Genomic DNA, 115,343 nt, shown 5'->3' on the forward strand with positions numbered 1-115,343 from the left:
GCTTTGAACCGAATGTGCAGGTCAAGGTGGAGGATGAGCGAATTACCGAAGAGGATTCACCAATTGTAAGATTGGTAAATCAACTATTGCAAAACGCTGTCCAACAGCGGGCAAGTGATATCCATATCGATCCACAAGAAACAAAAGTGGTCGTTAGATATCGTATTGACGGGGTCCTTCGGACAGAAAGAGTCCTGCCGAAGCATACCCAAAATGTCCTTATTGCACGCATCAAGATTCTAGGAAAGATGGATATCACCGAGCACCGTGTTCCACAGGATGGAAGAATCAAGACGAACGTGGACTTTCATCCAGTGGATGTCCGTGTTTCCTCGCTTCCTACCGTTTTTGGCGAAAAAATCGTGATGCGGATATTGGATATGAGCAGTGCGTTAAATGATATCACTCAGCTTGGATTTAATGAAAAGAACTACGAACGCTTTACAGACCTCATCCATAAACCGACGGGGATCATCCTCATTACCGGTCCTACAGGGTCAGGAAAATCGTCCACTTTGTATGCGGCGCTGAACCATCTCAACAGTGAAGAAGTAAACATTATTACTGTCGAGGATCCTGTGGAATATCAATTGGAAGGCATCAATCAGATCCAGGTTAATACGAATGTTGGAATGACTTTTGCAAAAGGGCTTCGTGCCATTCTTCGTCAGGATCCGAATGTCATCATGGTCGGGGAGATACGTGACCGGGAAACCGCTGAGATTGCCATTCGTGCTTCCTTGACGGGTCATCTTGTTCTGAGTACCCTCCATACCAATGACGCAATCAGTACCATTACAAGACTGGTAGATATGAAGGTGGAGCCGTTCCTTGTAGGGTCCTCCATTAATGGTGTGCTTGCACAGCGTCTTGTAAGAAAAGTATGCCGTGACTGTGCCAAACCGGAGGATCCGACTGTAAGAGAGAAAGAGATATTTGCAAAGCGCGGCCTGGAGATTGAAAAGGTGATGCGAGGAAAAGGCTGTGGCACGTGCAATATGACAGGCTATAAAGGTCGTATCGCCATCCATGAACTGCTTGTCATCAACGATCAGATGAAAAAGATGATCATGAACAACGAACCAATCTCGCGATTAAGGGAGTACGCATATGAACAGGATACCGTCTTTTTGATTGATGACGGTTTGATAAAAGTAAAGAAGGGGCTTACCACGACCGAAGAGATTCTACGTGTCGCCCTCCAAGAGTAGGTGTTGATAAGCATGCTGGATAAAATGAACGACTGGCTCCATGCAGCCTATGAATATAAAGCTTCGGATATCCATCTGTCCGTTGGTGTACCACCGGTTTTTCGCATAAACGGGGAGCTCAAAAGCTATGGAAAAGATATTCTCACCCCGGAGGATACACATACGATTGCCAAACAGATGATACCTGAATTTATGTGGCAGACATTTGATGAAAAAGGGGAACTTGACTTTTCATACAGTGTCCCCGGGATATCAAGGTTCCGTGTGAACGCCTATCGCCAAAGAACATCCGTTGCAATTGCCATACGTATCATCCCTAGCCGGGTACCATCTCTTGAAGAGCTTTCCTTGCCGCCTATTTTGAATAGTCTTGTAGATAAGCCACAGGGACTGATTCTGGTTACCGGGCCTACCGGAAGCGGAAAGTCGACAACACTTGCTTCCATGATTGATTACATGAACCGCACAATGAAGAAGCACATCATTACCTTGGAAGATCCAATCGAGTACTTACATCGCCATAATCAGTGCATGATCGATCAACGTGAGGTCGGATTTGATACAAAGAGCTTTGCAACAGGCCTGAGAGCATCTCTAAGACAGGATCCGGATGTTATTCTTGTAGGGGAACTTCGTGACCTGGAGACCATCCAGACTGCTATCACTGCAGCAGAAACCGGACATCTTGTATTGGGAACACTGCATACTACCAGCGCCCCATCCACCATTGACCGGATCATTGACGTATTTCCTGGACCACAGCAGGCGCAAATTCGTATACAGCTTGCTTCGGTGCTCGTATCCATCATCTCCCAAAGGCTTTTCCAGTCATTGGACAGACAAGGCAGGAAAGTGGCGACGGAAATCCTGGTCAACACACCGGCAGTTGCCAACCTGATTCGGAACGAGAAAATACATCAGATTCAAAACGTGATGCAAACTAGCAGAGCCCTCGGGATGCACACCTTGGAAATGAGCATCAGGCAGCTGATTCAAAATAGTGAAATCAGCAGAGTATCAGCAGAAAGCTTTCTGCAGGAGACGGTGAATTAGATGCCCAGGTTTACCTATACAGGACGGGATACAGCTGGGAAGAAGGACGGCTCCATTACCAGCGCATCCCGTCGAGAAGCTATTGTACAATTAAAAGAAAAGGGAATACGCGTAGTCAGGATTGAGGAGATACCGGAGTCGATTTTCACGAAGGATATCGCAATAGGTAATCCGGTTAAGCTTAGAGACTTCGTTATTTTCCTACGCCAATTCTCTACACTTATCCGGGCAGGCATTTCTGTTGTGGAAGCGACGAATGTTCTGGCGCATCAGACATCAAGCAAGGCGCTGAAAAGGGTGCTTTTTGATGTCGAAGAGGAACTGAAACAGGGTAATGCCCTCTCTGCCGCTGCCGCTAAGCATCCAAAGGTGTTCTCCACCATGTTCATCAATATGATCAAGGCTGGAGAAGCGAGCGGTGCCTTAGATGACACGCTTGACAGGCTTGGCACGCAATTTGAGAAACAGAGTGAGACAAGATCCAAAATCGTTTCGGCATTGACCTATCCGATGGTGCTTGGTGTGATTGCCATTGGGGTGGTCATCTTCCTACTGGTTGGGGTGGTTCCTACCTTTGTCGCCATGTTCAGCGACTTTGGCGCACAACTTCCTCTAATCACCCGGTTTGTACTTGGAGCGAGTGAGTGGATGCAGTCTTTCTGGTGGCTGTTCCTGTTGATGATACTAGCATTGGTTGTAGGGATTATGGCTTTAAAATCAAAGAAGGAAACCAAGTACTATTTGGATTACTTTGTGCTAAGGTTGCCTATTTTTGGACCATTGCTTCAAAAAGCAGTCATTGCAAGGTTTACCAGAACCCTTAGCTCATTGTTTACAAGTTCAGTCCCTATTTTACAGGCGGTTAGCATCGTGGAGAAGATTGTGGAAAATGAGGTTATTGCGAAAGTATTGGCAGACAGTAAGCTATCCTTGGAAAAAGGGGAAAGTATGACTGGTCCAATGAAAGAGCACTGGGCTTTTCCACCACTTGTGACACAGATGATCTCCATCGGGGAAAGCACCGGGTCACTGGATACGATGCTGGATAAAATAGCAGAGTTCTATGAAAAAGAAGTAGACCACGCAACCGACAGATTAAAGAGTCTGATAGAGCCATTGATGATTGTCGTGCTTGCAGTCATAGTCGGGACTATAGTCACATCCATCCTGGTTCCAATGTTCGATATTTTTAACCACATTCAGTCATAGAATGCTGTAAAATCTTATTGAATTTAGTAAGATAGTATAATAGAATTAGAGTGTAAAAAAATGTTACATATTTCCAAAATGGGAGGAATATTAAAGATGTTACAAAAATTCAGAAGTTTGTTAAAAAATGAAAAAGGTTTGACGCTGATCGAGCTTTTAGCGGTAGTTGTTATTTTGGGGATTATTGCTGCGATTGCGGTGCCTAGTATTGGGAAAATAATTGAAAATGCCAGAGAAGATGCAATTATAGCTGACGGACAACAATTAATGGGTGCAGCTAGACTAGCTTTATTGGACGATATTCAACCAACAACTGCAGGAGAACTTTCTTATAGTGAACTTAACAATTATCTAGATAAATTCGACGACTCTAAATATTCTTCTGCTATAGTAACTATTAACGGAGATAGCGTTACGGGTGCAGTATTAACACCAAAAAATGGCGAAACAATAAATCTTGATAAGGACGGAAAAGAAACAACTTCTACTGAAGATGATGATACTGAAGGATAAAAAATGATTCCATTTTTCTTATTTCTTTACGCCCTCCTCCTAGGCTCCTTCTATAACGTAGTCGGCCTTCGAATTCCAAAGGGCATGTCAATCGTGACACCGAGGTCACATTGTACAAGCTGTAAACAGACATTGACGGGGATTGATTTGATTCCCGTCCTTTCATATGTATTTTCCAAGGGGAGATGTCGGTACTGTAAAGAGGCCGTGTCTCCTATTTATCCATTATTCGAGCTTTTGACAGCTGTGCTGTTTGTCCTATCACCACTTTTGATGGGCTGGACTTACGAGCTGGTGATTGCTTGGACCCTAATTTCGATGCTGATTATCATCGTCATTACTGATATTCACTATATGCTCATTCCAAATAAGATACTGTTATTCTTCTTCCTTTTATTCATGTTTGAAAGAATTTTCATTCCTTATCAGACCCTTCCAAATCATCTGATCGGTCTGCTGGTAGGTTTTGCGATCCCGGCACTCGTTGCCATGCTTTCCAAGGGTGGCATGGGTGGTGGGGATATCAAGTTGTTTGCGGTCCTCGGGTTTGTTTTGGGGTGGAAGATGGTTATTCTTGCGTTCTTTCTCTCCTCATTGATTGGAATGATTGCAGCCCTTATTGGAATGCTTTTCGGCAAAGTGAAAAAGGGTGTACCGTTTCCGTTTGGACCATCGATTGCAGTGGCGGCGCTCATCAGTTATTTTGTAGGTGAGAAAATCTTGAACTGGTACTTTTCTCTACTCTTCTAGTAAATCAAAAAGGAGTTCTACTGAATGGAATTTTCGTTTTTACAGCCAAAACATAATAATTTTATAAATATTACGTTTCGTGATCATGTTATTAGAATGGTAGAGTTGAAGAGTTTGAATCCTTTGACTGTCAAGCGGACAAAGGAGCGATTTTTGCCGCCGAACATCGTGCGTGATGGGAAAATTGTCGATGAAAATATCTTTCGTCTCATTTTCGAGGAATGTGTGGAAGAATGGGGATTGAAGCGGAAGCATGTCAGATTTGTCGTTCCCGATCAATTTGTAGTGACAAGAAAGCTTAGCATCCCTTCGAATGTGATGGATGACGAGATTATCGGACACCTGTATTTGGAGCTCGGGTCAACCATTCACCTACCATTTGAAGATCCAGTGTTTGATGTGCATGTTCTTCAGCGTTCCGAGAAAACGGACCTGGTTCTTTTCGCTTCGCCGGAAGAAATGGTCACACAGGTGTCTTCCATTTTTGAAGAAAACAAAATGAAGCCTACTGTGGCGGATGTATCTTCTCTTTGCCTATACCGACTCTATTATGAGTTTGGACAGCGGAATGAGCATGACCATCTATTAATCATTCATTTTGATATCAGCTGTATCACGCTTAGTATTTTTATGAAGCATGTCCCTGTATTCGTCAGGACCATCGCCATCCCAGCCGACATTAAGATATGGGAAGTGTCCGAGACGAATACGAGAATGGAGTGGGCCGGTGATATTATTCAGTTTAACGTATTTTTGGAGGACTTCATCAAAGAAGTGGAACGGATCATGAACTTCTTCCGTTATTCCTTGAACCAAGGGACCGATGAAGTGAAGAGAGTTCTCCTGTACGGGGACCATCCCAACTTCCCATTGGTATTGGCAAAGCTGAGAGAACGGATTACAGTGCCGGTTGATACATATGAGCAGGATGTCTATACACAAGATCAAGAGGTTGTTGACCCGAAATTCTATTTCCCACTCGGGTTAGCGTTAAAAGAGGTGTAGTAATGAAAACGTTAGTAGATATAAACCTATTGCCAAGAAAACAGGCGCGTAACATTACGACTCCTCTTGTATATGGAATTTGCGGATTCTTTGTTCTTTTTGTTGTCGTTCTTCTAGTAATCTTTCAGCATCTTGTCAGTCAGGAAGTCGCAAGGGCTGAAAGAGGCCTTGAAAATGTCCAGGCTTTGCGTGAGGCTAAAGAAGAATCCATACGGACGCCTCAGAACTCCTCTTCAGCACAGCGCTTGGAGAATACGGTTCAATGGGCAGAGGAATATCCGGTGGAAATGGTTCCTGTCATGCAGGAGCTTGTAAGGATGCTTCCAAGCCGTGGGTTTGTTCAGAGCTTCTCCTATGCTGAGAGCGGAGCATTGAATGTAACGGTGCAGTTCGATCAATCCAAAGACGCAGCCTATTATCTATATCATCTGAACGGAAACAGCTATTTCCAGAATGTCAATCTATCAAGTGTTTCCACCACCACTGTCGGTGAGGAAGAGGATGCTGATGTTTTGCCTCGTTATATCGCGCAGTATAGCCTCGAATTTGACAAGGCTGCTATAAAGGCAGGAGAAGAGGAAACTCCGGAAACTGTGGGGGGAGAAACCGAATCGGATGAAGAGGATACAGAAACCGAGACGGATACGGAATCAGAGGATGGAGGCGAGGACCTATGATCATTGAACTTCAGAGAAAGCACTACATCATCTTTGCATCTGTTGTAGCATTGCTCGTAATGGGAATCATCCTTTTCTACTATTTAAGCTACTCGCCTAAACAGACCATGGTGGAGCAGAAAAAGCAAGAGATTGAAATTGAGGAGCAATTGATACAAGTTCTGGACCAGCAGCAGGAATCAGCTGGAGCAGGGTTGGGAAATACAATGGAACTTCAGCGGAAGATTCCTGTTACCTCCTATGTGGAACAGCTGATTCTCGAACTTGAGAAAGCGGAAGTGGTCTCCAATTCTAGAATCATGAATATGACTTTTGGGAATGCGGACTTTTCAGCGTCCACTACGACTCTTGATGAGTATGTGGAAACAAACAGTTCTCCTAGCACAGAGGGCACAACAGACCAGCAGACCGAACAAGCCTACTTGCCTGAAGGGTTAAAGAAGGTAACCGTTAATTTATCCATCGAGTCTGAGAATTATGAAGATCTCACAACTTTCCTTGAGGAATTGGAAGGATTGACCCGAATCACGCAAATCGAATCGGTTGCTTTCACCGGACTTCCTGAGTTGACTTCCATTGCACAGGAATTGACGTCACTCACATATTCAGTTCAGTTATCAGCGTTTTACCATCCGGAGCTAGCGGACTTGATTGAGGATCTGCCTCCGATCTCTGCACCGGAACCGAGCAATAAGACCAATCCATTTCTCGACAATGAGTAAATTATTTCCGAGGAAACAGTCGAAAGCCCTAGAGTTTAGGGGTTTGTGTCGGAAAAGAATTAGGACAAGACGACAAAAGTCTTGTTCTTTTTTTTATGCTCTATGATAGGATGAAACAAATCAATTGGAGACATATTTTGTCAAGGTAAATGGAGGTGGAAATATTGGACAAGAATCATACACATGAAGTGAAAATACGAATTAACGGAAAGGAAAAATCATTTCATCCTCATTCAAAAAGAAAGAAAGGGAAAAAGCAACCGGACACACCTGTGGCAAGCTACGAAGATCAAGTACAAGAAGGTCCGCACATGGAAGAGGAAGATCTGCCCCTGATCATCGTGGATGAAACGGCTGCAGCAGCAGAAAAGAAAGAGGAAGAAGATTTCGAATGGGTCCTTCCGAAAGAGCCGGTTAAGCAGGAGAAGAAGGAGACAACATCAGAGAAAACTACTTATATAGAAGATTTGCGCCAAGTCAATAAAGCAAATGGAAAGAAATCGCGTCCCCAATCCTTTGGCAAAAAGAAGCTGGCCCCTCCGTCCTTTTCAAAACAACTTATTGTATCCATCTTAATGGCTGTCGGTATTGGAACTTGTTTAGGCTTTCTTATTCTCGCAATCATGAATATCTCTTCTGATAATCCATTAAATCCCAACCAGCCTGTTGCGGGCTCTGTGTCAGACCAGGCGGAGAATGATAATCCTGAAACAACGGGAAATAGCGGCGAGCAAAGTGTAACCATACCTGCGCAAGGTGTAGCTGTCCTGCAGGGGGGAGCTTTATCCAATATGGAGTCTGCAAATGCGACGATTGATACCTTCAAAAGTCAGGGATTTTCAGCAGTTGCTGTTGGCACTGATACCATTTATGTATTGGTGGGTATTGGGCAAACGGTCGAAGGAATGAAGAGTCTTGGTGCGATGGCAACCGACAAAGGACTGGAAACCTATGCGAAGGAGTTTGCCATCCCGGAAAAAACCTTCAACTCCCTAACCGCTCAGGATGCGACAGTCCTTCAGGAAGGACAAGGGCTGTATAAGGAATTGGCTGCAGCGTCCTCCTTATTAATACAAGGAGGTTCACTTGATAGCGCCGCAGTGGAAAAAATGAACGGACACTTTGAAAAAATCTCGGCAGTCAAAGCAGAAGAAATGACAGATGGGCCAAAGCAGTGGAAAGACTTGCTTGTTGGTGCGTATCAGCACATTCAGCAATACCAAACCTCAAAAGATACCTCGGATTTGTGGGATGCACAGCAGAAATTATTGGAAGCAACCGCTTTTCTGTACCAGTAAAATATTCTTTTAAAGAACGGGTTCTCAAAATAATATTTTGGGGCCTGTTTTTATGTGGAAATGCATGTTTCGATTTAGGATGGTATTTGTTTGTTTTACGGCAGTTTTTTGTGATACGATGGGTCTGTATCTCTCTTGTTTGAAAAATTTCAGGAAAAGGTGATAATGCATGAAGCCTCTAATTTTAGCCTCAGGATCCCCCAGAAGAAAGGAGCTCCTCCAACAAGTAAAACTCTCCTTTGAAGTGAAGGTCAGTTCGATTGAAGAGACCTTTGACCCCATGTTAAATCCAGAAGAAATTGCAATGAACCTGGCTCTACAAAAGGCCGAAGATGTTGCCAGGGAAAACAGGGAGTCTGTCATTATCGGCGCAGATACCATAGTGGTCCATGACGGTTTGGTTCTTGGAAAACCCAAAGATGTAGACGAAGCAAGATACATGTTAAAGATGCTGAGTGGCAATACTCATTATGTAATCAGTGGGGTTGCGATTGTCAGTGGAAATAGGCATGTGTCATTTTACGAAAAGACAGCGGTTACGTTTTGGGAGCTTACAGATGAAGAGATTGAATACTATATCAGGTCAGGAGAGCCGATGGATAAGGCCGGTAGCTATGGGATTCAGGAAGTGGGAGCCTTGTTTGTGAAAGAGATCCATGGTGATTATTTTTCTGTGGTTGGACTGCCTTTGTCTAGAACGGTTCGTGAACTGAAGAGCTTCTTTTAGTGCGGTAGGTTGCCCTTATGCTTTTAGTATCAATAAAGCAAAGGGGGTATAAAGAATGACAGCACCAACTACATCATTAATGATAAGAGACTTCCCGGAAGACGAGCGCCCGCGGGAAAGGCTGATGCAGGATGGGCCGCAAAGCCTTTCCAATCATGAGCTTTTGGCAATTATGCTCCGGACAGGTTCCAAGGATGAATCCGTCCTGCAGCTGGCGAATCGCCTTTTGACCACTTTTGAGGGATTGAGGCTGCTGAAGGATGCTTCCGTTGATGAAATGATGAGCATCAAGGGGATCGGCAGTGCCAAGGCAGTACAGATTATGGCTGCAGTGGAGCTCGGTCGGCGCATTCATCGGCTCCAGTATGAAGACCGCTATGTGATCCGATCGCCGGAGGACGCTGCTAATTATGTAATGGAAGATATGCGGTTTTTAACACAGGAGCATTTTGTCTGCTTATACCTCAACACCAAGAATCAGGTGCTCCATCAGCAGACCATTTTCATCGGCAGTCTGAATGCCAGCATCGTGCATCCCCGTGAAGTGTTCAAAGAAGCTTTTCGTCGTTCAGCTGCTTCCTTTATTTGCCTTCATAACCATCCTTCAGGAGATCCTTCGCCAAGTCGGGAGGATATAGATGTGACAAAAAGGCTCAACGAATGCGGGAAACTTATCGGAATAGAGCTTTTGGACCATTTAATCATCGGCGACCAGAAATTCATCAGTTTAAAAGAAAAAGGCTATGTGTAAGTACTATGCTTTTTTCGTATCCTACGCTATAATATTACTCATGAGTTTGGAAGGGACTTTTCTTTCCAAGCTTTGTCTTCTTAAAACTACATTATCCACATGTTAATGAAATAAATGAGGGCAATTCTGTCCGCTTTTATCACTTTTAACCACACCTAAAAGCATTTAGTTTCAGAAAGGGAGATACACATTTATGTTTGGAACGAGAGATCTTGGTATTGACTTGGGAACAGCCAATACACTAGTTTTTATTAAAGGAAAAGGGATTGTTGTGCGTGAGCCGTCGGTTGTGGCACTTCAAACCGATACGAAGCAGATTGTTGCTGTCGGGAACGATGCGAAAAATATGATCGGCCGTACACCAGGTAATGTGGTGGCGCTTCGTCCGATGAAGGATGGAGTAATCGCTGATTATGAAACAACAGCGATCATGATGAAATATTATATTAAGCAGGCGTTGCGCAATAAGAGCGCTTTTTCACGTAAACCGTATGTGATGGTATGTGTTCCATCCGGAATCACGGCTGTTGAAGAGAGAGCGGTAATTGATGCGACTCGTCAAGCTGGTGCACGCGATGCATATCCGATTGAAGAGCCATTTGCAGCTGCAATCGGTGCCAATCTTCCTGTATGGGAGCCTACTGGTTCCATGGTCGTGGATATCGGGGGCGGAACAACAGAAGTTGCCATCATCTCATTGGGCGGAATTGTAACAAGCCAGTCCATCCGAGTTGCAGGTGATGAAATGGACGATGCCATCATTGCTTATATCCGTAAAAACTACAACCTCATGATTGGGGAAAGAACGGCTGAAGCGCTGAAGCTTGAAGTGGGATCTGCCGGTGATTCAGAAACAATCGAACCGATGGATATCCGCGGCCGTGACTTGTTGACTGGACTTCCGAAAACAGTCGAAATTTCTGCCAAAGAAGTGGAAGAAGCATTGAAAGATACAGTTACCGCAATTGTTGATTCTGTTAAAGCGACTTTGGAGCGTACGCCACCTGAGCTTGCTGCAGATATCATGGACCGCGGAATTGTTTTGACAGGTGGAGGGGCGTTGCTTCGTAACCTGGATAAAGTAATCAGTGATGAAACGAAAATGCCGGTTATCATTGCGGAAAATCCATTGGATTGTGTGGCAATCGGAACAGGTAAAGCTTTGGATTATATTGACGAATTTAAGAAGAGATCAAGAGATTATCGCTAAAAAGAAGGTGTTAAGTCATGCCGCAATTTTTCCTCAATAAGAGGTTGATCATTTTGTTGGTGAGCTTAATTATTCTAGTGGCATTGATTGGTTTCTCCTTGAAAGAACGGGACCAATTGACTTGGCCTGAACAGTTTGTTAAAGACTCGACAGGCTTTGTGCAATCCATCTTCTATCGGCCCGCACATTATGTTGCGGGTTTCTTTGAGAACGTAGGCTACTTGAAGAATACGTATGAGGAAAATAAACTTTTGCGTGCTAGACTAGAAGAATACGCAATGCTCGAAACAAAAGCGCACAAGCTTGAACAGGAAAACGCAGAAATAAGAGAAGTAATCGGTGAACTCGACTCGCTCAGGGATTACGATCCGCTACCTGCAACGGTTATCGGACGAAATCCGGATCAGTGGCGCGAGCAGATCATCTTGAATAAAGGGAAACAGGACGGTGTGGAAAAGGACATGGCTGTTATTACATCTGGCGGCTTGATCGGTAAGGTAAAGCATGCGAATCCTTTTACTTCTTCCGTACAACTGTTAAGCTCCCTTGACCCGAAAAACCGCATATCCGCCTATATCCAGGGAGATGAAAGCATCTTTGGATTGATTGAAGGATATGATGATGAAAAGGGTGCACTTTTGCTGAAAAGGATCCCTCATCAGGCAGAAGTGAAAGAAGGACAGACTGTATTGTCCTCTGGACTTGGTGGAATCTTCCCGGAAGGCCTGATTATCGGGGAAGTGACGGAGGTCGTTCCGGATGAATATGGGCTAACACAGATGGCCTACATAAAGCCGGCAGCAAATTTCTATGATATCAGTCAAGTGATGATCGTGAAACGTACGTTAATTTCCGGAGATCAAGAACCGGTGGAAGAGTCTGTTGAAGAAGAAGCAACAGAAGAGGGGGATTCTGAGTGAGGAAGTATGTCTTACCAGCCCTTATTCTTTGCTTGTTTGTTTTGGAAAGCATGACGGTTGACATGTTTTTTCTAGGGAATATCAGTGAGGATTGGGTCATCGTACCCAGATATGTACTGATCACCCTGATTCTTTGCACGATCTATACAGGTTCCTATATCGGGATTATTTTCGGGATGGTATTTGGACTTCTTTATGATATTGTTTATACGGAAGTATTGGGGATATATTTATTTGCTTATCCTGTTGCCTCCTATTTTGTATCGAAGCTGATGAAGGCGTTGCAGGCTAATATTTTCATTGCTTTTTTTATGATTATATTAGCTGTTGCGGGAGTGGAATATCTGGTGTACAGCATTCATACTCTAATCGGGACTACTGATATTCTTCATCAGAGTTTCCTTGCAGGCCGACTGGTTCCGACATTGATATTTAATGCCATTTTTACGCTGCTCTTCATCTTTCCATTGAAATTGTTCATGGAAAAGCTGGCATATGAACAAAAGGATGAACTTTAAGAAAGCTGTCTATTTTAGTCAGCTTTTCTTCTACATACTGATTCTAGTAATCTTTTTTTATTTTTTATGCGCATGGGAAAAAGGAAATAGAAGGACTATGTCGAATTATATACTTGTTGAGGTGAACGTCGTGAATAGACAAAAACAACAGTATGTAACCATTAAGGGCACGAAAGAGGGCCTAACTCTGCATCTCGATGATACATGCTCGTTTCCAGAGCTTTTAGCTGAAATAGAAGCAAAATTGGCATCGAATAGCAATCCGGATGATTCGCCTTTACTTGGTGTAAGACTAAAGGTCGGGAACCGTTTTTTAACCAATAAGCAACAAGAGAAATTACGCAATGTCATTCGCAGTAAAAAGAATTTTATTGTCGAAGAGATTGAAAGTAATGTCATTACAAAAGAACAGGCCATACAGTGGAAAGAAGAAAATGAAATTGTCCCAGTAGCAAGAATGATTCGCTCAGGACAAGTCCTGGAAGTTAAAGGAGATCTTCTCTTGATTGGTGATGTGAACCCGGGCGGAACGGTGAAAGCGGGCGGCAATATCTTTATATTGGGAGCCCTGCGTGGAAATGCATATGCAGGTTTATTGGGAAATAATGAGGCTGTCATCGCTGCAAGTCTCATGAGACCGTCGCTGCTATCCATTTTTGAAACGATAAACCGTGCCCCGGACTTAAGCGAACAGCTTGAGGGAAGCAATGAAATGGAATGCGCCTATATAGATAAGAATGAACAAATTATTATAGATCGCTTACAGTTGCTTTCACATCTAAGACCAATGTTAACAAGGCTTGAAAGGAGAATGTAATAAGTGGGAGAGGCTATCGTAATTACGTCTGGTAAAGGTGGAGTCGGCAAAACGACAACTTCTGCAAATATAGGAACCGCTCTTGCCTTAGCAGGAAAACGTGTATGTTTAGTAGATACAGATATTGGACTCAGAAATCTGGATGTCGTAATGGGACTTGAAAACCGTATCATTTATGATTTAGTTGACGTTATTGAAGGACGTTGCAAAACACATCAAGCCTTAATCAATGATAAACGCTTTGAATGCCTGAAGCTCCTTCCAGCTGCACAAACAAGTGATAAAACAGCTGTAAAGCCGGAACAAATGAAAAAGCTTATAAACGAACTGAAGCAAGACTACGATTACATTATCATCGACTGCCCGGCAGGAATCGAGCAAGGCTTCCAGAATGCGATCGCTGGTGCAGATCGGGCAATCGTTGTCACTACACCGGAAATTTCTTCGGTGCGTGATGCAGACCGCATCATCGGCCTTTTGGAAAAAGAAGATATCGAGCCACCTAGATTAGTAGTCAACCGTATTCGTAACCATATGGTGAAAAACGGGGAAATGCTGGATGTGGATGAGATCGTATCCATACTTGCCATTGATATTATCGGAATTGTTGCAGATGACGACAGTGTTATTCGTGCCTCCAATAGTGGAGAGCCGATTGTCATGGATCCTACAAGCAAAGCATCCATCGCTTATCGTAACATCGCCCGTCGAATTCTTGGTGAGTCTGTTCCTTTGCAATCCTTGGAAGAGGAAAATAAAGGTGTCATGTTTAAAATCAAGAAATTCTTTGGTGTTCGTTAAACCAGGTGAGAAGCCGCCCCTAAACGGAAAGGGACGGTTTCTTTTGTTTTCCGGAAGTTTTTGCTAAGATTGGTGCAAAATATATACATATCTTAAAACGAGCGCTTGGAAGGAGCAGTACTACTACATGAAAGCAAGAAAAAAGGTATTTAGGAATATATTGCTGGCACTTTTCCTATTAGGCATCCTGTTTTTTATCACGAATACCTCGATTTTCTCCGGACCTGTGGAAGAGGAGCCATTGCTATTGGCGCATCGCGGTGTCCATCAGACGTTCAGTATGGAAGGAATCGAGAATGATACATGTACTGCTGAGCGGATATTTGAACCGGAGCATGAGTATTTGGAGAATACCATTCCATCGATGAGAGCTGCCTTTGAAGCAGGAGCGGATATTGTGGAGCTTGATGTGCAGCCAACAACCGATGGTGAGTTTGCCGTTTTTCATGATTGGACCTTGGAGTGCCGAACTGATGGGACAGGCGTGACAAGAGAGCATACGATGGCAGAACTCCGGGCACTGGATATCGGATACGGCTATACTGCCGACAATGGCAAAACCTATCCGTTCCGGGGAAAAGGTGTAGGCCTCATGCCGACGCTTGGAGAAGTACTTCAGGCATTCCCGAGCAAAGAACTGCTGATTCATATTAAGAGTGACGATCCTGAAGAGGGCAGGCTCCTTGCAAAGTATCTGAAGGATTATGATTTTGTTGGAAATAGCTCGAATATCAGTGTTTACGGTGGGGATAAACCGATCGCTGCATTGAAGGAAGAAATGCCTGTGATCCGGGTCATGTCAATGGCAACTATGAAAAGCTGTATGTACCCTTACATCGCAATCGGCTGGACAGGCTATGTTCCTGAATCCTGTGAAAACGGTCAGCTTCATATTCCGGAAAAAATCGGACCGTGGCTTTGGGGTTGGACAGGAAAGTTCTATGATCGGATGGATGAAGTGGACACAAGGGTCATCCTCGTTGCAGGCGATGGCGGCTTCTCTGAAGGCTTTGACAAAGTCGAAGACCTCAAGCGCATACCGGAGCGTTTTACCGGCTATATCTGGACCAACAGGATCGACCTGCTTGGTCCGGCGATGAAGGACGGGGAATAAACTAGAAGCAGGCGGGGATATGTTCCCGCCTGTTTTTTTATTGGGTTTCTGGAGCGGAATCGTCATAACCCCAAAGGACAAGTCATAAAATGGTACAAACATAATAGGGGGAAGGGTGTTTGTATGAATGATCGGTTGGATGAGATAAGAAGAAGAGCCGCGAAGAGAAAAAGGGAACGACAAACGCAGCACACCAAGCGTAAGCAAGTGTCCTCGTATGTGATGCGGGATGAAGAAAAGTACGGAAATGCAAGTTATACCTCCTATGAGAGTGGCCCTGATGGAAACAAGGAGCATCCGCTTTTCAATAAAGAGCTTTTTCTATTTAAGATTTTAGCCTCTGCCATACTTGTGCTAGTGGTGGGGATCATGTTCCAGAATCAGTCAGCGGCCCTTGAGAAGCCTCGAGAGTTCGTGACAAGCACCATGAAGCAGAGCTTTCAGTTTACGGCCTTCTCTTCTTGGTATGAAGAGCAGTTCGGCAAGTCATTGGCGCTGCTTCCTTTGCCGCAGGATACGGAAAAGATTCAGGGCAGTGAGGATTATGTGATGCCGGCCTCGGGAAAAGTGTATGAAAGCTTTGAGACTAATGGTCAAGGAGTCATGGTCGAGACGATGGCACATTCCGAAGTGGAAGCAATGGATGGAGGGCATGTAACTTTTGTCGGAAAAAAGAGTGACACAGGAAAAACTGTTATCATTCAGCACGAAGATGAAACGTACACATGGTATGGGCAGCTTGGGGAAGTGGAAGTGAAGTTGTTCGATTTTGTAAAAACCGGACAGGTGATTGGCAGAACGACAACACTAGAGGATGGCTCGAAGGGGATGTTCTATTTTGCGATTCAAAAAGGCAATGATTTTATCGATCCCATGCAGGTGATATCATTTGAATAATAAATGGCTCAGGCTATTTCAAAAAATCCATATACACCCGATTTTCTGGCTGATGATCGGCCTTGCCATCCTGACGGCGAATTTTTGGGAGCTGCTCATCCTCTTCATCATTGTATTGGTGCACGAATTGGGTCATAGTCTGGCTGCCACCTACTTTTCATGGCGAATCAAGCAGGTGTTGATTCTTCCTTTTGGCGGGGTGGCTGAAATGGAGGAGCATGGCAACCGTCCTTTGAAGGAAGAGCTGATTGTTACACTTGCAGGGCCGTTTCAGCATATTTGGCTCGCGGCCGCAGGATATTTTCTTTTTTCAATGGATGTTCTTTCACCAGAAATGTGGGAGCTGTTTTTTTCGTTCAACCTGATGATTTTCCTGGTTAACCTTCTCCCAATCTGGCCGCTTGACGGCGGAAAGCTGATGAGCATCTTTTTAAGTAAATTTTCCTCCTTTGCGAAATCCCATGAGCGGACCCTGCAATATTCATTTGTCTTTTTGTGTATTTTCTTCCTTATTTACCTGATGATTGACCCACTTCATCTGAATATGTGGATCATCTCTTTATTTCTTTTTTACTGCCTGTTCTCGGAATGGAAGCAGCGTCATTTTGTATTCATCCGCTTTTTATTGGAGAGGTATTATGGAAAGACGAATTCCGTTTCGAAAATTACACCGATTGTCGTGGATGAAACGGAAAAGATCCATCAGGTCCTGCAAAGGTTCAAGCGGGACTGCAAGCATAATATCATCGTGATGAAAGGCAATAAAAAACAGACGCCGCTGGATGAAAACGAGCTTTTGCATGCTTATTTCAAGGAGAAGTTGACGACAATCGATATTGGAGATATCCTTTATTCATACTAAATATTGAAAGTCGAGGCTATTCCATTGACTGAGCTTATTATGAATCTTCGTGCAACGGAAAAGCGGGTTGCCGTGAAAGAGCAGGATAAAATAGTAGAGCTTCTTATTGAAAGGCCTACTACTGAACATATAGAAGGAAATATATATAAGGGTCGTGTTGTGAATGTTTTGCCCGGGATGCAGGCAGCCTTTGTCGATATTGGACAAAAGCAGCCCGGGTATCTTCACCGCGACCATTTGTGTTCCTATCAGTTATCGCCGCTTTCCAAGCAGGAAAAGGAAAAGCGTGGCATCTCCCATTTTGTCCATCAGGGAGAATCGGTCCTGGTGCAGGTGGCAAAAGAAGGCGAAGGGACAAAAGGACCGAAACTGACAGGGCTTATTGAATTTCCAGGAATACATATTGTGTATCAGCCTTATGGAAAATTTAAGGCGATTTCAAAGAAGATGAAAGAGGACAGCCGTAAGCAGTGGAGGGAGCATCTTTACAGTTGGTGTACAGAGGAAGAGGGTGTGATACTCCGTTCTGCCAGTGAACATGCCCCTGTGGAAGTGGTGGAGGATGAATTGGCAGCGCTGCAGCAGCAATACTTGGATGTGCAGGCAAAAATGTCCTCCTACCAAGTTCCCGGGCTCTTGCACAAAGAGGATCATTTTCTTGCAAAATTGCTCAGGGAAATCCCGAAAAGTGAAATCAAGCTTATGGAAGTGGACGATGCTCCAACCTTTCAGCTTTTGAAAAAACAGGGCTATCCGGTGCGCTTTTACGATGGAAAAGAAGATATTTTTGCACGAAGAGGAATCGATCAGGAGCTTGAAAAGGCGTTAAAGCGAATCGTCTGGCTCCCGGGTGGCGGCTACATCATTATCGAGCATACGGAAGCAATGACGGTAGTAGACGTCAATACTGGGAAATATGTCGGGAAGGCCGGATTGGAGCAGACGGTACTGAAGACCAATCTAGAAGCGGCAAAGGAAGTGGCGAGGCAGCTTCGCTTAAGGGAGATCGGCGGTATTGTCATTGTCGATTTCATTGATATGGCGAGTGTGGAAGAGCAGGAGCAGGTGCTTAAGATAGTCCGCGGGGAAGTGAAAAAGGACCGATCCGTAGTGAGGATCATCGGATTTACCGAGCTGCATCTTCTGCAGCTGACACGGAAAAAAATCAGGGAACCCTTGACTGGGATGCTTCTGCAAAAGTGTGATCCTTGTGTTGGAAAAGGAACGGTTTATTCATCCGAGACCATCGCTTTTCAACTGGAAAGGAAGCTGCTTGAGTACTATCGCTCGGATGTGGAGGCAATTATTGTGCAGCTCACAGAGGATGTTAAAAGTGTCTTGGATAAAATGCCTGATCTGGTAGAGCGTACAGGCATCGAAATTCACTATGTAAAGTTTGTGGGCAAGCCTGATTATGAGATTGTTTTTACAGGTTCCATACCCGATGCAAAAGATCGTCTAAAATCGCTGGAACCTTATTGACATTAGGCTTTTAAGTGTGCTAAGATGTTCTTTGTTAGTTTGTAGCACCCGTGCTACAACCGCACAGTCCAGGTTCCTGATAAATATGGGCGTATTCGTTACATATACCTGACACTGGCGAGTCTGAGTCTATTGAGGAGGTGCAAGAGAATGTACGCAATTATTGAAACAGGTGGTAAGCAAATCAAGGTTGAAGCAGGTCAAGCGATCTACATCGAAAAACTTGGTGCAGCTGAAGGCGATACTGTAACTTTCGACAAAGTTCTTTTCGTTGGTGGCGACAATGTTAAAGTTGGTAGCCCACTAGTAGCAGGAGCAACTGTTACGGCTAAAGTTGAAAAGCAAGGCCGTGCGAAGAAGATTACTGTATTCAAATACAAAGCTAAGAAAAACTACCGTAAAAAACAAGGTCATCGTCAACCTTACACTAAAGTTGTTGTTGATGCTATCAACCTATAATTTTAAGGTGATTGGATGATTAAAGTTACAATTAAACGAAACGATCAACAAGCTATCGATTCGTTTACCATAACTGGACATGCCAACTTTGCCAAAAAAGGGTCGGATATCGTGTGTGCGGGGGTTTCCGCTGTATCGTTCGGTGCAGTAAACTCCATTATATCACTTTTGTCTGTTACCCCACAAATTGAGCAAGGGGCAGATGGATTTCTTCGTTGTACGGTTCCCCGGGATCTGGAAGAATCGACAAAAGAAAAAGTACAGCTGCTGCTGGAAAGTATGGTCGTATCTTTAGAGACGATTGAACGTGATTATGGAAATTATATAACCATTTCTAAATAGGAGGTGGAATACATGTTAAGATTAGATCTTCAGTTCTTTGCTTCCAAAAAGGGAGTAGGTTCTACTAAAAACGGTCGTGACTCTCAATCAAAACGTCTTGGCGCTAAGCGTGCAGACGGTCAACAAGTTTCTGGTGGTTCTATTTTATACCGTCAACGCGGTACTAAAATTTACCCTGGACTAAACGTTGGACGTGGTGGAGACGATACGTTATTCGCGAAGGTTGACGGAATCGTTCGTTTCGAGCGTTTAGGCCGTGACCGCAAACAAGTTAGCGTATATCCTGTTGCTCAAGAAGCATAATCCTCAGAAAAAACTCTAGCCTGACATTAGGTTAGAGTTTTTTTATTACAAACTAGGTTCATCAAAACTAAACAGCAGCTTCATCATGGACCAACAAACTATAATGAATTCTACACCTTTTGTCGAATTCCTGCCGGGGTCTGGCCCCTCAAGTGCCCCTCAAGGAAGTTTATATGCTATAATCTTATACATATAAGAAAGTTTTGGAATTTTTGCTGGGAGTATGAAAAATGATGAAAAAACGAGACACGTTGGAGGTTCTGCGCCATTCCCGGCATGATTGGCTGAATCGGCTGCAGCTGATTAAGGCGAATATGTCGCTTGAGCGTTGGGACCGGGTTAACAATCTAATAGATGAAATTGTCCTGGAGTCCAATCATGAGTCCGGTTTAACCAACCTGCATGCGTCTATGTTTGCAGAATTTCTTATCACTTTTCATTGGGAGCCACGCCTGTTTTCCATGGAATATGAAGTGATAGGGGATGGTGCGTTAAATTTATCCGATTATGATGAATCCCTGTACAAATGGATTACGTCCTTATTCTCCCTTATAGAGACGGTTGTGAATAAAAAGGCGGAAAACCATTTGTTCTTAAGCATGCATATAGAGGAAAAGGAAATTCGTTTCTTTTTCGAATTAAGTGGAATAATAGAAAGCACAGACAAGTTATCCACCTGGATAGAAAATCAGCCAATCAGCTTTTTGGTTGAAGAAAGCCACGTCTCATCACAGGGATGCGAGATGCAGATCTGCTTTACCTGTGAATAAAGCTATAAAAATGATAACAACGAAAACATCCTCACATGGGGCAGTTTTCTTTTATAATGATTACGTTTTATGATGATTATGTATCGCAGGCCGAAAGATGGCTTTGCATTTTTAGATCGGAGTGAGAATCAATGTTTGTCGATCAGGTCAAGATTTATGTAAAAGGTGGAGACGGCGGGAACGGAATGGTTGCGTTCCGTCGTGAGAAATACGTACCGGATGGTGGACCAGCCGGAGGAGATGGCGGAAAAGGTGCAGACGTCATTCTTCAAGTGGAAGAAGGACTGCGCACACTGATGGATTTCCGTTATAAGCGTCACTTTAAAGCAAACCGTGGAGAGCACGGAATGTCCAAAAACCAGCACGGAAGAAACTCGGAAAGCATGATTGTCAAGGTTCCGCCTGGAACAGTGGTCATGGATGATGATACAAAAGAAACGTTGGCGGATTTAACTGAGCATGGCCAGCAATATGTCGTGGCAAAAGGCGGCCGTGGAGGTCGTGGAAACACGCGCTTTGCAACACCGAGAAATCCTGCTCCGGAAGTTGCAGAAAACGGTGAACCAGGTCAGGAGCGCTACGTTGTTCTTGAACTGAAGGTGCTTGCTGATGTAGGTCTTGTTGGATTCCCAAGTGTAGGGAAATCTACACTACTATCTGTGGTATCAGCAGCAAAACCGAAAATTGCCGAATATCATTTTACTACGATCGTTCCGAACCTCGGAGTGGTGGAAACGGAAGATGGCCGAAGCTTTGTCATGGCCGATCTACCTGGACTGATTGAAGGTGCTCACCAGGGTGTTGGACTTGGACATCAGTTCCTTCGTCATATTGAACGTACAAGGGTCATCATCCATGTAGTCGACATGGGCGGTCTTGAAGGTCGTGATCCGTATGAGGATTATGTAACGATCAACGAGGAATTGAAGGAATACAACATGCGCTTGACTGAACGTGCTCAGATTGTTGTTGCAAATAAAATGGATATGCCGGATGCAGAAGAGAATCTTGCTACCTTTAAAGAGAAGCTTGACGATGATGTAAAGGTATTCCCGATCTCGGCTCTTACCCGCAGCGGTTTACGCGATCTTTTATATGCAGTGGCAGATGAGCTGGAGCATGCGCCGGAATACCCTCTATATGAGGAAGAGGCAATTGAACAGCGCGTAGTGTACAAGCATGAGAAAGAAGAAAAGGGCTTCCGTATTACAAGAGATCCGGATGGTGCCTATGTTCTTTCTGGTGCAGAAATTGAAAAGCTGTTTGTGATGACAAACTTCAATCATGAAGAGTCGATCAAACGTTTTGCCCGTCAGCTTCGTGGAATGGGCGTAGATGAGGCACTAAGAGAACGTGGTGCCGAGGATGGCGACTTGGTACGCCTTCTTGAATACGAATTCGAGTTTGTAGAATAGAATGACTTTTTAGAGGGGGAGAAAGCACCCCCTCTTTCTTTACATAGGAAAATCCATATGGAACAAGGAGAGATGGTAGATGCTCGAGGAGAAGTTTTATTTAGTGAGGGAGGATGTACTGCCTGAAGCGATGAAAAAGGCCCTTGATGTAAAAGAAATGCTTGCAAGGGGTAAGGCTGATTCCATTGCGGAGGCGGTACAGCGTGTAGATCTCAGTCGCAGTGCCTTTTATAAGTATCGCGATACCGTCTTTCCCTTTCATACGATGGTAAAAGAAAAGATCATGACCTTGTTTTTTCACTTAGAAGACCAGACAGGGGCCCTATCAGAGCTTCTGGCAACCGTTGCTTCCGTGGGATGCAATGTCCTGACCATACACCAGACCATCCCGCTTCAAGGAAAAGCCAATGTCACATTATCCCTCGACATGTCAGGCCTAAAAGGGGATATACATGCTTTACTTTCCATGCTGAAGCGATTAGAATTTGTAGATAAAGTAGAGATACTGGGAACCGGAGCATAGTCAAACTGGTAATAAAAAAGAGACTAGACTAGCAGAGGAGAGGCGCAATAATGAAGGATAAAATCGGATATTTAGGACCTAAGGCAACTTTTACTGACATGGCAGTGACCAGTTTTTTTCCGAAGGGTGAGAAAAAGGCTTATGCCACGATACCTGCTTGTATGGATGCCGTATTGAATGGGGAAGTGGATTACGCAGTTGTACCATTGGAAAACGCAATAGAAGGCTCTGTTAACGTAACACTAGATTACTTGATTCATGATTGCCCTCTGCCTATAGTGGCGGAATTGATTGTCCCGATCAGTCAGCATCTGTTGGTGCACCCGGATCATGTGAAAAACGACGATCCGATTGAAGTGATCTATTCGCACTCCCATGCGATTGCGCAGTGCCATAAATTTTTACATAAGAAATACCCGAATGCCGTATATGAAACGACGTCTTCCACAGCTTCCGCGGCAAAGCTGATCTCGGAGCATCGACTATCCAAACGCTCAGCTTGCATTGCCAATAGCTTGGCGGCAAAAGAGTATAAGCTGTCCTTGCTAGCGGAAAACATCCATGATTATGAAAATAACCATACCAAATTTATTGTCCTGCATAGGGATGAAGCCATGATTACCGACAATCATTCTTCACATCATATCGAGAGTGAGAAAACGTCACTCATGGTGACATTGCCAAGCGATCAATCTGGTGCTCTGCATCAGGTGCTGTCCGCTTTCGCCTGGAGAAAGTTGAATCTTTCGAAAATCGAATCGCGTCCCATGAAAACGGGATTAGGCAACTACTTCTTCATCATTGATATCAATCAGCGCATGGACGAGGTACTCCTTCCAGGAGCTATTGGGGAGCTGGAGGCATTAGGTTGTTCGGTAAAAATCTTGGGAAGCTATACCAGTTATTTGTTGAAATAATAAAGGAGCAGATTCCTGTCGAATACAGGAACCTGCTCCTTTTTTGTTGTTTACTCGATCAGCATTCCGGCGTCCTTCAGCGCTCTGCAGGCAGCATCCAGTTTATCCTCCGATTCCGCTTCAAGAGTATGTAGGTGCGTTCCATCTGTCAGTTGAGATAGATACGCAGCTTTCGTTTCATGGATTTTTTTTATGAAATCATCCACTTCCGAGCGGGTGCTTACCATCACGGAAGCGGTAAGGTCCCCATAGACGGGATGCTCAATTTTCACATCCTTGATTGTGACACCGTGATCTACTATGATATAAAGCTCTTCCTCGGTTTTTTCGGGCGGATGGAAAGAGACGATGATGCGTTCTTTTTTCCTTTGATCCCCCGGTGGCTTCAAGTAGACATAGCCTTGACTCGTTGCAAGAATAGGCTCATTTTTGGCCTTCAACAGGGAGATATCCTGGACAATCACCTGACGGCTCACATTCGTCCGGTTGGCAAGTTCTCCGCCTGTCAAAGGTTTATCTTCCGTCTGCAGCCAGTGTAAGAGGAGTTCTCTTCGTTCTGCCCGAGTACTTTTTTCTCTTGATTCATTTGTTTTCGCTCCTTCTTACCCATTGGTTTCCTCCACAATTTCCTTTAAAGCCATAACCGCTCTTTCCACTTCGTAAAGCGAAGTATCCTTACCAAAAGAGAGTCGAATGAACTCTCGTGCTTCTTCGGCGGATTTTCCAGTAGCAAGCATGGTACGTGATGGGTTCTGTGAGCCCATCTGGCAAGCACTTCCGGTGGAAATCGCAATCTGTCTGCGATTGCACTCGAGCATCACATGCTGTCCCTCCAAGCCCTCTAGGCGAAGTCCGATGATATGTGGCAGGCAATTGGCTTGTTCCGCTTCCACGTGAACAGGCAGCCAGTGCTGTTTGAGTTTTTTCATAAAAGCATCACGCAGCTTCTCATGTTTTACCATGATGGTTTTCATGTTTGCGTGCATAGATTGTGCTGCAGCTGTAAAGGCCGCGATACCAGGTACGTTCACTGTTCCTGGCCGCATTCCACGTTCATGGCTCGCTCCCGCATATTGGGACTGCCAGGAAACGGACGGGTTGATATACAGTGCGCCTACGCCCTTTGGTCCATATATTTTATGTGAAGCGATGGACAGGCTGGAGAGACGCAACTTTTCTACATCTATAGGTATTTTACCAAAAGTTTGTACCGTATCACTATGAAAGAGGATTTTTCTCTCCTGAAGAATTTTTCCGACAGCCTCCAATGGCTGTATGATTCCTGTCTCTGAGTTGGCATGCTGGATCGAGACAAGGCAGGTTTCCTCTCTGATCTCTTTCTTCAATTGCTGTAGTGATATTAATCCATTATGGTCCACATCCAGGAATGTTACCTGATAGCCATCCTTCTCGAGCTGCCCGATAAGGTGGTAGATAGACGAGTGCTCCGTTGGTGTGGTAATGATATGGTTCCCTTTTTCCTTGTTTCCTTTTAAAAGGGTCCGTATGGCGAGATAATTGGACTCGCTGCCACCGCTTGTAAAATAAATCCCTTCTTTTTTTCCGTTGATCATTGCAGCGATTTCAGATCTGCACGTTTCCAGGAGCTGCTGGCTTGAGGTGCCGATATCATGTAAGCTGCTGCTATTGCCAAAGTAGGCTTGAGATACGTGTTGGAATACTTCCAGCGATTCAGCGCTCATTGGTGTAGTCGCAGCATAGTCTAAATAAATCATAGATAAACTCCCTTCAGAATAGGAGATATATAACTGCAAAAAAGCTGGTAAATCTTGCAGTCTAGTTCTCTCATAAAAATATTTCTTGTCATTAGTTTAAATTTATGTAAATATAGGTGTCAAGACACTTATGTATACAGGGGGTTTTTTTGTGTCTCCAAACTATGGTGATGTTATTGTTGTCGGGAGCGGATTGTCTGCTTTATTGACTGCAAAGTACTTAAGTAAGCATATGAATGTGATGGTTTTCACAAAGTCTAATAAATATGAAAATAATTCTTTTCTGGCACAAGGTGGAGTTGCCAGTGCGATAGCTGATACGGATACATGGCAGGAGCATTTTCACGATACGGTTCTTGCCGGCTGCAATCATAATGAACTGAATTCAGTGGAATTGTTAACGAAGCTTGGTCCCGGCATGCTTCAGGAGTTGATGGAAGCAGGAATGGATTTTGATAAAGATGAGCAGGGCATCCTTTCGCTAGGTATGGAGGGGGCGCATTCACAGAGGAGAATTTTACATGCTGGCGGAGATCAGACGGGGAAAAGGATGATGCAATGGCTTCATTCCCAAATCTCCCACTGTGTTCAGGTCGTGGAGCAGGAAACCGTCATTAAAGTTCTGACGGAAGATGATCGCTGTTGTGGCATAAAAACGGTCAACCGTTTAGGAGAACGAAAATCCTATTACGCTTCCCATATTGTTTTTGCCACAGGTGGTGCTGGCGCACTTTATTCCTACACGTCCAATGATCCAAGTGTGAACGGCATGGCGCTGGCGCTTGCCTACCAAGCGGGTGCCATACTTACAGATCTGGAGTTTATGCAGTTTCACCCCACCATGCTGCATGTGAATAACAAGGTAGTCGGCTTGGTGTCCGAAGCGGTTCGTGGGGAAGGGGCATATCTTGTCAACGATCATGGGAAAAGGATCATGCAGGGCATCCATCCACTAGAGGATCTAGCACCGCGGGACATTGTCTCCAGGGCAATTTTTCAGGAACTGGACCGGGGCGGCAAGGTCTATCTGAATATAGAGAACGTAATAAATTTTGAAGAGCGTTTTCCTACCATTTCGTATATGTGCACAAACCAAGGAATTCCTATGAAAAATAACCTTCTGCCTGTTGTACCTGGCGCTCATTTTTTCATGGGGGGAATCAAAACAGATCTGAATGGCGAAACGTCACTTAAAGGATTGTATGCAGTGGGTGAAGCGGCATGCAACGGTGTACACGGGGCAAATAGACTTGCTAGCAACTCACTGTTGGAGGCCATTGTTTTTTCAAAGAAACTGGCAGAACACCTGTTAAATAAACCGATGGGAAACTGTCGTGAGAAATTGAATGATCCTTTAACTAAAGCCAAATCCGACAAGCCATTCTTACCGCTCCCTGCTAAAAGCGAGCTCCAAGCAATGATGATGAAGCATGCGGGAATAGTACGGCATGCAGAAGGGCTGCAGAAGTTGAAGGGATGGCTTGAAGCGTATCAGCCATATTGGCAGGAGATTGATCGGTTGGAAGTGGATCTGTCCCTGGAAGAAACGGAACTAATTTTTATGCTGCAGATCAGTCATCTGATTGCATCCGCGGCTCTGGAAAGGGAGGAGAGCAGAGGGGCTCATTGCCGCTCTGATTTCCCTCAGGCTAGCGAGGCTTGGCTTCAAAAAAGGATTGTCCATCAGGAAAAAATAAAGCTGCTTGTGTAAAGGAGAGGAAAGAATTGAATCAGTTCAAACTGCAGGATATGTTGCGTGATTTCTTTAAAGAAGATATTGGGGACAGGGATCTGACCTCAGAAGCTCTATTCGGCGAGGATGCTACGGGTGCCGGTAATTTTATCGCAAAGGAAAACGGAATCTTTGTGGGGGAGTCCATTTTAATAGAAGCGTTTAAGCTTCTGGATCCTGAGACCTCCATCACCTTGAATAAGAAAGATGGAGAGCGAGTCGAAAAGGGAGAAACAATTGCAACACTCCATGGCAAAATGCGGGTTCTTTTAAGCGGAGAGCGCGTCGTGCTGAATCTCTTGCAACGGCTAAGTGGAATCGCCACGTTGACCAGAACGGCAGTGGATATGCTTGACAGTGAAACGACTAAGATCTGTGATACAAGAAAAACGACGCCAGGACTGAGAATGCTGGAAAAGTATGCAGTTGTTTGTGGAGGCGGCTCCAATCACCGATTTGGCCTCTATGATGGTGTCATGATCAAGGATAATCATATTGAATTCGCTGGCTCCATTACAGAGGCGGTGCATCGGGCACGTCAAAGAATAGGGCATATGGTGAAGGTGGAAGTGGAGACGGAAACAAAGGAGCAAGTCATGGAGGCGGTTAGTGCAGGAGCGGATATCATCATGTTTGATAACCGGACACCACAAGAGATACAGGAATTCATTCCATGCGTCCCTGACGGTATCGTTACAGAAGCCTCCGGAGGTATCACCCTTGAGAACCTGGCAGGCTATCGGAACACAGGCGTTCATTATATATCTTTGGGGTTTATCACCCATTCCGCACGCTCGTTGGATATAAGCTTTAACGTAGGATTGAAAAAATAAAGCTCTTTTCGGACCAAAAAAACAAACATATTAACAAAAACAGCTGAAAACAGAAGGGGAAGATTAACATGAATATCATGGACTTGATGAAAAAAGACAATAAGATGCTTCCCTCTCGCTACCTGGAGATGTCGAGAGAGGAAATGAGAGAACGGGTACTTGAAATTAAACGGAAGCTTGGCGCAGACTTGTTCATCCCGGGTCATCACTATCAGAAGGATGAAGTGATCGAATTTGCGGATGCTACCGGAGATTCGTTGCAGTTGGCCCAGGCTGCAGCCAATACGACCGCATCCTACATTGTGTTCTGCGGTGTTCATTTTATGGCAGAAACGGCTGATATCCTCACAAAAGAAAATCAGGTGGTCGTTCTGCCGGATATGCGGGCAGGCTGTTCGATGGCGGACATGGCAGATATTCATCAGACAGAGAGAGCCTGGGAAAAGCTTCAGCAGATTTTTGGGGATACAATGCTTCCCCTGACTTACGTCAATTCCACGGCAGCAATTAAAGCGTTCTGTGGAGAAAGGGGCGGAGCTACTGTAACCTCCTCGAATGCACATAAGATGGTGAGCTGGGCATTCACTAAAAAGGAGCGGATCCTCTTTTTGCCGGATCAGCATCTTGGAAGGAATACAGCTTTTGATCTGGGAGTCCCGCTTGAAGAAATGGCGGTGTGGAATCCGATTACCGATGAACTGGAATTTACCGGGGATCCGTCCACTGTAAAAGTGATTCTTTGGAAAGGGCATTGCTCCGTCCATGAAAAGTTTACGGTGGAAAATATCAGGAGTCTAAGAGAGGAAAAGCCTGATATGACCATTATCGTCCATCCGGAATGCACAAGGGAAGTGGTGGAGCTTAGCGACATGGCTGGCAGTACAAAGTATATCATCGATACGATCAATCAAGCGCCATCCGGAAGCAAATGGGCCATAGGAACCGAAATGAACCTTGTAAACAGGATCATCCAGGAACATCAGGACAAGGAGATAATATCCCTTAACCCTAATATGTGCCCATGTCTGACAATGAACAGAATCGACCTGCCTCACCTTTTATGGGCGCTCGAATCCATTGAAGACGGAGATGTTATAAATAGAATATCTGTAGAAGAAACTGTGGCAGAGAACGCTATCTTTGCTTTGGAAAAAATGCTGGAGAATGCTTAATATCATGAGGGGTATCCAAACTATTTAGTTGGATGTCCCTCTTTTTAATCATATATTTTCCTTTTGTCGCATAAGTTGAGGTGAAGAATAGTGGCAAAATGCCCACTCGACACATAGACTGTAAAGACTTTGCTAAGGAGGGAAAACCCTTGAAAATCCATATCGTACAAAAAGGAGATACATTGTGGAAGATTGCCCAGAAATATAATGTGAATTTCGACCAGCTGAAACAAGCGAATTCACAGTTAAGCAATCCTGACATGATTATGCCCGGAATGAAAATAAAAGTGCCAATGGCAGGAGTAGCCGTAAAAAAAGAAAATCAAGTAATGGGAGTGACAAAAGAAGCGCCTAAAACAATGGGTGTAAAAGAAGCCCCAAAAACGATGGGTGTAAAAGAAGTACCGAAGGCACAGCATCCTTACAAGGAAATGCCGAAAAAGCCGGCAGTAAAGGAAGAACAGATCAAAGAGGCGCCAAAAACACCTTATGTTCCTAAAATGCCGCAATTGAAACCTTATTTTCCGGAAATTGATGTGAATAATTACAATATCAATGTTCCGATCAATCAAATGCCAAAAATGCCAAAAATGCCAGAGATGCCAAAGATGCCAAAGATGCCGAAAATGCCACAGATGCCTGTCGCGCCAAAGGAAGAAAGCCCGGAAAGCCCTGAGCCGCAAGTGATGGGTGTCGAATCACCGCCGCCAGCTCCACAAATGCAGCCTGAGTTCTGTTATCCTGTATCACCAATAATGCCCAGTTCAGGTTTGTGTCCACCTTACCCACCGTATCATCATGGACATCACGGAGGATATGGGATGATGCCTGGAATGGGTATGCCGATGGGGCAAGGAATGATGCCTGGAATGGGTATGCCGATGGGCCAAGGCATGATGCCAGAAATGCAAGGTATGCCGATGTCTCAAGGAATGATGGAGGAGTCACCGGATTGGGATATGGGTCAAATGCAACAACTTCAACAGATGGGACAAATGCCTCAAATGGGGCAGCAGCAGATGGATCCTTCCCAGGTTGCTGGAGTTCAAGATCAGATGGGCGGACAAATGCCAGAAATGCAGGGTATGCCAGGAATGATGCCAATGCAGGGAATGCCGATGGGGCAAGGGATGATGCCAGGAATGATGCCAGGAATGATGCCACCAGGAATGCCGATGGGACCTTGGGGTGGAGGACCTTGGGGCGGAGGATATCCGTGTTATCCTGTATCTCCGATAGCACCTGGTTCCGGTTTTGGTCCAATGGGAGGCTTTCCGCAAGGCGGAGGGCAAGGCCAACAAGTAGCAGGTGTCTCTGATGATGGCGACTGCGGTTGTGGGCCATCACCTCAAGCAATGGGATACAGATCACAGGTTCCTTATGGATATCCGCAAGCACCTTTCGGAATGCAGTATCCTGGATATGGTGTACCACAAGCAGGCTATCCGATGGCAATGCCTGGATACTACGGCCCACAGGGTTATGGCTATGGACCTTCCAATGATGAGGATTTCCGCAATACTGAATCCGACTTTGATGGTCCGGAATCAGATGATGAGGCTTGAAGAAAAATTTTTTAAAGACGATTTCACTCGAAATCGTCTTTTCTTCCGTCTTTTTCAGGATAAAGGAATACAATCCTGTACGCAAATCAAGGAAAATCTATATAAAGTACAAACAGACACTGGTACGTTCATCTTAAAGGGGATAGCTGATTTTCAGAGTGTCCAATCCAGCATTGTTTTGAATCAACTCCTTATAGAGAATGGATTTCTTATGGGTTTGGAGTATATGGAGCTGTCAAACGGACTTTATTATATGTTTGAAGGACAGCTAGTATGGACGATGACGAGATATATTCCACCGAAACGGCCATTTTCATATTTGAAGGCAGAGGACCGATTGGATGGAATGAAAGTACTGAAGTCTTTTCATCTCCAGTCGGCTAAGCTTATCCCGATTCTAAGCTCGTTTCTAAAAAGGGAGAATCTGCTGATGAAATGGGAGGCGCGCCTGGATAAATTCGAGAAAAATCTTCCAATATTAACTCAATGGTTTAATTCCCCTGCAATTAGTGAAATTGTATACTATAGCAAGGCTTCGCTGGAGCAATTAAATAAAGTTGATATTGCTTGGACGAAATCGGATGAAGTGGTCCTGCACGGCGATGTTGCAAGTCATAATTTCGTGAAAAGTACGGATAATAAGACGTATTTAATTGATTACGACCTGATTTCAATCGGCAAAGCGGAGTGGGATGATGTGCAATATGCAAGCAGAATACTGCCGTTTATCAAATGGGATAAGAAAAAGTTTTTCCAGATCCCCATACTTCAATATTATTTAAAGCACCCATGGTTTTGGATTGCTCTGTCCTATCCGATGGATATTCTCCGGGAGGGAAACCAGTTTTCAGTAACGGTGCAGAACCACTCCATGCCCCAAAGCTATACCAACCTTTCCTTTTTAATCAGCAGCTGGAATCTGCGCAAACAATTTTTGACGAATTTTCACAACATGATACAATAATGAATATTGTCATTTGGAGGGAAGATTACGCAATGGAAGAAAATATTTCTAAATTAGTGCAGTGGATTCAGGAAAAAGTAAAAGATGCAGGACTAAACGGTGCAATAGTAGGGGTAAGTGGAGGCATTGACTCGGCTGTTGTTGCCCATCTTATCAAAAGGGCATTTCCTGATGCGTCCCTTGGTGTCATTATGCCATGCAAAAGTGATCCTAAAGATCAGGAGTATGCGATGGAAGTAATCGAAAGCTGCGGAATCAGCCACACCACCATCGATCTGTCCCAAACGCATACCGTCCTTTTTTCCGAAATGGAAAAGCAGTTGAAGGAAAAAGGGGAATGGAAAGAGGAGACAGCAAGACTTGGTGATGCCAATACACGCGCACGCCTTAGAATGACTACCCTGTATGCGGTTGCTAACAACTATGGCTATCTGGTGGTTGGTACCGATAATGCGGCTGAATGGCATACAGGATATTTTACGAAGTATGGTGATGGTGGCGTAGATTTGGTGCCACTGGTTCATTTTACAAAAGGCGAGGTCCGTGAGATGGCAAAAGTCCTTGGTGTACCGGATTCCATCATCAATAAGCCGCCTAGCGCAGGTCTTTGGGAAGGACAAACCGATGAAAATGAAATGGGCACAACCTATAACATGATCGACAGCTATCTCAAAGGCGAACAAATCCCTGAAAAAGATAAAGCGATTATTGATTCCATGCATAAACGCACAGAACATAAACGGCAATTGGCATTCGCCCCTCCAAAATTTTAGGTGTTGGTGGGATCTGACAAAATAAAATACCCCTTAATCAGTCAAGCTAAGAGGGAGTACACTATGTACTCAACTGACTGGTTAGGGGGTTTTTACATTGAGGAAGTCTGTCTTAACGGTAACTTCAGCGGCATTTCTGCTAGGGGGACTTACAGGATGCGGCGGCGGAAACAGTGCTGCTGATAACAGGTACTATGAAGAAACAAGTCCTATGGGGTATTACACAAGTGAGCACAACCCGAATGTAAACAATGACCGTAACCGCCCTGCAACAGAAGAACAACGAGGTAATGCTCGTATCATGGACGATAACGACGGTCCACTTAACGAGATCATGGATCGCGCAGTCGTGTATGGTGAGCGTCGCAACAACGACAACAACAACAATCGTAATACAGCTTCCCCTATGACCAACAGAGGGAAGCAGTATGATCATGAGCGTCTATACAGCCGCAGCGATAAAAATTACCATGGCCAGCTTGACGGTGTCCGTAATATCGCAAATCCGTCCTATTATAACAACTATAATGGACGCCTTACGGAAAAACTTGCCGATCGTGCTTCCAAGGTGAATGGTGTAGAAAACGCACGTGCCGTTTCCTATGGGGACGACATATTAATCGCAGTTGAACCAAATAACGACGTGAACGAGCAGCAATTATCCAGAGACGTACGCCGGGCAGTCAAACCGCTAATTAATGGAAAAGACTGTCGCGTTGTAGTGGACGATGGAACATTCAACACAGTACGACAACTAGACAACGACCTGCGTGGTGGAGGACCAGTCGACGACATCAACTCCGAAATCAAAGACCTCATCAACACCATGGTCCCAACCCGCTAACCCAAGAGGCAGACACCCGTCTGCCTCATTTTACATACGAATACACCCCCACCAAACCGTAAATCCCCAAAAAACCAAATCAGCCAAAGAGCCCCCAAGGCTCTTCGCCAAAACCACGCAACATAGACCACAAAAAAAGTATGGGGTCTGACACTCCCCCCGTCCCAAAATAAAAACCACACTGAAAATACTCCCCTCGTAACCTAAACGTCAATAAACCTGCGAGGGTCAGACCCCGGTCTTGAGCATCCCTCCCCAACAAAACCTCTAAAGCCATCTCCCACAACACCACAGCGAAGGTCAGACCCCGGTCTTAAGCCTCCCTCCCCCACAAAAAATACAATCACTATATCCCACCCCCCAAAAAACATTTAACCCCAAAAGACTAAATCCCCAAAAACTGGTCAAACTAAAAAAGACAAGACTAGCTTAATAACCTACAGAACGAAATCTTATAGAATGTGAGGGGGCTATCCAAGATGAAACCCATCATTCCAAAGCACTTCTGGCTGATGATCACAGCATTTATCACAACATGTGGAGCACTCTACAGCTTTTCCACTTATCAAGGTGCCGCCGATGAAAACGAAATTGTGGAGGAAGAAGTATTAGAGGAAGTATATGAAATCAATGGACCCTTAACGCTAAAAGTTGTGCTAGAGCGCATTTATTTAGATGGAGAAGTGAGTGAAGAAACGCTACAGGAAACCGTCTGGGCGATGGAGGATTTTTGGGCGGAATACGATAATTGGCAAGTGATAGACTTAAATGAAGAACAGATCGTGTTTCAGCAATATATTGATGACATTTCCCCCCTATTAAAGACAAATGGCTATTTTGGCATATCCAACGACGGTGTTCTTACCATATATGAAGGAAAGCCGACTGAGGCATCCAAGATCATTCAGTCCTTTTTCCAGATCGATGTAGGGAAACTGGAAAGCCATCAGCATGAAAAGTTAAAAGGTGGAATCAGGGTGGTTTCCAAGGATGAATATGTACAGGTGCTAGAAACATTTAAACCATATTCCTCCCAAAAACAATAAGGCTCTTTTCGTAAAGTTTGTTGCTTTTGTCCGTGAAAAATCGGCTTTTGGATTTTTTACAGCATATATCCCTGTAAAATTTAAATGAAAATAAATCGATTACACTGGAAAAGAGCAAATAAACAGGCTGGCAATTTGCCAGTCTGTTTTTCCCGTTGATTGAAACGATAATCCGGTCTTCTCCGATAATCCAATGCTGCTTTTCCAAAACTTATGGTAAAATGGAGAGTAGATGATTTTAAAGGAGAGTTTTGTACCATTGATAGATTTCATTAGAGGCTTTGTGGAATATGTATCACCGGAATACGTGGTAGTGGAAGTAAAGGGAGTAGGCTATCAGGTTAACGCGCCAAACCCGTTCATCTATACCGTCGATCGTGATAAAGAAGTGACCATCTATACATACCAGCACGTGAGAGAGGATATCCTTGCTTTATACGGCTTCAAAACACGGGAGGACAAGAACCTGTTTATGAAGCTTTTGAATGTTACAGGGATCGGTCCAAAAGGTGCCCTTGCCATCCTTGCATCCGGACAGCCTGCACAGGTGGTCCACGCAATAGAAAACGAAGATGAGAAATTCCTGGTTAAGTTCCCTGGCGTCGGCAAAAAGACGGCGAGGCAGATTATCCTTGATCTAAAAGGAAAACTGAATGATTTGGTTCCAAGCGCATTTCCAGATCTTTTTCAACCGGGAGTAGATATGCCGGCTACTGGAAGTACAAATAATATGGCCCTTGAAGAAGCGATGGAAGCCTTGCAGGTTTTGGGATATGGTGATAGGGAAATCAAAAAGATCATGCCTGCACTTCAAAAAGAGGAACTATCTACAGATCAATATGTCAAGAGAGCGTTACAGCTACTCCTAAAGTAGAGGGGTGAATCATATATGATGGATGACCGTATGGTGTCACAAGACGCAACCATGGAGGATCAGTCGCTGGAATACAGCCTGCGTCCCCAGACATTGCAGCAGTATATTGGACAGGATAAAGTCAAAGAGAATCTGGAGGTCTTTATCCAGGCGGCGAAAATGAGACAGGAGACCTTGGATCATGTGCTTCTTTACGGACCGCCAGGCCTTGGGAAAACGACGCTTGCCGCGATCATCGCCAATGAAATGGGCGTGCAGTTGAGAACTACCTCAGGACCGGCAATCGAGCGGCCAGGGGATCTTGCAGCCATCCTTTCCTCCCTTGAGCCGGGAGACGTGTTATTCATAGATGAAATCCACCGTCTTCACCGCTCCATCGAGGAAGTTCTGTATCCTGCAATGGAGGACTATTGCCTCGATATCGTTATTGGCAAAGGCCCGAGTTCCAGGTCTGTCCGCCTGGATTTACCGCCGTTTACACTGGTAGGGGCGACGACGAGGGTTGGATTATTGACCGCTCCGCTCCGTGACCGTTTTGGTGTACTAAGCCGCTTGGAATACTATAATGAAGAGCAGCTTACTGAGATTTGTATGCGAACTGCACAGATCCTTGATATCGGCTTGGAAATCGATGCCGCAACCGAAATCAGCAGAAGAGCACGTGGAACACCACGTATCGCCAACCGCCTATTAAGGCGTGTCCGTGATTTTGCACAGGTATTGGGGAAAACGACGATAAATGCATTCTTGGCAAAAGAAGCATTGGATCGCCTGCAGGTGGACCGGCTTGGCTTGGATCATATCGACCATAAGCTGCTCATGGGGATCATTGAAAAATTCCGTGGCGGACCGGTCGGGGTCGACACAATTGCCGCAACCATAGGGGAGGAATCCCACACGATTGAAGATGTGTATGAACCCTATCTTCTTCAGATCGGTTTTCTTCAGCGGACACCGAGAGGCCGGGTGGTGACGGATCTTGTATACCGTCACTTCAATATGGAGGTGCCAAAGGAATAATGGAACTGCCAAAGATGCTGATGGTCGTCGGTGCTGTGCTGTTGCTAGTAGGATTTTTGTGGCAGGTTGTCGGAAAGATCCCAGGAGATATCGTCGTGAAAAAAGGGAACTTCACGTACTTTTTCCCGATTGTCACCTCCATAATTATCAGCATAGTGCTGAGTCTCGTCTTTTATTTTATTGGACGTTTTAGGTAAAGACTAACATTGAATTGCATAGAAAAAAGGTGAAAGTATGAAAATAGATTTATTTGATTTCCATTTGCCTGAGGAGCTTATTGCACAAACACCTCTGGAACAAAGGGAAGCATCAAGATTGATGGTATTGAACAAAGAAACCGGCGCAATCAAGCATGAAGCGTCCTTCCGCTCCATTTTGGAGTACGTAAAGACAGGGGACTGCCTCGTTTTGAATGATACAAGAGTTTTGCCTGCGAGACTTTTCGGGGTAAAAGCCGAAACGGGAGCCAAGATTGAAGTCCTCCTTTTGAAGCAAATCGAAGGCGACACATGGGAAACGCTTATCAAGCCGGCTAAAAGAGTCAAGGAGGGTACTGTCCTCTCCTTTGGTGACGGCAGATTGACCGCTGTATGTGTGAATGAAAGTGACCATGGCGGCCGTCAGTTGGAATTCCGTTATGAAGGGATTTTCTATGAAGTGCTGGACAGTCTGGGTGAAATGCCGCTGCCACCTTACATAAAGGAGCAGCTCGAAGACCGTGACCGCTATCAGACGGTTTTTGCCAGGGAAACCGGCTCAGCCGCAGCGCCGACAGCAGGCCTTCATTTTACGGAGGAATTGCTGGAGGAACTTAACAACCGTGGGGTGCATACTGCATTCATTACCTTGCATGTAGGGCTTGGGACATTCAGGCCGGTCAGTGTGGATACGGTGGAAGAGCATGATATGCATGCGGAATTTTATCAGATAACAGAAGGTACAGCACGCCTGTTGAATGAGGTCCGTGAAAAAGGCGGCAGGATCATAACCGTCGGAACGACCTCCACAAGAACATTGGAGACGATTGCACGTGACCATGGCGAATTTGTGGAAGCGAGCGGGTGGACTAACATTTTCATCTATCCAGGCTATGAATTCAGTGCGATTGATGGAATGATCACAAACTTCCATCTGCCGAAATCCACCTTGATCATGCTGGTCAGTGCGCTGGCAGGTCGAGAGCATGTGATGAAAGCCTACGAGGAAGCAGTAAATGAAAGGTATCGTTTTTTCAGTTTTGGAGATGCGATGCTGATTTTATAAAGCTCTTTTCGTAAAGTTTGTTGCTTATGTCTGTAAAAAATCGGCTTTTGGATTTTTTACTGCAGCAATAACCCTTTATAAGAGAGTACTAAGGAGAATCCAATGACAGCAATCAGATATGAACTAATCAAAACTTGTAAACAGACAGGAGCACGTCTAGGTATCGTGCACACGCCACACGGATCCTTTGAAACACCGGTCTTTATGCCGGTAGGAACCTTGGCGACAGTAAAGACGATGTCACCCGAGGATGTTAAGTCCATGGGTGTTGGCATCATCTTGAGCAATACGTATCATCTATGGCTTCGTCCCGGAAATGAGATTGTCAAGGAAGCGGGCGGTCTTCATAAATTCATGAACTGGGACCGTGCCATTTTGACAGACTCAGGCGGATTCCAGGTATTCAGTTTGAGCGATCTTCGTAAAATTGAAGAGGAAGGAGTTCACTTCCGCAATCATATGAATGGGGACAAACTTTTCCTATCTCCGGAAAAAGCGATGCAGATCCAGAACGACCTGGGATCCGACATCATGATGGCATTCGATGAGTGTCCGCCTTTCCCTGCGACACATGAGTATATGAAAAAATCAGTGGAGCGTACATCCCGGTGGGCAGAACGCTGTCTTAAAGCGCATCAGCGTCCACAGGATCAGGGATTGTTCGGGATTGTCCAAGGTGGGGAATATGAAGACTTGCGTAAGCAAAGTGCACAGGATCTTGTGTCCATGGACTTCCCTGGCTATGCAGTCGGGGGACTTTCTGTTGGAGAGCCAAAGGATGTCATGAACCGTACACTTGAATTTACCACGCCTTGGCTGCCTACTGATAAACCGCGTTACCTGATGGGGGTTGGTTCACCGGATTCCCTTATTGATGGGGCAATGCGTGGAATTGATATGTTTGACTGCGTGCTACCGACTAGAATTGCACGTAATGGGACATTAATGACAAGTGAAGGGCGTCTAGTTGTGAAGAATGCGAAGTTTGCACGTGATTTCGGTCCACTAGATCCGGAGTGTGATTGCTATACTTGCACAAATTATTCCAGAGCTTACATTCGCCACCTAATCAAATGTGACGAAACTTTGGGAATTCGCCTTACAACTTACCATAACCTATATTTTCTGGTAAAATTAATGGAGCAAGTCCGTCAAGCAATCCGAGAAGATCGCCTTGGGGACTTCAAAGAAGAGTTTTTTGAGAAATATGGATTCAATAAACCGAATGCCAAAAACTTCTAAAACTTCTTCCCAACTATTCACACAAAGAAAGGAGGACTATAAATGCAAGATATTCTTGGAGTAATTTGGCCTTTACTACTAATGTTTGCTATTTTCTACTTCCTTTTAATTCGTCCACAGCAGAAGCGTCAGAAGCAAGTGCGTGAAATGCAGACAAACCTGCAAAAGGGAGATAAAATTGTTACAATCGGTGGTTTGCACGGAATCGTGGATGCACTGGATGAGGACAAAATCGTCCTGAAAACAGGTGACGGATCTCGTCTTACATACGATCGTCAAGCGATCAGAGATGTAAACAAGGACTAATAGTAAAAAAGAGCATGCTCATTCCATCAAATGGAGTGATGCATGCTCTTTTTTTATTAAGCTTTGGAAATTTTCCCGCCGCTCAGATTCACCCCAATAATACCACCCAGCATGGCAACGGCGATAAAGCCCAGGTGGAAGAAAAGCTGATTCATTGAAAAAAGAGAATCGTTCCCCAGATACTGAAACAGGAAAATGATGAGCGAATATGCGCCACCTGTCGCACCTCCAAGCATCCAGCCCTTTTCCCTGCCCTTGCCTCCGGATACAAAGCCGCCAATAAAGAGGGTTAAAAAGGAAAGTGTCAGAATGATCCAGGCTACACTAGATTCCTGGAGGGATGTAAAACGAAGCAATAAAGAAAAAAGCAGACTTGTTGCTATAGCGAATATAAAAATTGTTATAAGGCCATACATGATGGCGAGTCCCAGTCTTTTTGATTCCATTGATCTTTCTCCTCTCTTTGTCCAACATGGTAAGTAATACAAGCATATTCACCAATAGAAAAATATAGAATACAAATATTTTCTGGGACATGCGTCATACAATGTAGAAGGGGAGAGAACGGAGAGGCTGGGAGGAAGAACAATGCTTACGATATTGACTTTGATTATCTTTATCCTGACGTATGTGGTAATCATGACAGAAAAATATGACCGGGCCCTTATAGCTTGTATCGGGGGAGTGGCCATGCTTATGGCCGGCGTTCTCACAACAGATACCGCTTTTTTGACGTATATAGATTGGAACACAATTGCACTGCTTTTCTCCATGATGGTCATCGTGACTATCACCAGTCAGACCGGAATATTTGAATACATTGCAATTGTCTTGGCAAAATCGGTCAATGGCAGGGGGATCCCGCTTTTAATAGCTGTATCCGTTCTTACAGCATTCGGTTCCGCTTTTTTGGCGAATGTAACGATTGTCCTTCTACTGGTTCCAATCATCCTGACCTTGACATCTATGCTTGGCTTGCCGGCTATACCCTATTTGGTTGCGGTGATACTTTCTGCAAATATCGGGGGAACAGCCACTTTGATTGGCGATCCACCGAACATCATGATAGGGCAGGCGGTGGAACATTTGACATTCAATGCTTTTCTGCTGCATCTTGCTCCAATTGTTTTCATCATTTTTTTAACCACCATGGGCGGGCTTATTTTGCTATATCGGAAAAAATTGAAGGTAAGCGCAGAGCTTCAACAAAACCTCCAGTCTCTGAAAGCGGAAGTGAATTGGAACTTTACACTGGTAAAGTCCCTTTCCGTTCTGGTGATTACCATCGCTGGCTTTATGCTGCACACTTTCCTCCACCTTGACCTGACAACGGTGGCGATGGCAGGTGCGCTGCTGCTCCTGTTTTTAACGCATGACGTGTATAAGCCGGATGAGATATTCAAAGAGGTGGAATGGGGAACCCTGTTCTTTTTCATGGGACTATTTTTATTGGTCGGAGGACTGGAGGAAGTGGGAATCATCGATGAACTGGCAAGGGGCATCATTTTTACTACAGAAGGGGACTACAAAACGACTGCACTTTTGATTCTTTGGTTGTCCGGAGTTCTTTCGGGTTTCGTGGATAACATTCCTTTTGTCGCAGCCATGATTCCTGTAATAAGTGAATTCGAGGACTATGGGATGACGAATCTGGACCCGTTATGGTGGTCACTTGCGCTTGGTGCCTGCTTGGGCGGCAATGGCACCTTGCTTGGTTCGTCGTCCAATTTGGTGGTGGCAGGCCTAGCAGCAAAATCGAATCACCCGCTAGGTTTCCTTTCCTTTATGAAGATTGGACTAACTGTAGTAATTTTCTCATTAATAATCTCGACCGTTTATATATACTTTCGGTATTTGATTTATTTTTAGCCTCCATGCGAAAACATCCGTTATCTGAACTTGGAAAATCCTGTTTGACATGATAATTCCTTTCTTGCAAAGACTACTCCTAACATGGTTTTTGGAGCTCGTTGCAAAGGAGGCGATCATTCCCTATGGAGGAGTACGTAATCATAATCGCGCGGACCATTTTTCTTTACATCGTGATTCTCTTTATCTTCCGGGTGATGGGGAAGCGGGAGATTGGGGAATTGAGTGTACTCGATCTGGTCGTCTTTATCATGATTGCTGAGATGGCGGTGGTTGCCATTGAGAATCCGAGAGACGAATTGATGGTCGCGTTATTGCCGATGTTGATCCTGATGGGCATCCAGATCATCCTTGCATTCATATCGCTCAAAAGCCAGAGAATACGAGAGCTGATTGATGGAAAGCCGAGTGTCATCATTAACAATGGAAAAATTGATGAAAAAGAGATGAGGAAACAGCGCTATAATTTTGAAGATCTACTCGTACAGCTTCGGGAAAAGAATGTGAAAAACGTGGCGGATGTCGAGTTTGCCATATTGGAGGCGTCCGGAAAGCTCTCTGTCTTTGAAAAAAACAAAGACAGGGAAAATAAGGAGGAGGGCACACTCAATCTGCCATTGATCATGGACGGTGCAATCCAGGAAGAACATTTAAAGCAGATCGGAAAAACCAACCTTTGGCTTCGTCAGCAACTACGAGATCTTGGCTATAAAGATTTCAGGAAAATTTCCTACTGCAGCTACAATAACGGCGTATTCTTTATTGATTTAATAGACGAATAAAAGACAGTGGCGAGAAGTCGCCACTGTCTCAAACTGTAGACAAACTTGAGGTAATTCGAGGTAGTCTACAGTTTTTTTGTGTACATGTAAATAAAGCCCGTTGATTTCCGTTCCAGGCACTGCGCTTATCCTAAGGCGGTCCGGGAGCCTCCTCGACGCTGCGCGTCTGCCGGGGTCTCCCTTGTCCCTTCCTCCCGCAGGACAAGGAAGGCTTCGGCAGCGATACATCGCACGAAGAAAATGCGTTAGCATTTTTGAGGAGTCTCCGTGCCTTCCACTCCAATCAACTGAGTTTTCTAAACTTTTTGTGGAACTATAACCACATAGTTGAAATCGAAAGGGTTCGGAATGTGACCATTCCGAACCCTTTTGTCTACAAACTGAACAATGTTGAATTTTAAAAACTTGAGTGGATTGGAGCGGAAGCCACTTGACTCCAGCGGGAAATTAGAGTGGATGGGAGACCCCACAGAAGCCGAAGAGGCTCCCATCACTCCACGCGGAAAGCAAGTGGCTGCATCGGAAAGGAACGGGCGAAATTCAAAGCTAAAAGCAAATATCAATATGAAAACAAACTTTTTTAGTTTTATTTGACAATCCACTTCTTCAAAATCGGTATCCGTGCAAGCTCTTCCCTTTTGACAAGACCGAAGAGGAACAGGAGGGCGATATAAAGCAGACAGGTAAGGAAAATGAAGAGTAAGCTTCGTTTCCCAAGGGTCAGATCGAGAAGCCAATGATCCAGCATCCATTTTCCGCTGATGGTGCATATACCCATGGTGATGAAGCTTTTTATATAATCCCGCACGTAGAGGGAATAGGAGAGGACCTTCATGATGGTAGCCATATGAAGCATCGTAACGAGCATCATGCCGATCACGATTCCAAGTGCTGCCCCCATGATTCCGAAGCTTGGTTTACTGGCTAGCACGAAGATCACCCCGGTTTTCACCAAAGCTCCGATAAAGCTATTGATCATGGCTGCTTTGGCTAAATCAAGCGCCTGAAGTGTTGCCTGAAGAGGTCCTTGGAAATAGTAGAACAGGAAAAAAGGTGCCATCACTTTTATATAAATGGCCGCTTTACTGCTTCCATACATGAATAGCATGATGGGATCGGCAAAAACGAAAAGCAGAACAACGGCTATTCCACCTGAGACAAAGGATAATCTCAGTGCTTGCTGTAGGCGATGTTCGATAAGAATCGAGTTTTTTTTCGCTGCCGCTTCACTTATGGCAGGAACTAGGGCAGTCGATAAGGAATAAGTAATAAAGGATGGCAGCATGAGAAGCGGAAGTGCAAAACCTACTAATTCTCCATACTGCTTTGTAGCTAAAGAAGTGGCTACCCCCGCAATTGCCAGACTTTGTGCCACAACAATAGGCTCAAAGAACCATGCGATGGAACCGATCATCCGGCTTCCGGTTGTCGGAATGGCAATCCGCATCAAATCGTTGAATGTTTGTTTCCCTTCACCCACATAGCTGAAAAATTTCTTTCGCAGTCGAAAACTCTTTTTATTTTTAAAGACAAATACCATGTAAAGCAAGGACATCAGCTCACCTGCCACAGCAGAAAGCATCGCTCCTGCAGCGGCATATTCGATCCCGTATGGAAGCAATGCCTTTGTACATGCGGCAACAAGCGAGATGCGTACGACCTGCTCGATAACTTGGGATATGGCGGAAGGTTTCATATTCTGCCTGCCTTGGAAATAGCCGCGCAATACAGAAGAAATCGCGATGATCGGGACAACTGGTGCGATGGCAAGCAAAGGATAATACGTTCTTGGGTCTGTGAAGAGATGTGTGGATAGATAAGGAGCCAGAAGAATCATGGCCGGAGTAAAGATGATGCTCAAAGTACCGGTAGTCGCAAGCGATACGATCAGGATTTTCTTTATCTTGCGGTGGTTGCCCTGTGCTTCCGCTTCGGCGACTAGCTTGGAGATGGCAACCGGCAGTCCGAGCTGTGTAATGGTAATCGTAAGAACGAGAGTCGGAACAGCCATCATATAAAGCCCTACGCCTTCCTCGCCAATAAATCTGGCAACCACAATCCGATTAATGAACCCCAGAATACGGGTGATGAATCCGGCTACAATGAGGATCAGCGTTCCCCTTAAAAAGGTTTGCTTCGTCATGCTATAACCTGCCTTCTCAATTAACGTCATATCGTATACAATTATCTATATGCTTGTACATAGGCCAAGCATGACAAGGAATTGGTTGCTTTTTAAAGGGAGAGGCATGACGTACTTGTACATTTCTATGTAGAAAATAAAATGGAGGTACCTTAAATGATGAAAGAGACGAACTATCATGCTTATGATCTTTTCCGAAGCGACTTGACACCAGTTCTGCAAAGTAAGCTGGAGGAATTCCAGCTGTTTGGCTATGATAAAGTGACTGAGGACGAATTATGGGAATGTCTGACACGTAAAACATGGAAGCGTCCAGAGACGAAAATGCTGCATCAGCTTGTTAATGATGTGTATGGCCTTTCCATCACTGACTACATGAGTTATATCACGATTGAAGCGTATAAAGCGCCTAATTTTTTTCAGGAACAAAAGGAATAGAACCAGTTTCAACAAGAATTGACAGTAGTAAAGAGTTAACTCATAATGGTACATGATGGCAAAATATTGACTTTTTTGATATTCCGACTGTTGCACTTTTCTTTACATACATAAAACAGAAAAAGTCCAAATTTGATGCCAAGTGTCCGTAATAATAAATAAAACACTCACCAGTGGTAAAAGCAGAAGGGGGATTTATTGTGGTTAAAAGAGGACGGATAGTGGCTTTCTTTTTACTTCTCATTCTATTAGGAAGTGTCATGGGAGTATTTACCAAGCCTATCGCAAACGATATCAAACTTGGTCTCGACCTGCAGGGTGGATTTGAGATTCTGTATGAGGTAAAGCCTATCAATAACGATGCGGCTATTGACCGTGAGACACTAGTCAGTACAGTAAGCGCGTTGAATAAGCGTGTAAACGTATTAGGGGTAAGTGAACCTAATATTCAAATTGAGGGTGAAGATCGCATCCGTGTGCAGCTTGCAGGTGTAGACGATCAGACGAAAGCAAGGGAGCTCCTATCAACGGAAGCTAAATTATCTTTTCGCGATATAAATGATAAAGAACTCATGAATGGGTCGGCACTTGCCGAGAATGGTGCAACGCAATCTTTTGATTCCAACAACCGTCCAAGTGTAGCGTTAAAGCTGAAATCGGCAGATCAGTTTGCGGATGTGACACGTCAAGTGGTTGAGATGGGGCCAGGGAAGAACCTGATGATCATTTGGCTTGATTTCGAGGAAGGTGTAGACTCCTATGAAGCCGAGTCGCAAAAACCTAACCCTAAATTTCTTTCCGCAGCTGGAGTGGATGAAGTATTCAATACTACTGATGTTCAGATCCAAGGCGGCAATTTCACGGTCGAATCTGCTAAAGAATTGGCAGAATTGTTAAACGCAGGATCCCTGCCGGTTGAATTGGAAGAGGTATATTCCACATCAGTCGGAGCTAAGTTCGGTGAAGCTGCCCTTCAGAAAACGGTATTGGCAGGAGCAATAGGGATCAGCATCATATTCCTTTTCATGCTTTTTGTGTATCGCCTGCCTGGATTCGTGGCAATTATCACGTTAAGTGTTTATATTTTCTTGATTCTGTTAGTGTTTGATCTGATGAATGGGGTACTTACCCTTCCAGGTATTGCAGCACTAATTTTAGGGGTCGGTATGGCAGTTGATGCCAACATTATTACTTATGAACGTATTAAAGAAGAACTGAAGCTTGGCAAAACACCTATGTCCGCATTCAGGGCAGGGAATCGCAATTCCCTTTCCACGATTTTGGATGCGAACATCACTACCCTGCTTGCAGCGGCTGTCATGTTCGTATACGGTACTAGTTCTGTACAAGGGTTCGCAACCATGCTTATTGTGAGTATCCTGTTAAGTTTCCTTACAGCAGTTTTTGGAACCCGTCTTCTTCTTGGATTGTGGGTTTCCAGTAGAGCGCTGAACAAGAAGCCGCACTTATTTGGAGTGAAGAAGGCCGACGTTCTCGATATCAATATGACAGATGAGCATACAGAGCCTCCAAACCGTTACGAAAACTGGGATTTTGTAAAACATAGCAAAAAGTTCTTCATTTTCTCCGGAACGATGATTGTCGTGGGTATCATTCTCCTTGCGGTATTCCGCTTGAATCTGGGAATAGACTTTGCGAGTGGGACAAGGGTGGAAATAATGGCCGATTCCAGTCTTACCGCAAAAGAAGTGACAGAGGAATTGACTACGCTCGGATATGAACCTAAAGATGTCGTATTGGCAGGAAATAATAATGAAATAGCTGTTGCAAGATATTTGGACAGTTTTACGCAGTCTGAAGTAGCTGAGATAAAGACATTCATTGCTGATAAATACGGTTCAGAGCCGAATGTCAGCACCGTTTCGCCTACTGTTGGCCAGGAACTTGCCCGGAATGCATTTTTCGCGGTCTTGATCGCTGCAGTAGGAATCATCATCTATGTTACCATCCGCTTTGAGTGGCTGTTTGCCCTGGCCGCCATCGTGGCACTCTTCCATGATGCATTTTTCATGGTCGCATTCTTCAGTCTTGTCCGATTGGAAGTGGACATCACCATCATTGCTGCAGTCCTGACCATTGTCGGATATTCCATCAATGATACGATCGTTACCTTTGACCGGATCAGAGAGAACATGAAGAAGAAAAAACGGATCAAAACTTATGAAGACCTGGCCGAGATTGTCAATAAAAGCTTGCAGCAGACGTTTGTCCGTTCCATCAATACGGTCATTACGGTTGTCTTTGCAGTAATCGGACTATTAATCTTCGGAAGCGAATCCATTACAGGCTTTTCCATAGCCTTACTAGTAGGTTTGATAGCTGGAACTTATTCTTCCCTGTTTATAGCTGCACAGCTATGGCTGATCTGGAAGCATAAACAGTTGTCCAAGCCGAAAAAGGTTCAGCTTGAGGAAGCGGAGCCAGAAGTATAATCTTATGAAAAAATGCCGCAGAAGCAATTTCTGCGGCATTTTTTATATATTGTTAAATATAGGGGAAGATTCGGGTACAATAGAAGAAGCATGAAAAAGAGAGGTGTGCGTCTTGGATCATAATGAGCGCTTTAAAAAAGCAGAATTTGCTGCTTTAGTAGGTGTTGTGGGGAACATTGTGCTCGCCATTCTGAAAGGATGGGCGGGTGTCGTTGCAAATAGCCGTGCACTTGTTGCGGATGCAGTCCATTCTGCTTCAGATGTAGCAGGATCCTTAGCGGTTTACATAGGGTTGAGGGCTGCCAAACAGCCACCCGATGAAGATCATCCTTACGGACACGGCAAGGCGGAAAATATTGCAGCCATCATCGTTGCTGTCCTGTTATTGATTGTTGGTTTCGAAATAGGGAAATCCTCTGTCGCGGCATTCTTTGAGCATATCGATGCACCAAAGATGCTGGCCGTATATGTCGTGATCATTTCCATTGTCGTAAAAGAAGTGATGTTTCGCTATAAGTATAATTTGGGAAAGAAAATAAAGAGTGACGCCATTATTGTCAATGCATATGAACATAGATCTGATGTGCTTTCTTCCATTGCAGCCCTCATAGGGATTGGTGGAGCGATTTTCGGTGATTATATCGGAGTGGATTGGCTCGTCTATCTCGATCCGGTAGCAGGTCTTTTTGTAGCTGCATTGATCATCAAAATATCGTGGCAGCTGGGTTCAGAGTCCATCCACAATACGATGGATCATGTCATGCATGAGGAAGATACAGAGGAGTTCAAAGAAGTGGTGACTTCCGTTCCGGGTGTCCTGAAGATTGATGCATTGCATGCCAGGGAACACGGACATTATGTCATTGTGGACCTGAAAATATCTGTGGACCCTTACATAACAGTGGAAGAAGGGCATAAGATAGGGAAAGACGTAAAGGCGAAACTGCTTGAAAACCGTGAAGTCCAGGATGTGTTTGTGCATATCAATCCCTATTCGGAATCTTGAATCACGGGATTTGAAGGAGGAGTGGGAATGAAAAGTCAGTGGTATCTTTTAGCCGGATTTATCTTCACCATCATTGTTGCGATCTTTGCGGTACTGAATGTAGCCCCGGTGGAAGTAAACTATTTATTTGGTACAGCGGAATGGCCCCTCGTATTGGTCATTCTATTCTCCGCATTGATGGGAATCGTCATTGCCGGTTCCATCGGTGTGTATCAGGTAATCAAGCTGAAGCGGAAAATGCAAGCAAAGCCAAGGCATTTGGAAAAACCTTCATCTGAAAATGGGAAGGAGCCAAACAAAACCGAAGCAAAGAAAGATACAATTTGAGGTAGGTAATTAGCTTATATCATTTTCAGTGAATGGCAGTCCAATATAATTGGGCTGTTTTTTTTGATTGCGATGGATACCCAGAAATAACTGAGTGTACTGTTTGACTCCCTGTTGATTTCCGTTCCAGGTGTTCGCTTTCCGCGGGGCGGAGCTTGAGCCTCCTCGGCTTGCCTGCGGGGTCTCAAGTCTACCGCTATCTCCCGCAGGAGTCTCACACCTTGCACTCCAATCAACAGGGGCGACATGTGACGCATAGCGGCTAACCTATATTTGTCTCTTAGTGTAACTCTTTTGCATTGGGGTGTCTATTTAATGTCTAGTGTAGATTTTTTAAGAATCTAGCTGTTGATTGGAGCAATAGGCGAAGACTCCTCGAAAATGCGAGCATTTTCTTCGTGCGATGTATCGCTGCCGCAGCATTCCTTGTCCTGCGGGAGATGGTGTTCAGTGGAGACCCCACAGGCGAAGCCGAGGAGGCTCACGCTAGCCCCTTGGGTCGCTGCGCCTAGTGCGGAAATCAACAGCGGTGTTTGACAGTGACAATATATTAATTAGAGGGAAAAAAACTTCATAATTGTAAAACCTACCTCAAACTAAAAATCGCCATGCTTCCTAAAGTGAATAACTCACTTTTTCCAATTGAAGGGAGACCCTCTCTCTAGTATAATAAGTTAGGCTAAGGGAGGAATTCGTTTGCTAGCTTCTAAATCACGTTGGAATGTAAATAAGCCTGACCAAGAGCAGGTACGGAATTTGGCGGAAAGCCTGAAAGTGGCTCCTCTTATTGCTTCTCTCCTTGTAAACCGGGGACTGGATGATTATGAGACCGCGAAAAGTTTTTTGAATACAGAGACCCAAGAATTTCACGACCCATTCCTGTTGGAAGACATGGAAAAGGTCGTTCAGAGAATAGAAACGGCAATACAGAATGAAGAAAAGATTTTGGTATTCGGCGATTATGATGCCGATGGAGTAAGCAGTACCACTGTGATGGTTACAGCTCTCAGAGAAAAGGGAGCGAAGGTGGATTTCTATATCCCCAACCGTTTTACAGAAGGTTATGGACCAAATGAAACTGCATTCAGGCAAGCCAAGGAAAGCGGCTATTCCATCATCATCACAGTTGATACCGGAATTTCCGCTCTGCATGAAGCGGATGTGGCAAGGGATCTGGGCGTCGACCTGATCATTACCGACCACCACGAGCCTGGGCCAGTTCTACCGGATGCATTTGCCATCATCCATCCTAAGAAAGAAACGTGCCCTTATCCATTCAAAGACCTTGCAGGAGTGGGCGTCTCTTATAAAGTGGCTCATGCGCTATTAGGGAAGAACCCGGAGCACCTACTGGAAGTGGCGGCTATTGGAACGATTGCTGACCTTGTACCTCTGGTGGATGAAAATAGACTTTTAGCATCCAAAGGGATCAAAAAGATGCAGCAGACAAAAAGAGTCGGATTAAAGGCCTTGCTGCAAAAATGTGGAGTAGAACTCCATACCATTACAGAAGAAACGATCGGGTTCTCCATCGGACCAAGGATCAATGCGGTGGGACGCCTCGACAATGCAGATCCAGCCGTACATCTTCTAATGACAGAAGATGCGGAAGAAGCAAAAGCGCTAGCCGAGGAAATGGAAGCCTACAATAAAGAAAGACAGCAGATTGTTACGCAAATTACCGAAGAAGCGATCAAACAAGTCGAGGAAATGTACCCTCCTGATGAGAATTCGTTTCTGATCGTAGCAGGACATAACTGGAATGCGGGAGTCATCGGTATAGTGGCCTCAAGGCTGGTGGACCGTTTCTATCGACCGACCATCGTGCTGAGCCTTGATGGGGAAAAGGGCCTTGCAAAAGGATCTGCCCGTTCCATACCGGGGTTTGACCTGTTCGAAAACCTATCCACTTGCAGGGATATTCTCCCGCACTTTGGCGGCCATCCGATGGCAGCTGGTATGACATTGAAATTGGAAAATGTGGACGAGCTTCGCGACCGAATGAAGCAAATTGCTGATACCATTTTGACGGAGGAAGATTTCACCCCGATCACTGAAGTGGATATCGAATGTGAACTGAACGAAATAACATTGGAAACAATCGAGCAGTTAGAGAAGCTTGCACCATTCGGCATTGCAAATCCAAAGCCTAAAGTATTGGTGAAAGGTGCATTGCCGCAGCAGATTCGTCAGATTGGCAATAAGAGCAACCACCTGAAGCTTGTCATCGAGAAGGAAGGAAGCTCGCTCGATTGTGTCGGGTTCGGATTTGGGGAAACCTATCACCATGTGTCACCAATTGCGTCACTTGATGTTTTGGGGGAGCTTGCCATCAATGAGTGGAATAATTTCCGAAAGCCTCAGCTTTTTGTAAAAGACCTTAGAATTGCAGAGTGGCAACTGTTTGATATTCGTTCAGCAAAGCAGCTGAATCAAACATTGCAAGGAATAGATAAGAAGAATCTACAAATACTGTTCTTTAATACTGCAACATTGGAAGAAGTGAAAATAGGTGAGGAACATCTGCCTTATCTAACGAATGTTGAACCAGGAACAGAAATCGATGTTGAGGATAAATATATCGTGCTGCTGGATATTCCGAACGAAGAGGAAACACTTGCAAGCCTTTTGCGAAACTCTTCCCCATCCCGCATCTACGCTTCTTTTCATCAAAAAGAAAATCATTATTTTTCCACCATCCCGACTCGCGACCACTTTAAGTGGTATTACGGCTTCCTGTCCAAAAAAGGTCCGTTTGATTTGAACAGGTATGCCGAAGAAATCGCGAAACATCGGGGTTGGTCAAAAGAAACAATAGATTTCATGTCACAGGTGTTTTTTGAACTAGAATTTGTTACAATAGACAAGGGCTTTATCGCATTGAACAATGCGGCGAAAAAACGGGATTTTGAAGAGTCTCAGACATATCGCAAAAAGCAGCAGCAAGTGATGCTTGAAAACTTGTTTTTATACTCTTCATATAAACAATTAAAAGCGTGGTTTGATCAGCATCTAACCAAACAGTGCACTGTTCATTCATAGGAGGAAAAAAGAAGATGGATTTAAAGAAATATATTACGATTGTTCCTGATTGGCCAAAACCAGGTATTCAATTTAAGGACATTACGACATTGATGGACAATGGTGATGCATACCGCTATGCAACAGACCAGATAGTTGAATATGCTCGTGAAAAGCAAATTGACCTTGTTGTTGGACCAGAAGCCCGTGGATTTATTATCGGCTGCCCGGTTGCCTATTCTTTGGGGGTTGGTTTTGCTCCGGTACGTAAAGAAGGAAAATTGCCACGTGAAGTCGCGCGAGTGGAATATGGCCTTGAATACGGAAAAGATGTTCTGACCATTCACAAGGATGCAATCAAACCAGGTCAGCGTGTACTGATCACGGACGATTTGCTTGCAACAGGAGGAACAATCGAAGCGACCATCAAGCTAGTTGAAGAACTAGGCGGAGTGGTAGCTGGAATTGCTTTCCTGATCGAACTGTCCTACTTGGACGGACGCAGCAAGCTGAATGACTTTGATATTTTAACATTGATGAAATACTAATATTTATACGGACTAGAGCAACTCATACTTGCTCTAGTTTTTTCATATTTTTCCCCTCCCATTATATCTTCCGACGTGCAATATCATCGATTTGTTAAATTTTTCACAGGAAAAGTATGAATTTTACAGGGATTCCTAAAAAATCTGTCGACAAATCTTTATTTTTGCTGCATAAGCCCTTTACATCTACTTGAAATTTCATGATAATAATTACAATATATTTTTATTTATAAACATTAGAGTAATCTGTCTATAATGAATAAGACTTGGAACGGAACAAGTTTTCAAATACTTCATACAAATAAGAGAAAGTCAAAAAGGTGAGTAGAAATATGGCAAATGAGCAAGTGTTAACTGCAGACCAGGTGATAGATAATGCGAGGCGCTATTTAAAGAGCGAGGACATCGCATTTTTAGAAAAGGCTTATGAGTTTGCTAAGAATGCTCATGCAGAACAATATCGTAAATCAGGTGAGCCTTATATTATCCATCCGATACAGGTCGCAGGCATCCTTGTCGATCTTGACCTAGATCCATCTACCATTGCGGCTGGGTTTCTTCATGATGTTGTCGAAGATACCGCCATCACATTGGATGAGATAAAGGAAGCATTCAATGCAGAGGTTGCCATGCTGGTGGACGGCGTAACCAAGCTTGGTAAAATCAAATACAAATCCCAGGAAGAGCAGCAGGCTGAAAATCATCGGAAAATGTTTGTTGCCATGGCACAGGATATCCGAGTGATTCTCATTAAGCTTGCCGACCGCCTTCATAATATGCGGACATTAAAACACCTCCCGCAGGAGAAGCAGCGCCGGATTTCCAATGAAACCTTGGAGATTTTCGCACCGCTTGCACACCGACTGGGGATTTCGAAAATAAAATGGGAGCTTGAGGATACCGCCTTACGCTATCTTAACCCACAGCAATACTACCGCATCGTCAATCTGATGAAACGCAAGCGTGCCGAGCGTGAGTTGTATATCAAGGAAGTCATGGGAGAAGTGACAGAACGCCTCGAGGAAGTGGAAATTGAAGCGGATCTTTCAGGTCGTCCGAAGCATATATACAGCATCTACCGCAAAATGGCCATGCAAAACAAGCAGTTCAGTGAAATCTACGACCTGTTGGCCGTGCGCATCATTGTGAACAGCATCAAGGACTGCTATGCCGTTCTTGGAATCATTCACACATGCTGGAAACCGATGCCTGGCCGCTTCAAGGATTACATTGCCATGCCTAAACCGAATATGTACCAGTCTCTTCATACGACTGTCATCGGACCTAAAGGGGACCCGCTTGAAGTGCAGATCCGCACATCTGAAATGCATCAGATCGCAGAGTACGGGATCGCAGCGCACTGGGCGTATAAAGAGGATAAGGTGGCAGATGAACGTTCCACTTTAGAAGAAAAGCTGACATGGTTCCGCGAAATTCTGGAATGGCAGAATGATGCGACCAATGCAGAGGAATTTATGGAATCTCTGAAAATCGACCTTTTCTCAGATATGGTATTTGTCTTTACACCAAAGGGCGATGTTATTGAGCTTCCATCGGGATCGGTTCCAATCGATTTTTCTTATCGAATACACTCGGAGATCGGAAACAAAACGATTGGTGCAAAAGTGAACGGAAAAATGGTCACCCTTGATTATAAATTAAAGACCGGTGATATCATCGAAATACTGACTTCCAAGCATTCATACGGTCCGAGTCAGGATTGGCTGAAGCTTGCGCAGACTTCCCAGGCTAAGAACAGGATCCGTCAGTTCTTCAAAAAGCAGCGCCGCGAAGAGAATGTCGAAAAGGGCCGTGATCTTGTCGAAAAAGAGATCAAGAATATGGACTTTGATTTGAAGGAAATCCTCCAATCCGAGAATATTAGCAGAGTAGCTGAAAAGTTCAATTTTATGAACGAAGAGGATATGTTTGCCGCAGTCGGCTATAACGGGATCACCGCCCTGCAGGTAGCCAACCGACTGACAGAAAAGCAGCGTCGCAAACGTGATCAGGAGCAGCAGATTACAGATATAACGGAAAATGCAGAGAAGAAAAAGACGGTACCAGCTAAGAAGAAAAAGGATGCTGGAGTCGTGGTTCAAGGGATAGACAGCCTTCTGGTCCGCTTATCCAAATGCTGTAATCCGGTCCCTGGCGACGAAATCGTTGGCTTCATCACTCGTGGACGAGGAGTATCGGTCCATCGTGCAGATTGTGCAAACGTTGTTGCGGAAACAAACGACCGCATCATTGATGTAGAGTGGGAAGGCGACATGAAAGAAAACCGCGAGTACAACGTGGAAATAGAAATCACAGGGTATGATCGCAGAGGCCTTTTGAATGAGGTGCTGCAGGCGGTCAATGAAACAAAAACAGATATCAACGCCGTTTCAGGCAAATCGGACCGCAATAAAATGGCAAGCATTCATATGGCCATTGCCATCCATAATATCAGCCACCTGCAAAAGGTTGTGGAGCGCATCAAGCAGATTCCAGATATATATGCGGTACGAAGAATAATGCAGTAAGTGAGGGTTTTTCGGTATGAGAGTTGTATTGCAACGTGCGAAACGGGCTGAGGTCCGAGTAGGGGGAAACGTGGTGGGCCGCATTGAAAAAGGGTTGATGCTGCTTGTCGGCGTGACCCACGAAGATACGGCAGAGGATGCTGCATATGTGGCGGACAAAATCGTGAACCTTCGAATTTATGAAGATGAAAACGAAAAGATGAATCTTTCACTGTTGGATGTAGAAGGGGAGATCCTTTCTGTCTCACAGTTCACCCTGTACGGTGATTGCCGCAAAGGGAGACGTCCCAACTTTATGAATGCCGCGAAGCCTGATCATGCATCAAAGGTTTACGAAGCTTTTAATGAAAAGCTGCGTGAAAAGGGTGTAGCGGTTGAGACAGGCGAGTTTGGTGCAATGATGGAAGTGGATTTCATCAATGATGGGCCAGTGACGCTGATCGTGGAAAGTAAATAAGTTTGAAATTAATGCCGGCTGCTGCTTAAAAAAATAAGTGGCAGCTGGCATTTTTGTTTTTCTCATAGGCAAAAATTCATAACCCAAAAAACAACTTAACAGTTTTACAACGGCTGTGTTAATGAATAGTGTGGATTTTCAAGGTCACTAGCTGTTGATTGGAGCAATAGGCGAAGACTCCTGCGGGAGGTAGCGGTAGACTTGAGACCCCGCAGGCAAAGCCGAGGAGGCTCAAGCAACGCCCCTTGGGTCGCTGCGCCTATTGCGGAAATCAACAGCGGTGTTTAAAGTGCCTTTACAAAAAAGACAAGCGCTGCTGCCGGATAAACCAGCAAAGCACTTGTCTTTTTTCTATCTCTCTATCTATCCCGGAAATACTGGGCCAATCCCTGATAAATCCCGGTTGCCGCTCTTTCCTGGAAGTCACCTGATAATATGGTCATCTCTTCGCCGCGGTTACTGATATAGCCAAGCTCAAGAAGAAGCGAGGGCTGCATATTTTCTCTTAGTACGAGGTAATTCTCTTGTCGAACATTCCGATCACGTAAGTTTGTGAGCTGAATCAAAGATTGGTGAACATAATCAGCGAGCTGCTGATCGGCGCCGCCGTAGTAGAACGTTGTCGTTCCTGTTACACTCGGGTCTTCAATGCTGTCATAATGGACACTGATGAAAACATCCGCTCCATGATGATTGGCAGTACGGGCTCTAGCAGGCAGGCTTACAAACGAATCATTCTGCCTTGTCAAGTAGACAGTGGCTCCTGCTGCTTTCAGTTTATCCTGCAATAGTCTAGATGTTCTTAGTGTAAGATCCTTTTCATAGGTTCCCTGCACGCCAATGGCACCAACATCTTTTCCGCCATGCCCAGGATCAATGACGATTACTTTATTCCGCAAATACTGTTCTGACCCTGCTCTTGTGACGGTAGGTGCCTGGCCCTTTATTGTAACAATCCAGCCCGCTACATAAGCAATTGTGCCATCTGCTAGTTCGATTTGGTACCAATCGTTTTCTAATCCTTTAATGGGGAATGTTTCACCCTCATTTGCCCGGTAGACGACTTTCGCCGTTGTACTTGGTTCCCTTCTGATATTCGTCCCGTTATCCAGGATGATGATGCTTCCTTCTCCTGTCAGATTGCCAGGATTGACCGATAGGGATTTTCTCTCCAGAAACCATCCGGCCACCCAGCCTGTATTCCCGTTTGCGTATTCGATTTCACACCAATTATTTCGTTCACTGATGATCTTGACATCGGTACCTTGGGAGATCTGATCTAAAATCTTTCCGTTTAGATTCGGCTCGCTCCGAACATTTAACCCTGAAACGGATATGGTGGCACTGGAGCTGCCCTTCTTCTTGGAAGGGGTGTCCGTGCTGCTGTTATGTACTTCTGCATAGTCTGAATGAATCCATCCTGTTTCCCCGTCATAGGAGATCTGCAGCCAGTCGGATTTTTTGCTTAAGACGTTAACTACCGTTCCGTTAGCCAGGGTACCGATAACTTTACTTTGAGTGGATGCCTCGCTGCGAATGTTCAGCCCATCAGTCGTAACGGTTGCTGTTTGGGAATTGTTTGCATCCTCTTGGTTTTCCTCGTCTGTTGTTTCTTTTTTCTTCTTTTTTTTCTGGATACTTACAAATTCACTGGATACCCAGCCTTCCAATCCGTTTGTGCGGATTTTCACCCAGTTCTCATTCTGATCCACAAAGCTTACAGAATCAGAGCTTTGGATAAAACCGACCACGTTAAAGCTTGTGCCAGGACCTGAACGGACACGCAGGTCATCGGTTAACACCTGAACCACATCGCTCGATTCAGAGTTTCTTGCAGGTGTTGATGATTGCTGGTTATCGGTCACTAGGTAGGAAGCGACCCAGCCGGCTTTGCTGGAAGTAACCTGGATTTTTACCCATTCGCCTTTTGAATCAACGACAGGATAGGTCTCACCCCGCATGACTTTTGAAATGATGAGAGAATTGGCATCCGGCTTTTCCCGGACATTCAGGACATCCGTAGCCACCTCGATTGTCCCGTCAGCTTTGGCGGAAGGGAGTTGGATGGTGGTGAAAATTGTAGAAAAAAGTAAGAGTCCGATAATTGAAATATGTAATTTTTGAAGCAAGTGTATAGCCTCCTATTCTAAAGGATAACCAACTTATTTCTGCATCAAGAATAAAAAATCCTCCTTTTAGTGAAATTTTTTTCGAAAAACGGGGAGACTAGTAGTCAGTGTTTATGAAAAAGGGGCGAACATCGATGAAATTTAGTGAGAAGAACAACCATGCTTATGGAAGCAGAGATGTATTTGGTGTAAGCTTTCACGATTTTATAGAAAAAGAGAAGGATTCCACCTATGTGGAGCTTGCATCGGAGTTTGGGATTACTGTACGTGATGTGAAGGCAATGAAAAAACACCTGAATCGATTTCAATAAATCCTTGACAACTGCTTTTGAATCTATATATACTAGCAAGTATCAAACTTACACTTTTAAAAAATGAAAACCTTGCTTCGAATAAGCGGGTGGTGTGTAAGACTAGGTTTTTTACATAATATAATGTTCCAATGATGGAGAACAGTAGTTGGGAATACACATGGAAAGAGAAGAAATGCCCAGGGCTGAAAGCATTTCCCCATGATGACTTAATGAACGAACACTCCGTAGGATTCTCTCTGAAAAAGCATAGTGGATTCCACTGCTCTATTAGGAGAAGGACGTTGCAGGCGTTAACTGCTTTGAGTGGAGGCATACTTTCATCGATTTTTGGATGAACATTGCTTCAATTAGGGTGGCACCACGGGAATTCAACTCCCGTCCCTTGTTTAACGATTGTTAAGCAAGGGGCGGGAGTTTTTTGTATTTATTAATAGCTGTTTTCGCAGTCATGGCTGCTTCTGACGAATGCAACAAAAACACGTAATATAACCTGCTATCGTGCTCTTTTCACTTGAAATAGTAGATTATCTTTTAAACTTATTCCAAGTTTAAAGCTGTAAAAAATCCAAAAGCCGATTTTTTACGGACATAAGCAACAAATTTAATGAAAAGAGCCTTATAAAAAGGGGTCTGGCCCCATTTGGAAATAAAAGGAGGAACCGACTATGACGATTCAGATACCGCGTGGTACGCAGGATATTTTGCCTGGTACAGTGGAAAAGTGGCAGTATATTGAAGCGAAGGCGAAGGAGATTTGCCAGCTTTATAATTATAAGGAGATTCGTACTCCGATTTTTGAAAGCACGGAGCTGTTCCTTCGTGGAGTAGGGGAAACAACTGATGTGGTTCAGAAGGAAATGTACACATTCGAGGATCGCGGAGGCAGAAGTCTTACCCTGCGTCCCGAGGGAACGGCATCCACTGTCCGCTCTTATGTGGACAACAAAATGTTCGGTTCGCCGAATCAGCCGACAAAGCTTTACTATGTTGGTCCGATGTTCCGCTATGAAAGACCTCAGGCTGGGCGTTTCCGTCAATTTGTCCAGTTCGGAGTAGAGGCATTAGGCAGCAATGACCCTTCCATCGATGCGGAAGTGATTGCTTTGGCAGTGGAACTCTACACGAGTCTAGGACTAAAAAAACTAAAAGTGGTCATCAACAGTCTCGGAGACAAAGAAAGCCGTCAAGCACACCGTGATGCCCTGATCCAGCACTTCCAGCCTCGCATCGACGAGTTCTGTGGAGATTGCCAAGGCCGATTGGAAAAGAATCCACTTCGCATACTGGATTGCAAAAAGGACCGTGACCACGAATTGATGGCAACGGCTCCATCCATTCTTGACTATTTGAACGAAGAGTCGAAGGCCTATTTTGATAAAGTGGTAGATTACCTATCGGCGCTCGGCATTCAATATGAAATTGATCCAAATCTTGTACGTGGACTTGATTATTACTACCACACAGCCTTTGAAATCATGAGCACCTCCGAAGGCTTCGGCGCCATTACCACTCTATGTGGGGGAGGCAGATACAACGGTCTGGTCCAGGAGATAGGCGGACCGGAAACGCCGGGAATCGGTTTTGCACTAAGCATTGAACGCCTGATTTCAGCAATGGAAGCGGAAAAGGTGGATTTCCCGATTGAAGAAGCGATAGACTGCTATGTGGTCGCTTTGGGTGAAAATGCAAAGGAAACAGCGGTAAAGCTTTTGTTTGATTTAAGAAAAGCGGGAATTGTCGCTGAAAAGGACTATCAGGATAAAAAGCTGAAAGCACAGTTCAAAGCAGCCGATCGTTTAAAATCCAAGTATACGATTGTGTTCGGTGAAGATGAACTTGCAAAGGGTGTTGTTTCCATTAAAGAAATGGAAACAGGTGAACAGCAGGAAGTAGCCTATGAAGATGTGGTCACATACCTATCGGAAAAGAAAAGCGGGGAGAGATAAATGATGCAAGCGAGAACCTATTTTTGTGGAGAAGTACCCGAAACATCCATTGGTAAAGTAATTGAACTGAAAGGCTGGGTGCAGAAGCGACGTGACCTGGGAGGACTTATTTTCCTTGACCTTCGCGACCGTACGGGGTTGGTGCAGATCGTATTCAACCCGGATGTTTCCGCTGAAGCACTTCAAACAGCAGAGAATGTACGTAACGAATATGTACTTTACATCAAAGGGAAAGTGGTTGCCCGTGACGCAGCGACAGTAAACCCCAACTTGAAAACAGGTGCCATTGAAGTTCATGCTGAAGCGATTGAAGTATTGAATGCAGCGAAAACTCCGCCTTTCGTTATTGACAACAAAACAGAGGTAAGCGAGGATATCCGCTTGAAATACCGCTACTTGGATCTTCGCCGCCCGGTCATGTTCGACACGCTGAAAATGCGTCATGACGTAACAAGATCGATTCGCGAGTTTTTGAATGACCAGCAGTTCATGGAAGTGGAAACGCCAATCCTGACAAAAAGCACGCCTGAAGGTGCTCGTGACTATCTAGTGCCAAGCCGTGTTCATCCTGGCGAATTCTATGCATTGCCGCAATCACCGCAAATCTTCAAGCAGCTATTGATGGTTTCCGGTGTGGAGCGCTACTACCAGATCGCCCGCTGCTTCCGTGATGAGGACCTTCGTGCCGACAGACAGCCAGAGTTCACGCAAGTCGACATTGAAACATCATTCCTTTCCCAGGAAGAGATTATCGGAATGATGGAAGATATGATGCGAATGGTCATGAAAGATACGAAGGGTGTGCTTGTACCGGAAAACTTCCCACGTATCACGTACCAGGATGCGATGGATAGATACGGTTCCGACAAGCCTGATACCCGCTTTGACATGGAGCTTATAGACTTGTCAGAGCAAGTGGCAGCATGCGGATTTAAAGTGTTCAGTGCTGCAGTAGCTAACGGTGGGCAAGTGAAAGCCATCAATGTAAAAGGTGCAGCCGGAAACTACTCACGTAAAGACATTGATGCGCTAACTGAATTTGTGTCAGTATATGGTGCTAAAGGACTGGCGTGGTTAAAAGTTGAAGAGGATGGATTAAAAGGACCTATCGCGAAGTTTTTTAATGAAGAGGAACAAGCAAGCTTCATTAAGACGCTTGAAGCTACAGAAGGCGACTTGTTGTTATTCGTAGCTGACAAGAAATCTGTCGTAGCGGATGCACTTGGGGCACTTCGGATGAAGCTAGGAAAAGAACTCGGCTTGATCGATGAAAGCAAGTTCAACTTCCTTTGGGTAACGGACTGGCCACTACTCGAGTATGACGAGGAAGCGGGCCGCTATTTTGCAGCACATCATCCATTTACGATGCCTGTTCGTGAAGATCTAGCTTTGCTTGAGACCAACCCAGGTGTTGTACGTGCACAAGCTTACGACTTAGTGTTGAACGGATATGAGCTGGGTGGGGGATCACTCCGTATCTACGAACGCGACATCCAGGAAAAGATGTTTGAAGTGCTTGGTTTTAGTCTTGATGAAGCAAATGAGCAGTTCGGATTCCTGCTTGAAGCATTCGAATACGGCACGCCTCCTCATGGCGGAATCGCCCTTGGCCTTGACCGTTTGGTGATGCTTCTTGCCGGCAGAACGAACCTTCGCGATACCATAGCTTTTCCTAAAACGGCTAGTGCGAGCGATATCCTGACACAAGCCCCAAGTCCTGTTGCAGGTGGGCAATTGGACGAATTACATTTGTCGCTGGCTGTCAAAAAAGAGTAGATTTTCCCATACGGTGAACTCTTGCAAACAAAAAATGCGTGTGTTATGATACTTTCAAGAAGTCGCAAGTCCTGATGTGTTCGTCGTATAACCTATTGTTTTGACCGAACAATAGATTATACGGGAGCTCAGAGTTTTCGTTGCTGCGTACATGCCTCCCTCGCAGAGGACGTACAAATGCATGAAACAGAGCACCCACCTGCTGTGAGCGGGTTCAAAACGAAGGCATCAAACGACGGCACGATTGGGACTTGCCTACATACGGATCCAAAACCGACATCCTGGTAACGGGGTGTCGGTTTTTTTTGTTTAAATTGAGAAGTGAAGTGACTATCCTCATGTGGATGAAGCCAGCTCTTGATTGGGTGTATACATGGACTTGTTAGAATGATTAGAAAGGTTGTTAGAATGCCCTTCCATATGTCAAAAAATAAGTCTGATTTTCCAAAAAAACCATTCAAAAAATAGCTAATTACCTAAAAATACACCGAATTCATCTGATTTCTATATAAAAAAGAACGATCCAGTACAGATCGTTCCACCTTTTATCAATAAGTTGTCATCTCGCAGATTTGCGATATCCTTTTTCCTGCGCCTCGGCTTCTGTATGAAACCATTCAACAGGTGTTGTCCTATTATAGAAAACTCCGCCAGGCATGTGGTAAATGTACTCGCCTCGGCCATTTTTATTTCCTTTTATCAACGGAGCATTTTCATCTGTAACGGTAGTTTTCTCTTCCACCTCTGTTTGTTCCAGGGTCGCAGCTATTGCAGACAAGGTCTGCTTGATTTGAAAAGTGGTTGTTTCCTTTCTAATCATTTCTTTATTGGATTTGTTCATCTTGAATACTGTCAATATCCCACTGCTGATCACTAAGAAGAATGATAAGGCCTTAAACAATTTTTTCATCACAGACTCCCCGCCTTCAATAAAAATAATTATCAGGTTACTATTCCCTCTATTATAAGGCATTTAAACCTTTTTCGTCATAAAAGAAATTCCTATATGACTACTTGCATTTCCCCTAAAGTATGTTATATTCGATTTCGGGTACAATTCTAAAAAAGCCGATAAGTGAAACTATTAGTGCATGTTCAAAAAGGAGGATAAAAAGAGCAAAGAAGTTCGAGGAAGCGAAGTCTCGAGCACCGCAGCGTATTTCCTGTAATGTTGCGGAGCGGAGAGGCAAGCTGACGAAGAAATTCGAAGCTATTTTTACCGGACTTTTTGAACATCCTCTACAAGATATAAATGGAGTTGATAGATATGCTACACCAATTTTCAAGAAATGAACTTGCCATAGGTAAAGAAGGTTTGGAAACACTGAAAAACAGTACGGTTGCAGTATTGGGAATCGGGGGAGTCGGCTCATTTTCTGCAGAAGCCCTTGCTCGTTCGGGAGTAGGACGACTTATTCTAGTTGATAAGGATGTAGTCGACATCACGAATGTAAACCGTCAGATCCATGCATTGGTGTCAACAGTTGGACAACCGAAAGCGGACTTAATGAAGGCGCGGATCGCGGATATCAATCCCGCTTGTGAAGTAATCGCGTTAAAAATGTTTTACACAGATGAAACATATGAAGAGTTTTTCAGCTATGGTCTGGACTATGTGATTGATGCTTCCGATACCATTTCATATAAGATCCATCTGATGAAAGAGTGCTTGAAGCGTAAGATTCCGATTGTTTCCAGTATGGGAGCGGCAAATAAGACGGATCCGACACGTTTTAAAATGGCGGACATATCCAAGACACACACAGATCCGATTGCAAAAGTAATTCGGACAAGACTCAGAAAAGAGGGAATCCAAAAAGGAATAAAAGTGGTATTCTCCGACGAAAGCCCGATCATCATCCGTGAAGAAGTAAGAAAGACTGTTGGTAATGACCAGGCGCAAATTCGAAAGGCGAAAATGCCTCCTTCCTCCAATGCATTTGTTCCTTCTGTTGCAGGACTGATTCTTGGCGGTTATGTCATCAATGATCTTTTGAAAGACATTCACATCCAGCGTGTAGGCGGAAAGCAATAAAAAAGAAGGCTCTTTTCGTAAAGATTGTTGTTTTAAGTATAGGACTGGGCTAAAGATGAGGTGTCAACATTAAACTCCCTGTTGGCTTCCGTTCCAGGCGTTCGCTTTCCGCGGGCGGCCTCGGGAGCCTCCTCAGCGCTTTGCGCCTGTGGGGTCTCCCTTGACACGCTGCTCCCGCAGGAGTCTCACACCTTGCACTCCAACCAACAGGGGTGAATCGTAGTATAAAATTTGCTTTCCTATAGTTTGAAAAATTTGTTTCATTTTTTCATTTCAGTAGAGCAAATAGTGTTAAAAAACTGAGTTGATTGTAGCGGAGGACACTTGACTCCTGCGGGAGAGTAGAGGGCATTGGAGACCCCACAGGCGTAGCCGAGGAGGCTCCAATCCGTCCCCGCGGAAAGCAAGTGTCCGGAGCGGAAATCAACGGGCTACATTTAATGCTTACATTTTATCTAGAGAGCAACATTGAATACGAAAACAGCCAAAAAGAAAAGGATGACTGAAGAGCATGAAGCTCTTGCAGTCATCCTTTTCTTTTTGGTTTTACATTACTTCATTTTGCAGCGCAGTCATCTTCTTCGCACGATCCATGATCTGTACGAGCATTTCATAATCATCATTGATGACGCTTTGCTTTTCTTCCAGTTTCTGTAACTGGTCCTCCAACGCTGCAAGCCTTCTTTTCAACAGGTGATTTTCGTTTTTCAATCGCTCCTGTTCAAGATGAGAGCCTTGTCCGGTTTGCTGGTCCCGCTTCAGGTTTTGCATGAAATAGATGCAGTCATCCAAAGTAATGCTATTTTGTTTTACTGGAAGTGGCTGGTATACATCGGAATCCTCTTCCTCCTGGAGCTGTGCTTGTAGTGAACTGGGAATACTCCATTGTGCAGTGGGGCTGCTTGGAGCAGGAAGCCATTCCATTTCCAATGGCGGCTTTGTTTTTATCACTTTTTTGGTTTCTGTGGAATCCATCTTTTTCAATTTATCCAATGCCCGTTTGCGTTCCTTGCGTTGCTTTTTGGCAATTGCAACTGCAGGTTCGTATTTTTTGCGGACCTCTGCATTCCACCTGAACCCACAAGCTGCAGACGTGCGGTTCAATTTATCTCCCACTTCTTCAAAAGCTGCTAACTGTGTACCACCATCTCTTATGTATCTCAATACGGTTTCTGCTAATAATAGATCATCCTCATGGGACCATGCATCCTGTCGAACTTTCATTTTCAGACACTCCTTTAAAACGGACGTTTTTTTACCATCATGGACAAAATGTTGTGATAATATACGCATATATGCAGTTGTAGTAAATGTGCAACTTCCGTATAGATTGGGTATGTAGTATCCAAGGGATAAAAATAGAGGAGAATGTCCTTTTCAGGAGAAATAATAAATTATAGAAATATAGGGAGGGTTATGAAATGAACAGAGTGGTAGGATTTGAGATCAGTAGCAGGGAACCTGAGTTAACGACAAAGTTTTTTGAGGATGTATTCGGTTGGGATATAGGCGAGCCGAATTATGAATATTGGCCGGTTGTGACTGGCAAGGGTGCAAATGTGGTGAGTGGTGGGATTGCAAAAGGACCCGAAGATCATCCACATGGAACGAGGATTAGGATTGAAGTGGATTCGATTGATGAAACATTGGCCATCGCAAAAGTAAAAGGGGCCGAAGTTGTCAGGGAGAAGATGGAGTTTGATACGTTCTACCTTGCCTACCTGAAAGAGCCGACTGGAATTGATATTGGATTGATTGAACAGAAGTAAAAAGAAATGGCTTGCCGCATATTCAGGCAAGCCATTTCTTTTATTTTCGTTTTTTCGTCTTTTCGTAGATTTGCGCGAGAGCCGCTTCGAATTTACTTGTTTCCTTTGGTTTGTAGTATGATTTATTCTTCAGTTTATCAGGTAGATATTGCTGTGCCACCCAGCCGCCCGGGTAATCATGGGGATAGAGGTAATCCACTCCCCGGCCCAATTTGGCTGCACCCTTATAATGGGCATCCTTCAGATGGGGAGGCACTTCACCGACAAGTCCTTTTCTGATATCAGAAAGTGCCTCATCCAATGCTTTATAGGCCGAGTTAGATTTCGGGGACAGGCAAAGCTCAATGACGGCATTCGCTAGAGGAATACGCGCCTCCGGAAAGCCCAGCCTTTCAGCAGCTTCAATCGCTGCTAGAGTCCTTGCACCTGCCTGTGGATTGGCAAGGCTGATATCTTCATAGGCTATTACGAGTAACCGTCTGGCAATACTAACAAGATCGCCGGCTTCGATCAGTCTTCCCAAATAGTGAAGCGCGGCGTCAACGTCGCTGCCGCGGATCGATTTCTGGAAGGCTGAAAGGACATCATAATGGCCATCGCCGTCCTTGTCATGATAGAAGCTCTTTTTCTGCAAGCATTCTTCTGCGGACTGCAGATCTATCTCAATAATACCTTCTTCGTTAGGAGACGATGATAAAACCGCAAGTTCGAGCGCATTCAGTGCAGAACGAACATCACCCCCGCAGCCATTTGCAAAGTGGGCAATAGCATCACTGCTTACTTTCACCTTATAGTCGCCAAGTCCTCGATCGGAATCTTTCAGTGCCTGCACAATCACATCCTTTATCTCCTCAACGGACAATGGATGCAACTCGAAAATCTGGCATCTACTTCTGATGGCAGGATTGATGGCATGATAAGGATTGCTTGTCGTTGCTCCGATCAGCACGATCCTGCCACTCTCCAGATGTGGCAAAAGAAAGTCCTGCTTCGCTTTGTCCAAGCGGTGAACCTCGTCTAAAATCAATATAACCTTGCCTGACATTTTCGCTTCCTCTGCAACAATTTCCATATCTTTTTTATTATGGATGACTGCGTTCAACGTACGAAACGCATATTGTGTGCTGCCAGCGATGGCCGTGGCAATCGATGTCTTTCCTATTCCAGGTGGCCCATAAAGAATCATCGAGGAGAGGTGTCTAGCCTTGACCATTCTCTGAATGATTTTGCCATCCCCAACCAAATGCTCCTGACCGACCATTTCTTCTATCGTTCTCGGCCTCATACGAAATGCCAATGGTTTGCTGCTCATAAAAAACACCTTCCTGCTTGCTTTAGCATCTTTGTCTATCACCCACTCTACCACAATTAAAGTCATGGTTAGAAATGTAAAACCTCACATTCTGTGCTATAATGGGATAGATTTTATCGGCACATAAGTAAACACACAGAAGGGTAGCGAATATATGCAAGGTGAGCGGAGTATAGGCAGAAGCTTATTTTTGGCGAAATGGTCCATTTATTTTATTGGTTTGTTGATTATGTCATTTGGGATCGTGCTGATGATCAGGGCGGACCTTGGCAGTGCACCATGGGATGTTTTTCATATCGGCCTCTTTTACCAGGTTGGTTTAACCATCGGTACATGGTCCATTATTGTAGGCTTTTTTATTTTGGCCATTTCTTCTTTGATTGTAAAAAGGCTCCCTTCCGTCGGTGCTTTTTTGAATATGCTGATGGTTGGAATATTCATTGATATGTATCTTTTCATTCCATACTTAAAGACACCGCACTCATTTTTCGGGCAGCTTTTCATGCTGATTCTGGGTGTATTGGTGATCGGTATTGGTATTGGGGTATATATTTCTTCCCGTTGCGGAGCCGGTCCGAGAGATAGTCTGATGATCGCTTTGACAGAAAAGACGGGCTTTAAAGTGCAACATATTAGATTAGCGATGGAATTAATAGTATTATATGTAGGGTGGCTTTTAGGAGGACCTGTGTTTATCGGGACGATCCTTTTCAGCTTCACGATTGGTCCGATTGTAGGATGGACACTTCCTGCATGCCAGAAAACTACAGATAATATTCTTTATAAAATACAGCACAAAAATAATGATAATCTGACGATGCAATTATAAGGTATTGGAAAGTAAGAATAGGGGTGTAGGGAATGAAGATTTCAACAAAAGGACGTTATGGATTGACCATTATGATCGAGCTTGCGAAAAATGTGGGGGAAGGCCCGTTGTCGTTAAAGACAATCGCTCAAACACACGACCTATCTGAGCACTATCTGGAGCAATTGATTGCACCACTAAGAAATGCAGGTCTTGTAAAAAGTATCCGCGGAGCTTACGGCGGCTATATTTTAGCAGATGAACCGGAGAAAATTACAGCGGGTGACATCATTCGTGTTCTCGAAGGACCAATCAGTCCTGTGGAAGTTCTAGAAGACGAGGAGCCTGCCAAACGTGAGCTTTGGATCCGTATTCGTGACGCAGTAAAAGACGTACTGGATAACACGACACTTGACGACCTAGCAAACTATTCCGGTGGAGACCAGGAAGCTTATATGTTTTACATTTAAAGGACAACATTATATAAAGAAAGGAGGCGTGCTCATTGAAAAGAGTCTATTTAGATCATGCTGCAACCTCTCCCATGCATCCGGCTGTTATTGATAGTATGCTTCCGGTAATGAAAGAAGAATTCGGCAATCCGTCGAGTATTCATCAGTTTGGCCGCAAAACGAGGCATTATGTGGATGAAGCGAGGAACATTGCCGCAAGAAGCATCGGAGCGAAGGAAAATGAAATCATTTTTACGAGCGGTGGAACAGAAGCGGATAATCTCGCAATCATAGGTGTGGCTCGTGCAAACAGAAACAAGGGCAATCATATCATCACAACATCCATTGAGCATCATGCCGTGCTGCACACTTGTGAACAGCTCGAAAAAGAGGGCTATCAGGTGACTTACCTCCCTGTAGATGAAAACGGGCTTGTAGATATACAGGATGTAGCGAAAGCTCTAACAGATGAAACGATCCTTGTGACCATCATGTTTGGAAACAATGAAGTGGGCACAGTTCAGCCGATGAAAGAGATCGGGGAAATGCTTCAGGACCATCAGGCTTATTTTCATACCGATGCCGTTCAGGCGTTCGGACTTTATTCAATAGATGTGAATGAGCTGGGGATTGATTTTCTATCCATGTCCAGCCATAAAATCAATGGTCCCAAAGGCGTCGGCTTTTTATACGCCAGAAACGGTACAAGCTTCGCTCCATTAACCTATGGAGGGGAGCAGGAACGTAAAAGACGCGCGGGTACGGAGAATGTGGCCGGAATTGTCGGACTTAAGACAGCCATCGAACTGAGCGTGGAGCAGGGTGCCAAGAAAGCGGTCCAGTATTTGGAGTTCAAGCAAGTGATGAAGGAAATTTGGGAGCGGGAAGAGGTGTCGTTTGAAATAAACGGAACGATGGAACAGTCATTACCTCATGTGATGAATGTTTATTTTCCAGGAACAAATGTAGAGTCCCTGCTGGTTAACCTGGACCTGTCCGGTGTAGCGGTTTCCAGCGGCTCCGCCTGTACAGCAGGTTCAATCGATCCGTCACACGTCCTTGTCGCGATGTTCGGAAAAGACTCAGACCGCATCGCTTCCTCCATCCGCTTCAGCTTCGGCTTAGGTAACACAAAAGAAGACATCATCCATGCTGCTGAAGAAACGGCAAAAGTGGTAAAACGATTGACAAGGAACAAATAAGTTCTTCTTATAAAATCGCTAGACTAGTGTGATTTTTTAGCTTGCTAGCTGTTGATTGGAGCAATAGGCGAAGACTCCTGCGGGAGGTAGCGGTAGGCTGGAGACCCCGCAGGGCGAAGCCTGAGGAGGCTCCAGCATCGCCCCTTGGGTCGCTGTGCCTAGTGCGGAAATCAACAGCGGAGTATCGGGGTCAATTATTTTTAAAACGACACTCTTTACAGCAAGCGTTTATAAAGAATAGCAAAATAAAATACGGGGTGATCAAAATGAACAAAGCACCAAAGGATACCCGTGTAGTAATAGGAATGTCTGGTGGAGTGGATTCCTCTGTAGCAGCACTTCTTCTAAAAGAACAGGGCTACGATGTAATCGGCATTTTCATGAAAAACTGGGACGACACCGATGAATTTGGCGTATGTACTGCAACAGAGGATTACAACGATGTAATCCGCGTCTGTAACCAGATCGGTATCCCTTATTACGCGGTAAATTTCGAAAAGCAATATTGGGACAAAGTATTCCAGTATTTCCTGAATGAGTATAAAGCAGGACGCACACCAAATCCTGATGTCATGTGCAACAAGGAAATCAAGTTCAAAGCATTCCTTGAGCATGCAATCGACCTTGGAGCGGATTATTTGGCAACAGGCCATTATGCACAAGTCGAGTTCCGTGATGGCGAGTTCAAAATGCTGCGCGGGCTTGATGAAAACAAAGACCAAACTTACTTCCTGAACCAATTGGGCCAGGAGCAGCTTTCCAAAGTCATGTTCCCAATCGGTAACATCCAAAAATCCGAAGTCCGGGAAATTGCCAAGCGTGCCAATCTTGCTACAGCAACAAAAAAAGATAGCACTGGAATCTGTTTTATCGGGGAACGCAATTTCAAGGAATTCCTGAGCGGCTACCTTCCTGCACAGCCAGGCAATATGCTTACGATGGATGGGAAAGTAATGGGCAAGCATGATGGATTGATGTATTATACCATCGGCCAGCGTCATGGCCTCGGCATCGGCGGAAGCGGAGATCCATGGTTTGTTATCGGCAAGGACCTCGAAAAGAACGTTCTTTATGTAGGCCAAGGCTTCGATAACGAGCTTCTTTATTCCGATTCCATCATTGCAGCCGACGTCAGCTGGGTATCTGATAAGGCTCCTGAAGATGGAATGGCGTGTACAGCGAAATTCCGTTATCGCCAACAGGATAACAAAGTACGTATCGAGCATCTTGAAGACAACAGGGTAAAGGTGATCTTCGATGAGCCGCTTCGCGCGGTTACACCTGGTCAAGCGGTCGTATTCTATAATGGCGACGAATGCTTAGGCGGCGGAACCATCGATCATGTTTTCAAAAATAACGAAAAACTATGGTATGTTGGATAAATAGAAAACCTCTACTTCTAATAGGAGTGGAGGTTTTTCCTGTGTTATACTTATTGGGGGAAAATAGCGATAAAGAGGTGCAATCATAGATGAAAGACAATAATGCTTTAGGTATTCAATATTTGCAAGAAGGAAAATATGAAGAGGCACTGGCTGCTTTTTCGGAAGAGATTGAACAGAACCCGGATAATGCAGTTGCCTATGTCAATTTCGGCAACGTGCTGAGTGCTGTGGGAGAACTGGAAAAAGCGATGAAGTTCTTTGAGCGGGCACTATCGAAAGATGAAAACATGGGAACAGCCCATTATGGTCTTGGCAATGTCTATTATCAGCTAGAAAAATGGCATGAGGCAAAGGATCACTTTGAGCTTGCAATGAAAAAGGGAGTCAATGATAGTGATATCTATTTTATGCTTGGCATGACATTGCTGCAGTTTGAACAGCCGAAGCTTGCACTTCCATATTTCCAGAGAGCGGTCGAATTGAAACCGGAGGACACGGAAGCAAGATTCCAATACGGATTATGCCTGGCTGGACTGGCTCTGATCAAGGAAGCAACTGTGGAGTTTGAACAAGTAGTGAAAAATGATGATAGCCATGCTGATGCGTATTATAACTTGGGAGTGGCATATGCGTACCAGGAAAATAGAGATAAGGCGATTGAGATGCTCGACAAGGCACTGGATGTACAGGCAGACCATATGCTGGCAGCCCATGCAAAAAAGATTTTGACGGAAAATTAAGGGACGGAGGGAAATCCCATGAAGGACCAGAAGCAGCAATCCTCTCTCGACTTGTTCGAGGAACATGAAAAATTTATAAAAGGCTCTCATCTAGTCACCATTTTCCACAACGAATCCAATATGTATTCCGTTGTCCGGATCAGAGTGACGGAGACAAATGTTCCATATGAGGAAAAGGAAGCGGTCGTAACTGGGTATTTCCCTCGTATCCATGAGGATGAAACATACATATTTTTCGGGACGATGAAAGAGCATCCCCGTTTTGGACTTCAGTTTCATGTTGAACACTTCCGCAAAGATATCCCGCAAACACGTCAAGGTATTGTACAGTATCTATCCAGTGACTTATTTTCGGGAATCGGAAAAAAGACTGCAGAGAAAATAGCGGATGCACTAGGTGAGAATGCCATCTCCAAGATTTTAGAGAATCCCTCTGTCCTTGATTCGATCCCAAAACTGCCTGGTGACAAAGCGAAGCTGCTCTATGACTCCCTAATGGAGCATCAGGGGCTTGAACAAGTCATGATTGCCCTTTCACAATTTGGGTTTGGCCCGCAGCTCTCCATGAAGATCTATCAGACCTATAAGGATGAAACAATCAGTATCCTTCAAAAGAACCCCTATCAGCTTGTCGAGGATGTGGAAGGTATCGGATTTGCAAGGGCAGATGAGCTCGGCAGTCACTTCAGTATTTCCGGTAACCATCCGGATCGTATCAGGGCAGGATGCTTGTACATGCTAGAGCAGTATTCCATGTCGGAGGGGCATTGTTTTGTTTCGGAAAATCAGCTGGTAGAAGCTGTGTGGAAGCTTTTAAACGAGAAGCAGCAAGGATTGGTTGTAGATTCTGACATTTCTCGGGAAATTCTGCAGCTGACGGAAGAGGGCAAACTGAAGTCGGAAGAGGGACGTGTCTATCTTCCGAGTCTCTACTTTTCAGAGCAGGGGCTTGTCTCTAATATCAAAAGAGTGATGGAGCAAACCCAGTATGCGGAGCAGTTCCCGGAGTCCGAATTTTTATTGGCTCTGGGTGAATTGGAGGACCGATTGAAGGTGCAATATGCCCCTTCCCAGAAAGAGGCAATCCAGCAGGCATTGATGACTCCGATGCTCCTTTTGACAGGAGGACCCGGAACTGGAAAAACAACTGTCATCAAGGGGATTGTGGAGCTGTATGCAGACCTTCATGGATGTTCGCTGGAACCGGACGATTATTCCAAGGACGATCCGTTTCCAATTATGCTTGTGGCACCAACAGGCCGTGCTGCGAAAAGGATGAGTGAAGCGACCGGCCTGCCTTCTCTTACCATACACAGGTTGCTTGGATGGAACGGCTCCGAAGGCTTTCAGCATGATGAAGAAAATCCAATTCCCGGTAAGCTGCTGATTGTCGATGAGGTGTCGATGGTGGACATATGGCTTGCAAACCAGTTGTTCAAATCACTGCCGGCAGATATTCAAGTTGTCTTGGTAGGGGATGAAGACCAGCTTCCTTCGGTTGGTCCAGGACAAGTATTAAAAGACCTATTGTCCTCCCAAGCCATTCCAACTGTGAAGTTGACGGATATCTACAGGCAAGCGGATGGAAGCTCCATCATCGAGCTGGCGCATAGCATGAAGGATGGTGTGGTGCCGGCAGATATAGCGGTGGCCAAGAAAGACCGGTCCTTTATCAAATGTGGGCAAGCCCAGATAATGGACGTGGTCAAAAAGGTCTGTGCCAATGCCCAGAGCAAAGGGTACACCGCGCGCGATATCCAGGTGCTGGCGCCAATGTATCGCGGAAATGCCGGTATTGACAAGCTGAATGAAATGCTGCAGGAGCTATTCAACCCTAAAAGTGAAGGGCGTCGTGAACTGGCCTTCGGAAATGTCGTCTATCGATCAGGAGACAAAGTGCTGCAGCTCGTCAATCAGCCGGAGAGTAATGTATTCAACGGGGATATAGGTGAAGTTGTTTCCATCTTCTATGCCAAAGAGAACACGGAAAAGCAAGACATGGTGATCGTATCATTTGAAGGTAATGAAGTAACCTATACAAAACAGGACCTCGGCCAGATTACGCATGCATACTGCTGTTCCATACATAAGTCCCAAGGAAGTGAGTTTCCAATTGTGGTGCTTCCTGTTGTGAAAAGCTATTACCGAATGCTGCGCAGAAATTTGCTTTACACTGCAGTAACACGTTCTAAACGCTTCCTGATACTATGCGGGGAAGAAGATGCATTAAGGATCGGGGTACAACGGGCCGATGAGCAGGCGAGGCAGACTTCATTGAAGGAAAGGCTGAATAATCAAGCCTCGATTGTCTTACAGAACGACGAAGCGGACGAGGCCATTCTTGCGGAAATCCCTTTCTGGAAGGATGCCAATATCGGAATGGAAAACATATCGCCATATGACTTTATGGGCGAGGATGAATAGAAGAGGCTGTCCTTAGGATTAGCCTTTTTTTCTTATTTTCAATTGGAAAACCTTTCGCTGTATGACATAGTTCTCCGAGACGAAACCTATTAATGTTCGAAAAGAGGTGGGTTTCTTTGAGAACATTTTCTCGAGTGGTTGGGATGCTAATATATGATAGGGCATCAGGTAATAAAATCGGCCGGATTACTGACTTTTGCATAGTGGAACCCGGACAGGTAAAAGGACTCATTATCGACGGAAAGGGCGTAATCCATCGTAAAAAATTTCTTCCATTCGAGTATATCAAATCCTTTGGAGACGACGGTATCATGGCAGAAGCGCATGAACTTTCCACCGTTAAGAAGGAGGATGGCGAAGTTTTTTTTCTCCATTCACATGGAATCAAGGGAAAATCCTTCTTGACTGGAGAAGGGAATAAACTTGGGCTTCTCGATGATGTATATTTTGAGGAAGAAACGGGCACAATCGTAGGATATGAGGTAACGGACGGCTTTTTCGCAGATATTGCAGAGGGCAAGAAAATCATTCAGCACCCTCTTGATCTTATCATCGGAAAAGATACCGTCGTCGTTTCTGTATCAACCTAACGAGAGGTGTTCGATGGTGGTTCTTTGTTGTCCTAATTGCAAAAGTAAAGATATCGGAAAAATTGGTGTGAACCAATTCTATTGCTGGGGCTGTTTTATTGAGCTTTCTGTCTCCAAAGGTGTGGTCCATACTCATCAAGTAGAAGAGGATGGAACCCTAAGTTCATTGGATGATTTATTTCATGAAGACGATCGACAAATCAGCATGTAACTAATAGTTGGGAGTGAGTCGCATGAACAAAGCAATGTCTTCTTTGTTAATGATAGGCTTGGGGGCAGCAGCGAGCCGTCTAAGTAAAAACAATGATGTACAAAACTTTCTTGGGGATATGACTTCCAAACGCAATATGAAAAAAATGAGAAAACGTGCCAAGCGAATGTTTTCTTGAGTTTAGGCTCAGTTAAAGAATAGTGTAGATTATTTGTATCTAGCTGTTGATTGGAGCAATAGGCGAAGACTCCTCGAAAATGCGAGCATTTTCTTCGTGCGATGTATCGCTGCCGAAGACTTCCTTGTCCTGCGGGAGGTAGCGGTAGGCTGGAGACCCCACAGGGCGAAGCCCGAGGAGGCTCCAGCACCACCCCTTGGGTCGCTGCCTAGTGCGGAAATCAACAGCGGTGTTTAATGGAGCCGAAAATATATGATGAAATCCGTCCTGCTAATGGCAGGGCGGATTTTTTTTGTAAAGTCTATCCCTCACTTTACACATTGGACAGTCTCACCTCTTCATCATTTAACATTATGTATAGTGAAAAAAGACAAGTAAGGAAGTACAATATACATAAAGTTCAAACAATTCTAAAAATTAAGCGAAACACAGGCTAGTTGCATTCTTCAAAGGGGGTAATGGGATGTCCGACAAAGTGATGATTGGCTTGATTCAAGCTTCCAATGATGTGGACGGCACGGAACCGGTGGAGGTTCACAAAAAGGCTGCCATTGAGAAGCACATTAAATTAGTAAGAGAAGCAAAGGAAAAAGGGGCGCAAATAATCTGCTTACAGGAGATTTTTTATGGTCCTTATTTTTGTAGTGAACAAAACCCGAAATGGTATGAAGCGGCAGAGGAAATCCCGCATGGACCGACAACCAGGCTGTTTCAGGACCTGGCTAAGGAACTGGGAGTGGTCATTGTCCTTCCTATCTATGAACGCGAAGGCATAGCCACCTATTATAACACGGCAGCAGTAATCGATGCCGATGGAAGCTATCTTGGAAAATACCGCAAGCAGCATATTCCTCAAGTTGGTGTTGGAGACCAGGGGCATGGGTTTTGGGAGAAGTTCTATTTTAAACCAGGCAATCTCGGATATCCGATTTTTGATACCGCCTATGCGAAGGTCGGCGTCTACATATGCTATGACCGCCATTTCCCGGAGGGCGCTCGCCTCTTAGGCTTAAAAGGAGCAGAAATCGTCTTCAATCCTTCTGCAACTGTTGCAGGTCTTTCCGAATATCTATGGAAGCTCGAACAGCCTGCACACGCTGTAGCAAACGGCTATTATGTAGGTGCCATCAACCGGGTCGGAGTGGAGGGGCCTTGGAAAATGGGAGAATTCTATGGACAGTCCTATCTCGTTGACCCACGTGGTTCCTTTGTTTCGATCGGGAGCCGAGATCAGGATGAGGTGATAATCGGGGAAATGAACAAAAAACTTATCCGTGAAGTGAGAGATGTGTGGCAATTCTACCGTGACAGAAGACCGGAAACCTATGAAGAAATGACAGCGCTTTTGCCGTAAAGGCAATAAAGGGATGACTCTTTCGTAACATTTGTGAACCTGATTCCTTCTCTGAATGAAGGGGACACATGAAAAAGAGTGATCTCTTTTTTTACGATGTTCGAAAAAGAAAGGAGATGTTCGATTGAAAACTGTCAAAAGGATTGACTATGATAACTTATCTTTAAATTTCCTGGAAGTGAAGCCGGGACTGTCAGACCGAGAAGCCATTGAAGAAGCGAATCGATGCCTTTATTGCTATGATGCTCCATGTATTGTCGCCTGTCCGACCAGCATTGATATCCCTTCTTTCATTAAGAAGATTGCTTCAGGAAATCTTAAAGGCTCCACCAAAACCATCATGTCTGCCAATCCTGTAGGAGCAAGCTGCTCGAGGGTATGCCCGACAGAGGAATTATGTGAAGGGGCATGTGTGCTGAATCATCATACAAAGCCGATCATCATCGGAGACCTGCAGCGGTATGCCACAGATTGGGCAATCAAAAATGAACAGACTCTTTTTCAAAAAGGCACACCTAATGGCAAAAAAATTGCGGTTGTTGGTGGTGGGCCTGCAGGTCTATCCTCTGCAAGGGAGCTTGCTTTACTGGGATTTGAAGTGACCATTTTTGAAGCAGAGGCAGAAGCTGGGGGTTTGAATACTTATGGGATCGTTTCATTCCGCCTGCCAAAGAGCGTTTCGTATTGGGAAGTGGATCAGGTTAAGAGCCTGGATGTGGAAATCCGGACAAATACAAGAGTGGGTGTGGATATCGGAGTGGAGGAGATTCTTGCCCAGTATGATGGAGTGATCCTTGCTATAGGAATGGCGAGTGTACCGATGCTTGGAATTGAAGGAGAAAATCTTTCAGGTGTCTATGATGCGATAGATTTTGTAAAAGAAACAAAAACAAAAGCGATCGGCGATCAATTCAAAGGAAAGAATGTTGTCGTAATTGGTGCAGGAAATACTGCGATAGATGGTGCAACCTGTTCGGTCCGGCTGGGTGCTAAAAATGTAAAAATTCTTTACCGCAGAACGCAGGAGGAGATGACAGCCTACGATTTCGAATACGAATTTGCCAAGCAGGATGGAGTGGAATTCAGATGGCTGACTGCCCCGAATAGAATTATCGGAAATGAAGAGGGAGAGGTAACGCATATTGAGTGCGTCAAAATGGAGTTGAGTTCACCGGGTGAAGACGGACGCAGAAGACCTGTTAAAGTGGAGGGGTCTGAATTTCTGCTTGAAGTGGACGCAGTGATCAAGGCGATTGGACAGACAAGGTATACATCACTGATTGAAGAGTTCGGTTTGGCACACGATGGAGGAGTCGTAAAGATAGACCCTCAAACACATAGCACTTCAAACAGGAAAGTATTTGCCTGTGGTGATGTCATTTTCGGAAAAGGCCAAGGGGAAGCGATGGTAGTGACAGCTGCCCAGCAAGGCAAGCAGACTGCCTATGCCCTGTATGAAAGCTTAGTGAAGCAAGCAATAGAGACAGCCTAAAGAAGCAATGAAACCTAGTGAGGGGGGAACAGTTTGGCAGATTTATCAATTAATTTTGCAGGAATTAAATCACCGAATCCTTTCTGGTTGGCATCCGCACCGCCTACAAATTCGGGCTATCAGGTGCAGAGGGCATTTGAAGCGGGATGGGGTGGAGCGGTTTGGAAAACACTTGGCGACCCCATTATCAATGTGTCTTCCCGTTTCGCAGCCGTAAGCTTCAACGGACAACGAGTGGCGGGATTCAATAATATCGAACTGATAACGGATCGCCCTCTGGAGGTGAATCTGAAGGAGATTGCAGAAACGAAAAAAAGATTTCCAGACCGCGTACTGATTGCCTCGTTGATGGTGGAGCCCAAACAGGAAAAGTGGCATGAAATCGTCAAAAAGGTGGAAGCGGTAGGTGTGGATGGACTGGAGCTTAATTTCGGCTGTCCGCATGGAATGGCAGAACGGGGGATGGGTTCCGCTTCAGGGCAGGTTCCGGAACTGGTGGAAAAGCAGACCTACTGGGCGAAGGAAGCTGCACAAACACCGGTAATTGTGAAGTTAACCCCCAATATAACGGATATCACCGTAACGGCGGAAGCTGCTGTCAGAGGTGGAGCAGATGCAGTCAGTATGATCAATACCATCAATAGTCTCGCAGGAGTCGATCTGGACAGCTGGAACACGATTCCCCACGTAGCAGGAAAAGGGGCACATGGAGGATATTGTGGTCCGGCGGTTAAGCCTATTGCGCTGAATATGGTTGGAGAATGTGCGAGAAACCCTCGGATAAATGTACCTATTTCAGGGATGGGCGGAGTATCCGATTGGCAGAATGCGGTTGAATTCATGCTGATGGGAGCAACAGGAGTACAGGTTTGCACCGCTGCTATGCACCACGGTTTCCGGATCGTGGAGGATATGATAGAGGGACTATCTCATTATTTGGATTCAAAGGGAATTCATTCGGTGATGGAGCTAGTCGGGAAATCGGTTCCGAAGTATTCGGATTGGGGCAACCTCGATCTGAATTATAAAATAGTGGCCCGAATCAATCAGGACACCTGTATAAACTGTAACAAGTGCCATATCGCCTGTGAGGATACCTCCCACCAATGTATTGATATGTTGAAGGACTCGCATGGGAAGCCTTATTTACAGGTCAGGGAAGAGGATTGTGTCGGCTGTAACCTCTGCTCGATCGTCTGTCCGGTGGAAGATGCGATCACGATGGTTGAGCTTCCACACGAACAGCCGCCAATGACATGGAATGATAGGCAGTCTGCGTTAGGTTTGTTAAAGCAAATGGAAGTGGACACGGTTAAATAAGGGGGAATGATTGAATATGGCAAGGAAAAAACTGATCAAGAACGGTGTCATCATAACAGCGAGTGATAGGTATGAAGCGGATATTTTAATCGAAGGGGAAACCATTTCAGCAATCGGTCACAATTTGTCAGCTGGTGATGCGGAAGTGATTGATGCAAAAGGTTGTTTCGTGTTTCCGGGAGCCATCGATCCGCATACTCATTTGGATATGCCATTCGGTGGAACGGTTACAAAGGATGATTTTGAATCGGGTACCATGGCAGCTGCATTTGGAGGGACGACATCGATTATTGATTTCTGCCTCACTGAAAAAGGGAAACCATTGAAAGATGCTATCCAGACCTGGCACAACAAGTCAAAGGATAAGTCGGTCATTGATTACAGTTTTCATTTAATGATAGGGGAAATCAATGAAAGTGTGCTTGCAGAGCTTCCATCTGTGATACAGGAAGAGGGGATCACCTCCTTTAAGGTTTTCATGGCCTACAAAAATGTATTTCAGGCTGATGACGAAACGTTATTCCGTACGCTGGTAGCGGCCAAGGATTTAGGAGCACTTGTGATGGTACATGCGGAAAATGGGGATGTCATTGACTACTTGACGAAAGAAGCATTAAAGAATGGAAACACTGATCCTGTCTATCATGCGTTGACCAGACCTCCGGAAGTGGAGGGGGAAGCGACTGGGAGAGCTGCCCAGCTTACCTCCCTTGCAAAATCCCAGCTGTATGTGGTGCATGTTTCCTGTGCGGAAGCAGTAGAAAAGATTGCAGAGGCAAGAAACAAAGGCGTGGATATCTGGGGGGAGACCTGCCCTCAATATTTGGCGCTGGATCAAAGCCATTTGGAATTGCCTGATTTTGAAGGTGCCAAATACGTGTGGTCCCCGCCATTACGTGAAAAATGGCACCAGAACGTACTCTGGAATGCCCTGAAAAGCGGTCAGCTGCAGACGCTTGGTTCCGATCAGTGTTCATTTGATTTTAACGGACAAAAAAGTCTTGGTAAAGGGGACTTTACGAAGATTCCAAATGGGGGACCGATGATTGAGGACAGAGTGAGCGTCCTATTCTCTGAAGGCGTAAAGAAAGGCAGAATCACCATCCATCAGTTTGTGGACATCGTATCTACCAGAGTGGCAAAGCTATTTGGGATGTTTCCGAAAAAAGGGACGATTGCAGTTGGAGCAGACGCTGACCTCGTATTATTCGATCCAAATAAGGAGCGTGTCATTTCGGCGGCAACCCACCACATGGCTGTCGATTATAATGCCTTTGAAGGTATGAAGATTACAGGAGAACCTGTCTCCGTCATGGTACGGGGGGAATTTGTCGTTCGTGACAGGCAGTTTGTTGGCAAGGCCGGCAGTGGACAATATATCAAACGGGAAAAATATGGAACAATGAAAAAACTGAAACAGAACGAGACGCTCTCTATCTGACCCACCTACCCTACAATCATATACAGATGACCTTCCGATTGCTTGGCCTACATCATTTTATTGGGTCAGGCAATTGTTGTTAGAAGCTCTTTTGATCTTATTTTGGATTAATAATTGAGGGGTGCTATGTTTATGAAAAAGAAATCTAGTTATTTAAAATCTCCAGATTTACTGCCTATTTCTCATGATGGCAGAAAAATAGGGACACTTGGGTTTGCAGTGATGTGGGTGGGAATGGCAGTAGTATTGGCTGCATTTGCAATCGGAGGAGCAGGGGTTCAAAACCTGTCGCTTGGCTGGGTGATACTTGCCACGATAATCGGAAGCGTCGGGATAGGACTCTTTATGACCATCACCGGAGATATCGGGATAGAGCATGGACTCAGCTTTCCGGTTTATATGCGGGCCCCATTTGGAACACTGGGTACTCATATTCCTTCCATTATTCGCGGGCTGACAGCTTCCTTTTGGTTTGGGATAAACACATTTTTCGGAGCTACAGCCATGAACGCCATTCTGGATACGCTTTTCAATTTTGATAACTGGTTTGTCTGCTATCTTATTTTTGCGGCGGTACAATTAATCAATACTGCCCTTGGGATAAAGGCTGTTGAACGATTTGCCGATTTGGCTGCACCGATCATCATCCTCATATCAGCCTGGATGTACACCACTTTATCCGATCGTGCACTTGAACAGGGAAGAGATGTATGGACATGGATTGAAAGTCCTGTCACAGGAGGTGCCGCTTTTACTGCCTTCTTGATCGTCATATTCAGTAATATGGGTTTCTGGGCAACACTTGCGGCAGATATTCCATCCATTTCGCGCTTCATCAAGGCTCCGAAATATGAACGAAGCTGGTTGAAGAGAAATAAGTCCAGTATTGTCGGAAGCGTCATTGCACTGCCTTTGACCCAGACATTTATGGTTATCATCGGGGGAGTGGCCTATATCGCTGTTTCCAATTATGATCCGGTGGTAGCCTTGCAGGAAGCAGCTTCAGGTATCGTGCTTGGTGTCCTTTTACTGATGATCATCTTCGCTCAGTGGTCAACCAATGCCTCTGCCAATGTAATTCCTGCCGCCACAATCTTCTCCAATGTTGGCGGCCCGAAAGTTCCGTTCTGGGCGGGTGTATTTATCGCTGGAATTGTGGGCAGTGTCGTCCAGCCTTGGAGTCTATTTGACATTTTGATCCCACTTTTGTTAATAGTCGGTGGAATTTTGTCTGCCATTGTTGGGATATTATTTGCTGATTACTATCTTCTAAGAAAACGAAGAGTGAATGTATATGACCTCTATGAAGAGAATGGTCAATTCAAGTATTTCCATGGTGTGAATATGGCAGGCTTCATTGCCTGGATTGCAGGGGGGACAGCGGCCTATTTCCTGACCAACTATTCTTTTATTGTTGGCTTTGTTGTCGGTGCCGCAGTCTATTATGTACTTGCAAAGTATTGGTACTTCAATGTGTACCAGCAGGCGGAAATTATCGATCCGGATGATGAAAAATATCTTGGAATCACAGTGGGAAGAGATTGGGTTATTACAGAAGGTGAGGAAGAAGTGGAGGAGCCAAAAGAGCTTTCCAGTTAATGAAGGAGGAAGAATATGAGTGATTATCAGCAATTCCTGGCAGAACGGGATAAGATTGATTACTTTATGGATAAAGGATTCAGAATAAAGAATGTCGAAGAGAACCTGGAGGGTGCTTTTCTGCTCCTGGAGAAAAAAGCGGGCACCGATAAACAGGAAGAAACCTTACACATTAAACATGCAGATTCCAGAAAATACTTCGCATCCCTTTTGATTCGCCAGCTGCAAAAAGAAAAGTAGAAAAACCCTCATAGATATTCGGAACAAGGAATAAAATCTTGTAAACTGCATCGTGAAAGGAGCGTTCAGTAATGGAATATCAATTGAAGTGTAAAGAAAGTGCCTATCCTTGTGAAGTGACAATTGATGAGGATAATAACCGTTTCACGATTCGCAAGGCCGATTCCAGTGGAGAGTTTTTCAATTCGCCTGAAGAGCTGGTCAATTGGATTCTGGAAAACTGGGATTCCAGTGATTTCAATGACGAAGGTGAATTTCAAGAAATGGTCAAGGAAATCCAACTGAATTTTCCAATAAATAATTGATAACAAAGGCTCTTTTCTTAAAGTTTGTTGCTTTACGCCCGTAAAAAATCGGCACTTGGATTTTTTACAGCATTTCTCTCCATATTATTCAAAGTGATAAAGAATCTACTACACTGAAAAGAGCACGAGGACCAGTAATATAACGTGTTTACTTTGAGTACAACAAAAGCAACAATTTATGTGAAAACAGCTATAACAAAAGGTGACGGTAACCTGAATCGAGGTTTATGTCACCTTTTGTTTATTCTTGTCAGAATATTTACATAATTAAGCCGGAGGAATACGGTATAATGAAAGTAAGCAATAAAAATGAGGTGAATACATGAAAGGCATGCTATCCTTACAGGAAATAATGCAGCGAACTCATTTTGAGAAGGCAGAGGTAATTGCAGGTGAAAAAGGTATGAACCGTTTAGTCAAATGGGTTCATGTTGTGGAAATCACCACCATTGAAAACCTGCTGAATGGCCAGGAGCTGATCCTCTCCACTGGTGTATCCTTTGGTGACAATCCGGCCGCCTTCCATTCTTTTGTGCAACAATTAATCAACTGCCATGCAGCAGGACTTTGTATTGAAAAGGGCAGGTACACCTCGACAATTCCAGCGGAAATCATTGCTCTTGCAGATGAGCACCACTTCCCTCTCATTCTTTTTCATGAAGAGGTGTCCTTTGTCGGGATAACGCAGGATATTCATTCCATCCTGATCAACCAGCAGTACAAAAAGATTTCAGAGCTTGAAATGTATGCCCAAAGACTAAATAAAAAACTTCTCACAATCTCCCATGAAGAAGAAATTCTTTCCTACCTCCATGAACATATTGGCACCCAGATTATCTATGAAAAAGAGAATCAGGATATTTATTTTATACCAAGTGTTCCAATTCATAAACGTAAAGAATTAATAACAGCTCTTTCCAATTACGATAACGATGAAAATCTGCATTTAAAGCAGCCTATACAAGTACTGGACAAGCAATATGGGGTGATACACCTCTACTCCAAGGACCGTCCATTAAGTGAATTTGATCTGCTCATGCTTGACAGAACGGTAACGGCACTTGCACAGCATTTGTTGCGCGGTCTATATGTGGAGGAAAAAAGAAGACTGGAAGAAAGCGAATGGCTTCGAAGCTGGTTGGATGGCGGCCAATCCCTTGAATCCATCAGAGAGTTCTTGTCGCGGCATGACTCCATTTTTGTGAAAAACGGCGTGGTCCTCCTATGCAAAAAGAATGACTTGGACTCTCCTTCTCTAGATAAAACCTATTTAACACTGTTGTTCCGTTCCATATTCGAGCAGCAGGGATTCTCGGTATTTTTTACGGAAATGAAAAATACCCTCACAGTCATCCTGCTTAATCGCAGAGATGAAGGAAGATGGAAGGAGCGGGTGAAGGAAGGAATATCCACCCTGATCTCCAAGCAAAGTGATAAGAATGGAAGGAAATTTCTCAGATTGAGTGTAGGGAAGTATGTTCATGGACTTGAACAGATGTCCAAGAGCTATTGGACTGCCTGGGAAGCAATGAAAATACAGGAGCAGCTCCTTCACGGGGTGTATTCCTCCTTTTTTGAAGACTTACATATCTATCGGCTCATTTCCTATATGCAAAAGCAGCAAGACCTGAGGGAGTTCGTGATGGAGTATCTTGAACCGGTTATTGTTCATGATCAGAAACACAATGGTAAACTGCTCGAGACGCTGAAGGTCTATCTTTCGTGTAATGGATCGAAAAAGGAGACGGCCAATCAGCTGTTTATTGTGCGGCAAACCCTATACCATCGTATTCAAAAGCTGGAGACCCTGCTTGGTGAGGACTTCATGCTTGCGGAGAAGAGGCTGGTAATCGAATTCATGATTATGGTGTATGAGTATCTTAACTCGACGAATGCTTATTTTGAAGACTCAAATAGAACAACCTCGAATCTGTAAAACATGAAAAAAATATACGATAGACCTAGACTTCATCCATATGATGAGGTCTATTTTGCTATATGAGGTGGCTGTCATTAGGTGTGCACAATTTTTTCATATAAATGGTAGATGACGGGCTTTTTACGCTACGAATACAGGTGAAAAGCTCATCATAAGGTAGATGACGGGCTTTTTCCGCGAAGATTACAGGTGAAAAGCTCATCATAAGGTAGATGACGGGCTTTTTACACGATGAATGCAGGTGAAAAGCTCATCCTAACGTCAGCTTTGATCTTTCCCCCTAATACGGTACAAAAAGCACCTCAGCCCACCAATTATTCTATTTCCTCCCCCGGAATCCGAAATATTCCACTTCCTCTTTTAATGAGTAGCTCTGTAATCAAAATGTGGAAACAATCCTTCAATAAGTTTTACATTTTGTCTAATGAAAGCCTTGCAATTTTATCAGATAATAGGCATAAGTTCTAAAAATTCAAAAAACGGGAGGTAGTCTAATGACAACAACGTCAAAGGATACGGTCGTACTACAAAATTATATTAACGGGAAGTGGGTGGACTCTAGAGGTTCGGAGACCTTTGATGTCGAAAACCCGGCAACGAAGGAATGCCTGGCAAGGGTTCCGTTCTCGACCAAAGAGGATGTAGAGGATGCAGTCAAGGCTGCCAAAGCCGCCTTTCAAACATGGCGGAATGTCCCTGTCCCGAAACGGGCACGCATTATGTATGAATACCACCACCTCTTAACAGAGCGTCACGAAGAGCTCGCCAAGCTCATTGTTTCAGAGAACGGAAAGGCTTATAAAGAGGCATATGGAGAAGTGCAGCGGGGCTTGGAGTGTGTCGAATTTGCCGCAGGGACGCCAACCCTGATGATGGGTGAAACCTTGGCAAATATCGCCGAAGAAATAGATTCGAGCATGTATCGCTATCCGCTGGGGGTGGTCGGAGGGATTACACCATTCAATTTCCCGATGATGGTACCATTGTGGATGTTCCCTCTAGCCATTGCCTGCGGGAATACTTTTGTACTGAAACCATCCGAAAGGACGCCACTACTGGCTAATCGTTTAGTCGAGCTGTTCACCCAGGCCGGTGCACCGGATGGGGTGTTGAACATTGTCCATGGGGCGCATGATGTGGTCAATGGCCTGCTTGATCATGAGGATGTAAAAGCCATTTCCTTTGTAGGATCGCAGCCGGTTGCAAAATATGTGTATAAAAGATCAGCGGCAAACGGGAAGCGGGTTCAGGCACTATCGGGAGCAAAAAATCATCATGTGGTCATGCCGGATTGTGATATCGAAAAAGCTGCACAGCATATATTAACATCAGCATTCGGTAGTGCAGGACAGCGATGCATGGCCTGCAGTGCGGTAGTCGTGGTGGGTGACAACGATAAGTTTGTCGAGGAGCTGAGAGTGAAGGCGGATGCCTTGTCAATCGGAAATGGGATGGATGAGGAAGTGTTGTTGACTCCGGTTATTCGCGATAGTCACAGGGAAAAAGTGATCGGCTACATTAAACAGGGAGTGGCAGAAGGTGCTACACTTCTCAGAGATGGCAGAAAGGAGATGGAAGATCTGACAGAAGGAAACTATCTGGGACCTACCATTTTTGATCATGTAAAACCTGACATGACGATAGCAAAAGAGGAGATCTTTGCCCCTGTATTGAGTTTGCTGAGAGCTAGTGATCTTGATGAGGCACTTGCGCACATTGAAAAGTCCCGTTTCGGCAACGGAGCCACCATCTATACAAAGGATGCAAAGGCGGTGCGACAGTTCAGGGAAGAGGCGGATGCCGGGATGATCGGGGTCAATGTCGGGGTACCTGCAACAATGGCATTCTTCCCATTCTCCGGATGGAAAGATTCTTTCTATGGCGACCTTCATGTCAACGGAAAAGATGGGCTGAACTTCTATACCCGCAAAAAAATGATCACTTCCAGGTTCGACTTTTAAAAAGGGATAAACCAATAAATGTAAAAAGGGGTCAGGCCCCTCAAGAAAGGTGTGGTTGCTTTGGTTCGGATGGATCAGGCGCATGAGCAGGATTTGCTGGCTAGTGATGAGCGTTATGTATGGCATTCCATGAAGCCTTATAGTCCACAGGGGACGATGGTGGTGAAAGAGGCGAAGGGTGCTTGGGTGACGGATGTGGATGGGAAAAGGTATCTGGACGGCATGTCAGGACTATGGTGTGTAAATGTTGGATATGGCCGCACCGAGCTTGCTGAAGCGGCTTACGTGCAGTTGAAGGAGCTTGCCTACTTCCCATTGACGCAGAGTCATGTTCCCGCCATCAGGCTTGCTGAGAAACTGAATGAATGGCTCAAGGATGAGTATGTTATTTTCTTCTCTAACAGCGGATCGGAAGCGAACGAGACCGCCTTCAAGATTGCAAGGCAATATCATCTGCAATGCGGCGACCAGAGCCGCTATAAGATTGTGTCCAGGTACAGGTCCTATCATGGCAATACGATGGGATCGCTTGCGGCAACTGGACAGGCGCAGAGAAAGTACAAATACGAACCGCTGGCACCTGGGTTTGTCCATGTTCCGCCGCCTGACACATACCGAATGGAGGAGCCGATAACCACAGATCCGATGAGGCTCAGGAGTGTAAAAGATGTTGACCAGGCTATGACATGGGAGCTGAGTGAGACGATTGCCGCCATGATTATGGAGCCGATCATTACTGGTGGGGGAATCCTGACACCGCCGGATGGCTACATGAAAGCTGTCAGTGAGGTTTGCAAAAAGCACGGTGCCCTCCTCATTGTGGATGAAGTGATTTGCGGCTTTGGCCGGACCGGCATGCCATTCGGCTTCATGAACTATGATGTGAAACCTGATATCATCACCATGGCAAAGGGGATAACAAGTGCCTATCTTCCATTATCCGCAACAGCCGTCAAAAAGGAAATCTACGAGAAGTTCAAGGGGGCGGAGGAATATGACTATTTCCGTCATGTAAACACCTTTGGCGGAAGCCCTGCATCCTGCGCGCTTGCGCTGAAGAATCTGGAGATCATGGAAAATGAGAAATTGATTGAACGGTCAGCTGAAAAAGGGAAAGTCCTGCTTGGTGAGTTGAAATCCAGACTCTCTACCCACCCGTTTGTCGGAGATGTCCGCGGGAAGGGACTGCTTGTAGGTATTGAACTGGTTTCCAATCGAGACACGAAAGAACCGATCTCCCTCGATAAAATCAATAGTGTCATTGCAAGCTGCAAGCAAAAAGGTCTTATCATCGGGAAGAACGGTGCGACTGTTGCGGGGTACAATAATGTCCTGACATTGGCGCCACCTCTTTCCATTGAGGATGAGGATCTGCAGTTTATTATAAAGACAGTCTCGGAATCAATTCTGGCTCTTGATTAAAACGACTGCATAATAATTGAAAACTTAATAGACAATAACGAGTAGGAGGCGTTTCGCTTGAACAATCAGTGGAAATGGCTTTTACGCCTAGGTACACTTCTACTCGTTATGATCATTTTGTATGTTTGGATGAAGCTTAGCCCGTTCTGGACTCCGATACTACGAATCATTCTGACTGTAAGCATTCCATTCTTTATCAGTGTTTTTATTACATACCTGCTGCATCCGGTGGTCGAATATACGCATAACCGAGGCTTGCCGAGGCCGGTTGCCATCCTGATCATCTACCTGTTGTTTTTCGGCGGAATCGGGTTGCTAGGGTACAAAGGTATCCCGGTCATCATTGATCAATTATGGGAGCTATCCGAAAACTTCCCAAGGCTTGCTCAGACATACAGCGACTGGATCAAGCAGATCCACACCAGTACATCCAGTTGGCCGGACGGTATTCACGATAGGGTGGATCAGACATTTTCGGAATTTGAAGAAATGCTCTCCAGCCTCCTTGTAAAAGTGATTGCAGGATTGAAGGGGCTTCTGAACTCTTTTTTTATTCTCATTGTCATCCCGTTCATCGTTTTCTATCTCTTAAAGGATTATGACCAGGTGAAAAAGACGGTCTGGTATCTGACGCCAAGAAAATGGCGAAAACCAGGTATGGCCTTTCTGCATGACGTCGACCAATCACTTGGCAGCTATATCAGGGGGCAATTGACGGTCTGTATCATAATAGGCCTCCTTGCAACGGTCAGTCTGTGGCTTACCGGCATGCGATATCCCTTGGTGATGGGTGTGATTATCGGGATAACCAATATCATCCCCTACTTTGGACCGGTAATCGGTGCATTTCCGGCTATCATTATCGCTGCCACCATATCAGTGAAAATGGTGTTCCTTGTTATTATCATCATCTTCGGATTACAGTTCATAGAAGGTAATATCCTTTCCCCGCTGATAGTGGGGAAAAGCCTGCATATACACCCGGTTCTGATCATCCTTGCCCTTTTGATCGGCGGTGAAATTGCCGGTGTTGTCGGATTGATTTTGGCTGTTCCTGTTTTTGCTGTTTTAAAAGTGACCATCACTCATATCAGCAGTCATTTTATCAAGCATTGACAAACCGGGAGGAGGTTGCATATAATCTTTACATCTACATATTTTAATTCAAAGAAGGATCGAGTATGCTAAAGCCCTTCCTAGTAGAGAGGAATTCCTCAGGCTGAAAGAATTCCAGGAAGAAGAATGGCAGAAAGCTAATCCGGAGTGCGGGGTAAAATCCTGCCGGTTTGCACCGTTAAAGCATCTGAGAGATGATGGTCAAGTACCGTCATAATCAGGGTGGTACCGCGAGAATACACTCTCGTCCCTGTTTTGGGGACGGGAGTTTTTTGTTTTTTTGGCTACCTTTAAAATAGAGTTGCCACATTGAACACCCTGTTGGTTGCAGCGAGAGGGTTCGCTTATCCAGTAAGGCCTTGGGAGCCTCCTCGGCGCTTTGCGCCTGCGGGGTCTCCCTCGACACGCTGCTCCCGCAGGACAAGGAAGGCTTCGGAAGCGATACATCGCACGCAGAAAATGCCTGCATTTTCAAGGAGTCTCACCCCTTACGCTCCAACCAACAGGGGAAAGCAATATCACCAATGAGTTCTATCAAACCAAAGACTTTTTTCGAGAAGTTTATTGCTTTAAAAAAATGTTTAAAACCGTCAGTGGGTTGTAGCGGAAGGTACTTGACTCCTGCGGGAGATGGAGGGAATGGGAGACCCCGCAGGCGAAGCCGAGGAGGCTCCCATCCCTCCCCGCGCGGCGCTGAGTACCTGAAGCGGAAAGCCACGGGCATCATTTTTTAATCAAAACTATAACCTTGCGAAAAGAGACTTTCAAAAATAAAGGAGGATATATCGAAATGAAACACTTAACTTCTGCGCAAGTCAGACAAATGTTTTTAGATTTCTTCAAAGAAAAAGGACACTCTGTAGAACCAAGTGCATCACTTGTTCCACATGAAGACCCTTCCCTTTTATGGATCAACAGCGGGGTGGCAACACTTAAAAAGTATTTTGACGGAAGAGTGATTCCGCAAAACCCACGCATATGCAACGCACAAAAATCGATTCGTACAAACGATATTGAAAATGTAGGGAAAACAGCTCGACATCACACATTCTTTGAAATGCTAGGGAACTTTTCCATTGGAGAATACTTCAAGAAAGAAGCAATCGACTGGGCATGGGAGTTTCTTACAAGCAAGGAGTGGATCGGCTTTGAAGCTGAAAAGCTTTCCGTGACCATCCATCCGGAGGACGAGGAAGCATACCGTTATTGGAATGAAGTAATCGGGATTCCAGCAGAGAGAATCATCCGCCTTGAGGGGAACTTCTGGGATATCGGGGAAGGTCCAAGTGGTCCGAACACAGAGATTTTCTATGACCGCGGGGAATCCTACGGAAATGACGAGAACGACCCTGAGCTTTATCCTGGTGGGGAAAATGAGCGTTATCTGGAAATATGGAATCTTGTATTCTCCGAGTTCAACCATAATCCTGATGGCACCTACACACCGCTGCCGAAGAAAAACATTGATACAGGTATGGGCTTGGAGCGTATGGTTTCTGTTATTCAGGACGTACCGACAAACTTTGATACTGACCTGTTCATCCCGATCATCCAAGCGACAGAGAACGTATCAGGTGAGAAATACGGAATCGAGTATGATAAAGATGTGGCATTCAAAGTAATCGCTGATCATGTTCGTACTGTAACATTCGCTGTAGGCGACGGAGCGCTTCCATCCAATGAGGGCCGCGGCTATGTATTGCGTCGTCTATTAAGAAGAGCGGTCCGCTATGCAAAACAGCTTGGAATCAATCGCCCGTTCATGCATGACCTTGTTCCTGTCGTGGCAGAAATCATGGTCGACTTCTACCCGGAAGTAAAAGAAAAGAAGGAATTTATCCAACGAGTGATCAAGACGGAGGAAGAGCGTTTCCACGAAACATTGAATGATGGTCTTGCTATTCTTTCCACTGTCATTGCAAAAGCGAAGGAAGAAGGCATTAATGTCATCTCCGGAGCAGATGCGTTCCGTCTTTATGATACGTACGGATTCCCGGTGGAGCTGACAGAAGAGTATGTAGAAGAACAGGGAATGACCTTGGATCATGCAGGTTTTGAAAAGGAAATGGAAATGCAGCGTGAACGTGCTCGTTCTGCCCGCCAGGATGTGGATTCCATGCAGGTTCAATCCGGAATTCTAGGAGAAATCCGATCTCAAAGTACGTTTGTTGGGTACAATCAGTTATCAACTACATCCACCATCTCCGTTATTGTTAAAAATGGGGAGCTTGTGGATTCTGCTGAAGCAGGTGAAGAAGTGCAGGTCATCCTTTCCGAAACTCCTTTCTATGCTGAAAGCGGTGGACAGGTAGCGGACCACGGATATATTGCCGGTGAAAGTGGAAGAGGCTTTGTAAAGGATGTTCAAAAGGCTCCAAACGGCCAGAACCTACACACTATCCTTGTTGAAGAAGGTGTACTGAACAGGGAGCAGGCCGTAAAAGCGGAAGTGCATGCAAACAACCGTGCGCAAATCATCAAAAACCATACAGCTACACATATCCTGCATCAGGCCCTGAAAGATGTTTTGGGTACACATGTCAATCAGGCAGGATCTCAAGTAACAGCAGATCGACTGCGATTCGACTTCTCCCACTTCGGGCAGGTAACGCAGGAGGAAATCGAAAAAATTGAGGGAATCGTCAACGAAAAGATCTGGGCGAACCTGGATGTTGTCATTGAAAACAAATCCATTTCAGAAGCAAAAGCGATGGGAGCAATGGCATTATTCGGCGAAAAATATGGGGACATCGTACGTGTGGTTCAGGTGGACGACTACAGCCTTGAGCTTTGTGGGGGATGCCATGTACAGAACACCTCTGTAATCGGCCTATTCAAAATCGTGTCTGAATCCGGTATCGGTGCAGGAACACGCCGTATGGAGGCAGTAACCGGTGAAGGTGCGTACCGTCTATTGAATGATCAGGTACAGCTGTTAAAGGATGCTGCTGCCAAACTGAAAACGAAGCCACAGGAAGTAGGAAGCAGAATCGACGTCCTTCTTTCAGATATGAAGGAGCTTCAAAGAGAAAACCAATCCCTTGCTGCTAAACTTGGAAACATTGAAGCATCCAGTCTTTCTGACAAAGCGAAGGAAGTTAATGGTGTGACCATGCTAGTAAGTAAAGTGGCAGGAACGGATATGAACAATCTCCGTACAATGGTTGATGATTTAAAAACCAAGCTTGGTTCTGCTATCATAGTACTTGCAAGTGTACAGGATGGAAAAGTGAACATTTCTGCTGGTGTAACGAAAGATTTAATTGAGAAGGGCCACCATGCCGGGAAAATCGTAAAAGAAGTGGCTACCCGTTGCGGCGGTGGCGGTGGCGGCCGTCCTGATATGGCTCAAGCTGGCGGAAAAAACCCGGAACAAGTCGACCAGGCGCTACAATCTGTGGAAGAATGTATAAAATCCGTTTAACATTGTTGAAAATTGGTGTACAATAAAGGTAACAATTTACAAGCAGATTAAAGAAGTCTAAAAGAGAGGTGCATACCATGAGCTCCTTTGACAAAACGATGAAGTTCAACTTCCAAGAAGAAACAATGGAAGCAAATGTAAATGAAGTATTATCGACAGTACATGATGCATTACAAGAGAAAGGGTACAACCCGATCAACCAAATTGTCGGCTACCTCCTTTCTGGTGACCCTGCTTACATTCCACGTCACAAGGATGCAAGATCATTAATACGTAAAATTGAGAGGGACGAGCTAATCGAAGAATTAGTGAAGTCTTATCTAAACCAGCATCGCAAGGAGTAGTACATGCGCATTTTAGGCTTAGACGTAGGTTCCAAAACGGTAGGAGTTGCCATCAGTGATGAAATGGGATGGACTGCTCAAGGATTGGAAACGATAAAAATTGATGAAGCGGTAAAGAACCTCGGCTTTAAGCGGTTGAAGCAGATAATTGCTGAATACAAGCCTGAAAAAGTGGTCATTGGGCTTCCGAAGAACATGAACGGCACCATTGGCCCTCGAGGGGAAGCAAGCCGGCATTACGGTGACATGCTGACTGCAAAAACCGGACTCCCAGTCATCTACTGGGACGAAAGGCTTTCTACTGTAGCAGCAGAGAGGATCCTGCTCTCTGCTGACGTAAGTAGAAAAAAAAGAAAACAAGTAATAGACAAAATGGCTGCAGTAGTGATTCTGCAAGGATACCTGGATAGCCAACAATAAACCTGAGGTGAATAGAATGGAACACGGTGAAAAGCAAATTACAGTAGTAGACGAAGACGGCAACGAACAGCTTTGTGAGGTTTTATTTACTTTCGAATCAGAAGAATTCGGAAAGTCTTACGTTCTTTACTATCCAGTTGGAGCGGAAAATGACGATGAGGACGATATCGAAATCCACGCTTCCAGCTTTGTGCCAAACGAAGAAAACGAAGAAGGCGAACTTCAACCGGTTGAAACGGATGAAGAGTGGGATATGATTGAAGAAATGCTAAATACATTCATGGCTGAGGACGAGGAATAAACCGTACTCAACGCATAAAAAGAGCAAGCCCGGATATCCGGACTTGCTCTTTTTTACGTGGATGGTTTTGGACGCTCAAATAACAAGGAAGACAGCTGTTCCTTATTTGAAGCAAGGTCTTCCAGGCTATACTGATCCAGTACGGACAAGAATGCCTGGGTAGCTTGATGTAGGGCCCCCTTTAGTTTACATGCGGGGGACAAAATGCAGGTTTGATGGTCCTGAAAACATTCCACTATATGAAAGTCCTCTTCTGTATTTCTCACCACGTCCCCAATTTTGATGTTTTTTGGGGAAACGGCAAGCCTCAGGCCTCCGTTGCGGCCCCTGATCGTTTCTATGTATCCTAATTTCCCAAGGTGGAAAATGACTTTCATCAAATGGTTTTTGGAAATGCCGTAGGAATCCGCAATGTCCTTGATCTGGACGAGTTTTTCCGAAGATGGCACACTAGCTAAATATATTAATACTCGCAAGGAGTAGTCGGTATACATGGTTAATTTCATAATCTCCCTCCACCTTCATTTTACCACAAATTTTCTGTTTTCATAAAAAGTTAAACGTATGTCCCAAAGCAAGCCGCTGTTGCATGAAAGCGAACGGTGCAGTAAACGATAAGAAAATAAGGGCTGCCAGTAGTTTAAAGGTTATTCTCCTGAAGAAAATATTAGTATTTATATACCTAAAGACCTAGTTTTCGTCGAATGAAATAGGTAATTGTACACGATAAAAGTGTCGAAAATCCAAAAGAATAAATATTTTTGTCAAAATTTAAATGAAATTGTTGTATAATTAATAATTGTGCGAGAGGGGGTCTTTTTTTGTCTGAGAAAAAGAGTAAAGACTATATCGAAGAGAAGTTAAAAGAGAAGCACCATGAGGCGAAAATTGTTCGCCGCATCGTATTTACTGTATTTGTCATTCTAATGCTAGTCCTAACCGGTGTAATTGGCGGCGGATATTTTTACATAAAAAATGCCTTGAAACCAGTTGATGAACAAAATAAAGAAACAAAGCAAATAGAAATACCGATCGGGTCTTCCCCGACAACCATCGGAAAAATCCTGGAGGAAAACGGGATTGTTCATAACGCGAAGATATTTCGTTATTATGTAAAATTTAAAAGTGAATCCGGATTCCAGGCTGGCGAGTACGCATTCAGCCCAGCCATGTCCCTGGATGAAATTATCGGTCAGTTGAAACAGGGCCGAGTCATGCAGGAGGTTGTTTTCCAAGTCACCATTCCGGAAGGACGACAGCTTACCCAGATTGCCACGATCCTGGCAAGCAGAACAAATATTGAGGAAGAGGAATTCCTTGAGGTCGTAAATGATCCTGAGTTTGTTCAGAAGATGATCGATAAGTATCCATCCATTCTGACCGACGAAGTCTTGAACGAGGAAGTGAAATACCCTCTGGAAGGCTATCTGTTTCCTGCTACCTATCCATTTTATAAAGAGGATCCGACTGTAGAGGAGATCATTGAAACGATGCTGCAAAAAACAGTTGAAGTAGTCGCAGAATATCAAGATCTTATGCGTCAAAAGGAATATACACCGCATCAGCTGCTTACAATGGCAAGCATGATTGAAGCGGAGGCAACCAATCAGTCAGATCGTGAATTTATTGCCAGTGTGTTCTACAATCGTCTGGAGATCGATATGGCTCTTCAAACGGATCCCACCGTCCTATATGCCCTTGGGGAGCATAAGGATCGGACCCTATATGAACATTTGGAAGTGGATTCACCTTATAACACTTACCTTAATACAGGGATGCCGCCTGGACCGATTGCCAATGCAGGTGCATCATCCATTGATGCCGCATTGAAGCCGGCCGACTCCGAGTATTTCTACTTCCTGGCAACACCTGATGGTGAAGTGCTATTCAATGAAACATTGGAAGAACATAACATCGATAAAGCCAAATATATCACAAATAACTAACTGTATATGAAAGTGATGGGAATGCGAAATTAATTCGCATTCCCATTATTTTTATGATAAAATATATCGAGTTGTTTAAAAGAAGAAGCTTTCTCACACACAAGAGTTCCTCAAACAGGGGTGAACTCTATTTTCTTGTGTAAGAAATGCTTTTGACTATATATGTATGATCAAGTGAAGGGAGGACCACACTTGGGAATTAATCATGATAAAATTGTCACCTATCTGGATTCTCTTATCCTGCCCAGAGATGAAGCCATTACAAAAATGGAAAAGCTAGCAGAAAAAGAGAATGTTCCGATCATGGATTTGGTAGGAATGGAAACATTATTGCAGCTGCTGAGACTCTCAAGCCCGAAAAGAATTCTTGAAATAGGTGCAGCAATTGGATATTCTTCCATTCGAATGGCCAAGGCCCTGCCGGAAGCAAAGGTTGTAACCATTGAACGAGATGAAATCAGATACGAGCAAGCAGTGAAACATATAAAAGAAACAGGGCTTACAGAAAACATTCAGCTTGTTTTCGGGGACGCACTGGAAGTTTTTGAACATATCGAAAAAGAAGGTCCGTATGACTTTATTTTTATTGATGCAGCCAAAGGCCAGTATGAGAAATTCTTTACGATGTATGAGCCTCTTTTGGCCGAAAACGGGGTCATCATTACAGACAATGTATTATTTAAAGGCCTGGTTGCCGAAGCGCATGAAACGGTAGAGCCGAAGCGAATTAGGAATCTGGTGAAGAAAATTGACCATTTCAATCATTGGCTGATGAATCATCCTGACTATGTGACATCGATTCTGCCTGTTGGAGACGGGATTGCCATTAGTAAACGAAGAGGTGAAAAACGATGAAAAAACCTGAACTGTTAGTAACTCCAAAAGACATTGCGAACATGCGTGACCTATTGGAAGCGGGAGCGGATGCTTTCGTCATCGGTGAACAACGATATGGTCTGAGACTTGCAGGAGAGTTTGACCGTTCCCAGGTTGCCCTGGCCATTGAACTGGCTCATGCACAGAACAAAAAGGTTTATGTGGCGATGAACGCACTTTTTCATAATGAAAAGGTGGACGAGTTATCCGACTATTTATCCTTCCTTGAGCAAGCAAAAGCGGATGCTGTCATTTTTGGTGACCCGGCTGTACTGATGGCTGCAAGGGAAGCAGCGCCGTCCTTGAAGCTGCACTGGAACACGGAAACGACTGCAACCAACTACTACACCTGCAACTACTGGGGCCGCAAAGGTGCAAAGCGGGCAGTGTTGGCAAGGGAACTCAATATGGATGCCATTGTGGAAATGAAGGAGAATGCCGAAGTGGAAATCGAAGTACAGGTGCACGGAATGACCTGTATGTTCCAATCGAAACGTTCTCTGATCGGCCACTATTTCGAATACCAAGGAAAATCCATGGAAGTCGAAAAGGCGAAAGATAAAGCTATGATCCTGCATGATAATGAACGAAACAATAAGTATCCTATTTTTGAAGACGAAAATGGAACTCACATCATGAGTCCGAATGACATGTGCATCATCGATGAGCTTGAAGAAATGATTGATGCCGAGGTTGACAGCTTCAAGATTGATGGTGTATTGCAGACGCCTGAATATATCGTGGAGGCGACAAAGCGCTACCGCAAGGCAATCGACCTTTGTGTGGAAGACCGTGAAGAATATGAAAATGTAAAAGAGGACCTTCTTGCCGAGCTGGAAGAACAACAGCAGGAACATCGTCCATTAGATACAGGCTTTTTCTTTAAAGAGACGGTTTATTAAGAAGGCTCTTTTCGTAAAGTTTGTTGCTTATGTCCGTGAAAAATCGGCTTTTGGATTTTTTAAAGCACTTATCCACCATATAATTCAAAGAGATAATCTACTACACGGGAAAAGAGCACGAAAGTGAATAATATTACGTGTTTAAGTTGGATACGTCAAAAGCAACTATGCATGCGAAAACAGCCATTAAGAAGAAAAGGAGGCAACAGGATGACAACTTATGTGAATGATAAGATTTCAAAAATCGTAGACGGCAAACGTGTGATTGTGAAAAAGCCTGAGCTTCTTGCGCCTGCCGGCAATCTGGAAAAGCTTAAAATTGCCGTACATTATGGCGCCGATGCAGTGTTTATTGGTGGCCAGGAATACGGATTGCGTTCCAATGCCGGTAACTTTTCACACGAAGAGATGGCGGAAGGAGTTCAATTCGCAGAAAAGTATGGTGCCAGAATCTATGTAACAACCAATATATTCGCTCATAATGAAAATATTGAGGGTTTGGATGAATATCTAATCGGTCTGGAGAAAGCAGGGGTTCATGGAATCATCGTTGCTGACCCATTGATCATTGAAACATGCCGCCGTGTGGCACCAAAGCTTGAGGTGCATTTAAGTACTCAGCAATCCTTGTCAAACTGGAAGGCAGTCCAATTCTGGAAGGAAGAGGGGCTGGAGCGTGTGGTACTTGCACGTGAAACAAGTGCAGAGGAAATCCGTGAAATGAAAGAAAAGGTGGACATCGAAATCGAGTCTTTCATCCATGGTGCGATGTGTATCGCCTATTCGGGTCGCTGTACGCTAAGTAACCATATGACAGCACGTGACTCCAATCGTGGAGGCTGTTGTCAGTCATGTCGTTGGGATTATGATTTGTATGAATTGAATGATGGCAAGGAACAGGCACTTTTTGCAGAAAATGATGCAGCATTTGCCATGAGTCCGAAAGATCTGAAGCTGATTGAATCGATACCAAAGATGATCGAGCTTGGCATTGACAGCTTGAAAATTGAAGGCCGTATGAAATCAATCCATTACGTGGCAACAGTAGTAAGTGTATACCGCAAAGTCATTGATGCATACTGTGCAGATCCGGAAAACTTTGTGATTCAGCCAGAATGGCTTGAAGAGCTTGATAAGTGTGCGAACCGTGAAACGGCTACAGCGTTTTTCGAAGGCGTGCCCGGGTATAAGGAGCAGATGTTTGGTAATCATAGCAAGAAGACAACCTTTGATTTCGTAGGCTTGGTGCTTGATTATGATGCAGAAACACAAATGGTTACGCTGCAGCAACGAAACTTTTTCAAGCCAGGGGAAGAAGTGGAATTCTTTGGACCTGAAATTGAAAACTTCAAACAAAAGATAGAGAAGATTTGGGACGAGGACGGTCGGGAGCTTGATGCTGCGCGCCATCCATTGCAAATTGTGAAATTCAAAGTCGAAAAGCCGATCTATCCAAACAACATGATGCGAAAGGGGCAGTAACAGGATGGGGAAAAGACCAATCGTGATCGGTGTAGCTGGTGGATCTGGCTCAGGAAAGACGAGTGTTACTAAAGCAATATTTGATCATTTTACAGAGAAATCAATTTTAATGCTCGAACAGGATTACTATTACAAGGATCAGGCGGATGTAGCTTTTGAAGAACGATTAAAAACGAACTACGATCACCCGCTTGCGTTTGATAATGATCTGCTGATTCAGCATATACAGAGTTTATTAAGCTACGACTCAGTCAACAAGCCGGTCTATGATTATACCCTTCACACAAGATCCTCCCAGGTGGTCGAGGTCGAGCCGAAGGAAGTTATCATTGTAGAAGGAATTTTGGTATTAGAAGACGAGCGTTTGCGCAACTTAATGGATATCAAGCTTTTTGTGGATACGGATGCCGATATCCGCATCATCCGCAGAATGCTCCGGGATATAAAAGATAGGGGACGCACGATTGATTCGGTCATTGAGCAGTATGTGACCGTTGTGCGCCCGATGCATAATCAATTCATTGAACCGACGAAGCGATATGCCGACATTATCATCCCTGAAGGCGGACAAAATCATGTTGCCATCGATTTAATGGTAACAAAAATTCAAACAATTCTTGAACAAAAGGACATTTTGTAATAACATATGAGAAGTTAGAGAATTTTCCAATTGTGGATAGAACGTTGATGTATTCCATTTGATGGGTACATCTTTTTCCACATTTACATAAAAGGAATTGGGGAATGCAATTACTAGAAGGAGTGATTAGTCATGGCACAAGAGAAAGTATATCCAATGACTCAAGCTGGGAAAGAGAAGCTTGAACAGGAACTGGAAAATCTGAAAAGCGTACGACGCAAAGAAGTGGTGGAGCGCATCAAGATCGCGCGCAGCTTCGGAGACCTATCCGAGAACTCTGAATATGATTCCGCAAAAGAAGAGCAAGCATTCGTGGAAGGTCGTATCACACTTTTAGAGCAAATGGTTCGCAATGCAAAAATCATCCAGGAAGACAAAGATACAGATGCGGTCGGTTTGGGTAAGACAGTTACATTTAAGGAGCTCCCTGATGGTGAAGAAGAAACTTACACAATCGTAGGTAGTGCAGAAGCAGATCCTTTCGAAGGGAACATCTCCAACGAATCTCCAATGGGTAGCTCACTTATGGGCAAAAGAGTTGGAGACGAAGTAGCAATCCAAACTCCAGGCGGAGAAATGAACGTGAAAATCGTAACGATAAAATAATAGCCGGTATAAGGTTAAATAATGAACACCTCGTCAAAACTGTTGACGAGGTGTTTTTATATGCAGCGTTTAATAAGAGGTAGAATAGGAAAACTCGGAATTGCTATTATACTTATATTTATAGGACTTGTCGGTAGGCTTGTACAGATACAGCTGGTCAGTACGGAATCATTCTCCGACTCCCGGGTCAATCTGATAGAGGCAAGCGTCAAACAGCGCACACAATCCATGATTATAGATGAAGGGCGAGGTCGGTTCATTGACCGCCAAGGTAATCCCCTCACACATGACTACTATCCAAGCCTGATTCTTTTTCCATTCCTGAACGGGCTGGATTGGCCGAAGGAGGAGCTTGCATCCATTATAGGGATGTCCACTTCGAGCATTGATAGGCTATTGAAAGGTGCGGAAAAGCCGGTGGTCGTTTCTGAATTCCAAGGCCCCATCAAGCTGGATGAGGAGCAGATGAAAAAAATCAATCAATTGGACTTTCCAGGTGTTGTCGCACTATATCGCCAGTTCAAGCTGGATGATCAGGTAGCACAGCAGGTAATCGGGATGACAGGTGAAAATGAGGGTGAATTTCTAAAGCGATATAAGGAAAAAGTGTCCAAGGAGAACTACTCCCCAAAGACGCCGATCGGAATCACTGGCCTGGAGCAGGCTTTTGATGAATTTCTTCTACCGGAAGGTGAAACAAAGCTCTTATACCATGTGGACCGATTCGGTGGTCCGTTGTTTGGGATAGATGTCCGATATACGGGCCCATCCAACCCCTACCATCCTGTTTCGGTCAAAACTACGATAGACAAGGATCTTCAGCAGATGGCGGAGCGGATCCTGAATGACTATCAGGTGAAAAAAGGGGGACTCGTCCTATTGGACATTGAAAAGAATGAAATCCTTGCCATGGCTTCACGGCCAGCCTTAAATCCAGGAGCCCCTTATGATGATGAAGGCACGAAGAATGTGATGCTTGAAAGGCATTTTCCAGGTTCAGTTTTTAAAACCGTCATTGCTGCAGCTGCCATGGAGGAGAACATCGTGAATGACGAGTCCACCTTTAATTGTGACCTGGATATTCAAGGTGAGCTTTTAACGGAAGAGAAAGAACGTAAAGGTGTGCTGAATTTTGAGGACAGCTTTGCCTCCAGCTGCAATCATACTTTTGGCGAACTTGGGAAGCAGTTGGTGGATGGCGAACCAGATACAATCGATGCCTATGCCAAAATCCTTGGCCTGACATCCAAAGTCGGGTGGAGCGGTGATGTGTTCCATTTCGATGGCTTCTCCCAGATTCCAGCCGAGGAAAAAGGAGTGGTATGGCATGACGAAAAAGACAAAAAGGTGAGTCTGGCAGTCGCACAGACCTCCATCGGGCAAAAGGAAGTCCGTGTCACACCCCTGGCAGTGGCAAACATGATGGCAACCATCGCTCGAGGCGGGCGAGCAGAAGAAGTAAAGCTTGTCAGTGATATTGTCTATAAAAATGGCGCCACACTCTATTCTTTTCCAGATCAGGATATGGATCAGGAGGAGCGGCTTTCCAAATACACCGTTATGAAGCTGCAGCACCTTCTTAGAGAAGTGGTCGTGAATGAGAAAGGGACAGGCTGGCGTTTCAGGGATCTTCCCTTTGAAGTTGCAGGCAAAAGCGGTACCGCTCAGACAGGCAAGATTCTTGATAGTGGAGGCGAACTCCTGAATCGCTGGTTTGCGGGCTATTTTCCATTTCAAAATCCAAAGTATGCAATGGTTGTCGTCGAACTTGATGTGCTTTATGAAAACAATGTATCCAGTGTTTACTATGATGTCGTCAAAGGCATACACGACTGGGAAATGCTAGAAAGATAATGCCAATCCTTTTCACTGTGCAACTAAGCCCAATGGTGTTACAATTAACTATTGTAATTATACTAATAACTGCTTTGCATAGGAGGGACTTGGATTGTCTTTAAATCATAGAGATGGCTCACGTTATGGCCGAACGACAAAGCGCAAAAAAAGCAATCTCATATTGAATGTGCTGATTGGTCTTGTATTCATTTTCATTATCTTCCTGGGCACTCAGTTGTTCTTTGGAAAATCTGACGACAAGCAGGTAAGCACAAACGAACAAAAGCTGAATGAAACTACTGAGAAGAATGATGATAAGGCTGCTGAGGAAGAAGAAGAGGATAAGGCCGCTAAGGAAGAAGAGGAATCTGAATCCAAGCCTGAGGACGAAGAAAAGCCGGCGGATGAAGAAGATGCCGAAGAAAATACTGATGAAGATACAGAAAATGAAGATAGTGAAACAGAGGTTTCTGAGAACTCCGATGATCCGAATGTCATCAAGACGATGACCAACCCGGGCTGGGGGCCTGTCGGAACATCCCAATCAGAACCACACACATCTGTCTATCAGGAAGGCCATGTGGACTGGGACGAAAAGCTTAAAGCAGTCTCGGCAGCAACCGGCCTTGCTAGTGGCGATTATACCCTATACTTCCTAGGGAATGGCGGTAGTGAACACCATTCCATCGCATCCATCAAGAACAAAGCCTCTGGCGAAAACTTCAAGGTCTACCTCGAATGGGTAACCGGCAAAGGATGGAAGCCAACGAAAGTGGAACAGGTGAAGTCGTTGTAAGTTGAGCGTGATTTAGGAAGAGCAGATCTGCCCGATATGGGTGGGTCTGTTTTTTTTGTTGTTATGAAAGTGAAATGGGTTCATTTCTAAATGTTTTTTGGAATAAAAAGGTGATCGGACCGTTAATATGGTGTTTTGGATCGTAAACTATAGATTTTGGACCGTTTATTCCCTGTTTCCGCTCGATAACCCATCAAAACGGATCGATAAAGTTACAATTTGGACCGATATCAAAATAATCCATATCAGCACTCCATGAAAATTCTATATAAGTAGGGAGGAATTTGTCTATGTTTGTCGAAAGTATTGGTAATTAGAAAAGGAGGGAATGTATGATACTAAAAAAACGCGAAAAATCATTGTATCTATTAAAGTTAGAGAGGATGATGGCTCGTCTATCTGAGAAAAATCCTAAATATCGATTGGCATCAAATGAATTTCTGAAACATCAGGCAGGATATCGTGGTGAAATGGCAGTTGATTATTATTTAAGCTTTTTATCAATGAGTGAGTATCATATTTTTAATGGTATACGTCTGAAGGATTCCCTAGGTAGATTTTTTCAGATCGACACGCTGTTGGTCACTCCATGGTATTATTTGATTCTCGAAATTAAAAATATTATCGGTGATTTGGAATTCTCCTATAAGCAAAACCAATTAATCCGGACATATGAAGACAAATTGGATAGAATGGAATGCCCGATAACACAGGCGAAGAGACAGAGGGCGCAATTACATAATTGGCTTTCCAAACATAACTTCCCGGCAATGCCCTTAGAATATCAAGTAATAATCGCGAATAATCATGCCAGGTTGATTAACGCCGATAAATATGTGTATGAGAAAGTTTCCAGACATTCTAATATCCCCAACCTGACAAACTCATTAGAAAAAAAGTACTCCGGCAAGGTCTTCACGGACAAAGATTTAAAAAGACTTACTAAACTCATTCTGAAAAAAGATACACCCCTAACAACCTCACCATTAATCCAACTGAAAATTGAACCTTTTGAGATCGAGAAAGGTGTTCAGTGTCCTTCTTGTAAAAGGTTTCCTATGAAAAGATCCCATAAAGTATGGTTCTGCGCGTTTTGTCAATTTTCTAGTGCAACAGCACATTTACATGCAATGCGGGACTATGCTCTTCTAATCGGTGACACTATCTCCAACAAGGAATTAAGATATTTTCTTCAACTGAATTCCAGCTCTGTAGCTGCGAAGATACTTTCCTCTCAGAATTTTCCTATTTCAGGGACGACAAGAAACAGAAGATACCTCCTAATAAAAAACAACAAGCTGCTCATCTAAGCATCCCATCCTGCAATGCCTAAACAAACAGCTCCCATTTACTTTCCAACCATCCGAAAATGCACAACCGCACTATAAAAGCGTCTGCCATCCCCATCCACATGCATCTGATGTGATACAGAATGGACGCCAAGCATAATAGCCCGGTTCTGATCGACCTTTTCGTTGATCTTCTTTTCCAAGTCCTTGATGTCGAGTGCTTCAAAAAACTCCACTTTATCCTCGATCAGTTTAAAATCAAAATTCATAAAATTTCATCCACCTTATGTAAAATAGCTATTTTGTCCTCCCATCGTACCAAACAATTCCGTTGAAGAAAATAGGGAAATATGTTAGATTAAGAACAGGATTTTTTTTAATTCATACTATACTTATAGGAATTATATAATATGAAAGTCGGAGTGATGACAACTATGGGTAGAGAATTTGTTGAACTGTTTAACGATTGGGCGAATTATTATGATGCAACGGTCAGTGGTACCGATAAGGAATATGCAGAGGTTTTCAGAGGGTATGAGGATATTTTGGAGGATGTAGCTTCCAAAGCGAAAGGTCCGGTCCTGGAATTCGGTGTGGGGACAGGAAATTTGACGAATGCACTTCTAAATAAAGGCTTAACCGTTTATGGAGTGGAGCCGTCAGAGACGATGCGTGAAAAGGCTGCAGAGAAGCTGCCGGCCAATATAAAACTCCAGGATGGGGATTTTTTGAACTTCCCGGCGCCACCTGAGAAGATTCAATCGATTGTCAGCACTTATGCGTTTCACCATCTGACAGATACGGAAAAAGAAGAAGCGGTACAGCACTATGGAAACTTACTTGATAAAGGTGGTAAAATAGTATTTGCTGATACGGTGTTCGAAAATAAGGATGCCTACAATGCAACGATTGATCAGGCAGAACAGCATGAGTTTTTCAACTTGGCGAAAGATTTGAAATCAGAGTATTATACAACGATGGAAGTTTTGCAGGAAATCTTCAATAAAAACGGATTTACTGTGGAATTTCAGCGTTTTAATCATTTTGTCTGGGTAATGGAAGCTATCAAACAATAGCTATGACCGACCGGCGACAGCTTCTTACTTTTCATGGAAGTAGATGAAGACGGCTCGGAAATGGCTAATTTCTATGAAAAGAGGGAAACAGCAATGAAAGTGGCAATCATCGGAGCAATGGAAGAAGAAGTAACCATCATGCGTGAAAAAATAGAAGGAATGGAAACAACGACGGTGGCGGGTTGTGAGTACTACAGCGGCACATTGAACGGAGTAGACGTTGTGCTTTCCAAATCTGGAATAGGGAAAGTGAATGCTGCATTAAGTACAGCATTACTGCTGGAAAGATTCCAACCTGAAATTGTCATCAATACAGGTTCCGCCGGAGGTTTTTCGCCACAACTAAATGTAGGTGATGTTGTTATCTCCACAGAGGTTCGTCATCATGACGTGGACGTGACAGCATTCGGATATGAGTATGGTCAAGTTCCGGGTCTGCCGGCTGCATTTGAAGCGGATGCCAAGCTGATTGAGGTGGCGAAATCAGCAGCGGTCCATGTGTCAGGAATGCAGGTCGTGGAAGGCCTGATAGCAACTGGGGATTCATTTATGAACGATCCTGTCAGAGTAGATGCGGTACGTGAAAAGATGCCAGACTTGCAGGCTGCGGAAATGGAAGCAGCTGCGATTGCACAGGTATGCCATTCATTTAAGGTTCCATTTGTGGTCATTCGTGCATTATCTGATATTGCAGGGAAAGAATCCAATATCAGCTTTGACCAGTTTTTGAGCAAAGCGGCGCTGCATTCATCCATGCTGATTGAGAATATGCTGAACGAGCTGAAAAAAGCATAATCAGCATTACGTGAAGGGGAAACTTATATGAAAGTCTATAAAAATGTGCAAGAACTGATCGGGAACACACCGGTGGTTGAACTTACCAGCTTCTCATTGCCGGAGGGTGTTCGTCTTTTTGCCAAGCTGGAGTTCTACAATCCGGGAGGAAGCATCAAGGATCGGCTTGGAAAAGAGTTGATTTATGATGCGGTTAAAAAGGGGAAGCTGAAGGAAGGCGGCACGATCATCGAGCCAACCGCCGGGAATACAGGAATTGGATTGGCTCTTGCGGCTGTTGGGACCAGTTTCAAAGTGAAGGTCTGTGTCCCGGAAAAGTTCAGCATGGAAAAGCAGGACCTGATGAGGGCGCTTGGAGCGGAAGTGATCAACACTCCGACAGAGCTTGGAATGAAGGGGGCCATTGCAAAGGCAAAGGAATTGAATGAGCAGATTCCCAATTCCTATTGTCCGCAGCAGTTCGGCAATCCGGCGAATCCCGATACTTATTACAAGACGCTTGGTCCGGAGCTTTGGGAGCAGTTGGCCGGCAAGGTCGATGTTTTTGTTGCAGGTGCCGGGACGGGAGGTACCTTCATGGGTACCGCAAAATTTTTAAAAGAAAAGAATCCTGCTGTAAAAACGGTGATTGTGGAACCGGAGGGATCGATCCTGAATGGTGGTGAATCCGGTCCGCATAAGACAGAAGGAATCGGCATGGAATTCTTGCCTGGATATATGGATGAAACGTATTTTGATGGAATTCATACTATTTTGGATGTAGATGCTTTTAATCGTGTGAAGGAACTTGCCGTAAAAGAGGGGCTGTTAGTGGGAAGCTCGTCAGGCGCAGCGCTTCATGCTGCATTGGAAGAAGCGAAGTCAGCGAGAGCCGGTACAAATATCGTCATGATTTTTGCTGACAGCAGCGAGAGATACTTAAGCAAGAAGATTTATGAAGGAGGAATTTGAGTTGAATAAGAAAACAAAGCTTATACATGGCGGGATTTTTGGTGACCCGCATACAGGGGCTGTTTCAACACCTATCTATCAAGTAAGCACATACAAGCAGGAAAGTGTTGGTGTGTTCAAAGGGTACGAATATTCCAGAACAGGAAACCCTACCCGCTTCGCATTAGAGGAGCTTATCAAGGATCTGGAGAACGGAAAAGCAGGTTTTGCTTTCGGATCCGGTATGGCTGCGATTACAGCTGTGATGATGCTTTTCAACAGCGGAGATCACGTTGTCCTGACAGATGATGTGTACGGTGGAACCTACCGCGTCATGACAAAGGTATTGAACCGTGTGGGAATTGAGTCGACCTTTGTAGATACAAGCAAAATGGAAAACATCGAAGCGGCAATCCAGGAAAATACGAAAGCTATTTTCATTGAGACACCAACGAACCCGCTTCTAAAAATCACAGATATCCAAAAAGCTAGTCTGCTTGCCAAAAGACATAACCTTTTAACGATTGTGGACAATACTTTCAGTACGCCTTACTGGCAAAATCCGATCAACCTTGGCGCGGATATTGTCTTGCATAGTGCGACCAAGTATATTGGCGGACACAGTGATGTAGTGGCAGGACTAGTTGTAGTGAATTCCGAAAAGCTTGCCGAAGAGCTGCACTTTGTACAGAATTCTACTGGAGGCGTATTGGGGCCTCAGGATTCCTGGCTGTTGATGCGTGGAATCAAGACACTTGGATTGCGTATGGAAGCAACTGAGAAGAATACACGCCGCATCGTGGACTTCCTTGAAAGCCATCCTTTAGTAGGAAAAGTCTACTACCCGGGGCTTGAAGACCATCCGAACCATGATATCTCTAAGAGTCAGGCTGGCGGATTCGGCGGTATGGTTTCGTTTGATATCGGAAGTGCTGAAAAAGCGGATCAACTATTGGCGAAGATCAAATACTTCACGCTTGCTGAAAGCTTGGGTGCGGTAGAGAGTCTGATTTCCGTGCCTGCTCGTATGACGCATGCATCCATTCCGGCTGACCGTCGTGCAGAACTTGGTATTACGGACGGATTGGTACGCATCTCCGTTGGTATTGAAGATGTGGATGATCTGATTGCGGACTTGAAACAAGCAATTGAAAATTAATGAGTAAACCTCCAGAAGCCTTGTGCTTTTGGAGGTTTTTTTGTCCAAACTTTTTATTCGCTATCCGAAACAAATCTGTTATAATAAGTGGGAATGTACATAATTTTCTTAATAATCAATTAGGGGGAGTAATATGTCAACTATACCTGTTTTAGATGAAAAGGTTCAACAGAAGGTGGAGCAATTCAAAAAGCTTGATGAAAAGCTTTGTCATTATAACGATGTCCTTGGACTTCTTGGTTGGGATTCAAAGACGAAAGCACCGAAAAAGGGACGTGCCCTTTTTGCAAAAGCGATTGGAACACTGTCTACTGAATCTTTCAAGCTTTCCATCTCTGAGGAAATGGGCGAAGTATTGGAATTCCTGACAGCTGAAGATGTATGGGCTCAACTGGATGAAGTGACCCAAGCTTGTGTAAAAGAGCGCAAGAAAAACTATGAAAAGTCCAAAACCATTCCTGCAGATGAGTACCAGGAGTATGTCATCCTGGTGAACAATGCAAACCAGGTGTGGGAAGAAGCACGGGAGAATAATGATTTCGCTTCCTTTGCACCAGTGCTGGAAAAGGTGCTTGCTTTCAAGAAAAAGTTTGCGGAGTACTATGGCTACGAAGGTCATCCTTACAACGCACTGTTAAATGAATATGAGCCGGGTTTGACAGTGGAAAAGCTGGATCCATTATTCAAGGAGCTTCGTGAAAAAAGTGTCGAGCTTTTGAATAGAATCAAAGCTTCAGAAGCGCAGCCTCGTGAGGATATCTTTGCCCAGGATTATGATGTGGAAGCTCAGAAGAAGTTCAATGCCTATCTACTGCCGTTGATCGGCTTTGACATGGATGGAGGTCGCCTTGACGAGACGGTTCATCCATTTGCACAGAGCGTGAATACAGGGGATGTCCGGATTACAACTCGCTATCAGAAGGATAATGTCCGTTCTGCGATTTTTGGTACGATCCATGAAGCAGGACATGGCATGTATGAGCAGGGTGTGAAAGCGGAATATGAAGGTACGGTGATCCGCCGTGGAACATCATTCGGTATTCATGAGTCCCAATCACGCTTCCTTGAGAACATGGTAGGACGCTCCAAAGAGTTCTGGACCTATTTCTATAAAGATCTGCAAAACCATTTCCCGAATCAGCTGAACGATGTTTCACTTGATGACTTCTACCGTGCAACCAACCGTGTGGATGCATCTTTGATCCGTGTGGAAGCGGATGAACTGACCTATAATCTTCATATCATGATCAGATACGAAATTGAAAAAGCGCTGTTTGGCGGAGAGATTGAAGTCAAGGACCTGCCGAAAGTGTGGAATCAAAAGATTGAAGATTACCTTGGGATTACACCACCTTCAGATACACTTGGTGTGCTGCAGGATATCCACTGGTCCTTTGGAGGCTTCGGATACTTCCCGTCCTATTCACTTGGAAACCTGTATGCAGCACAAATCCTTTATACGTTCCTGAAAGAAATGCCTGATTTCTACGACAAGATCGAGCAAGGGGACTTCATGGCCATCCGCGAATGGTTAAAGGAGAACATCCATCAACACGGAAAACTTTACTCTCCGAACGAGCTGATTGTCAAAGTAACGGGAGAAGAGCTGGATGCTAAATATCTCATTCAATACTTGGAAGAAAAATATTCCGAGATCTATCAATTGTCATAAAAGGAAAGGAGCCCGCTGTAAGCGCCGGCTCCTCTTTTTTATTCCTCATCTTTTTTAGACTCATCATCATTCTTTTCTTCTTTATCGTCATTCTCTTTGTGATCCTTGATGTAGAGAGAGCTTTCTTTGGTGGATTGGTTATTCTGTTCGTTGCTCGGATTAGGCTGGTTCACCACAATGACTTCTTCGGTGGTATTACTTTCGGTAGAGCAGGCGGAAAGCAGGATGAAGGTACAACTGCATAGTAGTAGACGTTTCATATGGCCAACCTCCTTTTGGAAACTTATTGCCTATTATACAGAATTTCGACCTTATTCTACATTCTCAGAGGGGGAAAAATGAAGAATGAGAAAAAAACACTAGATTTGAAGAATGGATAGGATATTTCTTTCATAAATAAGGGTAGGAATGACTAGGGAAAACGGCCGGTATTGCTTGGAAATGGCGAAATTTACAAGGAAGTGTTCCTACTAATCTATGTTAAAGTAGTATGTATGAGGTGATAGCATATGAATAATAAAGAGCTTCAATTGAAAATCAAGGATTACACAAGATATGCAATGATTTTAACGACAGTAAGTGTGTTTTTATATATAGGTGTAGCTTTTCAGCATGCCGGTAAAGAAGCCCTTCAGATCTATATGATGATGGGCGCCACAGTATTGTTTCTCGGTGGATCTGTATTTTTTGTGCTGAAAACGAGAAAGTTGAAAAGACTTTTACAGGAACATGAACAAGAACAAGACGAATAAGCAGGCGAACCTCCCATTTTACGGGAGGTTTATTTGTGTTTATTATTTATTTTCAAATTTTTATAAAAATGGTGTTTACAAATGCAGGAGAATTGGATATACTTACCTCTGTAAGTAAAATTATGCAAAGGAGGTCGAACAAAATGATGATGAAAAAGTGGATCAACAAATCACAATTGAATATGTTATGTCTATTCGACCTATCTGGAGCAAAGCAGGCGCACGCTTAAATTTTAACATTCCGTTAACTGATCCAGCCGCAGGAGAATAGATTCCCTGCGGCTTTTTATGCCTTCATATGTCTAAAATGACCGCAGGGATCCCCCTGCGGTTTTTTGTGTGCTGAAAAATATAAAGGAGGTGATACACCATGACCCTACATTTACTATTTGTAACAATTACTGTGAAGAGAAGAGAACAGTCCATCGAAGAGCGATTACATGAAGAGAGAGTTGTTGAAACTTATAACAACCTGAAGGACCGTATGTACAACGACGTGCGATTTTACTAATACTATCTTATAAAAATTTGGAAAGGAGAGGTTGAAGATGAAACAAATGCAATCAGGTATAGCATGGAAAAGCGTGGAGGAAGACTTCACCTAGTTAATATTGGAGAGGAGTCTGAGTATGTTTCTAAAATTGACGTTATTACCCTTCCGCTTTGTCACGAGGATGAAACGGAAGGAAAAAATATAAAGAGACTGGTGCGACCCAAAAAAAAGGGTGCGTCAGTCTCTTTTTTTTGCAATTCCTTCTTATGAACTGCAAAATTGAGTTTAAACAATTGAAAGGAGGGTATGTATAGTTTGTACTTTTGTGAGAGACTAGAAGTATGATAAGGAAAAGACCAATAGGAACAGGGAGTGCGAAGATTGATAACCTTCAGGGAAGTAACGAAAACCTATGAGGATGGGACTACAGCTGTCAAAGATTTTTCATTGGATATACATAAAGGGGAATTTTTTGTGTTGATTGGTCCAAGCGGATGCGGAAAAACCACGACGCTGAAGATGATCAACCGCCTTCATACCGTAACAGATGGTGACATACTTATAGACGGAAAAAGCATCAACGAACATAATATTCATGAACTGCGCTGGAATATCGGCTATGTGCTGCAACAGATTGCACTATTCCCACATATGACGATTGAAGAGAATATTGCCATCGTACCCGAGTTGAAAGCCTGGAAGAAGGAAGACATCAAAAAGCGTGTGGATGAACTGCTGGAGCTTGTCGGGCTGGATCCTTCCATTTATAAAAAAAGAAAGCCTTCTGAGCTTTCAGGGGGCCAACAGCAGCGTGTAGGGGTTGCAAGAGCGCTTGCGGCAGACCCGCCGATCATTTTGATGGATGAACCTTTCAGTGCGCTCGATCCGCTAAGCAGAGAGCAGCTGCAGCAGGATTTCCTCAAGCTGAAGGAAAAAATACAGAAAACGATTGTATTTGTCACGCACGATATGAATGAGGCCCTGACCCTGGGTGACCGGATCTGTCTAATGAAGGACGGAGAGATGGTGCAGGTGGGGACACCGGAGGAATTTTTAAAGCAGCCGAAGAACGATTTTGTAAAATCATTCATCGGAAGAAAGCAAAGTGTGTTTCATCTTAAGTTGGTGGATGTAGTCCATGAATTAACATGGGTGGAAGGTATCGAATCCGCCGTTGCCATCGATGGGCAATCCACCCTTTCGGACGCACTTGAATTGCTGCAGGTCCATGAAGCGGTCACAGTGACAGGGGCAAGCGGGACGATCGGTGTACTGACAAGGCAGAATGTACTCCAGTTCATCTATAAACGTAATCTGGAAGGAGGGACTGTAGCATGACGTTCCTTCAAGATTTGTATGAAGCAAGGGGAGATCAGCTTTGGACGGCTTTGCTCGAGCATATTCAGATATCCGTCATCGCATTAGCCATTGCGGTTGTCATCTCCGTCCCTCTTGGTATCTATCTCACGAGAAAAGAAAGGATAGCAGAGTCTATTATAGGTGTCACAGCAGTACTTCAGACCATTCCGTCACTTGCCTTGCTGGGGCTTTTGATCCCGCTAGTAGGAATCGGGTTTGTTCCCGCTGTTATTGCATTATTTTTATATGCACTGCTGCCAATTTTACGGAATACCTATACGGGAATCAAAGAAGTCGATCCATCTCTGAATGAAGCGGCGAGAGCCATGGGGATGACTTCGTTGAAGAGGCTTTTTAAAGTGGAATTGCCACTGGCGCTTCCGGTGATTATGGCCGGAATCAGAACAGCCATGGTACTTATTATAGGTACGGCAACAATTGTGGCGCTGATCGGGGCAGGTGGACTGGGTAGTCTGATCCTTCTGGGTATCGACCGTAACGATAATGCCCTGATTCTTTTGGGGGCGATACCTGCTGCACTGCTTGCCATTCTATTTGATCTTGTATTGAGGGCGATCGAGACCGCAGCACGTAAAGGAGCCGGAAAAAAGGCACTGATTATCGGCTTAATCGTCATTCTCCTTTTTCTTTCCCCATTTGCCGTGATGCGTGCAACAGAGGCAGATCTTGTGTTAAGCGGAAAAATTGGTGCAGAACCGGATATTATCATCAATATGTACAAGCTTCTGATTGAAGAGGAGACGGATTTAACAGTGGAGCTTCGTCCTTCTCTGGGGAAAACCACTTTTGTCTATCGAGCATTGAAAAGTGGAGAAATCGATATCTATCCGGAATATTCCGGTACTGCAATTGTAACACTCCTTGAAGAGGAACCGATCAGTCTTGATCAAAGGGAGGTGTTTGAGCAGGCGAAGGAAGGGCTGCTTGAGCAGGATGATCTTGTCTATTTCGAGCCGATGGGCTTTAATAATACGTATGCACTTGCCATTCCGGAGGATTTTGCAGCAGAAAATGAAATAACGTCCATCTCTGACCTGAATGGAGCAAAAAATGAGATAAAAGCTGGTTTCACCCTTGAATTCACCGATCGGGAGGATGGCTATGTGGGGATACAGGATGTTTATGGACTCACGCTGCCAAACCTGACAACAATGGAGCCTAAACTCCGCTATCGAGCCATTGAAACAGGGGATGTCAATCTGGTGGATGCCTATTCGACGGATGCCGAAATAAAACAATACAATCTACGTGTTCTCGAGGATGATAAAAACTTGTTTCCGCCATACCAGGGGGCAGCACTTTTGAGAAAGGAAACCTTGGATGAACACCCTGAACTGGAAGAGATTATAAACAAGCTTGCCAACCAGATCAATGATGAAGAGATGCGTGATATGAATTATCAGGTCAGCGTTGAAGGGAAGACAAGTTATGAGGTGGCAAAAGAGTTTTTGATTAGCAAGGGTTTATTGGGAAAAGAATGATTGAATATAAAAACTAGGCAGAGAGTTAGGTACTCTGCCTAGTTTTTTATGATGTCTTTTGTTCTTAGTTCCTTGATTTTGTTTTTTATATGGGCAACAAAAATTTTGTTATCTTGCAGATTGAAAATTTCGATTGATCGCTCCAGATTATCGATTGCATGTTTATTTTCGTCAATCAGACTAAAGTTATAGCCGATATGGTAATAAATATCTCCCAGCAGATACATGCTATCGTGCTTCACGCACCATTTGATGGCTTCCATGCAAGTATCATTCGATTCAACTATTCTATTGAGGCGGGTTAGTGCTTTTGCCTTATTATAAAGAAGTTTCGTTTTTATGGTACAATCATGTATATAAGGAATCTTTTTATAATGGTTAAGTCCATTATTAAATGTTTCCAAAGAATTATTGTATTCTCCGACTTCAAAATATATAATGGCCACACTATTAATAATTTCAATTTCTCTTTCGCCTAAGAGCTTGGAGGTCATTTTCGTCATATCCAAAGCTTCATGCAGGAGACGGAGCGCGCCATTTTTATTCTGGTGAAGATGATAGACGCAGATTCCTTCATTCCAGATCAGGAATTGGGCGTATTTTCTATTATTGATAAAAAGATTATTCTTTTTTTCAGCTTCGACAATTTTATAAACTTCTTCATATTTGCACTTGTTCAGCAGTTCGCGGACTTCTGTGAAAACCTCTTTCACATAGGAAAGCCTTGGATTGGCTGCCAGGTCGTAAAAGTAGTTGATATCTACTCCAAGTCTTTCTGCGATGTAGTATAGTGTATTTGCTAGAGGGAAAACCTCGCCTTTCTCTATCTTGCTGATTTGCGACTGGGTACATATACCTTCACTGAGTTCTGCCTGTGACAAGTTCAATGCAGACCTCAAAACCTTTATTTCCTTCCCGATTAAAGAGAAATCCATGTTTGTCCCCCCTTTAAAATATTCCTATAATTATAATTTTCACGAGAAATGAAGCATTTCTTAGAAAACTGTATGCTATATGGCTCTAATCGCCTATAATCAAAAATATGCAACTATTAAATATAGTGTATTATTCCTATTATAGATAGTTTATTAAATGTTAGAAAAATTTCAAACAAAAAACTTTTGGAGGTAGAATTTAAATGAAAAAATTTTTTGTTACGGTCCTAGTAGTTTCCATCACCCTTTTCGGTGCTAACGTATTCGGTTCTTCTGTAAGTGCAAATGATAACTATACGCCAACTGAACTACCAACAAGACATTAATTTCTAGCTAAAGGAGAGTTCTTACTATGTCAATGACAAGTACTAGCACTTTTGAGCTGACATGCTTCTGGTTTATCGTTGTGGATCGTGAGCAAAAGGAACGTAATCGGTACCGGGTTGCCCAGCTTGTGGATTACAAAAATAAAACATATGCTGAAGTTTCTAAGTGGTTTGAAACCCTGTTTCAAGAGTACAGCGTCATAAAAGTCGGCAGAGGAACGATTCCTTCCAAGCTTAAAAAGCTACCTTATATTCAGTACTAACGTCTTCCTATTATAATAGGAAGATTTTTTTTATTTTTATAAAGGAGATTAGCCTTCATTTAATGAACATCCGTTCTTATTCAAATTGTACCATTATTCGAAGGAATTGGTAGAATAAAATTAATTTCTCTTTATTCAACAAAAGGATTTGTCTGGACAAGAGAGTTTCATTTAATTATTTTCAGGTGTACTTGCACAGTTAGACCACTTCTGACATAAGAATTACTACTAGGCTCTTGCCTAACGATCCTTATGGAGGTGAAAGTGTGTCAAGTATATTAGCATCGGTAGGGTACTTAATCAAAGAACTTATCTTTCTAGTTTCCTATGTCAAAAACAATGCATTTCCACAACCATTATCATCAGCGGACGAAGCAAAATACTTAAAGCTCATGGCAGAGGGCAATGAACATGCAAGAAACATGTTGATTGAACATAATTTGCGTCTCGTGGCACATATAGTGAAAAAATTCGAAAATACTGGCGAAGATTCCGAAGACCTTATCTCCATAGGAACCATTGGACTGATTAAAGCTATTGAAAGCTTCCACCAGGGAAAAGGCACAAAATTGGCGACGTATGCGGCCAGGTGCATAGAGAATGAAATCCTGATGCATCTCCGGGCGTTGAAAAAGACGAAAAAGGATGTGTCCTTGCACGATCCGATCGGTCAGGATAAAGAGGGAAATGAGATCAGTCTCATCGACGTGCTGAAATCTGAATCCGAGGATGTGATTGATACGATCCAGTTGAATATGGAGCTTGAAAAGATAAAGGAATACATCGATGTGTTGGACGACCGGGAGCGCGAAGTGATCGTCGGTCGGTTTGGACTGGATCTCAAGGATGAAAAAACCCAGCGGGAAATCGCCAAAGAGCTCGGCATATCAAGAAGCTACGTATCCCGCATCGAAAAGCGCGCCCTCATGAAAATGTTCCACGAATTCTACCGGGCCGAAAAAGAAAAGAAAAAACAATAACAGAAAACCTTGGACATCATAGTGTCCAGGGTTTTCTGTTATTCCTGCAAGGGTCTGGCCCCTCATCAAAATTTAATATTCCTGAAATGATTTTGTGACAAAAGTTTAGAATGTTGGATTTTTCTCCGCTTTTGCCCTGTCTCTTTTTTGGGATTTGCATATGTTAGTGGTATAGATACCTATTCCTTGAAGGAGGTGTTATGGTATGTACCCTTATGGACCATGTTGCCCTCCACCGTGTCCACCTCCATGTCCTTATCCGCCATATAGACCATACGGATTTTATGGAGGCTGGCTGTATGGCATAGTAGTGGTGCTGTTTATCCTCCTTTTGCTGGGTGGAGGACACTATTATAGAAACTATCTTGTCAGATAAGCTTATGCTTTTTAGGCATAAGCTTTTTCGTGTCTCCTATCACACAAAATTTCGACAATCGAATATTTTGTAAGTCTAATGGTTTGGAATTATGGAAATATTATAATTTTTACGTTATAATTAATTTTATGAAACAAAAAGGGGGATTCAACTACTATGACAACAAAAACATTTCAAGAAACATGGGACCTTGAT

General features: G+C 44.3%; 113 protein-coding genes, 1 other RNA gene, 1 pseudogene and 3 other annotated features (2 of these 118 only partly in view). Of the genes and pseudogenes, 103 read left to right on the top strand and 12 right to left on the bottom strand.

What is annotated here, in order from left to right:
- From ABN702_RS03545 to pheA, 27 genes are all read left to right on the top strand, one after another.
- On the top strand, window positions 1-1,211 hold the 3' portion of the coding sequence (locus ABN702_RS03545; protein ID WP_417899420.1) for a GspE/PulE family protein. 457 nt of this gene lie to the left of the window's left edge; the window shows 1,211 of its 1,668 coding nt (coding positions 458-1,668); the start codon falls outside the window, past its left edge; it ends in the stop codon at window positions 1,209-1,211.
- 12 nt (window positions 1,212-1,223) lie between these two features.
- Window positions 1,224-2,264, top strand: a complete 1,041-nt coding sequence (locus ABN702_RS03550) for a type IV pilus twitching motility protein PilT (protein WP_417899421.1) — start codon at window positions 1,224-1,226, stop codon at window positions 2,262-2,264.
- Window positions 2,265-3,473, top strand: a complete 1,209-nt coding sequence (locus ABN702_RS03555; RefSeq protein ID WP_417899422.1) for a type II secretion system F family protein — start codon at window positions 2,265-2,267, stop codon at window positions 3,471-3,473.
- A gap of 96 nt (window positions 3,474-3,569) precedes the next feature.
- Window positions 3,570-3,986: a type IV pilin protein gene (locus tag ABN702_RS03560; RefSeq protein ID WP_417899423.1), complete on the top strand. Its 417-nt coding sequence runs from the start codon at window positions 3,570-3,572 to the stop codon at window positions 3,984-3,986.
- Window positions 3,987-3,989: 3 nt separating this feature from the next.
- Window positions 3,990-4,736: a prepilin peptidase gene (locus ABN702_RS03565; RefSeq protein WP_417899424.1), complete on the top strand. Its 747-nt coding sequence runs from the start codon at window positions 3,990-3,992 to the stop codon at window positions 4,734-4,736.
- A 24-nt stretch (window positions 4,737-4,760) separates the two neighbouring features.
- Complete coding sequence (gene pilM, locus ABN702_RS03570; protein WP_417899425.1) at window positions 4,761-5,741, top strand: type IV pilus biogenesis protein PilM; 981 nt, start codon at window positions 4,761-4,763, stop codon at window positions 5,739-5,741.
- Window positions 5,742-5,743: 2 nt separating this feature from the next.
- Complete coding sequence (locus ABN702_RS03575) at window positions 5,744-6,418, top strand: PilN domain-containing protein (RefSeq protein ID WP_417899426.1); 675 nt, start codon at window positions 5,744-5,746, stop codon at window positions 6,416-6,418.
- Window positions 6,415-7,140, top strand: a complete 726-nt coding sequence (locus ABN702_RS03580) for a pilus assembly protein PilO (RefSeq protein WP_417899427.1) — start codon at window positions 6,415-6,417, stop codon at window positions 7,138-7,140. Before ABN702_RS03575 ends, ABN702_RS03580 begins: the two co-directional genes overlap by 4 nt.
- A gap of 164 nt (window positions 7,141-7,304) precedes the next feature.
- The gene (locus tag ABN702_RS03585; protein WP_417899428.1) at window positions 7,305-8,438 is read left to right on the top strand and encodes a hypothetical protein; all 1,134 of its coding nucleotides are present in this window, start codon (window positions 7,305-7,307) and stop codon (window positions 8,436-8,438) included.
- Between the two features lie 169 nt (window positions 8,439-8,607).
- Window positions 8,608-9,165, top strand: a complete 558-nt coding sequence (locus ABN702_RS03590) for a Maf family protein (RefSeq protein ID WP_417899429.1) — start codon at window positions 8,608-8,610, stop codon at window positions 9,163-9,165.
- A 55-nt stretch (window positions 9,166-9,220) separates the two neighbouring features.
- Window positions 9,221-9,916, top strand: a complete 696-nt coding sequence (gene radC, locus ABN702_RS03595) for a RadC family protein (protein ID WP_417899430.1) — start codon at window positions 9,221-9,223, stop codon at window positions 9,914-9,916.
- 193 nt (window positions 9,917-10,109) lie between these two features.
- Window positions 10,110-11,126, top strand: a complete 1,017-nt coding sequence (locus ABN702_RS03600) for a rod shape-determining protein (RefSeq protein WP_417899431.1) — start codon at window positions 10,110-10,112, stop codon at window positions 11,124-11,126.
- 17 nt (window positions 11,127-11,143) lie between these two features.
- Window positions 11,144-12,046, top strand: a complete 903-nt coding sequence (gene mreC / locus ABN702_RS03605; protein ID WP_417899432.1) for a rod shape-determining protein MreC — start codon at window positions 11,144-11,146, stop codon at window positions 12,044-12,046.
- Window positions 12,043-12,564 (top strand): rod shape-determining protein MreD, encoded by a 522-nt coding sequence (mreD, locus tag ABN702_RS03610; RefSeq protein ID WP_417899433.1) that lies wholly within the window; start codon window positions 12,043-12,045, stop codon window positions 12,562-12,564. Before mreC ends, mreD begins: the two co-directional genes overlap by 4 nt.
- A gap of 97 nt (window positions 12,565-12,661) precedes the next feature.
- Window positions 12,662-13,381 (top strand): septum site-determining protein MinC, encoded by a 720-nt coding sequence (minC, locus tag ABN702_RS03615; protein ID WP_386640560.1) that lies wholly within the window; start codon window positions 12,662-12,664, stop codon window positions 13,379-13,381.
- 3 nt (window positions 13,382-13,384) lie between these two features.
- Window positions 13,385-14,182, top strand: coding sequence for a septum site-determining protein MinD (gene minD, locus ABN702_RS03620; RefSeq protein ID WP_417899434.1), 798 nt, complete (start codon window positions 13,385-13,387; stop codon window positions 14,180-14,182).
- A 127-nt stretch (window positions 14,183-14,309) separates the two neighbouring features.
- The gene (locus tag ABN702_RS03625) at window positions 14,310-15,296 is read left to right on the top strand and encodes a glycerophosphodiester phosphodiesterase family protein (protein ID WP_417899435.1); all 987 of its coding nucleotides are present in this window, start codon (window positions 14,310-14,312) and stop codon (window positions 15,294-15,296) included.
- Between the two features lie 123 nt (window positions 15,297-15,419).
- On the top strand, window positions 15,420-16,193 hold the full coding sequence (locus ABN702_RS03630) for a peptidoglycan DD-metalloendopeptidase family protein (protein WP_417899436.1): 774 nt from the start codon (window positions 15,420-15,422) through the stop codon (window positions 16,191-16,193).
- Window positions 16,186-17,055, top strand: a complete 870-nt coding sequence (locus tag ABN702_RS03635; RefSeq protein WP_417899437.1) for a M50 family metallopeptidase — start codon at window positions 16,186-16,188, stop codon at window positions 17,053-17,055. The genes ABN702_RS03630 and ABN702_RS03635 overlap by 8 nt, the downstream gene beginning before the upstream one ends.
- Before the next feature lie 24 nt (window positions 17,056-17,079).
- The gene (locus ABN702_RS03640; protein WP_417899438.1) at window positions 17,080-18,537 is read left to right on the top strand and encodes an Rne/Rng family ribonuclease; all 1,458 of its coding nucleotides are present in this window, start codon (window positions 17,080-17,082) and stop codon (window positions 18,535-18,537) included.
- Window positions 18,538-18,584: 47 nt separating this feature from the next.
- Window positions 18,585-18,672: a sequence feature (ribosomal protein L21 leader region), on the top strand.
- Window positions 18,673-18,687: 15 nt separating this feature from the next.
- The gene (gene rplU, locus ABN702_RS03645; protein ID WP_417899439.1) at window positions 18,688-18,996 is read left to right on the top strand and encodes a 50S ribosomal protein L21; all 309 of its coding nucleotides are present in this window, start codon (window positions 18,688-18,690) and stop codon (window positions 18,994-18,996) included.
- Between the two features lie 15 nt (window positions 18,997-19,011).
- Window positions 19,012-19,338, top strand: coding sequence for a ribosomal-processing cysteine protease Prp (locus tag ABN702_RS03650; protein ID WP_386640540.1), 327 nt, complete (start codon window positions 19,012-19,014; stop codon window positions 19,336-19,338).
- Window positions 19,339-19,350: 12 nt separating this feature from the next.
- Window positions 19,351-19,641, top strand: coding sequence for a 50S ribosomal protein L27 (gene rpmA, locus ABN702_RS03655; protein WP_204416109.1), 291 nt, complete (start codon window positions 19,351-19,353; stop codon window positions 19,639-19,641).
- Window positions 19,642-19,871: 230 nt separating this feature from the next.
- On the top strand, window positions 19,872-20,411 hold the full coding sequence (locus ABN702_RS03660; protein WP_417899440.1) for a Spo0B C-terminal domain-containing protein: 540 nt from the start codon (window positions 19,872-19,874) through the stop codon (window positions 20,409-20,411).
- 131 nt (window positions 20,412-20,542) lie between these two features.
- Window positions 20,543-21,826, top strand: a complete 1,284-nt coding sequence (obgE, locus tag ABN702_RS03665) for a GTPase ObgE (RefSeq protein WP_417899441.1) — start codon at window positions 20,543-20,545, stop codon at window positions 21,824-21,826.
- A gap of 79 nt (window positions 21,827-21,905) precedes the next feature.
- Window positions 21,906-22,349, top strand: coding sequence for an ACT domain-containing protein (locus ABN702_RS03670; protein ID WP_204416106.1), 444 nt, complete (start codon window positions 21,906-21,908; stop codon window positions 22,347-22,349).
- A gap of 50 nt (window positions 22,350-22,399) precedes the next feature.
- Window positions 22,400-23,266 (top strand): prephenate dehydratase, encoded by an 867-nt coding sequence (gene pheA, locus ABN702_RS03675; RefSeq protein WP_417899442.1) that lies wholly within the window; start codon window positions 22,400-22,402, stop codon window positions 23,264-23,266.
- A gap of 50 nt (window positions 23,267-23,316) precedes the next feature.
- Here the strand turns inward: pheA and ABN702_RS03680 are convergent.
- Both ABN702_RS03680 and ABN702_RS03685 read right to left on the bottom strand, forming a co-directional pair.
- Window positions 23,317-23,852: pseudogene (locus ABN702_RS03680) on the bottom strand (transcription repressor NadR).
- A 16-nt stretch (window positions 23,853-23,868) separates the two neighbouring features.
- Window positions 23,869-25,002 (bottom strand): IscS subfamily cysteine desulfurase, encoded by a 1,134-nt coding sequence (locus tag ABN702_RS03685; protein ID WP_417899443.1) that lies wholly within the window; start codon window positions 25,000-25,002, stop codon window positions 23,869-23,871.
- A gap of 151 nt (window positions 25,003-25,153) precedes the next feature.
- Here ABN702_RS03685 and nadB point away from each other — a divergent pair, with 151 nt between their 5' ends.
- The 14 genes from nadB to yajC all read left to right on the top strand — a co-directional run bounded on the left by nadB (window position 25,154) and on the right by yajC (window position 38,636).
- Complete coding sequence (gene nadB / locus ABN702_RS03690) at window positions 25,154-26,713, top strand: L-aspartate oxidase (protein WP_417899444.1); 1,560 nt, start codon at window positions 25,154-25,156, stop codon at window positions 26,711-26,713.
- A 14-nt stretch (window positions 26,714-26,727) separates the two neighbouring features.
- The gene (gene nadC, locus ABN702_RS03695; protein ID WP_417899445.1) at window positions 26,728-27,567 is read left to right on the top strand and encodes a carboxylating nicotinate-nucleotide diphosphorylase; all 840 of its coding nucleotides are present in this window, start codon (window positions 26,728-26,730) and stop codon (window positions 27,565-27,567) included.
- A 68-nt stretch (window positions 27,568-27,635) separates the two neighbouring features.
- The gene (gene nadA, locus ABN702_RS03700) at window positions 27,636-28,739 is read left to right on the top strand and encodes a quinolinate synthase NadA (protein ID WP_417899446.1); all 1,104 of its coding nucleotides are present in this window, start codon (window positions 27,636-27,638) and stop codon (window positions 28,737-28,739) included.
- A 149-nt stretch (window positions 28,740-28,888) separates the two neighbouring features.
- Window positions 28,889-30,304 carry a SafA/ExsA family spore coat assembly protein gene (gene safA / locus ABN702_RS03705; RefSeq protein WP_417899447.1) on the top strand — a complete coding sequence of 472 codons (1,416 nt, stop codon included), beginning with the start codon at window positions 28,889-28,891 and terminating at the stop codon, window positions 30,302-30,304.
- Window positions 30,228-31,268 (top strand): hypothetical protein, encoded by a 1,041-nt coding sequence (locus ABN702_RS03710; protein ID WP_417899448.1) that lies wholly within the window; start codon window positions 30,228-30,230, stop codon window positions 31,266-31,268. Before safA ends, ABN702_RS03710 begins: the two co-directional genes overlap by 77 nt.
- Before the next feature lie 32 nt (window positions 31,269-31,300).
- On the top strand, window positions 31,301-32,041 hold the full coding sequence (gene nadE / locus ABN702_RS03715; RefSeq protein ID WP_417899449.1) for an NAD(+) synthase: 741 nt from the start codon (window positions 31,301-31,303) through the stop codon (window positions 32,039-32,041).
- Between the two features lie 97 nt (window positions 32,042-32,138).
- Window positions 32,139-32,885 carry a YhcN/YlaJ family sporulation lipoprotein gene (locus tag ABN702_RS03720; RefSeq protein WP_417899450.1) on the top strand — a complete coding sequence of 249 codons (747 nt, stop codon included), beginning with the start codon at window positions 32,139-32,141 and terminating at the stop codon, window positions 32,883-32,885.
- Window positions 32,886-33,364: 479 nt separating this feature from the next.
- Window positions 33,365-33,931 (top strand): BofC C-terminal domain-containing protein, encoded by a 567-nt coding sequence (locus ABN702_RS03725; protein ID WP_417899451.1) that lies wholly within the window; start codon window positions 33,365-33,367, stop codon window positions 33,929-33,931.
- Window positions 33,932-34,190: 259 nt separating this feature from the next.
- A complete protein-coding gene (gene ruvA / locus ABN702_RS03730; protein ID WP_417899452.1) occupies window positions 34,191-34,805 on the top strand; it encodes a Holliday junction branch migration protein RuvA in 615 nt (204 codons plus the stop codon).
- An 18-nt stretch (window positions 34,806-34,823) separates the two neighbouring features.
- Window positions 34,824-35,825 carry a Holliday junction branch migration DNA helicase RuvB gene (gene ruvB, locus ABN702_RS03735; RefSeq protein ID WP_417900813.1) on the top strand — a complete coding sequence of 334 codons (1,002 nt, stop codon included), beginning with the start codon at window positions 34,824-34,826 and terminating at the stop codon, window positions 35,823-35,825.
- Window positions 35,822-36,022, top strand: coding sequence for a DUF2905 domain-containing protein (locus ABN702_RS03740; protein WP_417900814.1), 201 nt, complete (start codon window positions 35,822-35,824; stop codon window positions 36,020-36,022). The genes ruvB and ABN702_RS03740 overlap by 4 nt, the downstream gene beginning before the upstream one ends.
- A gap of 37 nt (window positions 36,023-36,059) precedes the next feature.
- The gene (gene queA, locus ABN702_RS03745; RefSeq protein WP_417899453.1) at window positions 36,060-37,088 is read left to right on the top strand and encodes a tRNA preQ1(34) S-adenosylmethionine ribosyltransferase-isomerase QueA; all 1,029 of its coding nucleotides are present in this window, start codon (window positions 36,060-36,062) and stop codon (window positions 37,086-37,088) included.
- A 102-nt stretch (window positions 37,089-37,190) separates the two neighbouring features.
- Complete coding sequence (gene tgt / locus ABN702_RS03750; protein WP_417899454.1) at window positions 37,191-38,330, top strand: tRNA guanosine(34) transglycosylase Tgt; 1,140 nt, start codon at window positions 37,191-37,193, stop codon at window positions 38,328-38,330.
- A gap of 42 nt (window positions 38,331-38,372) precedes the next feature.
- Window positions 38,373-38,636, top strand: a complete 264-nt coding sequence (yajC, locus tag ABN702_RS03755; protein WP_386640496.1) for a preprotein translocase subunit YajC — start codon at window positions 38,373-38,375, stop codon at window positions 38,634-38,636.
- Window positions 38,637-38,692: 56 nt separating this feature from the next.
- Here the strand turns inward: yajC and ABN702_RS03760 are convergent, their stop codons facing one another.
- Window positions 38,693-39,082 (bottom strand): TIGR04086 family membrane protein, encoded by a 390-nt coding sequence (locus ABN702_RS03760; RefSeq protein ID WP_386640494.1) that lies wholly within the window; start codon window positions 39,080-39,082, stop codon window positions 38,693-38,695.
- Between the two features lie 142 nt (window positions 39,083-39,224).
- On the opposite strand from ABN702_RS03760, the gene ABN702_RS03765 reads away from it, so the two are divergent.
- Both ABN702_RS03765 and ABN702_RS03770 read left to right on the top strand, forming a co-directional pair.
- Entirely contained in the window at window positions 39,225-40,505 is a 1,281-nt protein-coding gene (locus ABN702_RS03765; protein ID WP_417899455.1) for an ArsB/NhaD family transporter, read from the top strand.
- A 125-nt stretch (window positions 40,506-40,630) separates the two neighbouring features.
- On the top strand, window positions 40,631-41,287 hold the full coding sequence (locus tag ABN702_RS03770; RefSeq protein ID WP_417899456.1) for a DUF421 domain-containing protein: 657 nt from the start codon (window positions 40,631-40,633) through the stop codon (window positions 41,285-41,287).
- Between the two features lie 586 nt (window positions 41,288-41,873).
- On the opposite strand, the gene spoVB is transcribed toward ABN702_RS03770, so the two are convergent.
- Entirely contained in the window at window positions 41,874-43,430 is a 1,557-nt protein-coding gene (gene spoVB / locus ABN702_RS03775; protein ID WP_417899457.1) for a stage V sporulation protein B, read from the bottom strand.
- Between the two features lie 156 nt (window positions 43,431-43,586).
- Between spoVB and ABN702_RS03780 the strand changes: the two genes are divergently transcribed.
- From ABN702_RS03780 to dtd, 8 genes are all read left to right on the top strand, one after another.
- Complete coding sequence (locus ABN702_RS03780; RefSeq protein ID WP_417899458.1) at window positions 43,587-43,868, top strand: post-transcriptional regulator; 282 nt, start codon at window positions 43,587-43,589, stop codon at window positions 43,866-43,868.
- Window positions 43,869-44,068: 200 nt separating this feature from the next.
- Window positions 44,069-46,321, top strand: a complete 2,253-nt coding sequence (gene secDF / locus ABN702_RS03785) for a protein translocase subunit SecDF (RefSeq protein ID WP_417899459.1) — start codon at window positions 44,069-44,071, stop codon at window positions 46,319-46,321.
- A 112-nt stretch (window positions 46,322-46,433) separates the two neighbouring features.
- A complete protein-coding gene (locus ABN702_RS03790) occupies window positions 46,434-47,327 on the top strand; it encodes a cation diffusion facilitator family transporter (RefSeq protein WP_417899460.1) in 894 nt (297 codons plus the stop codon).
- A gap of 27 nt (window positions 47,328-47,354) precedes the next feature.
- The gene (locus tag ABN702_RS03795; RefSeq protein ID WP_417899461.1) at window positions 47,355-47,654 is read left to right on the top strand and encodes a LapA family protein; all 300 of its coding nucleotides are present in this window, start codon (window positions 47,355-47,357) and stop codon (window positions 47,652-47,654) included.
- 696 nt (window positions 47,655-48,350) lie between these two features.
- The gene (recJ, locus tag ABN702_RS03800; RefSeq protein WP_417899462.1) at window positions 48,351-50,696 is read left to right on the top strand and encodes a single-stranded-DNA-specific exonuclease RecJ; all 2,346 of its coding nucleotides are present in this window, start codon (window positions 48,351-48,353) and stop codon (window positions 50,694-50,696) included.
- A 14-nt stretch (window positions 50,697-50,710) separates the two neighbouring features.
- Entirely contained in the window at window positions 50,711-51,223 is a 513-nt protein-coding gene (locus ABN702_RS03805; protein WP_386640470.1) for an adenine phosphoribosyltransferase, read from the top strand.
- Between the two features lie 332 nt (window positions 51,224-51,555).
- On the top strand, window positions 51,556-53,751 hold the full coding sequence (locus tag ABN702_RS03810; protein WP_417899463.1) for a RelA/SpoT family protein: 2,196 nt from the start codon (window positions 51,556-51,558) through the stop codon (window positions 53,749-53,751).
- A gap of 16 nt (window positions 53,752-53,767) precedes the next feature.
- Window positions 53,768-54,208, top strand: coding sequence for a D-aminoacyl-tRNA deacylase (gene dtd / locus ABN702_RS03815; protein ID WP_417899464.1), 441 nt, complete (start codon window positions 53,768-53,770; stop codon window positions 54,206-54,208).
- A 359-nt stretch (window positions 54,209-54,567) separates the two neighbouring features.
- Here the strand turns inward: dtd and ABN702_RS03820 are convergent, their stop codons facing one another.
- On the bottom strand, window positions 54,568-56,337 hold the full coding sequence (locus ABN702_RS03820; RefSeq protein WP_417899465.1) for an SH3 domain-containing protein: 1,770 nt from the start codon (window positions 56,335-56,337) through the stop codon (window positions 54,568-54,570).
- A 134-nt stretch (window positions 56,338-56,471) separates the two neighbouring features.
- Between ABN702_RS03820 and ABN702_RS03825 the strand changes: the two genes are divergently transcribed.
- The 4 genes from ABN702_RS03825 (at window position 56,472) to ssrS (ending at window position 60,628) form a co-directional block, all read left to right on the top strand.
- Window positions 56,472-56,648: an RNA polymerase subunit sigma-70 gene (locus tag ABN702_RS03825; RefSeq protein WP_417899466.1), complete on the top strand. Its 177-nt coding sequence runs from the start codon at window positions 56,472-56,474 to the stop codon at window positions 56,646-56,648.
- A 122-nt stretch (window positions 56,649-56,770) separates the two neighbouring features.
- Window positions 56,771-57,037, top strand: a binding site (T-box leader).
- 279 nt (window positions 57,038-57,316) lie between these two features.
- Window positions 57,317-58,597 (top strand): histidine--tRNA ligase, encoded by a 1,281-nt coding sequence (hisS, locus tag ABN702_RS03830; RefSeq protein WP_417899467.1) that lies wholly within the window; start codon window positions 57,317-57,319, stop codon window positions 58,595-58,597.
- A 3-nt stretch (window positions 58,598-58,600) separates the two neighbouring features.
- Window positions 58,601-60,373 (top strand): aspartate--tRNA ligase, encoded by a 1,773-nt coding sequence (gene aspS / locus ABN702_RS03835; protein WP_417900815.1) that lies wholly within the window; start codon window positions 58,601-58,603, stop codon window positions 60,371-60,373.
- Window positions 60,374-60,438: 65 nt separating this feature from the next.
- Window positions 60,439-60,628: non-coding RNA, 6S RNA (gene ssrS / locus ABN702_RS03840), on the top strand.
- Window positions 60,629-60,932: 304 nt separating this feature from the next.
- Here ssrS and ABN702_RS03845 read toward each other — a convergent pair.
- Window positions 60,933-61,283, bottom strand: a complete 351-nt coding sequence (locus tag ABN702_RS03845) for a hypothetical protein (protein WP_417899468.1) — start codon at window positions 61,281-61,283, stop codon at window positions 60,933-60,935.
- Window positions 61,284-61,640: 357 nt separating this feature from the next.
- Here ABN702_RS03845 and ABN702_RS03850 point away from each other — a divergent pair, with 357 nt between their 5' ends.
- A complete protein-coding gene (locus ABN702_RS03850) occupies window positions 61,641-62,408 on the top strand; it encodes a ThiF family adenylyltransferase (protein WP_417899469.1) in 768 nt (255 codons plus the stop codon).
- Between the two features lie 546 nt (window positions 62,409-62,954).
- Here the strand turns inward: ABN702_RS03850 and ABN702_RS03855 are convergent.
- Window positions 62,955-63,632 (bottom strand): RsfA family transcriptional regulator, encoded by a 678-nt coding sequence (locus tag ABN702_RS03855; protein WP_417899470.1) that lies wholly within the window; start codon window positions 63,630-63,632, stop codon window positions 62,955-62,957.
- Window positions 63,633-63,829: 197 nt separating this feature from the next.
- On the opposite strand from ABN702_RS03855, the gene ABN702_RS03860 reads away from it, so the two are divergent.
- Window positions 63,830-64,177, top strand: coding sequence for a VOC family protein (locus tag ABN702_RS03860; protein ID WP_417899471.1), 348 nt, complete (start codon window positions 63,830-63,832; stop codon window positions 64,175-64,177).
- Between the two features lie 40 nt (window positions 64,178-64,217).
- Here the strand turns inward: ABN702_RS03860 and ABN702_RS03865 are convergent, their stop codons facing one another.
- Window positions 64,218-65,489 carry a replication-associated recombination protein A gene (locus ABN702_RS03865; RefSeq protein ID WP_417899472.1) on the bottom strand — a complete coding sequence of 424 codons (1,272 nt, stop codon included), beginning with the start codon at window positions 65,487-65,489 and terminating at the stop codon, window positions 64,218-64,220.
- A 154-nt stretch (window positions 65,490-65,643) separates the two neighbouring features.
- On the opposite strand from ABN702_RS03865, the gene ABN702_RS03870 reads away from it, so the two are divergent.
- The 24 genes from ABN702_RS03870 to ABN702_RS03985 all read left to right on the top strand — a co-directional run bounded on the left by ABN702_RS03870 (window position 65,644) and on the right by ABN702_RS03985 (window position 92,157).
- On the top strand, window positions 65,644-66,318 hold the full coding sequence (locus tag ABN702_RS03870; protein WP_417899473.1) for a YczE/YyaS/YitT family protein: 675 nt from the start codon (window positions 65,644-65,646) through the stop codon (window positions 66,316-66,318).
- A gap of 32 nt (window positions 66,319-66,350) precedes the next feature.
- Window positions 66,351-66,767: a cysteine metabolism transcriptional regulator CymR gene (cymR, locus tag ABN702_RS03875; RefSeq protein ID WP_204416044.1), complete on the top strand. Its 417-nt coding sequence runs from the start codon at window positions 66,351-66,353 to the stop codon at window positions 66,765-66,767.
- A gap of 35 nt (window positions 66,768-66,802) precedes the next feature.
- Window positions 66,803-67,951, top strand: a complete 1,149-nt coding sequence (locus tag ABN702_RS03880; protein ID WP_417899474.1) for a cysteine desulfurase family protein — start codon at window positions 66,803-66,805, stop codon at window positions 67,949-67,951.
- 266 nt (window positions 67,952-68,217) lie between these two features.
- Window positions 68,218-69,333 carry a tRNA 2-thiouridine(34) synthase MnmA gene (gene mnmA / locus ABN702_RS03885; RefSeq protein ID WP_417899475.1) on the top strand — a complete coding sequence of 372 codons (1,116 nt, stop codon included), beginning with the start codon at window positions 68,218-68,220 and terminating at the stop codon, window positions 69,331-69,333.
- An 89-nt stretch (window positions 69,334-69,422) separates the two neighbouring features.
- Window positions 69,423-70,076 carry a tetratricopeptide repeat protein gene (locus ABN702_RS03890; protein WP_417899476.1) on the top strand — a complete coding sequence of 218 codons (654 nt, stop codon included), beginning with the start codon at window positions 69,423-69,425 and terminating at the stop codon, window positions 70,074-70,076.
- An 18-nt stretch (window positions 70,077-70,094) separates the two neighbouring features.
- Window positions 70,095-72,500: an ATP-dependent RecD-like DNA helicase gene (locus ABN702_RS03895; RefSeq protein ID WP_417899477.1), complete on the top strand. Its 2,406-nt coding sequence runs from the start codon at window positions 70,095-70,097 to the stop codon at window positions 72,498-72,500.
- Window positions 72,501-72,616: 116 nt separating this feature from the next.
- Window positions 72,617-73,090, top strand: coding sequence for a PRC-barrel domain-containing protein (locus tag ABN702_RS03900; RefSeq protein ID WP_417899478.1), 474 nt, complete (start codon window positions 72,617-72,619; stop codon window positions 73,088-73,090).
- A gap of 13 nt (window positions 73,091-73,103) precedes the next feature.
- A complete protein-coding gene (locus ABN702_RS03905; protein WP_204416035.1) occupies window positions 73,104-73,301 on the top strand; it encodes a hypothetical protein in 198 nt (65 codons plus the stop codon).
- Between the two features lie 22 nt (window positions 73,302-73,323).
- The gene (locus ABN702_RS03910) at window positions 73,324-73,479 is read left to right on the top strand and encodes a YrzQ family protein (protein WP_417899479.1); all 156 of its coding nucleotides are present in this window, start codon (window positions 73,324-73,326) and stop codon (window positions 73,477-73,479) included.
- A 463-nt stretch (window positions 73,480-73,942) separates the two neighbouring features.
- Window positions 73,943-74,833 (top strand): nitrilase-related carbon-nitrogen hydrolase, encoded by an 891-nt coding sequence (locus ABN702_RS03915; RefSeq protein ID WP_386640416.1) that lies wholly within the window; start codon window positions 73,943-73,945, stop codon window positions 74,831-74,833.
- Window positions 74,834-74,957: 124 nt separating this feature from the next.
- The gene (locus ABN702_RS03920; protein WP_417899480.1) at window positions 74,958-76,325 is read left to right on the top strand and encodes an NAD(P)-dependent oxidoreductase; all 1,368 of its coding nucleotides are present in this window, start codon (window positions 74,958-74,960) and stop codon (window positions 76,323-76,325) included.
- 33 nt (window positions 76,326-76,358) lie between these two features.
- A complete protein-coding gene (gene preA / locus ABN702_RS03925; RefSeq protein WP_417899481.1) occupies window positions 76,359-77,645 on the top strand; it encodes an NAD-dependent dihydropyrimidine dehydrogenase subunit PreA in 1,287 nt (428 codons plus the stop codon).
- Window positions 77,646-77,661: 16 nt separating this feature from the next.
- The gene (gene hydA / locus ABN702_RS03930; protein WP_417899482.1) at window positions 77,662-79,086 is read left to right on the top strand and encodes a dihydropyrimidinase; all 1,425 of its coding nucleotides are present in this window, start codon (window positions 77,662-77,664) and stop codon (window positions 79,084-79,086) included.
- 132 nt (window positions 79,087-79,218) lie between these two features.
- Entirely contained in the window at window positions 79,219-80,685 is a 1,467-nt protein-coding gene (locus ABN702_RS03935) for an NCS1 family transporter (RefSeq protein WP_417899483.1), read from the top strand.
- Between the two features lie 15 nt (window positions 80,686-80,700).
- On the top strand, window positions 80,701-80,925 hold the full coding sequence (locus tag ABN702_RS03940) for a hypothetical protein (protein ID WP_417899484.1): 225 nt from the start codon (window positions 80,701-80,703) through the stop codon (window positions 80,923-80,925).
- A 71-nt stretch (window positions 80,926-80,996) separates the two neighbouring features.
- Window positions 80,997-81,230 (top strand): hypothetical protein, encoded by a 234-nt coding sequence (locus ABN702_RS03945; RefSeq protein ID WP_204416023.1) that lies wholly within the window; start codon window positions 80,997-80,999, stop codon window positions 81,228-81,230.
- 322 nt (window positions 81,231-81,552) lie between these two features.
- Window positions 81,553-83,166 (top strand): PucR family transcriptional regulator, encoded by a 1,614-nt coding sequence (locus ABN702_RS03950; RefSeq protein WP_417899485.1) that lies wholly within the window; start codon window positions 81,553-81,555, stop codon window positions 83,164-83,166.
- A gap of 497 nt (window positions 83,167-83,663) precedes the next feature.
- Window positions 83,664-85,130, top strand: a complete 1,467-nt coding sequence (locus tag ABN702_RS03955; protein ID WP_417899486.1) for a CoA-acylating methylmalonate-semialdehyde dehydrogenase — start codon at window positions 83,664-83,666, stop codon at window positions 85,128-85,130.
- A gap of 69 nt (window positions 85,131-85,199) precedes the next feature.
- Entirely contained in the window at window positions 85,200-86,552 is a 1,353-nt protein-coding gene (locus ABN702_RS03960) for an aspartate aminotransferase family protein (RefSeq protein ID WP_417900816.1), read from the top strand.
- 57 nt (window positions 86,553-86,609) lie between these two features.
- Complete coding sequence (locus ABN702_RS03965; RefSeq protein WP_417899487.1) at window positions 86,610-87,668, top strand: AI-2E family transporter; 1,059 nt, start codon at window positions 86,610-86,612, stop codon at window positions 87,666-87,668.
- 42 nt (window positions 87,669-87,710) lie between these two features.
- Window positions 87,711-87,923: a binding site (T-box leader), on the top strand.
- A gap of 535 nt (window positions 87,924-88,458) precedes the next feature.
- A complete protein-coding gene (gene alaS / locus ABN702_RS03970) occupies window positions 88,459-91,092 on the top strand; it encodes an alanine--tRNA ligase (protein WP_417899488.1) in 2,634 nt (877 codons plus the stop codon).
- Between the two features lie 77 nt (window positions 91,093-91,169).
- Entirely contained in the window at window positions 91,170-91,436 is a 267-nt protein-coding gene (locus ABN702_RS03975; RefSeq protein ID WP_417899489.1) for an IreB family regulatory phosphoprotein, read from the top strand.
- A 3-nt stretch (window positions 91,437-91,439) separates the two neighbouring features.
- Window positions 91,440-91,856 carry a Holliday junction resolvase RuvX gene (gene ruvX / locus ABN702_RS03980; protein WP_417899490.1) on the top strand — a complete coding sequence of 139 codons (417 nt, stop codon included), beginning with the start codon at window positions 91,440-91,442 and terminating at the stop codon, window positions 91,854-91,856.
- A gap of 16 nt (window positions 91,857-91,872) precedes the next feature.
- Window positions 91,873-92,157 (top strand): DUF1292 domain-containing protein, encoded by a 285-nt coding sequence (locus ABN702_RS03985; protein WP_204416015.1) that lies wholly within the window; start codon window positions 91,873-91,875, stop codon window positions 92,155-92,157.
- Between the two features lie 53 nt (window positions 92,158-92,210).
- On the opposite strand, the gene ABN702_RS03990 is transcribed toward ABN702_RS03985, so the two are convergent.
- Window positions 92,211-92,663, bottom strand: a complete 453-nt coding sequence (locus ABN702_RS03990) for an Rrf2 family transcriptional regulator (RefSeq protein WP_417899491.1) — start codon at window positions 92,661-92,663, stop codon at window positions 92,211-92,213.
- Between the two features lie 315 nt (window positions 92,664-92,978).
- On the opposite strand from ABN702_RS03990, the gene mltG reads away from it, so the two are divergent.
- From mltG to ABN702_RS04035, 9 genes are all read left to right on the top strand, one after another.
- The gene (gene mltG / locus ABN702_RS03995; protein WP_417899492.1) at window positions 92,979-94,103 is read left to right on the top strand and encodes an endolytic transglycosylase MltG; all 1,125 of its coding nucleotides are present in this window, start codon (window positions 92,979-92,981) and stop codon (window positions 94,101-94,103) included.
- A 162-nt stretch (window positions 94,104-94,265) separates the two neighbouring features.
- The gene (locus tag ABN702_RS04000; protein WP_417899493.1) at window positions 94,266-94,958 is read left to right on the top strand and encodes an O-methyltransferase; all 693 of its coding nucleotides are present in this window, start codon (window positions 94,266-94,268) and stop codon (window positions 94,956-94,958) included.
- Window positions 94,955-95,881: a peptidase U32 family protein gene (locus ABN702_RS04005; protein WP_417899494.1), complete on the top strand. Its 927-nt coding sequence runs from the start codon at window positions 94,955-94,957 to the stop codon at window positions 95,879-95,881. The genes ABN702_RS04000 and ABN702_RS04005 overlap by 4 nt, the downstream gene beginning before the upstream one ends.
- A gap of 210 nt (window positions 95,882-96,091) precedes the next feature.
- Window positions 96,092-97,363, top strand: coding sequence for a peptidase U32 family protein (locus tag ABN702_RS04010; protein WP_417899495.1), 1,272 nt, complete (start codon window positions 96,092-96,094; stop codon window positions 97,361-97,363).
- Window positions 97,364-97,367: 4 nt separating this feature from the next.
- Complete coding sequence (gene udk, locus ABN702_RS04015) at window positions 97,368-98,003, top strand: uridine kinase (RefSeq protein WP_417899496.1); 636 nt, start codon at window positions 97,368-97,370, stop codon at window positions 98,001-98,003.
- Window positions 98,004-98,135: 132 nt separating this feature from the next.
- Complete coding sequence (gene greA / locus ABN702_RS04020) at window positions 98,136-98,609, top strand: transcription elongation factor GreA (protein ID WP_417899497.1); 474 nt, start codon at window positions 98,136-98,138, stop codon at window positions 98,607-98,609.
- Window positions 98,610-98,669: 60 nt separating this feature from the next.
- Window positions 98,670-100,463, top strand: a complete 1,794-nt coding sequence (locus tag ABN702_RS04025) for a peptidoglycan D,D-transpeptidase FtsI family protein (protein WP_417899498.1) — start codon at window positions 98,670-98,672, stop codon at window positions 100,461-100,463.
- A 94-nt stretch (window positions 100,464-100,557) separates the two neighbouring features.
- Window positions 100,558-101,241, top strand: coding sequence for a YrrS family protein (locus ABN702_RS04030; protein WP_417899499.1), 684 nt, complete (start codon window positions 100,558-100,560; stop codon window positions 101,239-101,241).
- Window positions 101,242-101,573: 332 nt separating this feature from the next.
- Entirely contained in the window at window positions 101,574-102,551 is a 978-nt protein-coding gene (locus ABN702_RS04035) for a nuclease-related domain-containing protein (protein WP_417899500.1), read from the top strand.
- Between the two features lie 38 nt (window positions 102,552-102,589).
- On the opposite strand, the gene ABN702_RS04040 is transcribed toward ABN702_RS04035, so the two are convergent.
- Window positions 102,590-102,799 (bottom strand): DUF2536 family protein, encoded by a 210-nt coding sequence (locus tag ABN702_RS04040; RefSeq protein ID WP_417899501.1) that lies wholly within the window; start codon window positions 102,797-102,799, stop codon window positions 102,590-102,592.
- 165 nt (window positions 102,800-102,964) lie between these two features.
- On the opposite strand from ABN702_RS04040, the gene ABN702_RS04045 reads away from it, so the two are divergent.
- From ABN702_RS04045 to ABN702_RS04065, 5 genes are all read left to right on the top strand, one after another.
- Window positions 102,965-103,606: a class I SAM-dependent DNA methyltransferase gene (locus ABN702_RS04045; RefSeq protein WP_417900817.1), complete on the top strand. Its 642-nt coding sequence runs from the start codon at window positions 102,965-102,967 to the stop codon at window positions 103,604-103,606.
- Window positions 103,607-103,699: 93 nt separating this feature from the next.
- Window positions 103,700-104,401 carry a 5'-methylthioadenosine/S-adenosylhomocysteine nucleosidase gene (gene mtnN, locus ABN702_RS04050; RefSeq protein WP_417900818.1) on the top strand — a complete coding sequence of 234 codons (702 nt, stop codon included), beginning with the start codon at window positions 103,700-103,702 and terminating at the stop codon, window positions 104,399-104,401.
- A 27-nt stretch (window positions 104,402-104,428) separates the two neighbouring features.
- Entirely contained in the window at window positions 104,429-105,352 is a 924-nt protein-coding gene (locus tag ABN702_RS04055; RefSeq protein WP_417899502.1) for a PLP-dependent cysteine synthase family protein, read from the top strand.
- A gap of 1 nt (window position 105,353) precedes the next feature.
- Window positions 105,354-106,490, top strand: a complete 1,137-nt coding sequence (locus tag ABN702_RS04060; protein WP_417899503.1) for a bifunctional cystathionine gamma-lyase/homocysteine desulfhydrase — start codon at window positions 105,354-105,356, stop codon at window positions 106,488-106,490.
- 133 nt (window positions 106,491-106,623) lie between these two features.
- Entirely contained in the window at window positions 106,624-108,162 is a 1,539-nt protein-coding gene (locus tag ABN702_RS04065; protein ID WP_417899504.1) for a carboxypeptidase M32, read from the top strand.
- A gap of 38 nt (window positions 108,163-108,200) precedes the next feature.
- Here ABN702_RS04065 and ABN702_RS04070 read toward each other — a convergent pair whose 3' ends face one another.
- Window positions 108,201-108,422 (bottom strand): hypothetical protein, encoded by a 222-nt coding sequence (locus tag ABN702_RS04070; RefSeq protein ID WP_417899505.1) that lies wholly within the window; start codon window positions 108,420-108,422, stop codon window positions 108,201-108,203.
- A gap of 249 nt (window positions 108,423-108,671) precedes the next feature.
- Between ABN702_RS04070 and ABN702_RS04075 the strand changes: the two genes are divergently transcribed.
- The 4 genes from ABN702_RS04075 (at window position 108,672) to ABN702_RS04090 (ending at window position 112,268) form a co-directional block, all read left to right on the top strand.
- Window positions 108,672-108,914: a YrhC family protein gene (locus tag ABN702_RS04075; protein WP_417899506.1), complete on the top strand. Its 243-nt coding sequence runs from the start codon at window positions 108,672-108,674 to the stop codon at window positions 108,912-108,914.
- A 370-nt stretch (window positions 108,915-109,284) separates the two neighbouring features.
- The gene (locus tag ABN702_RS04080; protein WP_417899507.1) at window positions 109,285-109,425 is read left to right on the top strand and encodes a YrzI family small protein; all 141 of its coding nucleotides are present in this window, start codon (window positions 109,285-109,287) and stop codon (window positions 109,423-109,425) included.
- 363 nt (window positions 109,426-109,788) lie between these two features.
- Entirely contained in the window at window positions 109,789-110,745 is a 957-nt protein-coding gene (locus tag ABN702_RS04085) for an ABC transporter ATP-binding protein (RefSeq protein ID WP_417899508.1), read from the top strand.
- On the top strand, window positions 110,742-112,268 hold the full coding sequence (locus ABN702_RS04090) for an ABC transporter permease/substrate-binding protein (RefSeq protein ID WP_417899509.1): 1,527 nt from the start codon (window positions 110,742-110,744) through the stop codon (window positions 112,266-112,268). The genes ABN702_RS04085 and ABN702_RS04090 overlap by 4 nt, the downstream gene beginning before the upstream one ends.
- A 38-nt stretch (window positions 112,269-112,306) precedes the next feature.
- Here the strand turns inward: ABN702_RS04090 and ABN702_RS04095 are convergent, their stop codons facing one another.
- Window positions 112,307-113,203, bottom strand: a complete 897-nt coding sequence (locus tag ABN702_RS04095) for a helix-turn-helix domain-containing protein (RefSeq protein WP_224838428.1) — start codon at window positions 113,201-113,203, stop codon at window positions 112,307-112,309.
- 203 nt (window positions 113,204-113,406) lie between these two features.
- Between ABN702_RS04095 and ABN702_RS04100 the strand changes: the two genes are divergently transcribed.
- The 4 genes from ABN702_RS04100 to ABN702_RS04115 form a co-directional block, all read left to right on the top strand.
- Window positions 113,407-113,529, top strand: coding sequence for a hypothetical protein (locus tag ABN702_RS04100; protein WP_417899510.1), 123 nt, complete (start codon window positions 113,407-113,409; stop codon window positions 113,527-113,529).
- Between the two features lie 26 nt (window positions 113,530-113,555).
- Entirely contained in the window at window positions 113,556-113,792 is a 237-nt protein-coding gene (locus ABN702_RS04105; RefSeq protein WP_204415978.1) for a hypothetical protein, read from the top strand.
- 266 nt (window positions 113,793-114,058) lie between these two features.
- Window positions 114,059-114,772: an RNA polymerase sporulation sigma factor SigK gene (sigK, locus tag ABN702_RS04110; protein WP_417899511.1), complete on the top strand. Its 714-nt coding sequence runs from the start codon at window positions 114,059-114,061 to the stop codon at window positions 114,770-114,772.
- A 532-nt stretch (window positions 114,773-115,304) separates the two neighbouring features.
- Window positions 115,305-115,343: the start of a M3 family oligoendopeptidase gene (locus ABN702_RS04115; protein WP_417899512.1), read on the top strand. The gene runs 1,737 nt beyond the window's last position; only the first 39 of its 1,776 coding nucleotides appear in the window; the start codon lies at window positions 115,305-115,307; the stop codon falls past the right edge of the window.

The organism is Bacillus haimaensis (genome assembly GCF_048270625.1).
Lineage (GTDB): Bacteria > Bacillota > Bacilli > Bacillales > Bacillaceae_I > Sutcliffiella_A > Sutcliffiella_A haimaensis.

Coding starts and splice junctions, on each gene's coding strand:
- ABN702_RS03550 (WP_417899421.1), top strand. CDS start 1,224: ATGCTGGATAAAATGAACGACTGGCTCCATGCAGCCTATGAATATAAA.
- ABN702_RS03555 (WP_417899422.1), top strand. CDS start 2,265: ATGCCCAGGTTTACCTATACAGGACGGGATACAGCTGGGAAGAAGGAC.
- ABN702_RS03560 (WP_417899423.1), top strand. CDS start 3,570: ATGTTACAAAAATTCAGAAGTTTGTTAAAAAATGAAAAAGGTTTGACG.
- ABN702_RS03565 (WP_417899424.1), top strand. CDS start 3,990: ATGATTCCATTTTTCTTATTTCTTTACGCCCTCCTCCTAGGCTCCTTC.
- pilM (WP_417899425.1), top strand. CDS start 4,761: ATGGAATTTTCGTTTTTACAGCCAAAACATAATAATTTTATAAATATT.
- ABN702_RS03575 (WP_417899426.1), top strand. CDS start 5,744: ATGAAAACGTTAGTAGATATAAACCTATTGCCAAGAAAACAGGCGCGT.
- ABN702_RS03580 (WP_417899427.1), top strand. CDS start 6,415: ATGATCATTGAACTTCAGAGAAAGCACTACATCATCTTTGCATCTGTT.
- ABN702_RS03590 (WP_417899429.1), top strand. CDS start 8,608: ATGAAGCCTCTAATTTTAGCCTCAGGATCCCCCAGAAGAAAGGAGCTC.
- radC (WP_417899430.1), top strand. CDS start 9,221: ATGACAGCACCAACTACATCATTAATGATAAGAGACTTCCCGGAAGAC.
- ABN702_RS03600 (WP_417899431.1), top strand. CDS start 10,110: ATGTTTGGAACGAGAGATCTTGGTATTGACTTGGGAACAGCCAATACA.
- mreC (WP_417899432.1), top strand. CDS start 11,144: ATGCCGCAATTTTTCCTCAATAAGAGGTTGATCATTTTGTTGGTGAGC.
- minC (WP_386640560.1), top strand. CDS start 12,662: ATGTCGAATTATATACTTGTTGAGGTGAACGTCGTGAATAGACAAAAA.
- ABN702_RS03625 (WP_417899435.1), top strand. CDS start 14,310: ATGAAAGCAAGAAAAAAGGTATTTAGGAATATATTGCTGGCACTTTTC.
- ABN702_RS03630 (WP_417899436.1), top strand. CDS start 15,420: ATGAATGATCGGTTGGATGAGATAAGAAGAAGAGCCGCGAAGAGAAAA.
- rplU (WP_417899439.1), top strand. CDS start 18,688: ATGTACGCAATTATTGAAACAGGTGGTAAGCAAATCAAGGTTGAAGCA.
- ABN702_RS03650 (WP_386640540.1), top strand. CDS start 19,012: ATGATTAAAGTTACAATTAAACGAAACGATCAACAAGCTATCGATTCG.
- rpmA (WP_204416109.1), top strand. CDS start 19,351: ATGTTAAGATTAGATCTTCAGTTCTTTGCTTCCAAAAAGGGAGTAGGT.
- ABN702_RS03660 (WP_417899440.1), top strand. CDS start 19,872: ATGATGAAAAAACGAGACACGTTGGAGGTTCTGCGCCATTCCCGGCAT.
- obgE (WP_417899441.1), top strand. CDS start 20,543: ATGTTTGTCGATCAGGTCAAGATTTATGTAAAAGGTGGAGACGGCGGG.
- ABN702_RS03670 (WP_204416106.1), top strand. CDS start 21,906: ATGCTCGAGGAGAAGTTTTATTTAGTGAGGGAGGATGTACTGCCTGAA.
- pheA (WP_417899442.1), top strand. CDS start 22,400: ATGAAGGATAAAATCGGATATTTAGGACCTAAGGCAACTTTTACTGAC.
- ABN702_RS03685 (WP_417899443.1), bottom strand. CDS start 25,002: ATGATTTATTTAGACTATGCTGCGACTACACCAATGAGCGCTGAATCG.
- nadA (WP_417899446.1), top strand. CDS start 27,636: ATGAATATCATGGACTTGATGAAAAAAGACAATAAGATGCTTCCCTCT.
- ABN702_RS03710 (WP_417899448.1), top strand. CDS start 30,228: ATGGACCTTCCAATGATGAGGATTTCCGCAATACTGAATCCGACTTTG.
- nadE (WP_417899449.1), top strand. CDS start 31,301: ATGGAAGAAAATATTTCTAAATTAGTGCAGTGGATTCAGGAAAAAGTA.
- ABN702_RS03725 (WP_417899451.1), top strand. CDS start 33,365: ATGAAACCCATCATTCCAAAGCACTTCTGGCTGATGATCACAGCATTT.
- ruvB (WP_417900813.1), top strand. CDS start 34,824: ATGGATGACCGTATGGTGTCACAAGACGCAACCATGGAGGATCAGTCG.
- queA (WP_417899453.1), top strand. CDS start 36,060: ATGAAAATAGATTTATTTGATTTCCATTTGCCTGAGGAGCTTATTGCA.
- tgt (WP_417899454.1), top strand. CDS start 37,191: ATGACAGCAATCAGATATGAACTAATCAAAACTTGTAAACAGACAGGA.
- yajC (WP_386640496.1), top strand. CDS start 38,373: ATGCAAGATATTCTTGGAGTAATTTGGCCTTTACTACTAATGTTTGCT.
- ABN702_RS03760 (WP_386640494.1), bottom strand. CDS start 39,082: ATGGAATCAAAAAGACTGGGACTCGCCATCATGTATGGCCTTATAACA.
- ABN702_RS03765 (WP_417899455.1), top strand. CDS start 39,225: ATGCTTACGATATTGACTTTGATTATCTTTATCCTGACGTATGTGGTA.
- ABN702_RS03770 (WP_417899456.1), top strand. CDS start 40,631: ATGGAGGAGTACGTAATCATAATCGCGCGGACCATTTTTCTTTACATC.
- spoVB (WP_417899457.1), bottom strand. CDS start 43,430: ATGACGAAGCAAACCTTTTTAAGGGGAACGCTGATCCTCATTGTAGCC.
- ABN702_RS03780 (WP_417899458.1), top strand. CDS start 43,587: ATGATGAAAGAGACGAACTATCATGCTTATGATCTTTTCCGAAGCGAC.
- ABN702_RS03795 (WP_417899461.1), top strand. CDS start 47,355: ATGAAAAGTCAGTGGTATCTTTTAGCCGGATTTATCTTCACCATCATT.
- ABN702_RS03805 (WP_386640470.1), top strand. CDS start 50,711: ATGGATTTAAAGAAATATATTACGATTGTTCCTGATTGGCCAAAACCA.
- ABN702_RS03810 (WP_417899463.1), top strand. CDS start 51,556: ATGGCAAATGAGCAAGTGTTAACTGCAGACCAGGTGATAGATAATGCG.
- dtd (WP_417899464.1), top strand. CDS start 53,768: ATGAGAGTTGTATTGCAACGTGCGAAACGGGCTGAGGTCCGAGTAGGG.
- ABN702_RS03825 (WP_417899466.1), top strand. CDS start 56,472: ATGAAATTTAGTGAGAAGAACAACCATGCTTATGGAAGCAGAGATGTA.
- hisS (WP_417899467.1), top strand. CDS start 57,317: ATGACGATTCAGATACCGCGTGGTACGCAGGATATTTTGCCTGGTACA.
- aspS (WP_417900815.1), top strand. CDS start 58,601: ATGCAAGCGAGAACCTATTTTTGTGGAGAAGTACCCGAAACATCCATT.
- ABN702_RS03845 (WP_417899468.1), bottom strand. CDS start 61,283: ATGAAAAAATTGTTTAAGGCCTTATCATTCTTCTTAGTGATCAGCAGT.
- ABN702_RS03850 (WP_417899469.1), top strand. CDS start 61,641: ATGCTACACCAATTTTCAAGAAATGAACTTGCCATAGGTAAAGAAGGT.
- ABN702_RS03855 (WP_417899470.1), bottom strand. CDS start 63,632: ATGAAAGTTCGACAGGATGCATGGTCCCATGAGGATGATCTATTATTA.
- ABN702_RS03860 (WP_417899471.1), top strand. CDS start 63,830: ATGAACAGAGTGGTAGGATTTGAGATCAGTAGCAGGGAACCTGAGTTA.
- ABN702_RS03865 (WP_417899472.1), bottom strand. CDS start 65,489: ATGAGCAGCAAACCATTGGCATTTCGTATGAGGCCGAGAACGATAGAA.
- ABN702_RS03870 (WP_417899473.1), top strand. CDS start 65,644: ATGCAAGGTGAGCGGAGTATAGGCAGAAGCTTATTTTTGGCGAAATGG.
- cymR (WP_204416044.1), top strand. CDS start 66,351: ATGAAGATTTCAACAAAAGGACGTTATGGATTGACCATTATGATCGAG.
- mnmA (WP_417899475.1), top strand. CDS start 68,218: ATGAACAAAGCACCAAAGGATACCCGTGTAGTAATAGGAATGTCTGGT.
- ABN702_RS03890 (WP_417899476.1), top strand. CDS start 69,423: ATGAAAGACAATAATGCTTTAGGTATTCAATATTTGCAAGAAGGAAAA.
- ABN702_RS03895 (WP_417899477.1), top strand. CDS start 70,095: ATGAAGGACCAGAAGCAGCAATCCTCTCTCGACTTGTTCGAGGAACAT.
- ABN702_RS03905 (WP_204416035.1), top strand. CDS start 73,104: ATGGTGGTTCTTTGTTGTCCTAATTGCAAAAGTAAAGATATCGGAAAA.
- ABN702_RS03910 (WP_417899479.1), top strand. CDS start 73,324: ATGAACAAAGCAATGTCTTCTTTGTTAATGATAGGCTTGGGGGCAGCA.
- ABN702_RS03915 (WP_386640416.1), top strand. CDS start 73,943: ATGTCCGACAAAGTGATGATTGGCTTGATTCAAGCTTCCAATGATGTG.
- hydA (WP_417899482.1), top strand. CDS start 77,662: ATGGCAAGGAAAAAACTGATCAAGAACGGTGTCATCATAACAGCGAGT.
- ABN702_RS03935 (WP_417899483.1), top strand. CDS start 79,219: ATGAAAAAGAAATCTAGTTATTTAAAATCTCCAGATTTACTGCCTATT.
- ABN702_RS03940 (WP_417899484.1), top strand. CDS start 80,701: ATGAGTGATTATCAGCAATTCCTGGCAGAACGGGATAAGATTGATTAC.
- ABN702_RS03945 (WP_204416023.1), top strand. CDS start 80,997: ATGGAATATCAATTGAAGTGTAAAGAAAGTGCCTATCCTTGTGAAGTG.
- ABN702_RS03950 (WP_417899485.1), top strand. CDS start 81,553: ATGAAAGGCATGCTATCCTTACAGGAAATAATGCAGCGAACTCATTTT.
- ABN702_RS03955 (WP_417899486.1), top strand. CDS start 83,664: ATGACAACAACGTCAAAGGATACGGTCGTACTACAAAATTATATTAAC.
- ABN702_RS03960 (WP_417900816.1), top strand. CDS start 85,200: ATGGATCAGGCGCATGAGCAGGATTTGCTGGCTAGTGATGAGCGTTAT.
- alaS (WP_417899488.1), top strand. CDS start 88,459: ATGAAACACTTAACTTCTGCGCAAGTCAGACAAATGTTTTTAGATTTC.
- ABN702_RS03975 (WP_417899489.1), top strand. CDS start 91,170: ATGAGCTCCTTTGACAAAACGATGAAGTTCAACTTCCAAGAAGAAACA.
- ruvX (WP_417899490.1), top strand. CDS start 91,440: ATGCGCATTTTAGGCTTAGACGTAGGTTCCAAAACGGTAGGAGTTGCC.
- ABN702_RS03985 (WP_204416015.1), top strand. CDS start 91,873: ATGGAACACGGTGAAAAGCAAATTACAGTAGTAGACGAAGACGGCAAC.
- ABN702_RS03990 (WP_417899491.1), bottom strand. CDS start 92,663: ATGAAATTAACCATGTATACCGACTACTCCTTGCGAGTATTAATATAT.
- ABN702_RS04000 (WP_417899493.1), top strand. CDS start 94,266: ATGTATGATCAAGTGAAGGGAGGACCACACTTGGGAATTAATCATGAT.
- ABN702_RS04005 (WP_417899494.1), top strand. CDS start 94,955: ATGAAAAAACCTGAACTGTTAGTAACTCCAAAAGACATTGCGAACATG.
- ABN702_RS04010 (WP_417899495.1), top strand. CDS start 96,092: ATGACAACTTATGTGAATGATAAGATTTCAAAAATCGTAGACGGCAAA.
- udk (WP_417899496.1), top strand. CDS start 97,368: ATGGGGAAAAGACCAATCGTGATCGGTGTAGCTGGTGGATCTGGCTCA.
- greA (WP_417899497.1), top strand. CDS start 98,136: ATGGCACAAGAGAAAGTATATCCAATGACTCAAGCTGGGAAAGAGAAG.
- ABN702_RS04025 (WP_417899498.1), top strand. CDS start 98,670: ATGCAGCGTTTAATAAGAGGTAGAATAGGAAAACTCGGAATTGCTATT.
- ABN702_RS04035 (WP_417899500.1), top strand. CDS start 101,574: ATGATACTAAAAAAACGCGAAAAATCATTGTATCTATTAAAGTTAGAG.
- ABN702_RS04040 (WP_417899501.1), bottom strand. CDS start 102,799: ATGAATTTTGATTTTAAACTGATCGAGGATAAAGTGGAGTTTTTTGAA.
- ABN702_RS04045 (WP_417900817.1), top strand. CDS start 102,965: ATGGGTAGAGAATTTGTTGAACTGTTTAACGATTGGGCGAATTATTAT.
- mtnN (WP_417900818.1), top strand. CDS start 103,700: ATGAAAGTGGCAATCATCGGAGCAATGGAAGAAGAAGTAACCATCATG.
- ABN702_RS04055 (WP_417899502.1), top strand. CDS start 104,429: ATGAAAGTCTATAAAAATGTGCAAGAACTGATCGGGAACACACCGGTG.
- ABN702_RS04065 (WP_417899504.1), top strand. CDS start 106,624: ATGTCAACTATACCTGTTTTAGATGAAAAGGTTCAACAGAAGGTGGAG.
- ABN702_RS04070 (WP_417899505.1), bottom strand. CDS start 108,422: ATGAAACGTCTACTACTATGCAGTTGTACCTTCATCCTGCTTTCCGCC.
- ABN702_RS04075 (WP_417899506.1), top strand. CDS start 108,672: ATGAATAATAAAGAGCTTCAATTGAAAATCAAGGATTACACAAGATAT.
- ABN702_RS04080 (WP_417899507.1), top strand. CDS start 109,285: ATGACCCTACATTTACTATTTGTAACAATTACTGTGAAGAGAAGAGAA.
- ABN702_RS04090 (WP_417899509.1), top strand. CDS start 110,742: ATGACGTTCCTTCAAGATTTGTATGAAGCAAGGGGAGATCAGCTTTGG.
- ABN702_RS04095 (WP_224838428.1), bottom strand. CDS start 113,203: ATGGATTTCTCTTTAATCGGGAAGGAAATAAAGGTTTTGAGGTCTGCA.
- ABN702_RS04100 (WP_417899510.1), top strand. CDS start 113,407: ATGAAAAAATTTTTTGTTACGGTCCTAGTAGTTTCCATCACCCTTTTC.
- ABN702_RS04105 (WP_204415978.1), top strand. CDS start 113,556: ATGTCAATGACAAGTACTAGCACTTTTGAGCTGACATGCTTCTGGTTT.